The organism is Pseudoalteromonas translucida KMM 520, assembly GCF_001465295.1.
In the GTDB taxonomy this organism is placed as follows: domain Bacteria; phylum Pseudomonadota; class Gammaproteobacteria; order Enterobacterales; family Alteromonadaceae; genus Pseudoalteromonas; species Pseudoalteromonas translucida.
The window spans coordinates 115,344-230,686 of sequence record NZ_CP011035.1 but is presented as its reverse complement, the minus strand read 5'-3'; the positions used below and the strand labels follow the sequence as shown (position 1 = coordinate 230,686).

Below are 115,343 nucleotides of genomic sequence, written 5' to 3'. Positions count from 1 at the left end.
AAGTTAGTGGCTTATTAACTGCTGGATTTATTGATACGCAAGTTAATGGTGGTGGAGGTTGTTTACTTAATCAAAATACTAATTTACAAACCTTAACTGCAATGAGCACAGCGCATGCTAAGTATGGTACTAGCAGCCTGCTGCCTACGCTAATCACCAGCAATTTAAATAAAATAGAACAAACTGCCAACCTAATAAGTACCGCTATAGCGCAGCACACTCCCGGTATTTTAGGGGTACATTTTGAAGGCCCACATATTAGCGAGCCTAAAAAAGGTATTCACAGTAGTCAACAAATTCGCGGTTTAAGCCAGCAAGAATTAGATATTTATTGTCGTGACGATTTAGGCATAAAAATAGTCACATTAGCCCCTGAAAATGTCAGCTGCGAAACAATTAAAATATTAGTAGATCACGGTGTGCATGTTTGTTTAGGTCACTCAAACGCAAGTTTTGAGCAAGCACAAGCCGCACTAGCTGCTGGCGCAACAGGTTTTACCCATTTATTTAATGCTATGTCGGCACTTGAGTCGCGCGCGCCAAATATGGTGGGAGCCGCATTACTTGATGAGCAAAGCTGGTGTGGCATTATTTTAGATGGCCACCATGTACACCCAAGTACAGCCAAACTGGCTTATAGAGCAAAAGCCGCTCGTAAAATGATGCTAGTTACCGACTCAATGTCGACAATAGGCAGCGAGCAAACACAACTGCATTTTGACGGCCATGACATTAACTTAGTTGGCGACAAATTAACTAGTAATAGCGGCCAATTAGCGGGCTCAGCACTAAATATGATCACCGCGGTGAATAACGCAACACACATGTTAGACATTTCCTTAACCGACGCCCTCAATATGGCTAGTTTATACCCAGCTGAGTTTTTAGGAATAGAGGGCTCTCGTGGACAGTTAAGCATTGGCGCCAATGCCGACTTAACTTTACTTTCAACAACAAATTCGTCGCCTCGTGTGTTAAACACATGGATTGGCGGCAAAGCAATATTTTAAAATTACAGAGGCTAAAAAATGAATAAACTTACTGGACTGATCGCAGCCCCTCATACCCCGTTTGACAAAAATGGTGATGTTAACTTACCAGTTATTGACCAACTTGCTGAGCTACTAATTAAGCAAGGCGTTAAAGGCGTTTATATTTGTGGTACTACAGGCGAGGGCCTTAACTGCTCGGTTGCTGAGCGCAAAGCGATTGCTGAACGTTGGGTTACAGCAGCTCAAGGTAAACTAAGTATTACCGTGCATACTGGCGCATTATCAATAGCCGACAGCCTTGAATTAACCAAGCACGCAGAAACGCTTGATATTTTTGCTACCTCTATTATTGCACCGTGTTTCTTTAAGCCTGGCTCAGTTGACGATTTAGTGCATTACTGTGCAACGGTTGCCGCTGCCGCACCATCAAAAGCATTTTACTACTACCACTCAGGTATGTCGGGTGTGATGTTTGATATGGAGCAGTTTTTAATTAAAGCTGACAAGGTTATTCCTAACCTTGCAGGTATTAAGTTTAACCATGGTGATCTTTACGAATTTCAACGCTGTAAGCGTGCTTGTGGTGGTAAATTCGATATTCCTTTTGGTGTTGACGAATTTCTTCCAGGTGGCCTAGCAGTAGGTGCTATTGGCGCAGTAGGTAGTACGTACAACTACGCAGCTCCACTTTATTTAGAAATTATCGAAGCGTTCAACAAAGGTGACCAAGAAACCGTAACTGCGTTAATGGATAAAGTTATCGCATTAATTCGTACTCTGGTTCAATATGGCGGCGTAGCAGCGGGTAAAGCAGCAATGCAACTACATGGTATTGATGTAGGTAACCCACGCTTACCAATTCGTGCGCTTAACGACGATGAGAAAAAAGACGTAGTTGCTAAAATGCAAGCCGCAGGCTTTATGGATCACCAACCAGCGTAGTAAACGCTGCGTTTACCCTGCACACAAGCTAAGCTTAATGCTCGGGGTGATAAGATGAAATCTATAACTCTTATTAGCCGCATTTATGCGGCTTTTTTAAGCTGTGATTTTACGCTCAATTAAGGTGTTTTTAGATTTTGGTTAATAATTTTCTGCACCAACTGCCAACTTTGCAGATCTTTATTAAAGCTGGGGAACATTTGAAAGTGACCAATCCCCTTTAAAACATGTAATAGCACATTGCTCGAGTGACTATTTTCAACAAAACTAAGCGCTTGATTAATACTCACCTCTTCATCGCTATCACCATGAATAATAATATAATTCACTGTATTATCGATTAACTGCGACGGATTAGCGTTTTTTACTCGGCAGTGATCGCGAGTAAATTGACCGCCTAATAATTTTTCAATTTGTAGTGGTTGCCCCAAATCAGCAGGCGTTCTTAGTTCAAGCACCCCAGAGATAGAAATCACCGTATTTATTGCTAGGCTAGCATTGTTATAAAGCTCCGACTGTTTGTCTATCATAGCGCGTGATGCAGCCCAAGTTGCTAGGTGTCCGCCTGCGGAGTGGCCAATGATCATCACCTGCTTTAAATCTATTTTTTCTTGCTCAGCAATAATGGTTAAAAAATCAACGCCTTGTGCTACATCACTTAATATTGTTGGCCATGGCGCGGTAATATTAGGTCCCATGCTATTCATTCTGCGATATTCTATATTCCATACTGCCACATTTAAGCCTAATAAATACTCAACAATATGCTTAGTAGGGTAAGTATCTAAGCTATGGTTATCCTTCCAATAACCGCCATGTATAACAATAACCACAGGGACGCTTGCTTCACTGTTTGGCCTAAAAAGCTGTCCGTATTGTTGGGAGTCACTACCGTATTTATATATTTTCACTTTTGAGCCTAAATAGTTAATTTAAAAAATTCAGAAGTTGTTTTGCAGACACACTACTGGTATAACAGCTACACCAATATACATTAAAACCTTAGTATTTTAATATGGTTATTTAAGCCACTTTAAGACTAAAACGATGATCACTATGCTACTGGCGCTAAATTGCAGCTTAAAAGGATTAATATGAAAATAATTGTAGGGGCTTATGCATCTGTGCCTTCAGATGCGAGCTGGGATAAAGAAACTGAGCATTTATTTTATCAACAACTAAAAAACAATACCTTAATAGATGGTTTAGAAGTGCCCTTTACTGGCAAGCTGCATAAATATGATAATGACTGGTTTTACAATCAACTTGATAAAAACTGGTGCTATGTTATTACCTGCATACCAGGGACTATGGGGGAGTTGGCAAAAGATCCGCACTTTGGTATCGCTTCTGATAACGAGGCTGGTCGACTTAATGCATTAGCTTTTTATCAACAAGCCAATACGGAAATAGCCAAGTTAAATAGCCACTTTAATAAACAAGTGGTAAGTCATATACAAATTCATACTGCCCCTGCAATTACGCCTAATACCTCCTCTTCTGTCAGTGCATTAGTAAAGTCACTTAATGAGCTGCAAAGCTGGGATTGGCATGGCGCTAAATTAATTATTGAACATTGCGATGCATATATGCAAAACCAATCCAGTGAAAAAGGGTTTATGCGCATTGAAGACGAGCTTTTAGCTATAGCGACTGTTAATAAACAGGCAAATAATAAATTAGGCATCACTATTAACTGGGGACGCTCAGCCATTGAGGCTCAAAGCGCAACCGGGCCACTGCATCATATGCAGCTTTGCATAAACGAAAACTTGCTCTCAGGGCTGATATTCTCAGGGGCAAGCAGCACATCGGCTTTATATGGCGCTTGGAAAGATAGCCATATGCCCCCTATTATGAATGATTTTGATCAGCTAAATAATAAAGATTCAGAGTTGAGTGAGCATGAAATTAAAAAATGTATGCAATTACAACAAAGTGCTAAATTAGATTTTGTAGGCTGTAAAATCTCTATTTTGCCACATCAGCAACCGCTAGCGAGTAGAATACAATACATACAAAACACATTGGCTATGATAAAAACTGCCATAGACTAGCCATATCGCTAGTTTTGGAGAATATTAGTCAATTGATTGTTTTATGGTACAATAGGCAAATAGCTAACCATTTAATAGGTTTTAAATGTCATTAAAAATTACGCGCCCTGTCGAACGCAAAAAGTTGTCAGAAACGGTTGAAGAAGAGCTCGAACGCATGATCCGTCAAGGTGAAATTTCAGAAGGTGATGCACTGCCTTCTGAGCGAGATCTTATGGCTGCATTTGGCGTCGGTAGACCTTCGATCAGGGATGCTTTAGCGGCACTAGCACGTAAAGGCTTGGTTAAAATAAGTAGCGGTGAAAGAACTAGGGTAACACGCCCTTCAGCCGACACCATTATTTCTGAGTTGTCGGGTATGTCAAAGGATTTTCTTACCCAGCCTAATGGTTTAAAATATTTTGACCAGTTAAGACGATTTTTTGAATCTAGCTTAGTGCGCTACGCCGCATCATCTGCAACACCTAGCCAAATAAAAGAACTAGGTGAAGCGCTTGAGTTAAATAGCAAATCTATTAATAGCGACACCCAGTTTAGAAAAACAGATATTTACTTCCACCGGGTGATTGCCTCTATTCCAGGTAATCCAATATTTTTAGCTGTACACCAAGCGTTAATGGACTGGTTAATTGATGCTCGCCCCGAGCGCGTTAATACCGTGGAATTAAATAAGCAAAGTTATAACGACCATGTTGCTATTTTTGAGTGTATAAAAAATGGTGATGTAGAGGGAGCTGACGCAAAGCTTTCTGCCCATATAGATTATGTTTTTGATAATTATTACGACTAATACTTTAAGTATAATCAATTAAACGATAGATATTATAAAAAGGCTAAACTTAGCCTTTTTTTGTGTCGCAAATGTTAAATTTATAGATTTCCCACACGCCAAGTGGTATAACAGGTATACACCACAAACAGGTATACAGTTGCACTATGAGAATAATTATAATTTTTTTATTACTTTTAACATCATGCAATACATTTGCTAAAACACAGCTTGATTGGAGCGTTATTAAAAGTAACGCTAACCACCTACCTATAAATAAAGATTCTTTCTATTTTTTAACAAATGACGCTTTGTTTATTTCAAGTACCGACTTTGCCAAATTAAATAAGCTAGACCTAGCAACACATGAAATAAGTACTGTATTAAACTTCAAACCTATTGATGGTAATAGAGCGCAAGCAATTACAGTGCAGCACAATAACAAAACAATTGTGCTAGGCGGCTTAGTTAATGGGGTTAAATCTACACGTGTTAATGTTTTAGAATGGCATGATGAATCTCAAAATATTGTTTCAAAACAGTTAGCTAATTTACCTCGTTCGTTTAGTAAAGTAAGTGCGCAAGTATTTGGGCAAAACGTGTACATTACTGGTTTTGATAAGCAGTGGTACTTTTTTAAAATAGCCCTAAATAATGACCAGCAACAGTGGACACCACTCAATGCAGCATTATTTACAGATCTAAACATTATTAACAGTGAACTTGTGGTGCAAAATGATGGCAACGAAAACCGCATTTACGCTATTTCACAACAAGGCGCAGAGCAAAGCAGCAACTCTAATTCTAAACTTTTATTACACGAGTTTGATGAAGCTACAAATTCATGGTTAACCGTAATAAGTAGTAACCCCACTGAGCTGGTAGATATTGATAAGCTCGTATTTGCCTCTCCTCTGGGTCAATCTCATATTATGGTAGTGACTCAAGGTGGCAAAACCTTGTCATACAATACCATCACTAAAGCGTGGTCTAATTACAATAAGTCAGACTATCGTTTTCATAAAATAACTCAGGCTCAGCAACACTCTTATGCAGTAGTAACAGAGTTAAATACTAACAATACCGTTTTAATTAAAGGTGAAATTAGTAATACAGCCCGCGATTTTGGCTGGCAAAACATGCTGGTTTTAGTGATTTACTTACTCTCTGTGGTCATGGTTGGTTTATATTTTATGTTTAAAAATAAAAACACCAACGATTACTTTAGAGGTGGGCAGTCAATACCTTGGTGGGCTGCAGCCTGCTCTATTTATGCCACTATGTTAAGCTCGTTAACTTACATCGCCCTTCCGGCCATTGTTTATCAAACTAACTGGGTACTGCTTATTGGTATTTGGATGATAATTGCAGTAGCGCCTATTGCTGTATATGTAGCAATTCCCTTTTTTAGACAGCTAGATGCAACCAGTGCATATGAGTTTTTATCAAAAAGATTTAATATGCCGGTACGACTTTTTGCCAGTGGCTTATTCACCTTATTTCATATTGGCCGTATGGGTATTGTTATGGCATTAACCGCGTTGGCTTTGTCGGCGGTAACCCCTCTTAGTGCCTCTGATAGCGTGCTTATTATGGGAATGCTTTGTTTATTATATTGCACACTGGGTGGTGTTGAAGCCGTTATTTGGACTGATACTATTCAAACCGTAGTATTACTTATTGGCGCTGTTGTGTGTTTTGCTGTAATTATTGCTGGCCTCGATGATGGCTTTAATAGCTTTATACAAATTGGTTTTGCTGACGATAAATTTACCATAGTTAATAACGACTTTAGCCTTGAGAGTATTACTAGCTTATCTATTTGGGTTATTGTGCTGGGTGGTATTGGGCAAAATTTATCGAGCTACACTGCAGATCAAGCCGTTGTGCAAAGATACATGGTAACCAAAGATCCTGCCTCAGCGGTTAAATCTATTTGGGCTAATGCCATATTAGCGGCACCGGGCGCGTTATTGTTTTTCTGTATTGGTACAGGCTTATACGCTTTTTACCAACTTAACCCTGAAAAACTCGATCCAACCATTCAAATTGATCAAATTTTCCCTACGTTTATCTCAAATGAACTACCAATGGGTTTAGCCGGACTCATTATTGCAGGTATTTTTGCAGCAGCGCAGTCAACGGTTTCAACCAGCATGAACTCTATTGCCACTACGGTATTAACCGACTTTGTACGACCTTTTAATTTAGCCAAATCTGAGAAGTCTTATATGAGCTTAGCGCGCATCCTTACTTTTATTTCTGGCGTATTAGGCACCTTAGTTGGATTAATATTTATCGACCCTGAAATACGCTCACTAATGGAAGCTTATTTTAAAGTAATTGGTATGTTTATGGGTGCATTAGGTGGCATATTTATACTTGGCGCATTAACCAAACGTGCTAACTCTGTAGGCGCTATAGTAGGTATAATCTCAGGGGTGAGCTTAATGATTTCAGCATGGAAATATGGCTGGGCTAATGGCTACCTTTACGGAACAATAGGTATTTTAACCTGCTTAATTGTTGGCTACTTAGTTAGTTTATTATTCCCTGCACACAATAAAGATCTTTCAAAATTAACCTTATATACAATGAACCAATAACCAAATTTAAGAGCAAAATATGTCAAATAAAAATATAGAGTTAGAGAGTTTTTTAGTAAACCATTTGCAAAGTAGCTTAATTGCATCATGCCAGCCTCTTGACGATGGTCCTATGGATAAAGTTGAGCATATTGTTGCTATGGCATTAGCAACCGTAGCTGGGGGTGCAAAAGCACTAAGAATTGAAGGCATTGAAAATGTACGTGCGGTCGCAAAAGTAAGCAATATTCCTATTGTAGGCATTGTTAAACGCGACCTTACTGATACTGAGGTGCGCATAACCCCTTTTGTTGAAGACGTTATTGGCCTGGCCGAAGCCGGCGCAACTATTATCGCGTTTGATGGCACAGATAGACCTCGCCCAGTAGATAGGCTAACTCTGTTAAACACCATCCACGAACACGGCTGTATTGCTATGGCCGACTGCGCTGACCTTGCTGGCGGCAAGTTTTTACATGACGCGGGCTGTACCTTTATTGGCAGTACGCTATCTGGTTATTTAGATTTAAGTACAACCCCTAACGAACCCGACTATCAATTAGTAAGTGACTTAGTCAGTGCTGGTATAAAAGTAATTGCCGAAGGGCGCTACAACTCGCCTGAGCGCGCTGCAAAAGCAATTGAACTCGGTGCATTGTGCGTTACTGTTGGCTCGGCAATTACCCGCCTTGAGCATATAACTGGGTGGTTTGTGCAAAGTATTAACAATGCAAAGAGTGATATTTAATGATGAATATTGCCATTGATATTGGCGGCACCAAAATAGCCTGCGCACTTATTGATAATGACCAAATCGTTAATTCATTAAAAGTTGACTCTATTATACATACTAATATTGATGACTTAGCGGCATACGTTTATACCGTAATTGAAAAGTGGGTACCTCAAGCCAGCGCAATTAATATTGCTTGCACAGGCCAAGTTAGCGCAGAATTTGTGAATTTTTTATCTGTGCGTCGTAAATTACCATTAAAAGCACAGTTAGAAAGCCTAACTAACCTACCCGTCACTATAATTAACGATGCCTCTGCAGCCGCTTGGGCTGAATACACGGTAAATGAGCAGGTAAAATATAAAAACTTTATTTACATTACCGTATCAACAGGAGTGGGTGCAGGCATTGTATTTAACGACCAAATAATCACCTGCGCCGATGGGTTTTGTGCCCACCTAGGCCACACCACGGTACATATTCAATCAAACCATAACTACAGCTGCCACTGCGGCAGAAAAAACTGTGTTGAGTCAATTGCCTCAGGCACTGCTATTGCTAAACACGCCAGCAAAGCACTGGGTAAAACACTCAATGCAAAAGACGTATTTACAAACTACGCTGAGCATCCTGAAGTAGCCGAAATTATTGATAATGCCGCATCGGCCGTGGCCGAGCTGATATTTAATATGAAAGCCACATTTGGCAATGAAATGGTTGTTATTGGAGGCAGTGTGGGTTTGTCAGCATTGTTTTTTAATAAAGTAGCTGAAAAAATTCAACAAGCACCGGCAATTTATCAAGTAACCTTGTTACAGCCGGTATCGGGTGCAGATGCCGATTTAATCGGTGTGCATCACTACGCTAAAAATCAATTAATAGAGAAGTAAAATGCAAGTACTTATATTTGATGATAAAAAAGCTGTTGCTGAAAATGCAGCAACGTTGCTACAAAAGTTAATTTTAGCAAAAAGCAATGCAAATATAGGCCTAGCTACAGGTAGCACGCCTATTGATTTATATAAGCAGCTAGTATCGATGTATAAAAATAAGCATATTAGTTTTGCTCAGGTAAATACATTTAATTTAGATGAGTATTACGATATCGATGAAAATAATAGTAATAGCTACCGTTACTTTATGAACAGCCAACTGTTCAATCACATAGATATAGATAAAAACAATACCCATTTACCAACTTGTAACGCCAAACAAGATCCTAGAAAACAAGGTGAACATTTTGAGCAGCAAATAGCGGCGCTCGGAGGCTTAGATCTGCAACTTTTAGGCATTGGCGGCAATGGCCATATTGGCTTTAATGAACCCTCATCAAGCTTTGCATCTCGCACCCGGATCAAATCGCTAACTGAGCAAACCGTATCAGACAACAGCAGAATGTTTTCAGACGATGAGCAACAACCAAAAATGGCGATGACCATGGGTATTGCTACCATAATGGACGCTAAGTATGTGTTATTAATCGCCACAGGTAAAAATAAAGCACAAGCGGTAAATGACATGGTAAACGGCCCACTTTCGGCAAGTTGCCCGGCGTCAATTTTACAAATGCATAAAAACGCGATAGTGATGATCGACAACGATGCTGCCAGTTTATTAGCTAATAAAGATTACTTTACCTGGGTCAGTCAGCAAAACTATCAAATAAATGAAGCCTATGGCCATTTCCCTGATTTATGAAATAATTGTAAACTAAGCATCTCAACTTAGTTACTTAATAAAAGGCAGTACCACGCGTTGTTTTTCTTCTAGCTGTACTTAGAACTGTCACGGTTTAATGATGAAGCGTTTGCACCCTCGGTAATTAACAAGCAAGCTTGCCGCTAGCATATGTAATGTTATCAAAAGTATTTGGTAGCAGAGCGGTTAATTACCGCTGCAGCGGCATACAATCAAGAAATAGCTAGACTGCGAAAATAAATTCAATTTCATATTACTCTGCCCGCAGAAAATCTTGCCGGGCGGTTACGCTGAACTGATGCGTAGATAAAAATTAACCTGAACTCTGGTGTAGAGATTTTTAAGGATAACAAGGCTGATTTATCTGTTAATAGCGAAGCTATTGCCAGTTAGTTCAGCACAGTTAACGTTGAAAAAACGGCTGGGATAGATTTATTATCCAGAATTCAAATTAGTTAAATTTATACAACATAAAATGGCGATAGGAGCCTAAATACCCATGTGGAAAAAAAAGCCAATTATACTCTCAATGATGTTATCCCTCACTAGCAATTTAACATTCGCTGCTGAAGCGAATGGTGAAGAAAATGTAGACGAAAACATAAAAACGGCCTCATCGGAACAAAAGTCAACGCGTTCCAACAAAAACAATGCCGCTAATAAAACAGCCGGTATCGAAAAGGTAATTGTTACCGCCCAGCGTCGCTCACAAAACTTACAAGAAGTCCCTATTTCCGTTTCTGTAATGAAAGGTGATTTATTAGATAGCGCAACGGCAAATGGTGCAGATATTCGTTTTATGTCAGCACGTATACCGAGTTTAAAAATTGAATCTTCATTTGGTCGCTCTTTTCCGCGCTTTTATATGCGTGGTTTAGGTAATCAAGATTTTGATTTAAACGCTTCTCAACCCGTTTCTGTTATTTATGATGATATCGTCCAAGAAAATCCTATCTTAAAAGGCTTCCCAGTATTTGATACTGAAAGTGTTGAAGTATTACGTGGTCCTCAAGGCACACTATTTGGTCGTAATACGCCTGCAGGATTAGTTAAATTTACCTCTAAACGCCCAACCCAAGATGTTGAAGGCTATTTTTCTGCCTCTTATGGTTCGTTAAATACCGTATCGACACAAGGCGCATTAAGCGGCGGGTTAACCGACACTGTGTCAGTACGTGTTTCTTTATTAAATCAAACCCGTGATGATTATATCAGCACCGAAGCACCTGGTTTTGAAGAACAAGATATTTTAGGTGGCTATGACGATCAAGCCGCAAGAGTACAGGTGTTATATGAGCCAAATCAGGACTTCTCTGCATTATTTAATTATCACACCCGTGATTTAGACGGTACCCCTACGGTGTTCCGTGCGAGTGCGATTAAACCGGGAACCAATGATTTTCAAGATGGTTTTGACCGAAATGTTGTCTACCATGATGCTGCTCAGCGTTCAACCCAAAATGTTAAAGTTAATGGCGGCAGTATAAAGTTGGAATATGTCGCCAATGATTATAGTTATACCTCAGTCACAGGCTACGAAACGGTAAAAATGTTCTCACATGCTGACGTTGATGGCGGTTACCGAGTCAGTAGTTTTAGCGATCCTTCAGGTTACACCGGCGAATTGGGCACAGTGCCATCTTTTTCAATAGAAAGTGCTGACGGTATTCCAGATCACAGTCAATTTTCGCAAGAATTCCGTATGGCATCGAATGAATTAGGTCGATTTGATTATCAAGTTGGGGCTTTCTTTTTCAGCGAAGATCTTGATATTGATACTCTTCATTATAATGAAGATGGCAGCGTTAAACGCTATTTACAACAGAATCAACAAACCGATGCTTGGGCATTATTTGTCTCTGGTGATTATGATGTTACTGACGCGCTAAACGTGACCGCGGGTCTGCGTTTTTCAAAAGACAAAAAAGAGTATGTTGCTCAACGTATTATTGCAACCGGCAGAGATGGTGATTTTTTTGACCCGTTATACGCCAACACCGAAGACTCAGCCATTAGCTGGGATTTAAGCGCAACCTATAAATACTCAAACGACACTAACTTTTATAGCCGCATTGCTAATGGCTTCAGGGCCCCAAGTATTCAAGGGCGCGTGATCAGTGGTAGCGATCCTAAATTAAGCATTGCTGATTCAGAAACGATTCATTCGATAGAAATTGGTACGAAATCGGATGTACTCGATGGTGCAGCACGCGTTAATCTAGGTATTTTCTATTTTCAAATGGATGACCAGCAAATGACTGCGCAATCTTCTTTTGATGAAGGTGCCGCTAAAGAGTTATTGAATATAGATAAAACCGTGGGTTATGGCTTCGAAGTTGAAGCAGAGTACGCAATAACAGCCAACTTATTAACCACTTTAGGTATTAGTTATAACAATACTGAAATTAAAGATAAAAACGCCGCTATTGCCACTTGTAATTTTTGTACCGTACGTAACCCAGTGGATGCAAATGGGTTAATTGGTGTCGATGGCTTATCTTTGCCACGCGCGCCAGAGTGGATTAGTAACTTTACGTTGCGTTACAGCACAGAATTGGGTGATGGAGAGTTTTATGCCTATACCGATTGGTCTTACGCCAGTGAAGTACAATTTTCGTTAATTAATGCGGTTGAAATGCATCAAGACCCTTATTTAGAAGGTGGCATACGTGTAGGTTATAACTGGTATGTTAATGATTACGATCTTGAAGTGGCGGCTTATGGTCGAAATATCACCGATGAAACATCCTTAGTGGCCGGTTTAACTATCAATAACCTAGGCGGAGTAGTAAACGAAGGACGCTTTTGGGGCGTTGATCTAAAAATTAGTTTCTAAGTAAATTTGTTACCCCCATACATACGGGTGCTAGCTCAATCAAAACATTGACTAGCCTCCGTATTATCCGTTGTTAAATTAGGAGTTGAATAATGAAATTCAATGTCTTGACTAAGTTTATTACCAGCACACTTTTTATGCTTTCGCTTTCGCATCAAGCAAACGCGCAACAAGCCGTCGATATATTGATCACCCATGGCCGTATTTTAACCATGAACGCCGAGCTATCTGAGTACGCTGACGGTTTTGTTGCCATCAAAGATAATAAAATCATCGCCGTGGGTCCACAATCACAAGCCAAGCAGTTTACCGCCGATAAAGTGCTTGATGTTGACGGTGATTTAGTACTGCCTGGCTTTATTAACACCCATACGCATGCCTCAATGACACTGTTTCGCTCTTTAGGTGATGATGTTGATGACCGCCTTCACGGCTATTTATTTCCGCTAGAGAAAGAGTTTGTTTCCCGTGAAATGGTGTATTTAGGCGCTGAATTAGGCAACCTAGAAATGTTAAAAGGTGGCGTAACGACCTACGCCGATATGTATTATTTTGAAGATGAAGTGGCCAAAGCTGTCGATGAAATTGGTATGCGCGCGGTATTAGGGCAAACCGTGATTCAGTACCCGCAAGCTGATGCTAAAACAGCCGAAGACGGTATTGCTTACGCCGAAAAATTCATTCAGCAGTACAAAAATCATCCTCGAATTACACCGGCTTTCGCCCCCCATGCACCTTATACCAACAGCACCGAAACCTTACAAAAAATAGCCAGGTTATCATTAGCCTATAATGTTCCGGTATTGACCCACTTAGCAGAATCACAGCGAGAACTGGAGGTTATTACTAAGCGTACTCAGGGGCTATCACCCATCGCTTATTTAGCTAGCATTGGTGTATTGAATAAAAACTTAGTCGGTGCCCACGTTATTTTAGCGGACTCGCAAGATATTGCGCTATTGAAACAGCATCAAGTCGGTGTCGCCCATAATATCAGCGCTAACATTAAAGCTGCGAAAGGGGTCGCCCCCGTGGTAGAAATGTTAAACCAAGGTGTTAACGTTGGCTTAGGAACCGACGGACCTATGTCTGGCAACACCATTAGTTTACTTGATGAGTTTAGCCAAGTCGCAAAAGTACATAAATTATGGCATCAAGACCGCAGCTTAATGCCTGCAGTTGAAATTATTAAAATGGCAACGATGGGTAGCGCAAAAGTCCTTAATCTTGATCACAAAATAGGTTCATTAACAGTGAATAAGCTAGCTGATATTATTGTTATTGGTACTAAATCACCAAATATGACTCCTATTTATAACCCCTACTCAGCAATCGTTTATTCTGCTTATGCAACCGATATTCGCCACAGTATTATTGATGGCAAATTATTAATGGAAGATCGCAAAGCGTTAACAGTTAATGAAGAAGATATTATTAAGCGCGCCCATGCGTTTAGCGAGCAAATCAAACAGTCGCTAATAAAGCAAGGTAAATCAATATTATAAGGGAAAACCCTGGCTAAGATGTACATTGCTCTAGGACGTGCTTCTTCAGTTAAATGACGGTATTTGTATCAAGACCTACTTATACCGTCATATTCTTGCAGCGGATGTGTTCTGCAGCTTAGCAGTTCTCTCTACTGGTACGCGACTAGTTATAATGGCAGCTGTCTAGCGCAATTAGCACGGCTTCTTTAATTGCGAAACAAATTCATACCGGCTTCTTTACACGCGTACTTATCTGCTGCTGAGGTATTTGCCGTTAAAGCAACGATAAAAGTGCCTGCCATCGAACAAATATTTTCCTTACGCAAAATGTGCGTGGCTTCAAGCCCATTGAGCCGCGGCATAATACAATCCATAAAAATCAGATCATAATGTTGTTGCCTACATTTGCATCTTGGCCATCATAGGCAAAGTCTGCGTTAATATTCAACTTTTCCAATGATGCATTTAACACCAGGCGGTTTATTTTATTGTCATCAACCACTAAAACAGCGAGCTTACTGACGTCAATTTTACAAATGCATAAAAACGCGATAGTGATGATCGACAACGACGCTGCCAGTTTATTAGCTAATAAAGATTACTTTACTTGGGTCAGTCAGCAAAACCATGAAATAAACCAAGCCTTTGGTCACTTCCCTGACTTATAAAAACGATTATTACTAAGCGTACTGTTTATCAGATTTAAAACAGTGCGCTTAGCAGTTAACCACAACTGCTAGTTAATCTTACGTATTTATCGGCAAGCTCATCAATAGTTTCACTATGGGTTGGATCTGGCTTAATACAGTCAATTGGACAGACACTTACGCAAGTAGGTTTATCATAATGACCTACGCATTCAGTGCATTTACTGGGGTCTATTTGATATATTTTAGCCCCCATATAAATAGCCTCATTTGGGCACTCTGGATCGCACATATCGCAGTTAATGCATTTGCTATTTATGAGTAGAGTCATTTTTTAGCCTTTTCAATTAATATCATTATAAAACAAAAAGATAAGTAAAAACAAAGATGTGTAAAGGCTAACTTTTGTGCAGTTCTAGTTTAATAAAAAACCGCTATTTTTCATTAAATCGTAACACAAATTAGTAACACAAATTTTTATTTTTGGGTGTAAATTACAGCCGCGAATTATGCCTATCTTTCTCTGTTGCTTTGTTGATCTTAATCAATAAAAATCGCCGTGAGGCCTTTATTTATATAGGTTTAATCAAAGTGAAAAAATCACTATCAACGCTTACCAAAGCTCAATACACGAAAGCGAAACTAGAATGGAAGCAACTTAAATCGCCATTTTCTATGCAGCACATAAATCGCTGTGTTATTTTGGCCTCTCAAATCATCTTTTTTGAGGAAAAAGAAAAATCAAAACAAGAGGTTAAGAAGCAAGATACGAAGCGATTATCGAAATATGAGGCACAACACAATCTTCGTCTTATATTTACCCTATCTGGAACAGTATCTTTTTACTCAGCTTTCCCTAAATCATCTGGCATAGCTAATACCAAGTTAGGTGAAGCACCTGAATTAACAATAGCAAAAGCGCGTAAGCTCACTGAACAAATGAAATATGGCGTTTTAAATAATCATAATATTAAAACTGTGTTTGATGCTTATGAGCAAAGCTTAATAGAGCGTCATAACACCGCACCCACTAAATTTGCAGCTTCATCGCTAAGAACATATCAATGCAGAATAAAAAAGCTTAGGCATCATTTTCCGCTTAAGAGAGCGTTTCAATCTCTTACAGCTGGGGAGTTAGAAAAAATTATTGATAGCATTATTCAGGCGGAATCCAATAACCAAGCCATCGAACTCTTTGCACAAATTAGAAGAGTATGGCGATTTGCCAAAAACAAATTTAACTCAGGTAATAACCCAGCAGCTGATATAGACGACTTTTACGTATCTGACCGTGTAGAGAGCCCTAGACCTTGCCAAGCGTATACCGATCTAGATTCGATAGTGGAACTATGGATTAACCTAGCATCAGCACCTAATATACATCAAAAGAACGCTGCTCGATTTATGATTTTAACAGGTATACGCCCGATCAACATTCCGCAGATGAAATGGGGGTGGCTCAATAGTATCGATTTCCCTACGTTAATTACTTTTCCAGCATCCGTTGTTGGTGTGCGTGGCGAAATGAAAAACCAAAAAGAATACAAGTTGCCATTAACCAAAGCGATGCGTGCGATTATTTTGGAACAAAGAGCATGGATGGAAAATGCGCTTCCTAACTGTAATCCTACTCATATATTTCTTCAGCCACGGGATCTTAGGAAGCCATTTGCAAAAAGATCGTTAGATAAGGTTATAAAAGATTATTCTCCTGTTGATGCAGTAAAAGGTGATCAAAGAAACATTGTAATGAAAGGATCTGCTGGAGCCTTTTGCACAATGTGTCGAAGCTTTTTTAAATCCAACACAAAAGCGATTATGGTTGATAATGGCTACCATTTTAGGCATGCAGAAGAATTAACCCGACTAGCGCTTCATCACCTAAGAAAAGACGATGATCCGAATGGGCTTAACTATGATAGGTCTGAAGAGTTATTTGGAACCTCTACAAAATTAAAATTTAATGTTTTTAAAATTCATGAAGCCAGTATTTTAAAAAGAGCCAAAGAACTCGAAAGCCAACAACTCAGACTCACAGGTATGCAAAGTAAACAAGCTAAAAACCTAAAAGAAAATAACGAAAAAAAAGCACTGAGAGATAGGATTAAAGCTCATTTGGTTCATAAAGGCAGTTATGTACACTTCATTAACCAGCCATTAGGAGATACAGGTAGAGTAGCAAAAGATTTAATCTTAACCGAAGAAGGAAGAGCTGTCGTTGAGAGGTATTTAAGTGACCAAGAAGCTAAAGCAAAAAATAATTAAAAAAAGTTTAATTTCGACTTACCAAAGTTTTTGTAAAAAAAAATAATTTCATATCATTGCCTTATTAGAGCGATACCTCATCAGTTATTTGATGATTTTAACTTTTTTAAGGCTTATATATTAATGGCAACATCAGTATTAAATTCAATAAAACCATGTGAGGTCACGATTAACAGTCGTGACCTTTGCATGGCTGAATTTAATGCGAATAAGCCTCCATACAATGACGAGTCAATGGAAGAGCTAGCCAGTCTTGCGACTATTATATTATCGCAGGAAAAAGGAAGAAGACTTTCAAAATATCAGCTTAAAGATCAAATAAGAATTGTATTCCAGCATGATGGTATTATTAAATTTTTTACTCATTTTAAAAAAGTACATGGCATAAAAAACACAAAGATTGGTGATTCTAATAATATGAGTTTTTCAGCAGCAAAATTAAAAGCGGCCGAAATATACAAAAAGAACACCTCTAATTACACATTCGAATTTGTAGTGAGTAAACAAATAGAAAACTTACAGGCGATTAATAAATATAGCCCTAGCAAGTTAGCTGAAACCACAGTAACAACATATACCTCTTACCTTAATGCAATTCAAAATGCATTTGGTAAAAATACGTTATTTCAGACTATTACGCCTGAAATAATAGAAGCAACGCTTGATCAATTACTAACAGAGAAAAGTGGCCCGCATGTGGCTAAGCTATGCGAGCAAATGAAAAAGCTGTGGGTGTTCGCAAAAAATAAATATAATAATGGCGATAATCCATTCCTAGAAGTAGATAAAAATTATATATATTCTCGAACGGCGAAGCCTGTTCCATGCAAGGCATATACTGATATATCTCTAATTTCTCAGCTATACATAAACCTAAAAACAGCTAAAAATAATACATTAATAAATGCGGTACTACTGATGATGTTTACTGGGCTAAGACCCATAAATATTTGCAACCTTCGTCTATCGTATATAGATGATTTAACTAATCCTAAATTTTTAACGTTTCCTGAAACAACTCATACCGCTCGCGGAGCAATGAAAAACCAAAAAGAGTTTAGAATACAACTCACACCCGAGATGAAAAAAGCGATACAACAAGAATTAAAATTAAACCCAGACAAAAACCGCACCTACTTATTTTGCAAGGTTAAAGACGATTCAAAGCCCATCAGTAAAGAGAGTTTAAACCGAGCACTTAAGTATCATGCGCCAAAAGACATGGTAGCGGCCCCGCGAGATAACATAAATATAAAAGGCTCAGCCGGAGCATTTCCAACACTACTTCGCAGCTTCTTAAAGTCACATATGAAAGAAGTGCTAACTAAAAAAATTGGGTCATCAACAATTGCTGAAATTGAGTCTAAAAAAATGCTTCATCACTCTGTTTCAAATCACGATCCGATGAGTAAACATTATGACCACTCGAATAAAATATATAACACTGATATTAAGGCACTTTATAAAAACTTTTCCCTATTTGAGAAGGAAGTACTCAAAGAAGTAAAAATACAGGCTAAGTTAAAAAACAAAACGGCTAAAAAATCATTTTTAAAATTAGATTGTTTTAATAAGGTTGCTGCCAAGTTAAAAAGTACAACAAGTGCTTATTCAACTATCTGGAGTAATATAGTTCAGCAAACCCAAAAGCTTAAAAAGAGCCGCCTTTTGCAAATATTAGAGTAGCGCTTACATATTGCAATACAACTTTTTCTTTGCTTACAAAACCTATAAAGAGCTTTTACTAGGTGGTGCAGATTGATTTCTTATAAAAGCAGGAATATCAAAAATATCAGATGCTTTTGGTTTAGTGGCGACTACTTTAGAGCTTGACTCAATTTTAGTGTCATCAAGTATCATTTTTGAACTCGCGCCCGTAGCAATAACCAGTAGCTCATAATTGGTTACTAAGTTTTCAATTTTTGAAACACCACAAATAACTAACGCATTAGGGCTTACCTGCTGGCGCACTGTATCTGTAATAAGGTTATAACTACCTAGTGAAATTTCATCTTTACAGTTCACTTGTATTATCACGCCGGTACTTGATGACATATCAACTTGATTAACCAGCGGATTATTAAGTGCACTATCAAGCGCAGCAGTTAACTCGCTTTCTTCATTACATTTGCCTACCCCAAGTACAGCATCACCTTGGCAGTCCATAATTTTAGCAAAGTCATTTAAATCAACGTTTATTAAGCCTTGATAGCAAAGCATATCGATGAGTGACTTTATCAGTGAATGGAGTATTTGGTTACTATGTTTGAAGGCATCAAATAAGCCGATATCGTTACCAAGGACTTCTATCAGTTGATCATTTGGGAGAGTAATAACAGCATTAGCATGCTCTTTAAGCTCATTTAAACCTGCTTGCGCTATATTGCTTCTAAACTGCCCTTCACTACTAAATGGCAATGTAGCAACAAATATAATGGGTTTGGCTTGCTCAATAGCAAGTTGCGCAATATACGGGCTAGCGCCAGTCCCAGTTCCACCACCCAACCCTGTTGCACACAGTATTATATCGCAGCCATTAATAAGCGTTAAAAGCTGATCTTTACTCTCTTCTGCCGCTTGCAGCCCAACTTTAGGGTCGGCACCCGCACCATATCCATGAGTTAGCTCTGCACCTATAAGTACTGCTTCATCACTTTGCGTATGCTCAAGTACCACTTTGTCGGTATTAACGCTGAACAAGTGCGCCTGCTCAGACTCGCGTTGTTCAAAAATACTGTTAAAAGTATTACAGCCACACCCACCAATACCAAATACACCAATCGATAAACCATCATTTTGCTGAATTAATTGAAACATAACTACTCCTTAACTTTAAAAGGAGCATAGCAAACAGGTGCGTCAATTTTTGACGCACCTAAACTAGTTAAAGTTATTTATAAATGTTAGCGGCCGCTTTAAGCTTTGTAGTGATTCTTTGCCGCAACTTTTCAGGTTTTATAACCTCAAGCCAATGGGCACATTTAAATAGCTCATCGACTAGTTGTTCAGTATCAATAGTTTGATAGGTAAGTAATACGTTTTTATCATCAATCTGTTGTTTATTAATCAGCTCACCAAGTTCAATAAAGCCTTGATTAACCGCCGAATGAATAGGTACTTTTACAACTAACTCGATCGCTTCTTGCGACATGCCTTTGTTAATCGCACTACGTAACGACTTTAATTGCTCAGTGCTTGGCTCTCGTCGTGTTTTTTGCAAAATGTGTACATTGCGAATGCGGTAAACCGGCATTTGATAACACTTGTCATGAAGCTCTCCCACCATAAACTGAGCCATTAACACACCGCCTTGCTCAACTAAGTTGTAAAAACTTAACTCCGCAAATTTTAGCCAATGAGCCTCATCATAAAGTACTCTATAAAGCTCAGCGCTCACTGCACGCTTATGCATAATCGCATGCTCAATTTGCTCAACTAACTGAGTATCAACATTCACTTTTAACGACGGTTTTGGCAGGGTTGAAAGCCACTCAGGCATATGGCCATTATAACGTTTAAGCGCCTGCTCTGCTTTAATATGTACCGACTGTTTAACATCACTGGGTACAGATTGCGGTAGTAATTGCTCCAACAACAAATAATGCTCTGCCACTTCGCTGCTCATTACTTTTGAGTTACCACCTCTCCACTGCGCATTGATAGACCAGCCATAGGGTTTACTGCGCGTGTCTTTTTCAAGACCGAAGCAGCCTTGCTCGTATAGTGATTGAAGATCTCGTTGAAGCATGCGGGTTGATAAAACAATACCGCGATCAACCAGCTTTTGCTGAAGTTGAAGGATCGAGATAGAGCTAGGCGCTATTGGCACAAGCTCTAAAATTGATAAATGGCGGTGTGAGATCATTATATTAAGTGGTGTGGAGTCATTTTTGAATTACTCTAAAGTGCTCTTGGATACTTCGTCCAAATTTTATGTCAGCAGATAAAGCGATGCGGTACCCTCGTAAATAATGTTTATCTAACTTTGATCGATCTTTTAAAGGGACTGTTATGAGCTTTTTTTTCATAACTTCAACCGCATCCCATGCAGAAATATCAACTTCAAGAGAGGCTATTATTACTTGGTTTCCAGGACTCCCCGTAATACCAAGTATTAACGTCGGAGACAGTTTTTTATCTTTAATCCAAGTACCTAGATATTTATCATTTCCTAATTGCCAGTATTTTTCTACTCTTTCAACGATTGCAGCATCACTAGGTGGCTCTACTAAATTATACCCAACTCTATCACCTAACGTTTTATCTGTGACCTTAACTAATATAATTGACTCTGTATTCCCTTTAAACAAATCGCCATATCCTAAAGGTTGTTGCTCAAGCCTAGTAACGTATTTTTCTGGCACACCCAAAGGGCGAAAACTGTACTTAGAAGACTCTTTTCGCATATTAAATTCAGGCTGGTGAGTAGAAATTAATGCTTCTTCAACAGCAATTGCTGTTTGTTCATTTTCATACGGGCCTGCTATTTCGAGCTTATAGCTTGCATCTTTCAGCCAATTCTCAAGTTCACTGTTATGTGTCTTTTTTTGGTGCGATGAGGCTCGTGTAGCAGACTTTCCCCTCCCCGCATATTTAATTTTGGAAGTCTTTGGGTCTCTGTATATATAGACATACTGTTCATTAACTTTCATAGATATCCTTTTAAGAATTAAAGCTTTTAACTGTTTTTAAGTTATAAGCTGTGAGAAGTCCACTATTCTGTATCGAAAATTAGGTGTAACTAATTCTAAAAACTAAATAACAAACCCAATCTTCTGCTTTCCGTCTTCTTTTAGAGCGTTTTGCTCTTGTAAAACCGATAACATTCGCTCTTGAGTCATTCGCTTTTTTGAAAACTTCATTTGCCTTTTTACAATCGCGAAGTCACCAGGTGTGAGCTTTGTAAGCTGGAATAACTCATGCATTAAGTGCTTATTTAACACTCCTGGGCCTAATGTATCTTTAAATAATTGCTTAGCCTGAACCGAGGTTAAATAGGTTAAATTTAAATTAAAATCAAATCGCCTCATTACCGCTTTATCTAAATTTTTAGCAAAGTTAGTTGCTGCAAAAAGTGGGAGTTGAAATTGCTCCATATGGCATAGTAATTCATTAACTGTTTGCACTTCCCAATTAGCCTTCGCTTGTTCACGGCTACATAGCAAGCTATCTGCCTCATCAATAAATATTGCACTTCCTTCTTGTGTAGCTTGCTTAAATAGTTGAGCAATATTTTGCTCACTTTCGCCAACCCACTTGCTTAATAAGTCAGATGCTTTAACAGATATAAGTTTAAAATCAGCTTTTTCGCATAAGTAATTTACAAAAGCTGTTTTACCGGTGCCTGGCGGGCCCGTTAGTAGAGTTCGTGAACTCGAATATTCAATTACAGCCTCTTCAACCTGTTCGAGTGATGCATACTCAGACTCTATATTCACCATTCCAGGATTAAACTTTTGCGCTGCTTGATAAGTTAATTCGTGAGCCGAAAAGCCGCATGCAGTTAAAGTATCTTGAATATTCTCTTCTATGCATTCACGCGCAGTCTGTGCTTTAAATCCACATAACCTTGCTACATGTACCGCTTTAGCGATATGAGCTGGCAGTAAGTTTTGTTGAGTAGCTAATTTACTTATAAAACTGTTACCAACACTCAAACCTTTAACATATTTGCCAATCATTTTTTCTTTAGTTGCTTTGTTTAGCTCAGGAATTTCGTAAACAATATTAAATCGCCTAATAACGCTCTGTGGTAACTCTTCTAGATGATTAGTGATCCAAATACTCACTACAGGATGATTTTCAATATAGGTATGAAGTAACTCTTTTGAAAAGCTTTTTGAAAATAAATCACGCTCAAAAATGTTTTCACATTCATCCAGTAACAGCATAGTTTTTTTACGCTTACCTACCAACTTACTTACCACATTAAAGTGCTCTAAGCGCAGCTCAGAACTTGCGCTTCGGCTATCGAGCTCGTTTGTTGGGTTTATTAAATTACTACCTTTAGCTTGCACCTTAAGCAACTGCGAACCACACGCTTGCGCTATATATTTCGCCAATGAAGTTTTGCCCGAACCTGGCACGCCATAAAATAAAATACTCAATGATTGCCCGCCGCTCTTTGTTGCGTTTTGCGTAGCTTTAAGCAAAGTATTTAAATCTAAGTGAGATAAATCAGCAGCGCTAAGTTCAGAAGCTTCACAAGGGGTAACCAAGTTAGATAAAATATCACTTTCACTATTTAACTTACCCTCGAGCAGGCTTTTAGCAATTGAGTTTGGTAAAATTAAAAACTCATCTTCCCCTGCAAATATCTCCATATCCATTGAATACATACCAGATTCAATAACCAAACTAATTTGCTTATTAAGTAGTGCTTCATCAAAACCAAGAACGTAAGCTATTTTTTCTAAAATAACGCTCGCGTAATCGTCACGTAAGTACTCTACAAGTTCGCGTAATGGTTTACTGAGCGTCATACAACACGAAAAAATAACTAAAGGAGTAAGCGTTTTGGGCAGACCAAACGCTTTACAAAATATATGCACATTTTTTTGCAGCATTTTAGGCATTGTATTTATTGCTAAATGCTCTAATCGGGCTATCAAATCATCAACATCTAAGCCTTGTGAATTAGCATAACTAAAGCCAGAAATGTTACATAAAGCCTTTTTAAATAGCTTATCTTGCGAAAGCCCTTCTATGTTAAACTCTTCTAATAATTCAGTGGAAAAGTGTGCCACAATACGTTTTAATTGAGAGGTTGTGCTCATGCTGTGTACCTAGTTGTTTGTAATCAATAAGTACATAGTAACCGGTATAAAGTAGTATTTTACAACGTAAAAAAAAGCAAATAAAAAAACCACAACACATTGAATTTAAATGATTTAAGTGCTTTTTCTTTCTGGTTTTTTCATTGGGAATTTGCAATATCTTGTAAGGTATTGTTTAAAAAAACAAAAAATTAAATAAATTAGGTAATAACGATAATTTAAACTTTATTAGGATTTATATGGAAATAATAAATAAAAACCCGGGCTCATTCGATAATCCTATTGTTATTAAAAATAAACACCAAAACTCAAAATTATCGAAAGAATATATGGCTCTTGGTGAGACATACATTCATCGCCCACTGTTACAAATATCTACTAAAAATAACAATGGCGATGTATTTGCATTTGATAAAGCACCTGAAGGATATGAGCATTTTGTTTTAAATGTTATCTCCAACCCTAACTTACAACCGCTGGATATTAAAATAGCCTTAGCCTTATTTGAAATACTTGAATGGCGTCACAACGGGGAAGGCATAGTTTACCTATGTACCTCAAAAGAGCTAGACCTCGAAAATTATGGTGAATTTGGGATAGATATTGTTTTTAGCGATGGATTTGAAAGAGAAATAGACCCCACTCCGCTTACAAAGCACCTACATAAGTTATTTAAAACTTCAGTTTCTACCGATATTTTGAATAAAGTTCTTACCCGCTTAGATAGCTTTCACTACATAAACGTAACTCCCGTCACAATGGCAAATTCAAAGCTTGCTAAACCAGAACAAAAGGCTAGTAAGAATAAAGCATATTTAAAGCTAATTGAAATTAACGAAATGATGGATACAAAAAATTTAACTAATATTTGGATTAATAATTAAAGAGGAAACCTTATGGAAACAAGAAAAAAAAGTAAAGACGGTGGTATGTATAATAAAATTGGTCAAAACTACGTAATTAAAAGATTAAGAGAAGCAGGAGTCCTCGATTCTGAATGTAAAGGCGTGGATAACGCCATTGCTGAGTTGAAAGCAAAACTCGGCAAACTTAATGAGGCATCCCCTGAAATCGATAATCTTATTCTTGAAGCATTTAATCTTGGTGTAAGTGCAGGCTTTTCAAAAGCTCTAGATAAATTTCAAGATGGCTCTATTAAAACTCAAAAGGTTTCAAATGAAGATTCATGGAATTTAAACAGCGATTCGAAATTTTTTAAAGCGAAAGAAGTTTTGCCCAGTGTTAATGATAAATTTGAAGCTACAGTAACTATCACTCTATCAACACATGGTTTTGAATAGTTATCGCTTGGCATTATAGACATCGCTCGAAATTATGATTGATTAAGAACCTTGCATTACCGTTTCTCATTAATACTCATAAACCAATCTTTACTTACTTGTTTAGCTAATTTATATAAATTAGCTAAACACTTTTCTCAAATTACAGCCTCATTAGGTGTCTAGTAAACAATGGGAAGTCCATAGCTCCCAAAAAACTAGCCAAGACGAAATCTGGTAACGTAAGCACTTAACAAGTTGCTGCACACGGTAAAATTACTCGAGCAAAGCGTTACCTATGTCTGCTCATGGGACTTTGCCGAAAGCCATCTCTAACTTCTCGTTGCTTGCTTTTTAATAATGAATAATCCATATAAATTCTGTCCCCTAAAAACTGAATGAATACTCTAAAATTCTCTTTTCTAAAGTGTTGATTCGAGTTCTAATCCAGCTTCGATAGTGTTGTTTACTGTAGTGGTACAGTGATTTTGGCCACCCATTAAGAAAGAAATGTTATGCTAATAAGCATACAAATTTGGGTGAAAAAATGAAGAAATTAAAACGTGCAACATATTCTGCGGCAATCAAATTAGAAACAGCTCAGCTTGTAGTCGACCAAGGTTACACGCAAGAAGATGCAGCCAAGGCTATGGGTGTTGGTAAATCAACTGTAAGTAAGTGGGTTACTCAATTAAAGCAAGAACGGAATGGCCAAGCACCATCCGCTTCACCAATGACGCCCGAACAGATTGAAATTCGTGAACTTAAAAAGCAAATCCAACGCATTGAATTAGAAAAGGATATATTAAAAAAGGCTACCGCTCTCTTGATGTCCGACTCCCTGAACAATTCTCGTTAATCGAGAAATTAAATCAACGAGAGCGCTACCCTATTAGCGTGTTATGCAACGTATTCAATGTGCATCGCAGCAGCTATAAATATTGGGCTATACGGGATACAACGCCTACACCTGAGCAAGTAAGGTTAGAAGCAGAGGTTAAAGCCATACATAGAATGAGTGGAGGCTCGGCAGGTGCAAGGACAATCGCTACAATAGCAACGAATAATGACTTTGAATTAAGCCGTTATCGTGCCGCTAAGCTGATGGTTAAACTAAAATTAGAGAGCTGCCAAGTACCACAACATCAATATAAACGTGGTGGTAATGAGCATCTTGAAATCCCAAATTTGCTAGATAGGCAGTTTGATGTTGTTGAACCGAATACTGTGTGGTGTGGTGATGTGACGTATCTTTGGACAGGCAATCGCTGGGCTTATTTAGCGGTCGTTATCGATTTATTTGCGCGTAAAGTCGTTGGTTGGGCAATGTCGTTGTCGCCAGATACTAATTTAACGCTAAAAGCGCTTGAACTCGCGTATGAAAGCAGAGGAAAACCGACAGGACTGATGTTCCATTCAGACCAAGGTAGTCATTATACAAGCTTAAAATTTCGCCAACGTTTATGGCGCTATAAAATTACGCAAAGCATGAGTAGGCGTGGAAACTGTTGGGATAATGCGCCAATGGAGCGATTTTTTAGAAGCTTTAAGACGGAATGGATGCCAAAGGTTGGATATGGAAATTTTATAGATGCTAAATATAGCGTTAGTGATTATATCAACGGATATTACAACAACGTTAGGCCGCATCATTATAATGCAGGTTTAGCACCAAATGAATCTGAGATTAGATACAAAGATTCTAAAACTGTGGCCAAATTTTATTGACCACTACATACATTCGAGTTTATCGTGTTAAGTTTGGTAATAATAATGACTAATTGCTTTCGATTCTCTTCTAAATCATTAGAACCTAACTCCATTTTAGCCAGTATCTTTTCAAACTCTTTGAGCTGAGGTGAAAAGAAATCGAAAGTTTTATCGTCATCACTCATTAATTCATAAAGTTCTTTAAATGTATCTTTTAGCATATCTCCAATATCATTTTTAATTTCTTGAAGTTTCTGCTCTTGTTCACGCTCTTGATAAGCACTCATAAGGTCTGAAATTACACTTATCGTAGCGCCAATAGGACCTGACCATTTGCTTAAATTAGCAGCAAGTTTAGATGCTTCCCAAGGTTTGAATTTAATAACTACACCTAAGTTACCTAAAATATCTCTTGCTGTAAAAATAGCTGTTTTAATCGAGTCTACGGGAATTTTTGATATACTTTTTGCTGCGCCGCTTACTGCATTTAGTGAGCTTTTCGATAGTGAATTAATAAAGGTTTCACTTGTGTCTAAATGCCTTTTTATATCACTACCAATTTGGTTTGTGATTTGGGCGGACTGTTCAAAATAACGATCAATTGTCGTTTTGATTTTCAAGTTCAGCTTGTAGCCAATATCGTCCCCGTTATAGCCAATCTCATCTTCTAAAAACGGCTTGATATCTTCTAATGATAGTGCTCGCAATTTTGAAAGTAGTTTTTTTTCAATAACATTCAGCTCTTCATACAGTTCACTAGATAGGCGTTTTACTTGTTTCTTACCGCTAATAATATCTTGTGCTATTCGCTCTGTTTCTTGTTTGTTCTGCTTAAAGTACACATCAAGAGTATCTAATTCCTGGCTAGCATCTTTTACTTTGTTTGATATAAGGTCACTCACGACATCCATACCGGTCTTAGCAATGAGAGCTTGCGGTAAATTACTGCTGAGGACGTCAGTTGTCATTGATTTAAGGTGATTTATTCTTGAGCGACTTTCATAATGCTCAGGTTTTGAGAACCAAAATTCTAATCCTCTTCCGCCAGGGTTCGAGGCCATACACACCATTCGTGTATTGCTTAATTCATCAGCTGATAAGTTCGCAGCTCGAATAAGTTTTTCACCTAGTGTATTTTTCTTTATCTCTGCTTGTTGATCAAACATAACTTGTTCAGTTAAATCTGTTACTTCATCCATTTTATTAATCACAAATATAGTGGATGAGAGTTTGTTTAGGTCTCGTAAGACCCATTTAACTATACCATTATGGCTTTCTTTTAAGGGATTAGTTGCATCGACCACATACAATACAATGTGAGCTTCAGATATATATTGCTTTGTAAGATCGCTGTACATAACTTGGATGCCATTTACTTCTTTCTCTTTGTCACCAAATAGACCAGGAGTATCAATGATTTCACATTTTTCCGGTAAGCCTTCAGGTTTGTATACCGCTATACGATCTGAAGACTCGTTAATGTCTATATTCATATCATCCATAATGTGACCAAGCCAAGAAGCTATCACACTGGTTTTTCCATCAGAAAAAGCACCTAATAATGCTATTTTCAGCACATCATCATTAATTGAATTTAAAGCTGACTTAATTTTTTCAAACCCATCATCTACATCCATCCCTAAAAATGACAGTTCCTTCAAAATACTTTCTAATTCTCCCAACTTCTCAATAACTGCTTGTTTTTCTATATTAAATTGCTTGAATTGTTCCATAAGGCATTGCTTCCACTTTTTCTGATAAATTAGCCATTATTTTTATTTGTTGATTAATAATTTCAATAGGGTCATTAACACTTTTTTGAAGAAGATCAACCTGTTCTTTAATTGGAGATATTATGTTGTCACTGACATCATTAACAACTTGCTCAAGATCCTCTGTCACCTTATTTAGGGCTGAATCGCGAGCATCGTCAATTCTACTTTGAACCTTAGATTGGGCTTTTCTAATTCTCTTAGCTTTACTTGTGAAAACTGATAACAAACTAGAAAGTATCCCAACAACTGCTCCAGCAATAGCACCCACAATATTTCCAATCCCCGGAAATGCAGTACCAATAGCAAAACCTGATAGAGCATAAGATGCAATATTAAAAGCAAACTTACCAAAGTCTTTTAAATCAAAACCCATTTCTATTTCAGAAGTTTGAAAGTTAACTTTATCTAGAGATTTGATTTTTTCTAAATCAGTTTGAAATTCAACTCTTTGAATATCTTCGATAAGTCGCAACATTGCAGTTTTTAAGTCCTCTAACAAAACATCAACGCATTTTTTAAAGTGCTCGGAGAACTCCTTTACTAAGTTTTCTTGCCCCTCATTGCTCGCTAGCTTTAACTGCCTAGATATTGAGTCTTCATCCCCAAAGTTATCTTCAACAATATCATCAGCCTTGTTTGCAAGATTAGAAAAAAATTGCTCAAGTAAGTTTCGCCGCCCATTGCATAAACTTTGTTTAAACAAGTAGAACTTATCATTGATAGAGGCTTCACAAGCAGAGAATTCGGGTTTAATTTTTTCAAAGAAAGACCGGTAATCAAACAATAAGCTATTCAATATCGATGATTTTTCGTTGAGTAATTCTTTTACTTTCTCTTTATTACTTTCAACGATGTCTTCACGAAAAGTTGCAGCCTTACTCTCTAAAACATTAGCAATATTTTTAATGCCACTAAATTCTTGCATGGCTTCATGTTTATGAAAGTGCTTAAGAAAGTTTCGTTGTTGGATTATAAGGTCATTTTGTCTAGAGGAATGAATTGTTGATATATTTTGCTCTGTTTTAGCCAATGAAGAAAATGCTAATAAACCTTGAACACAATAAGCTGGTAAAAGCCTTTTTTTTCCAATACATTGCTCTAACACCTCGGTGGTTTGCAATAGGCCTGTATTGTTATGCTCATTACTCAGAGATATTCTATCTTCCTCAAATTCATAAGAGTCAGCATTCCCCCTCACGTTTAATAAAGGGCAAACCTGTGTGCCACGGTTTAAGTAGCTTTTAATCTTTTCTGCTGTAACTTTTTCGGGCTTTTTATTAGTTCCGTTGACATAAAAAACCAAATGGGCTTTAGCTACAGCTTGTTTTACCATCGTTTCATATTTTGATTCGTTACCTTCAATTCCTGGAACGTCAATCAAATGAAATTTTTTACCTGAATTACTTAACACATAAGTTGTATTGCCCTGAGTAAAGTCAGCTTTACCTGTGCCAATGATAGTTCCATCTGTGCGAAACATCATGCTATGTGAATCAATAACATCCTTGAAGGAGTCAACAAGCAAATCAATTTTCGTAAAGGTTTCATTTACCAAATCTTTTTTATTTAATTTTTTTGCATCACCACTAATCTTTGGGGTACCAGAAGGCGTGACCATTGAAACATCTGTATCGAAATTCATATTAGCCTCTAAACATAATCCAACACAAACTAGTTAACCCAGTTCCTAAAAAAGCTCCCATAAAAAGGCTAATAATATTTTTTTTCTTAACTCTTTGGGAAGATTCTAGTCGAATGATATCGGTTATTTTAATAACTTCATTTTGCAAAGATTGGTATTGTGTAGCGTGTGTTAGTGCAACCTGTTCAATATAGCTTTTCACAATCCTCACATGTTCTTCTAATGTTTGCTTTGCTTCATTTAAATCATTAATGTTTGAATTAATTAAGTTTTGACGAGATTCTTCATTAAACAGTATGCGAAGAGACTCAATAATTGTACTTTTGCCAGCATTAGTTTCACCAAAAAATGCAATAACAAAGTTTTCCCATTCGGCATTTTCTTGCAATAGCCCTAGCTCACTATCAAAGTGACTTTTGATTGATGCTAGTTGAGCAACAATACCACTGAGTTTTTCTTTACCTTCTTGGTTATCTAACGTTAGAGAGGAAAGATCTCCTTGAGTACTTTTCAGACTTTCTGAAATATCCTTGTATAACCTATTAAACTGTAATGCTTGCTCCATGTTTTTCCCTTATTAATAAATACTTTAACTACTTAAAATTAAGTGTCCAAAGGAATTAAACCAGAACACTCAATTACTTCGCCTCCTTTAACCAACTGAATAGGGCTTGTGAGGCTCCAACTCGAGCTCAAACCCTTCTTGATAATTGTCGAGTGCCTTAACAACACATTGAACTTATCAAAGAGAAACTAAAGACTGCTTTTTAGGAATCGAAAATTAATACTTAAAAAAGTCTAAATTTGAGCTCGATTTAAAAATCGAGCTCTACATCCACTCTGTCTAAAACCATATTCAGACAGCTTAATCTTTACTGTTATAGATTGGCTGCTGTAGTCAGTTTTTGTTTGATACTGACTTGATAAACATTGTAAAACACGTTTAATTTTTTCTATTGAGTGTTTCAGCATCAAAGCTTGCTTTAGAGTGCATATAAATTAATCCTTTAAAATTAAAATTTCTTATCTAATTTGGCGCTGAAAATTCTCAAAGTTATTCAAGGCGTCGAATGCAGTAAATACAGTCCAGCCGTGTTTTCTTAATATATTAGAATTACTCATATTAATAAGCACCGCTACTTTACGCCTTGGCCAGCAAAGATCGATTGAAACAAATGTTTCTTTATCTTGAATAACAATCCCTAGCTCAGCACCTGGTAATCTAGTCGACTCACATTTTTGTAAAAGGCCATCTAATGCTGTATCTGCACACTCTCGCAGATTATCGTAATTAAACACGTCAAACTTATGTTGTTCTCGTCTAAGCTGGTTAATTTTGAGAATATCTGAGTTACTTACATATATATGGTCATGATGTGGTTGCTTTTTATGGCAATCTGCACAAAGTACTCTCAAATTATCTCGTTCATTATCTGCTTTATTCCCATTGATATGATGAGTATGTAAGAGCCTTTTTTCAGATTTAAGATCAATGCCGCATTGCTCACATGAGTAATTTAAATCGCTTCTTAACTTAGCCGAAATTGATGGCCAATCTGACGTATAACCGCTTGTGCTTTTTTTACTGTTAACAGGTAAACTTTTAAAGTAGGAGCTATAAACTTCGAAAAATTGTTCAAATGAAAAACTATTAAATACTTGGTTTTTAACTTGAGAACTTTGAGTAGAATAACCCTTGTAATTAAGAATTTTTAAGCAGTTTTTGCATACACCTAAATCAGCCTCCCCCTCTGTATTAGGCCCTCCTCTGTAGCTAGAGCCAAATACAGGAAAAAAACCATCAACGCGATTAATTACATCATAGCGTTTAAACCGGCCTGTTTCTCGCATCAACTCAAGAGTAGAACACTCTGCCACATGGATACGTCGTCCCAATTTACCATTAGACAACACTGCTTCAATGTCATCTCCTTGATCTGGTATATATAGCATAACCTGATGACCATCATAGTTTAGTACACCGTTTGACCCATCAATTTCATCTAACTGTACATCTTTACCTAAAATCATCCCTTGATTAAGATGACTGCCAATGCTCTCAAGTTCAGAAGCATCACTGGTAATAGAAAAGTCTGTAACAACTTGCCCTAAGGGTGCTACCGCTCTATGTAACGCACTAAAATCAACTGTTAGCTTCATTACTGCGCCTCCAGTATCCGTTTTATTTGAATATCAGCATTAGTAATAGCCCTAAAGGATACACGCCTTGACCTTGCAGCATCTTCCACTCCATTCTCTTTAATCAAGCGTGAAGATGAAAAACCAACTGCAGCAATATTAGCTTTAATCCAATCAGACTCATTAGGCATAAGTGCATAGCCATACTCTAATACAGAACGTGTTCGCCCCTGAGATAATCGCATATTATAAAAGTATGCTTGCGCCTCTGTAGAGCCTCTTAAACCAACACTTGAGGTATGACCCTCAATACGAATTTCATCTAAAGAGTCCCTAAACGGGGCAAGCACGTTGATATAACGGGGGAAAAAGTCGTTTAATATTTCTTTGTATGCGTCGCTTAATCTAGTTTCATTATTAGCAAATAACACATCTGGAGATTGAAAGTTAAACGCTAACGTTTCTTTGTCTATTGTTGCTCCCCACTTATCAAGGTCTTTTTCAAACTCGCTTTCTAGAGCTTCATATATAGCAACTTGGTTTTGTTGGTAAGCAACAGCAACATCTTTAATCTTGTCGTTTTCTTTTTGAGTTATCATCATAAAAACAATAGCTATAAACAAGAATACAACCATTAGACCAGCCATCAAATCTGATACAGTTAACCAATGGTCACCACTATCTTGTGAGGTGTTTTGAGAGCCAAATATCTTTTCCATTACATTACTCGCTGACTTACAACTTCATTCATCGCTTTAGTTAGCTTAATATAATCATCAACAAATTTACCGCTTACCTGTGCAAGTGCCTTACCCATTTCGTTCATTACACGGTTTATTTCTTGCTGCATCGCAGTATCAATAAGTTTTAGTTGCGAGTCTACAGCTTCCCCAGTCATACCAACCTGCTTTTTAACCTCATCTTCCATTGCGTCAAAGGTACGTTTAGCTTGATTAATTTGCTGTGTAGCTGCATCGTCAATAACTTCGTTAAGGCGTTGCTGAAGTTTTTCTGCAGACTTAACCACAGTGTCACGCACCTGCTCTGTATCGGTCACAAGGTTTTGATTAGCTTGCTTCATAGTTGAAGTAATATCTTTAGCGTCATCTACTAGTTTTTCAATCATGTCACGCATATGATTGTTTAGGTCGCTAACGGTACCCTCTAAGTGATACTGTATCTCTTTACTATTTTTTGATAAAGCATCAGAGCTAACTTGTAAACTTTCATTTGTTCTGCTTGTACGATTTATGAAATCAGTGCCAGCATTATCTACTTCTGTAGCAATCTTGTCTGAGCTTTCAATCAAACGCTCACCAACACTATTAATGCCTTTCTCTGTTTCATGAGCAAACTTGTCTAATAAATCATTAGATGTCTGAACGTGAGTTTTTATGTAATCGTCTGATTGTGTAAGAAGGGTTTTATAATGGTCACTCGCTGTTGTTACAGCAGCCGATATATCGTTTACTGTAGCTTCGACTTGCTTTTGAATTTGCGGGACGGCTTCAACAGCTTTGTCGCGCATATCTTTAAAGGCCTCTAGATGGCGTTCAAGCTCAGCTAATTGATGCTGATTAACTTCCATAACACCTTTTAGTTCACCCATTGATTGAGGAATTATTTGGCTTTGCTCACTAATATGAGCAACAGATGATTCAGTAGCAGAAATAGAAGCAACACCATGAGCGTATTGGTCACTCATTTCTTTAAGCTGAATTTTATAGTTTTCTTGCCATTCAACTAATTTAATTACCGCTTCATTTAATTGTTTAAAGTTATCACCAAACTGCTCTGTTAAGTTGTTATTAAAATCACTAATCACCTGCTTTAATGCTTCAATAACTTGCTCTGTAGCTGACTTTGATAAAGTATCTGCAAAGTCTTGTAGTTTAAGCCATAGCTTTTCACTAAACGCCTCAAAGCTCTCTTGTTGTTTTACAGCTTGTTCTTGGGCAATATTTATCGATGTTTTTGCATTGTCATTTATATCACCACGTAATATTTTTAATTGACCAAACAGTGTTGACTCTTCATTACCAACAATCGCTTCTTTTAAAACTTTTGTTTCTGCAACCTGCGCTTGCATAGCACCTAATATCGCCTCAGGTGTTGCATGAGAAATGCTATCTTCTGGTTGCTTAGGTTTTAAAAATGAGAACGTAGACAGTGTTTTAAACACTAAAGATAAAAATATACCCGCTAAACTTGTAATAAATGCAGTTTTTAAGCCCGCTAGCAACAACGGAATACTGGCTTCTATATCATTTTGGTTAAATTCTAATAAACCAAGAACTATACCTAAAAAAGTACCAAATATACCCATAGTAGTTAATAGTGTTGGAACAAACTGAACAAACTCAACTTGCCTAGCCTTTTTGGTGTAAAACAAACCTGAACCAAAAACAAAAAACATTAAAATTAATACAGCACCGCTAACAACATTTGTATCAAAACTGCGTAGTAAACTTTCTAGTATATCCATATGATTTATCTTTTGTACTCTCGTAATTAAATAGACAACTACTTTGAAACCTCAAAGCAGAAAACACGCATTAATAGCGAGGAAAAAAATTATAAAGAGGTATAAAATTAACAGTGGGGATCTGGTAGTACTGCTCGGCTTTTATCCATAAAATCTTTACGTTCCCTTTCGCCATCCACAACTAAAATAAAGCAATACTTTAGTCGTGGCGAGATAGTATATAAATCAACTGTGATAAGCAAAAAAATAATGATAAACAACTAAAAAAGCAGGTTATACAACCAAGCTTTAAGCTTAAATTCAGTAACCTTTACTGTTAAGCCAATATTGGCCATTAATTATCAGCCGTGTTATTAAGTAACTCGACTTATCGCTGCAGCTCATATTTTTATTGCGGATAAAACCTTTAACATGGCCGATTCATGGTTTTTTAAATTTGTTCGACCTAGTCCCACGGGGCCCCAGTCATCGTAACTCATCATAATCGCTTGCTTTAAACTCTCGGCACGATTGTTCTCACGATAGAAGGACTTTTTATCCTGCGGGGAGTAATTGCTGAGCCTCGAGTTACTACTTGGCGAAATTAAACATAAATTTCCAAAGCGATCGACATCCTCCATTTTGCTTGCACCTGATGGATCAGTTTGCGGGAAGTAATGCTCAACAGAAGTTCTAAAATTAAACTGAAAATCATCAAAGTGCTTTCCAAGCTCTTTTTTACCTTTACCATCAAATGTTTCACCATCTGATAAACGCTTCCACAAAAGGTAATCCAACCGATTAAACACGAAGTTTTGAACTCCCGTTCCTTGGTGTAATACGCCTTGATTCTCATCACTAAATGTTAAACATTGGCCGACAGTGATTTCTTCAAAATAGCGATCGCTTAAGCGTTCAAGCTCAGTTAAGTACACCTCTCCATCAATGCTTAAATCCGCATCCTGTGTAACATTCCTATTCAAAATACTTAGCGCATCATTTAACCAGCGCTTATAAACTAAGGCTGGGTTTGATACATGGAACATTGCTAATATCATGCGCAATTTTTCATTTAATGTGTCTTGGTCTTTACCAAAAGAGTTATTATAGCTAGAACTTGTGCTAGTACCGCTCGTATTAGCTATGAGTGTTTGTAGGCTCCACTTACGCTTTTCATTGTGTTGGTCAGGCTTGATGATGTAGCTATCAAATAGAATTCGGTACTTAAGCAACTCATATACAAAGGTTTTGGCTTCTACCTTCAAGCCATTATCTTTACTGATAAACGCATTAAGTAATTTTTTATCATCAAGCGATACACCCTTAATCTCAGGCATCAACTTTAGTACATGGAGTAAGAAGTTTGAAAAGTCGATAACCGTACCAAAGCGCTCTTCTTTCTCGCGCTCTTCATCATCGGTATTTTCACTGGGTGTTTTGTTGTCGATAATTTCGCGTAGTGTCATTGCATCTTGTTTTTGCTGTTTACTCGTATGCTTTGCTTGAATTACATCAAAGCTTTTTGGCATTGTTTGCCAATTGTCACCAAATACTTCTTTACGCAAATCAGATTGAAAACCCATCTGTGTGTAACGCGTCATATTTGAGCAAGCATCCCAAATGGTCGAAAAACAGTTTCTTCCCTCATCATTGCTCAGTGTAGCCATGAATTTCGCTTTCAATACTTCGTGTTTTTCTAGCTGCTCACCACGATTATTCATGATCTCAAAGTAGTGATTAAGATCGGTTTGCGGTGGCACAACGACTTTCAATATAGTGACGTTATCTAACAGGTATTCGCAAAACTGCTTAATTTTAGCCTCTGTATCTAGCCCTTTGGTTTTGAAGTAACGCTGAATAATGTTCAACGCAGCATGAATGTTAGGCTCTTCAGCCTCGCCACTTGACTTACCTTTATAAATATCATCTAACGCTCTGGAAGATTTTGGGCGACTATCAAAAGTTAGGTTAATGTCTAACCCTGCTAGGTCACTCTCATCCAATACTTTTCGATGTTTTAGATACGCCAATAAAATAGAGAGCGTGGTATGCCTTTGCTGCCCATCAATAGTCTCGTACACCACATTTGATTGCTGTGAATGAGTTGTGCGCTGATACACAACAAGACTACCCAGGTAATATTTTACTTGTTTTACGCTAACAGTTTCACCTGGCTGAGTAATAAGCCCTGCGGCATCACTAATATCTTGAATAAGCTGCTCAATCTCAGGTGCACCCCAAGCGTAATTCCGCTGATAAATAGGGATAATATATTCAGTTTTCTTATTAAAAAGCGCTCTAACGGATAACTGTTCTACTTGGTTCACATCACTCATTGATACTTCCCGATTTCATTGCTTCAATAAACCCTTGTACTTCCTCAGCATTATTAAACTTAGGCACTTTTATGTAAAGCGGCTGAAAGTTCAACACCTGTTGAGGGTGAACAGCTTTGCGAATTGCTCTAAATAACCCACTACGGCTTTTAGCGTGGTTATCAACTGATTCCATGCCAATACGTTGCAATTCAAGGCGTAAATAATATGCCCAGCGATAACAAATCTGCGCCGCTTTTTCTAACTCCACATCACCAAATTTGTCGTAGTAATACATCACGGTACACAAAAATAAATTACGCACATAGCTATCCCCTTTACGGTGACTGCCACTGTACCTAGCGTATTTATCAACAAATAAAGAGAGCTTTGCCTCGTTGCCAACAAACAAGCTTGTGTGAATGGTCATATAATGCTGAATGTACTCAAAAAAGCGCTTACCGTTGATCATCACCTGTTCTACTTGGAAAGGGTAACTCTTAGTTTGCTTGTCCCATTTTCGCATAGGATCGCCATTAAAGGTTTCAATCGCGTAATCGAGCGCCAGCATTGCATCCACATAAGCATATTGTGCGTTATCCAAGTTAATACCCTTGAATACATCAATGTTATGACGACTAAACGCAATGCCGTAATCACCGTCAATCCATCGGCGCATACGAAACAAAAACTCCCCCATGATGGTGTGCAAATTGGCTGAATCATCATCAGGGTTAACGCCTTGCTCCCACAGGCTTACATGGTGCAAGCGTTCTGTTTGTGTCGTGGCGTCCATCATTTCACGCAGGTGATATGCTTTGAGCAAATCGTGCGGCGCAAGGGCTTTACCACGGGCATTCTGAGAATCAAAAAACTGAAACGCTTCACTCAAGTCATCTAACGTAACTTGAATAAGCTCGCACTTGTTAAGCACAAAATTAAGCAATTCCTGCTTTTCGGGGGCAGTCAAACTTGCTGCTCGTTCAGAAATGATCTGAGCATTATTTTTGAGGTTGTCGATACTGACTGATGATTCAAACTTATGTTCAAGCAAAGAGGATGAAATAGCTTTCTCAGCCCCATCAAGAATGGTGCAAAGCAGCGTTAAAGTGAGCAGCCGCTGCTGGCCATCAACGATGTTCAGTGTCTGTTTTTTATTCTCATTCACTGATTCTTTATCTTGATGCAATACAACAGTACCGAGCCGATAACACGGCTTAGTGCGGTGATTAAAAATATCATCAATTAACTGATTAACGTGCTTGGCCTGCCATTTGTAGGGCCTTTGGTACTCAGGAATCGTGAGTTGTTGCGCTAACAACTGCGCAATAGTTTGTGGCTGTTCGAAAATAATTGCCATAGTTACAACGCCTGTTCGACTATGGCGTCGGTTAAGTGAAGCTTAGTGGTTTGTGCGTCAGTCAAACGAGCTTTGAGTTGGTCGCATAGTGAGATTAGCTCATCGACTTTAGTCACGATGCGTTGCTGCTCTTCTAAAGGAGGAACTGTAACTATTAATGAACCTATATGAGTTTGATTAACCGTTTTTTGACCAGCGGTGCTAACAAATAACTCAGCTATTCTTTTACGAATTAGATCTGTGGACCCAAGTAGTGAAATAAATTCCGTAGTGAAAATTTTGAATGGAAAGCGCATTCTAATAAAGTGATCACAATAAATTGCATCAAAATCATCCCTACAAGCGATCAAACGTCCCACTATATCAGCACTACCATTTACTCGAATGATCAAAATATCATCTTTATTAAGCTGGTATCTATTGATTGAGTTTTCTTCTATTTGAATCAAACGAGTTTCTTTTAGACAAACTTCCCAATTTTTAATATCTGCCAATCTTAATACAATAATTTCACGACCACTTTTGTCACCTCTACTTGAAGCACCATTTTGAAACTGAGGTAATAGTTCTGCCAATCGACATATCGACCAACTCTGTGGTAACACTAACGGTTTTTCTTCGTCGGTGATTTCTGGCAGTGGTTTTTGCTTTTTGATTTTTTTGTCTTCAATCAGTTGAGCTTTTTCTGCTGCTATGCGCTCTAGGAGTTTGGCTGCGGGTTCGTCGTTTGGGTTTTGTGGGACGAGTTTGCCCATTACAGCTAGTTGTAAAATGGTTTGCTTTAACGTGTCGATGCTGGCTGTGGTGGTGAATAGCGTGTCGAAGTGCTCGCTTAAGCGTTGCCAGTTTTGTTGAAACTGCGCAGTGGTTTGTTCGGGTGTTGCGGTTTGCTCTGGTGCTTTTAGCAAGGCCTCTAACAGTACTTCAACTAATGTTTGATGTGCCGAAATACTATTTTCAGTTTGTGCCTCAAGCGCATCACACAAGCTCATTAACTCATCGACTTTAGCAACGATACGGTGTTGCTCTTCGAGTGCCGGAATTGGGATAAATGCATTATCCAATTTTTTCAGTGTCACCCTTGTGATCGCAACACCTGTCATACCAGCTCTCATTTCTTGATAGAAAAATGGAGAGCGAAGTGCAATTAATAAATACTTATTCAAGATATAATTTGAACATTTTAAAAGTGCAACACTTGAAAGCATTGAAAATGGTTTTTCAAGCTGGTTAATTGTTACTATTCCAGTAGTTGCACCATCCTTGATATATAAAAGGTCACCAAATTCCGGATCACAGCGTGCATATATCTCATCATGATGCTCCTTAGTAATATAAGACGCATTACTAAGTTGAACACCATTATTCTTAATATTTTTAGCAGAAATATAGAGGTAATCACCTGTATCACTATTAGGTGGTGAATGATGAGTACCATCAGTAATTTTGGTAAGAGTGACTCCTAATCTAGAAAACTCCCACCCTTGTGGCAATTCAAACGGCTTTTCTTCCTCACTGATTTCCGGTAGTGCTTTTGGCTTTTTAATTTTTTTATCTTTTACCAATTGCGCTTTTTCAGCTGCTATACGCTCTAAAAGTTTGGCGGCGGGTTCGTCGTTTGGGTCTTGTGGCACTAATTTGCCACGCACTGCGAGCTCTAAAATAAGTTCGCGGAGTTTTTTAATGCCATGAAGTGAAAACTTTTTAGATGAGCCGCGCCCTGATGACGACTTTTGCTCTATGGCAGTGGTCCAAATATCAAGATGCTCGGTGATTAGCTGCTCTGCGTTTTGGTTTGGTATTTTTGACTCAGCCATTACTTGCCCTCAGTATCTTTTGAAAGGGCTGCTGACAATATGCCTTTAAGCTGATCGCGTAATGCTTGTATGTCTGCTTGCTGCTTTGAGTAATCGGCTAATAGCTCTTGCGGATCGTGGCTGATTACCTCACCTACATGCGGGTTTTTAATGTCGAGGTTGTAGTTACGGGCAATGATATCGTCGATTGATACTTTCCACGCTTGCTCTGTCTCAGTACGGCTGGCAAAACCGTCTGCCTCGCTGCCCCACCATTCAAGTTCGGTTTTAAACTCTTCAAACTTCATAGGTTTGGTTTTGTTGTAATTTTTAACCCCAGCTGGGTATGGGTGCTCGTAAAACCACACGTCTTTGGTTGGCGTGCCTTTAGTAAAAAACAATATGTTAGTTTTAATACTTGTGTACGGGGCAAATACGCCATTAGGTAAGCGTACTATGGTGTGTAAGTTACATTCCTCAACTAACAGCTTTTTAATTTTGGTTTTAACGCCTTCACCAAATAGGGTGCCATCTGGCAATACAACCGCCGCGCGACCACCTTCTTTACCGGCTGAAGGCTCATTAAGCACTTCAATAATGAGCTGTAAGAACAAGTCGGCTGTTTCGCGGGTTTGCATGTCGCTTGGAAAGTTTTTTTCTATGCCGTCTTCTTCGGTGCCGCCAAACGGAGGGTTGGTGATGATTACATCTACTTGGTCGTCCCAGCTTGAAAGCGGTTTATTTAATGTATTGCCGTGTTTAACTTGTACCGGTACCTCAATGCCGTGAAGCATCATGTTGGTAGTACACAGTAAGTGCGGAAGTTGTTTTTTTTCTACGCCGTGTATTTGCTTTTGCAATATTTGGTGGTCGTCGCCCGATTTAACATAGTTTGCTTTTACATGGTCGAATGCACACGCTAAAAAGCCACCGGTACCACACGCAGGGTCCATGATTGACTCGCCTAGTTTTGGGTCGGTTACTGCCACTATAAATTTAGTGATTGCGCGCGGGGTATAAAATTCGCCCGCGTTACCTGCGCTTTGTAAGTCTTTTAGTATTTGCTCGTACAGGTCGCCAAATAAGTGGCGCTCTTTTGAGTCGGTAAAGTCTATTTCGTTTAGCTTATTAATAACCTGGCGCAGTAGCGTGCCGTTTTTCATGTAATTAAAGGCATCAGAGAATGCCTCTTTTACTACATAGCCGCGTGGATTTTTATCTATAGGTGCGGTTAGGTTTTTAAGTTCAATAAACAGCTTATCGTTTACAAACTCTAAAAGCTCATCGCCCGTTATGCCTTCGTTATCGGCCGCCCAATTGCGCCATAAAAATTGCTCTGGAATTGGCTCGCGGTAGTCGTCTAATTCTAGTTCTAGCTCTTCTTCTTGTGCGTCAAATACTTTTAAAAATAGTAACCACGACATTTGACCAAGGCGTTGTGCGTCGCCATCGACACCGGCGTCTTTACGCATAATATCTTGAATAGATTTAATAGCTGAACTGATAGACATAGTATTCTCTTGTTTGATTATTTTTATAAACAGCGACTAAAGGCAAATATGAAAGCTGTTTATTCTGATTGGTTTAATGCTTTGCTGTCGCTAATACATAGCGACAGCAAGCATATAATTAAGCTGTTTTAGGCGTTGGCATTTGGTAAATTTCGGCTTCGAGCTCTTTAAGCGCTTGCTCGTATTGTGGTTTGCCACCAAAGCCTTTTTTTACTATTTCACTTAGGCTGCCAATTTGGTTAAATGGCGCCACTTTAAGTGCTTGCATAGATTCTATTTCTTGTACGCCTACATCTGCGTATTTTAACAGAAGGTTCTCTAGTACGGTGTGTGCGGTACCCGAATATTTAGTGAAATAGTTACGCTTTTGTACGTTATCTGCGCGCTCTTTACGAGTAAGAGGTGGTTGGTCGTAAACTACATGGCAGATCATATCGAATGGGTCCATATCTTTGCCTACTTCTTCCTCAAGTGCTGACCAAATAATACCTTCTTCGGAAAGTTCGTCTATTACGGCTTGTTTGCGATCTGACTCGTTCCAACGCTTTACAAAGTCGTCGAGTGAGCTGAACTGTTTGCTCATGGTTTTACGGGTGTAATCTATAAATGATTCGGTAACGAGTTTACCGTCGGTATCGTAATACTGTACTCGCTCTGCGACTTTATTAACGGTAACACCTGATACGCGGTACTTAACCATTTTATTGGTTTCATCGTCCCATTCGCCATACTCTCCATCAGAAAAGGTCCCATCGCCTTTAGGGTTATTTATGGTATCTGTTGTATCGTCAGCGGTTGATTGATCATCGAATACACTATCAGGCTGCTCTTCGGCAGTTGTATCGTCTTGTGATTCAATATCAACGTCTTCGTCTTCAATGTCGGTGGGCGTTACTTTTATTATTTTTTCTGGTGTGCCATCAAAGCGTTCATCGGCAAACAACTCGGTGGCTTTTTTAAAGTCGAGGATAGTAAACCACAGCTTACCGTAACGGTCGTCAATACGGGTACCACGACCAATAATTTGTTTAAACTTGGTCATTGATTGAATGTTCTGATCGAGCACCACTAGCTTACAGGTTTTAGCGTCTACCCCTGTGGTCATAAGCTCAGAGGTGGTAGCAATAACTGGGTATGGGCGTTTAGGGTTTATAAAGTTATCTAGCTGACCTTTGCCTAGTTCGTCATCGCCGGTGATCTTCATCACGTATTTATCGTTTTTAGCCATTTGCTCTGGGTTTAAGTTGGCAATGGCTCGGCGCATACGCTCGGCGTGATCTATATCGTTACAAAACACGATGGTTTTAGCCATAGGGTCTGTACGTTTTAAATAGTTGGTAATGGTTTCTGCCACCAGCTGTGTTCGCTCGTCAATTACCATTGTGCGGTCAAAGTCTTTTTGGTTGTATATCCGGTCTTGTATTACTTCACCGTTGTTATCAACCTGTCCTTTTGTTGGTCGCCAGCCTTGTAGGTCCACATCAAGATCGACTCGTACTACTTTGTATGGTGCTAAAAAACCATCTTCTATGCCTTCTTTAAGGGAATAGGTATAAGCGGGGTCGCCAAAGTAGTCAGAGTTTGATACTTCCTCTGTTTCTTTTGGTGTTGCGGTTAAACCTACTTGAGCAGCCCCTTTGAAGTAGGTGAGTATTTCGCGCCATGCGCTATCTTCACTTGCGCTACCACGGTGGCATTCGTCAATAATAATGAGGTCGAAAAAGTCTGGGTCTACTTGCTTGAACGCTTTTTGAGATTCTTCTGGCCCTGTTAGTGCTTGGTATAGTGCTAGGTGTATTTCGTAAGCGGGGTCGATTGTTCTACCGGTAATTTTGGTCATTGAAGTACCAAACGGCTGAAAATCATTAATGCGGGTTTGATCGACCAATATGTTGCGGTCGGCTAAAAACAATATGCGTTTTTTAGCGCGTGATTTCCATAAGCGCCAAATGATCTGAAACGCGGTATAAGTTTTACCGGTTCCTGTTGCCATAACGAGGAGTACGCGGTCTTTACCAGACGATATAGCCTCTACTGTTTTATTAATCGCTTGGAGCTGATAGTAACGGGGATGCTTGCCACTGCCATCATCGTAATAGGCTTGGTTGATTATAGGTAATTGAGATTCGGTATAGCCCTTGTAAGCGCAATACTTAGCCCAAAGCTCTTGAGGTGATGGGAAGTCTTCTAAGCGTATTTCTGATTCAAGGTTGTGCGCATCAGGCGTGCCTAGCTTGGTTTTATCGTGAAATATAAAGCCATCGCCATTAGAGGCGAATATAAACGGCACATCGAGCAGCCTAGCGTAATCTAAGCCTTGTTGAAGGCCTTTGCCTACTTCGTGCTTATTGGCTTTAGCCTCGATTACAGCAAGCGGCATACTAGGTTTATGGTAAAGCACTATGTCAGCCGACTTAACCGTTTTACGTACACCAAGTTGCCCACGGACGATTACTTTACCGGCACGTAATTTAACCTCTTGGCGTATTTGGGTTATATCGTCCCAGCCTGCGGTTTTAACTGCGGGTAGGATAAACTTGCTGATTATATCGGTTTCGCTGAGCTTTCTTTTATCCATAACTTAAACCATCCCTAAATACTGCGCTATGAGTGCGCACAACTCGTTGATTCAACGTGTTTCATGCTATTTAGTGATGCTATATAAAATAAGGTTAATAAGCAAAAATAAAAGATAGTAAAAGTTAACTAGTAGAGTTAGTAAAAGTATTAAGCTAATTATTGCTATAACCTAGCTGAAATAATAACTCATTACTATATTGACTTAGATTATGAAAAACTTCTTCCTGTTTAATGTTCATCTTCCCACCAAAAATTTTATACTTAAGCGAGCTATGTTTTTTAAACACTCTCAAGTTATCTTCAAGCAACTTACCAAAGTGATTGGCATACTCGGTAATGTGGTAATGATGCTGCTGGACGGTTTTAAGGTGAGCCTTTGCTTCAGATTCAAGGGATGTTAACTTTTCTATCTCTGCCAACAATTCAACTTTTTTCATCTTTATTTTTTCGACTTTTTTATATGAACCTGTTACTGCAAAGTACATTGCGGGAGCTGCTATTATGCCACCTAAAACCATAAACCCTCCAGCCATACCAGCCCCTCCTGCAGCGATAGAACCACCACCAAACCAAGCTAGTGTTGCGTTTGTTGCAGCTATACCAGAGAGTGAGGTAATAGCAGTACCTGTAGATGCACTACCTATAATGGTAACGACGCCCCAGGCACCAACAGCTGAAGTACCACCCACCAAACCGCCAAACCCTGCTTTAAGTGAAGTTTTGAAACCATCGGAGAACTGCTTTAACTGAATTAAAGTTACTTTTTGATCAACTGCCTTTCTGTCGCTTGTAACATTAGATTTAGTTTGTAAAACCTTTCCAACTTTTTTTAAAAGCTTATTTGTTTTCTCTAATGTAAAACCGATAGAATTTAAGGCTTTATTAGTCTCACCATTAATCAGTTTTAAGCTTTCAAATACTGCCTTATACAAGCTGTTGTGTAAGTCTTCGTAATGTTTATTTTGAAGTGCTAGGTGATAAGTACCACCTAATGATAAAAAACCAATTAAATATTTACCTGCAGATTTTAATATTTGCCTCTTATTGTTTCCCTGAGCAAAAAACACTCCCTCAAACTCATGTTCTAAATACTCAAAAGACTCATCAGAGATCTCAGTAGGTGTTTTATTACTATAATTTACTATGGCTTTATAAGCGGTAATGCTATTTTTTGATTGCTTTAAATGAGCAAGGTACTGTTCTTTGACTTCGCTGTAATACATTAATTTACTTCCTTGTTAACCAATACCCAACTTTTGAAAATATAAATAAGAGAGATCGGACAATTATTTTTTAAGTGTCGAGTTTACAATATTTTTTATTAATATTACCAAGTATTAGCATAGAAATAGACTTGAGTATTAGAGTCACACTTTTTCTGAACCATAAAACTAAAAAAGCGCCTTGATAAAACTAGGGCGCTTTGCATTTAGGACAAATAAACAAGGCTATATAAATTTAATAAGGAGATGCTTAAGCATGACCTTCATGCTTGGGGTGTTACTTTTTCGATAATATTCGTAGTTATAGATACCTGTTATCATTTTAGTGCAAAAAAGACTTAGAGCGATAAACCAGGCAAAATTTTGAGTTGATTGGTACAGGAAAGAAAGTACCGCTGAGCCACCAAATACAATGGTCGAATAGATGATTTCTATTCGATATCGACTAATAGCTTTCAAAATTTTGGGCATTAAAAACCATCATCGAACGGTTCAAATGCATCAAAACAATCATCTCCTATAGAGTCCGCTATCGATTCTTCAATCTCATAAACAGTCATGACCCTATCAGATTGGCCCACCACATTGCCGCCAACATCTACGATATTAGCGCTCGCATTTGTGATAGGTAATCCTGTAGAAGGATTAATAGTAATATCATTAGCGTCGTTTTTCATTTTTTAAACCTTATTAATCATTAATTACAACTTCACAATTTAATGATTTCGTGATAAAAACCAAACTTGTTTGACTGCGCAGCTCAGCAACAAAAAGTTTGAATAAGGCATTAACTTTTCTTCTATTTTCACTTAATCTTTTAAGCAAAAATCCTTTCCTCTTTATCTAAAAAATCTATTAGTAAGTTTAATTTGAAGGCGGTTTTTGTCTGCAAGACAGGTTTTAAGCTCGCATTTTTCGGCACGAAAACTGAAAAAAAGCGCCTCAGAATGAGGCCAACAAGCGCGTAATGTGTTGTAGGCGAAGCCGCAGACACATGGAGACAGCGCGAATGTACAGCTGGTCTGTACTACCCGCGATAGTGTTTCGCATCAGCGAAATTCGATTAAAATTTGGCACAAATTGATATCGAACCATCTATTTTCGTAGAAAATAACAGCAGATGAAAAATGCAAATTATGGGGCACCCATTGCATTGTCAGGCGCGGCGGTATGGCGGGTAGTACAGAGCGTAGCGAGGTGCATTCGCGCTGGGCCTACAACGCTAGCGCGATAGCGCGTCGAGTCAGCTCGTTGCGGAGCAACACCAGAGCTGACGGGCGTTTTAGACCCTATGGTTGAGTAGCGCAGCGACGAAGCCATCCGCTGAAAGCGGCTTCTCTAAATGGTTTCATCCCTCGTTTCATTAAAAGAGCAAATACACAACGTCTTGCAATGAATACCGTAATATTTTTGCCTAATTGAAATAAAGAATAACTTATAAAGTAAGGCCTCCTCTTTAAGAGGAGGCCTTACTTTATAAGTTTAATTCATACAAATTTTCTACGTTTAAAAACAAGCTTAATAAAAATAAAAAAATAAATTGGATAATTTTACATAAAACGCAATTAGTTCGTTTTTCGACATCCTATTTAGAAATTCCGAAATATTACAATCCGATAGGAGTTTATAAATATGAATGACCAAGAACATACCCAACAATTTTCACCAAACAGTGAATCAACAAACACACCTAATCCATTACACCAATTAAGAAAAGCCGATAGCGTACTTAGTATTGTTCAAGCTGACATTCCTCAACCATGCATCATTGTACCCGCGATATTAACCGCCGGAGAAGCTACCCTACTTGCTGCCGGAGCTGGCTCAGGAAAAACATTCATATCTCAACACGTTGCTGCTAGCGTGGCCGCAGGGATTCCTTGTTTTGATAGCGCACCCTGTGAAGCTAAAAAAGTATTGTATATCGATGCTGAACTAGGTTTGCATCAGATAAAACAACGTTTTGCTAATATCTTTAACGCAATAGGCGCTGGACCCGATGGTAATTATTTAAAAATCATTCATAAAAAAAGCTTTCAAGGAGGTATTCCGGACCTTGCAACATCTGACGGTTTTGATGCACTCGCCAGTGATATTGAATGGGCCGATGTAGTGATTTTCGATAACCTATCCGCACTGTATACATCCGCAGAGGAGCTCAATCAAAACGACTGGAACTACTACAACAAATGCATTGACGCATTGCGAAACGAAGGAAAAGCGATTTTGATACTGCACCATACAGATAAAACAGGCAAAAACTATCGCGGCCATACTGAAATTGCGCGTGCTGTTGATAACGTGCTCATCGCAGCAAAAGATTTGAAAGCCAGCACCAATGCAGTGACCGTGGTTGATATAGCACAGTCTAAATCACGTAACGGCGCCAGTAGTGAAAAGCTCATGAGCGTTTCCTTCGGTGATATAAACAAAGACGGGCGATTTTTAATGTTCCGCTCTAAATAACCAGTTAATTTGTCTATGTGGGAGGTAGTTAAAGCATGCCTTACTTAAACATGCGAATGATAAATGGAAAACGATAACACCTACACACATCAATATCAGCGATACTTCAACATCAACATGCGTTACCAAAAAGGCGCAAACAACTACTTAACTGGCATTAACCGTGCAGCATTGACAGTCATTATTGCAGTACGGTTTTCAGTTACTGCGCCCGTGATTATTCGCTGGCTCTACAATATTAGTCAACCTCAAGCGCTGAACCACTTAAATAAGTTGGTTGATGATAAATTATTAACGATGGTCCACACCCATCGCAGTCCAGATGGACGCGTCTATATTCCAACTTACACAGGAGCTAAATATGCACAGGAGCAAACCAGTATTGATACTTACTTTCGCTCAAAATCAAACCCCGCACTGCAGGTTAACCACAACCACATAATGCACGATTTAATGAATACATTTATTGCTCTGCGCGGATTACATAACCATACCTCAGATGGCGTTTACAGGCCGCTATGGACAGGATTTTTATCTGAGCCAGAGTTTAAGCGTTTATATAATCAAAGTAATGCGCGAATTGTAGACGGTATCGCCGTATTACCAGATAGGACCGTCGTTGCTATCGAAATTGAAAACTCATTTAAAAATAAATCGACGCGTCAGACTATCCTGCTCAAATACCTCGCCTCACTTAAAGCGGGCCATTACCAACAGGTATTTATATTTTCACAATCTACGCAAATATTTGATGATATAAAAAGATTACACACCCAGTTACTGACAGAGCTCCCAGAGCGCATAAATAAGAGAACCCAACAACCATTCATGACTCACAAAGATGCTGCGTTATTACAATCTGCGATTGTGTATCGCACAAAATTTTGCGATGAAATTACCGCCCTATTCTATTCATAAAAAAGAGCATCAAAATGATGCTCTAGAAGTTAATGGCGATTAGACCACTACGCAATAATATCCAGTGTCAAATGGCTTGCGTAACACGCTAAAATCAATAGCACATACGAGTTAGCTGCCATATCTGTAATTAATGGTATATCACAGACCTTTTTGTAATGAAGCCAACCCGATAACGCAAATGTGTAGCCGCTTATGGAGCACGCATCTGAGAGTGTTCGAACTATCACCCCGAACTGCCATTTTACTCGTTTATTTTCATAATATCTCTTATGTATGTGACCTATTTTAATTAGGTATGCACAACTAAGAGGCATTGTTGATATTTCGCATAGAATATCAAAACGATAAAATTTGAATGTAAAAAAGGAGTGAATATTATTCACTCCTTTTTATTTTTAACCTGTCTACATTAGGTAACTAAGACCGCGCATTCGGGCCCTGCCGCCAAAACAATCGCTATATTGTTTTCTCCCTACATAACCCTGTACGTCATACAGAGTATGAATATTCATTTAAATGCAGTGAATCACCACAAAGGCTCTTCAGGTAGGTAAGCCTGTTTAGCGCCAGGCTCGGTGCAATTTTTTGGAGTAATGAACATGCAGTGTGTAACTTATTTTTGGCTCTATACATATAACTAGTAGCGTCGCAGGGAAATAAAAAAGCGAACCACGTGGTTCGCTAAAGGTTTTTAGGTATTCTCTAGTATATCTAACCAATGGCGTTCTGCAGCTGCAAAATACTCATTTGGTTTTAGCATAAATAGTTGCTCAAATTCTGCAGTAAATAAACTGCAGAAGTTTGTTATGCCTTCAATGTGTATGAGTAAAAAGGCATACATCTCAATACCCTCCAAATACCGCTCTGAGAACTCAGGATTAGCAGCTAGTAACTGTTGAGAAATACTAATACCCAGCACACACCCCACGCTATCTCGGTGTAAATAAATGTAATTGGTGAAGCCCAGTTCAAGTTCTTGCTTATCAACAACATCAGCTAATAGCAAAATGGTGGAAGCATCCTCCCAGGGGGATTTACTAGCGCGTACATATTGGCGTATAAACGGTGATTTTTGATCTTTCATGATTTTTCCTAGTTAATTTGTCCTAAAGCTAACTAGGCATAAGTCAGGAGAAAAATTGAAAGGTAATAGATAAACGACTTAAATTTGCAAAACACACCAAAAACATTAAGGTTGGAGTATTATTCCAAATATTGAGGGTTAGAAATGAGTGATTTTATATGGCTATTACCAGCTGCTGTGTTGACGATAATTCTAATTAAACTTATTAAACAAGCTAAGAAAGTAGATTAAGTAAAAAAACACTTAACTTTTTTGATATAACCGACGGTAGTTAAAGTGACCAATAAGTCACTTTAAGGCCTAGAATGCAGCTTAATGATCCCTAAAAGGCATTTATTCTGAGGAACGAAATACTAACAAGCTAGCTCAGTACTTTCATCAGACTTTAAATAGTTAATTCTATTATAAATAAATGTGTTGAAAGACTGATTAACAACTCCTAAGTCAATGGATGTAAGCGCTAAGTAAGTTTTCTCATTTTCTGCAATCATGGATTTAACCAAGCTACTTACATCCAATTCAATATAATTGTTATTTTTTAACCATACATCTAGTAACTCCATCATTTTTGATGATTCCATAAGTAAAAATTTTGTATGTTCAATTCGTTGAGATACGTTTTTCGCAAATTTTTTCGCGCAAAAATTAGCTCCTTCTTTAGATTCAACAAGTGCATACCCAAGGATATCGCCTATTAACTTTTTACTGTCATGGGTATCAAATGCTTCATCTCTAAGGTGTTTTAACATAGGCGGGGTATTAAATAGTTTAAAGTTATAATTCGCAGCATCCGTTGCCATAATCATATCACTGCGGCGACTATATAAATTCAAATAGCGCATTGAATCATTTTTACAAAGTAATACATCAACATTTAGTATAAGTGTTGCACCACCCCGCTCTCTTCCTTTTGCTGGCATTATTGTAATTGGTGTTGGTGTAGTTCGGGTTGTAGATTTACCCTTTACTAATCGATCGATGAAATCATGCCAATTGATAGTTGCTATATCCACATCATATTTATGAAATTCTTTATGGGTAAAAGTATAAAAGTCATGATGAGTATTAATATTACTTTCGCTTTTTTTCGATATATCTACCTTTGTAACATACTCTTTTATTTTCATAGCCTTAGAGTCATTACATTGGACTGCAATGGCTATCAAAACATCGAGTAAGGGGCTTGTTCGAGTATATTCCTTTGGGATAGGTGAATCACCTGATAGCGCACTAAAAGCCATATCACAGCCCGCTTTTTTCAATTTTTCAAGCACAGTAATAAATTCATTTTCAGGTAGTGTCCAAGATAAATCATCATCAAGTATAAATCCTATTCCCCCAAATTCGTTCATTTTACGACGAAGGTGTGCTTGGCAGATATTTCGACTATCCACAATAGGTGGGTAGTACGTAACTATATCTATTATTTCAACTGGACGACAAAACTGATAAATTTTTCTTGGTTCTGTTATACCAAATAATAAGATGGACGCTTTAATCTCAAAACTAGGTAACGCTTGATGCATGCTTTTCAACAGACTGTTTGCCACATCTATATCAGCACTGGCCAATACCACGTTAATGATGTTGTTAGACTGCATGGCTATACGACGCATAATTTGCTAAAAAATTTTCAAATTGTTTTTGGTGCTTTAAAAGATTACTCTCATCTAATGATTCATTGTCTTGATGGATATTATGCAAGCGATCATTAGGACCAAAACCGATATAAACAGAGTCTTTGGGCAAATTGGCTAGAAGAGGACAAGCTTTGATTCCATTTAGCTTATTTAGATGACGATATTCGATATTCGGATTATCCAAGCTGTGATTTAGTAAATCATGCCACGAAGATAACTGTAAATCAGTCAGAGAAGGCGACCATAGAAATGCAATTTGAGATCCTGTATCTAAATTATTAAATCCTGTTTCCTCAATGTAAGTATTTGCACCAAATGAACTTATCTCATGCTTAAAAATATCATAGGCAACTCTATTCCCATGCATAATTTCTTCCTCACCTTGAATTAACCACATAATTTCAGGGATTGCTTTTTTCGATGATATTAATGATTTCATAGCGAGCATCCGGGATAACAGAGGCCCCTTGTTATCGGCTATTCCTCGTCCATAAATACGACCGTTGATACGTTTTAATAAGAATGGGTTTTCACTGAGCCAATTATTCTCACTTTTCACTAGTGCAACATCATAATGACCATAAATGACTATTTTTTTATCACATAATCGTCCTGAATAGTGCGCTATTATTGTTGGCTGAGCTGTATGTTTAGTATTTGAAATCCGAATATCGAAGCCTAAACCTTCAAGGAAGCTAGTGACAAAATCAATAGCATTTTTATTACCTAGGGAATCCCCAACAATTGAGGCCATAGAGATGAATTTATTATATTCTGTTAATTCTATAGTCATTTTAGTAAATCTGTATATTGTGAGTCTAAAGAGAAGAAGATGGTGTTTTCATGTATCAGAGAGGCCCCCTTGAGTAGTAAATCGCGAACAATTTCATCATGAGGTACAAGCAACAATATCGCATCAAAAGGGCCTGTAGGCATTTGTTCTTCAACAATGCAGTTTTGGGTATCTTCCCACTTAACAACTGGGTCGTAAATAAGTGGCTTTGCTCCAAAATCTATCAATTCTCTTATAACTTCAAAATGTTTAGAGTTTCTAACGTCAGGGCAGTTGGGTTTAAAACTCACACCCAAGATTAATATTCTTGTGGAAGGTAGTGAAAGGCCAGCCCTAATTAACTTTTTCAAAAATGTATTTGCAACGTAAGTAACCATATCCCCGTTAACTTGCCGTGCTGTATTTGTTATACGAGGTGCAACTCCATTCATAACCTGAGAATGAATTAAGTAATACGGATCAACAGCAACGCAGTGTCCACCAACTAACCCAGGTTTAAAGTCTAGAAAATTCCACTTACTACTGGCGCATTCTAATACCTTGTTAAAATCTAATTTCAGCTTGTCCGATAGCTGATACATTTCGTTTATAAATGCAATATTAACATCACGCTGGGTGTTTTCTATTAACTTAGATAACTCAGCTGTTCTTATTGACTCAGCTTTCAACACTCCAGCAGGAACTATAAGTTCATATAATTGAGATAATATTTCTAAAGTAGATGTATTTGTGGCAGAAACAACCTTTACTATATGTTGTAAGCAATGAAGCTCATCTCCTGGATTAATCCGCTCAGGACTGTACCCTAGCTGAAAGTCAATATTTGCAAGCAATCCACTTGTTTTTTCAATTTCAGAAGCAAACACTCCCTCTGTAACACCAGGATATACTGTAGATTCTAGGACAACAATATCGTTAGTTGAAATCACAGAGCCAACCATCTTTGCAGCATTCAATACCGCACTTAACTCTGGTTGGTATGCCTTATCAACTGGAGTAGGTGTAGTGACAATATATATATTCGCTCTTCGAATACACTCTAGATCATTAGACAAAGTTAAATGCTCAGCACTTTCAACTAACTTAATATCGCTTTCATTGGTGCGATCATTACTTTCATGTAATTCAGAGATTCTAGTTTCGTTTATGTCAAAACCTACTGTTTGGATATGCTGACCAAATGCTATTGCAAGCGGATACCCGACATACCCTAGCCCAACGACTGCAACCACTTGATTATCGTTCAGTGAGCGTCCGGCAAATTGCGTCTGACAAATTAATCTCAACTTAAGTAAGTTACAACCAAACAATTATTTGGAGTAACTTATGAGAATTATGCGCAGCCCAGAGCAATGGCAAACCATCATCCATGAACAACAATCAAGTGGTTTAACCATCATTGATTATTGCCGGCAACATCAATTATCAATGACTAGCTTTTATGCGGTAAGAAAGAAACTCGGCCTATCATCGAATAATTTCGTTCGCGCCAAAATTACACAGCAAGTCGAAATAGTTGATGAACAACCATCCATCACGTTAACTGTTGGCAAGGCAAACGTTAGTTTGCCAGCCACAACCTCTGCAACGTATTTAAGCCAGTTACTACGCGAGTTTGTTCAATGAAAATGTTTGTTGAGCCGTCAGAGGTTTTTCTGCATCGGGATTTTGTCGACTTTCGAAAAAGTATTAATGGCTTAGTGAGTATTGTTGAAGATGAGCTTGTTCGCGATGCCTATACCGGTACGTTGTTTGTATTTTGTAACAAGGCCAAAGATAAGCTGAAAATTCTATACTGGGATAAAACAGGGTTCGCGCTTTGGTATAAACGACTTGAAAAGCAAAAATTCAAATGGCCAAGTAAACTATCGAGCCAGGAATTTGAATTAACCTATCAACAACTGGATTGGTTGTTATCTGGATATGACGTGCTTGGCCATGAACCGCTGCACTATCAGTCACCGATCTAACTAGATCTTTTATCAGTCAACGATCGTGTACGCAAGTCCTTATTCTATTTGCGTTACAAAGCAGAATCATCTGTCTGTTCTTGCTAAACTCGATGGATGAAAATTGATACTAACTCACTCCCTGACGACCCAGAACAACTCAAGCAAATGTTGCTTGAGTTGCAGGCTGAAACTACCCAAGAGTTAGCGAAAAAAGATAAAATCATCAGTGAACAAGCCATTCAAATTAATCAGTTTATTGAACGCTATGAAATTGCCAAGCGTAAACAGTTTGGTAAAAGCTCCGAGCAACTCCCGGGGGCGGGGGAAACCTTCAATGAAGCGGAAGAAATCATTGATGAGGCCGATAAAACGTTATTAGCTGCGGCTGATAGTCACAGTAAGGTCACAATTAAAAACAAACCGACGCGCAAGCCACTGCCAAAAGAATTACCTCGAAAAGTGGTGACAATTGATTTGTCCATTGATGAAAAAGTGTGTGATTGTTGCCAAGGTAAGCTGCATAAAATTGGTGAAGCTCGTAGTGAAAAACTTGAGTTTGTTCCTGCGTACATCAAAGTGATAGAGACAGTTCGACCGAAATATGCCTGTAAAAGGTGTGAGCAAACTGGCACAGAAAATTCTATAAAAGTTGCACCTGTTCCAGCAACCCCCATTCCTAAAGGCATTGCCACCAGTAGTTTGCTGAGTCAAATCATCAGCGCCAAATATCAATATGGGTTGCCGCTATATAGGCAAGAAAAAATGTTCAATGAGTATGGTATTGAGCTGAGTCGTAAAACCATGTCAGATTGGATAATACGGTGTAGTGAATTACTGATGCCATTAGTTAACGAGCTAAAAGCAGCATTGCTTAGTCAAGCGGTGCTCCATGCCGACGAAACGCCCTTAAAGGTGATTAAGGCCGATAATAGCAGCAGTTACATGTGGGTGTATTGTTGTGGTAGCGATTCGGTGGCCGCCAATAGTTTGCCAAATATTATCCTCTATGATTATCACAACTCTCGTGCCGCAGCTTGTGTAGTTGATTACCTTGGTGACTATGACGGTTACCTGCAAGTCGATGGTTATGCAGCGTACGGAAAAACAGATGCAATATTGGCAGGTTGTATGGCGCATGCACGTCGAAAATTCATTGATGCGAAAACGGTGCAAACGAAAAACAAAACCGGCAAAGCCGATGTTGCCTTAAGTCTTATTAGAAAACTCTACGGCATTGAGGCAAGCTTAAAAGACAAAACGGCCGCAGAAACGTATCAAGCACGGCAGGAAAGTTCAAAACCCATCATCGATAAACTTCACCATTGGATTATCGAAAATAAAGATAAAGTGCCACCGAAAAGTAAACTTGGTGAAGCGATTACGTATTGGTGTAACCAAGAACATAAGCTCATCACCTATTTAAAAGATGGTCGCATAAATATAGATAACAATCGCGCTGAGCGGGCTGTGAAACCGTTTGTGATTGGCAGAAAAAACTGGTTATTCTCCAATACCGCGCGGGGTGCAACGGCTAGCGCCGTGCTCTATAGTATTATTGAAACCGCGAAAGCGAACGGACTGTTGGTCGACAACTATTTGCAAACCTGCCTAGATGAGCTTGCTAAAAAGCCTGAAAGTGTAGAGCACTTGCTACCTTGGAATGTTAATCAAGGCTAGACGCATTTGCTCAGACGCTTACATCGTTCATATATCCCTCTGCTTGTATTTAAGCTCACGTCGTTCAATCATCGTGTCAAAAGTTGGGTAATGGGAGAAGTAATGATGATTAGCTATAGAAGTGTTATCCATAATTTGTTCAAAAATGGATCTTAATGCTGTTCTTTCTGTCGTAGATATTTTCTTTAATTCATCTATAACCATTTTTTGCAAACCTGAGGTAATATCGAAAGGCTCTTTAGGAGCATGAATTATTGAGTTGGGTAATACATGTTTAAATGTATCTCTTAGTATTGTTTTTCCCACGTTCAAAGAAATGTCGCAAAGATCTTGAACGTCATGTGCTAATGCAAACTGAGTGACGCGATTATCTAAAAATGGGCAACGAGCCTCTATACTATGGCTGGCAGTAATAAGATCTAAGCGTCTCAATTCCGTGTAATGGAGGTTTTCAATCAAACAAGCTCTCATTTTCTCAGGGTCATTACGACCATTATACATTCCTTGATAACCACAGAAATACTCATCTGCACCTTCACCTGATAACAAAACGCGGATACCGTCTTCTTGTACAGCCCTACTTAATAATAATGTTGCTAGTCCATTTGATATAATTGAAGGGTTGTAGCTTTTTGTAATTTTACATGTTTTTTTAATTAATCCTAAGAGCTCACTTTGTGTCGGTGGCTTAATTAAAACGACACGACTAGGACAAACCTTTAGATGTTCTAATAACGTCAAAACTGAATCGGGATAACTGTCAGCCACGACGTAATATCTTGCACTTTTGCTTAATCTTGTCTCTAAAATATAAGCAATAATCGAACTATCTAGCCCACCACTTAAAGCTACAGCGAATGGGATATCCTTAGGAATTCGAAGTGCTATAGCACTTTCTATAATATCAACAAATCTTCGTTTATTGGTCACAGTGTATTGATGGAGGTATTCTTTGCATACTACCCCAGTTTTTATATCAAACTTTGATACTCCAGGGGAGATTACATCTAACGTATTAGTGTATGCATCTATATAATTAGTATCAACGCCAGTTCCTATATGCCATCCGATACTACTATTCCAAACGAGCAAAGGCTTTTTACCAACATGATCTGTAAAAACTCTAAAATCTCCCGTTGATTTATCGAAAAGAACACCAGAGTACATTCCATTTGCCATCGTCATGGCCTGAGTCAAACCGTAACGCTCTATATACTCAAAAAAAATACCTACATCATTAAACTTATTTGATTCGAGACCAAGTATCTCAGCCAATTCTTGATAATTATATATCTCACCATTCAGTACTAAAATTTTCGACATACTTTGTAGTGGTTGAACAACTTGGGGAGAAGTTATAAATAAATGCGAAAATTCAAAATGTATAGGTATTCCATTAAAATGAATAGTTTCTAAGCTAGAATGGTCTTCGCCCCGAGATAGAGTATCCTTTCCTACTTTCTTATTTAAATTAGATTGTCCTTCAGTGACACTTACAACAAACCCGCACATCAACTAATACTCTCTAGATATATTTTTAAGTCCGAAATCAATTCGGGAAAGCTGCTCTGGACAAAACTCAAAAGCTCTATCGGTGTTAGACTGAATTTTTGAGTATTTTTTCCTGCTTCATATACTGCTAAACAGAAACCTGTAATTCGATAAAACTTTTCATTCATTAGCCAGCAAAACCGAAGTTCTTGGCTGTAAGGCAGTTGTTGGAGATACCTGTTAGGGTATTTGGATAATATAATCTCTTCATTTTGAGCGACTAATGCAATACGGTTCATATCACGCCATTGTCGACCATCGTGTCGTTTGACAAGAAGCTTGTTTGACTCTTTAACAATTCGAAAGCGTATTCCTGCTGATGTATACTCTCGATAGATATCGCAAGTATGAGCCTGATATATAGTTGGCCAGCCCGTGCCAGAATCTAAAAAGCTAACCTTGTCTGAAGATTCAACTCGGATCAAACGATGTGAGTTTAAACCTGTCATGCAAACCTCAGCCTCATGTAATGTAGCGCTAAGCCCCATTTTAGTTATATGAGCGCGCAAGCTTAGTGCGTGATCAAAACAAGTCCCCCCATTAATAACCTTCTTCCCCAATAACTGCCCTAAATTGTGAAATGGAAAAGTCTCTAATTGATTCTTGAGCAATGCGCAAAGCTTAGCATTAAGTTCACCCACAATAATCTTCCGTAATATGTATTCTCCTTAAAACTGATGGGTAAAATGTCTCACAGTCGACACCTAAATGAATTAAGCCAAATAGCTGGCTTTGCTCAATTACTTTCTTATTATTTTTACCATGAGGGAAGCAAATAGACATCGATTCTCTACATCCCAATCCTCTGATCCAATTATAATTTTCAGTTAACTCTTTATTTAGCTCACTTGGAGAAAGTTGGGTAAATGCTCTGTGGCTACACCCGTGAATACCCAGTTCAATTCCTTGGCTATTGTACAGTTTTAGATGATGCTCCTGCATAAATAAATGGGTAGAATCCGCATCCACATCTATGCCAAACAAACGTTGTCGGAGATACCTATATCTCGAGGCTGTTATGCCTCGTAATATTCTTTTTAATCGCCCACCGAGCAATGATAGACTAAGGTCTTTAGGTACATTCGGTGTCGACATCAAGTGAAGAGCCATATCATCAATCGGAGAAAAACCATCTAAAACAAAATCTTTAACAGGGTAAACTGTAGCAATCATTCCACGATTAATTAATTCATCAAATGCACAAATATTATCCCTATATCCGTCATCGAAAGTAATAAATACATCGTTATGTGTATATCCTTTCGCCAAAGCAGAAATTGGCTTAGTTTTCCAGCCTTTTTTCTCTATAGTATCAAGCAGTTCGATGAACTTCTTCCAGCTAATGCCTGTTTGTCGCTGATAGTAATAGTTCTTTTCATCGTAATTTTTAAGAACACGATGAAACATGTAAATCCTTGGTTTCTTATCCATCAAAATTATCACTGACTAATGAAAATATACGGGAACCGTTTGTGTGGCTAAAATCATAGAAGTGTTCAATATCCAATGAAGCTAAATTGATCTGATAAACTCCCGTGCGAGTATTCTTTACTGGACTATTAAGCCAGTTTGTCCGATTAGTTTCCTTATGAATAGCAGTGACCGCTATAAATAAAGCATCATTAGCAACTAATAAACCTCGACACCACCCTTTGAACTTTGCTACCCGAAATAGATCAAAAAACAATTCAAAATTAAAAGGTAGCGATAGCTTAGAACGAAACACTTTCCCTGAAACAGTGGTTATCCAAATATACTTCTTGTCGATAAAGCCATCATGGGGTTGTTCAGGTAATTTATTACTGAGTGGCTCTAGAGTTTTAGCGTCAATTAAGCATTTTTTTTTAAAACTTGTTACGATAACTTTGTTATCAAGTTCTTTACCCACTGTGATCACATGATTGACATGCAGAGCATCAGGCACCTTACGTAGGTGAAAATCAACTTTTATCGCTTCATTATCGTAATAATCACCTTGAGGTTTATATTCCCCTTTAATCCTTGATGATATTTCTTCTGTTGGAAGAAACTCTAATCGGCTAACAGGCTGTAATTGATTGTCTAAAACATCGATACAATCACGCCCTGTATTAGCTATATGAATGAAGTGACCATCAAAGCTAACATGATGTAAATCATTGTATTGTTCGTCTGTATTTATTTTTTTTAACTCGCATAATTTACGGTCAATAATAAATACACGATTAAAATCACAACCCACAAGCAAGTCATTGCTAATCCATGTAACACTGGTAAAACCTTTGCCAGCAACATCTCTCTCAGAGGAAGGTAGGGTGGCTAATAAACTCTTTTTCTTTGTCTCTGTATCTAATTGCCACAACTCACTTTTTGGACTTCCGAAAAAGTAACTTATTGGGATGAGTAATTTCATCGATTATGGCCACTGTCTATGGAACCACTTTTTGACTCAAGCAAAGACAATTTTTGAAGCGTTATTCTTAACTCATCTAAACTACTAATATGATAAAGCTTTGAATTACAACGTTGGTCCAAATACTCATCGGTCAATTTATCAGCCCAGCCTCCAGAACCTTTAATCAAGAGTATTGGCTTGTTTATTTGGGATGCTAGAGCTATCTCACTTAAAGTCCCCGCACCACCACCCAAAACGACAACAGCAAAACCGCTAGAGACAACTAGCTGATTACGACCAATATCTAACCCAGATGGTATAATAATATCTGTGTACTTATTTGCTGTACTCTCTTTAAAGGATGGAAGTATACCGATTGTTTGACTTGGTTCAGTCCCTGATTTATGCCCTTTACAGCTGGCTTCCATTACGCCACCCAAACCACCACAAACCAGATGAAAGCAAAGATCATTAATAATTAAGCCTACGGCCTCAGCCATATTCTGTAATTGAGACGATTTTATCTTAGCATTACCGATGACAGATACTTGAGGAAATGACAACTTACTACTCCCTGTAAAAGGAGAATTATACCTAATTCACTCTTAATCAATCAATATTCTTAATAGATAAACTCAATCCTGTATAACGAATACTGAATTAAAATACCTTTTAGAGTCCTAAAATTGAATCGCTATTCCAAAGAGAACGTTAAACTCTTAAAATTTAAACTAGGTAGTACTAGGCAGCTTGACTTAAATAAATTTAAATAACTGAAGTGGTAAAAAACTAATTAATCTCCACCGTAAATTGTTTAGTAAGTTTGTGCTTTTAATTTTTTAGTTAATACAATTTGCCTTTTTAAGTTACTTTTAAGATACTAACCAAGTGCTAACGAGTTACGTAAAATCGTAGCACAAGCCATAGCACGACAAAGTAACAACCTGTTTTTAAAGACTTTAATTGAAAACCTTATAACTATCGCAGTTAATGCATTTACTATTTATAAGTAAAGCCACTCATAAGCCCCTTCAATTAAAATCATTATTAAACATAGAGATAGAGTTAAACAAAATGTTTTCTGACTGTTTTTAATACAAGCCCAGTTCAATACAAAACCTTTGTTTTTCATTAAATCGTAGCACACATTCGTAACACACCGTTTTACTTTTGGGTGTAAATTACAGCCGCGAATTATGCCTATTTTTCTCTGTTGCTTTGTTGATCTTAATCAATATAAATCGCCGCAAGGCCTTTATTTGTATAGGTTAAACTAATGGGCTAAAAAACTACTCAAGCTTCTGGGCAGAAACCGAAAGGCAATCCGTGTTTGGTATTTATGCGTCGCTATAGGCTATTTATGGCAATAACATATACTCGGCACGGCTTTATTTAAAAGCTCAAGCCACTGCTGCAAATTAAACCTTAAAAAATAAACTCGCCGCAACGTATTTATAAAAGTTAAAAACGCTTTTATAAATCACTACTTTTAACATCTAATGATATTTAACAACACCGCTGTTATGATTAAACCTAACTTCAACAATATTAAGTTTTGATATGATAGGCGGTTTTAATAATGCCTAATTACTCTCTTGATGATTTACGTCATTTTTGCACTATAGTGAAATTAGGTAGCTTTAAAAAAGCATCCGAAAGCCTAAATGTATCATTATCAACCTTAAGCCGCAGAATACGTTTATTGGAGCAAACTCTACAGTTAACCTTACTTAATCGAGACGCTCATCGCGTTACATTAACCCATACAGGGGAGCTATATTACGCTCGTTACTGCAAACTGTTTGAGGAAGTAGACGCCATAGAGCAAGCATTATCTGATGAGAAGCAGCAACCAAAAGGTAAAATTAGAATTTCTGCGCCAATTTACATGGGCAAGCATTTTTTAAGCGCTATTTTTTGTGATTTTTTACTGCAATATCCAGAAATACAGTTAGATTTACGTTTTTCAAATGACTTAATTGATATCGAAAATAAAGGCATTGATATTGCCTTTAGAGTACGAAACCCAGCTATTGATAATTGGGTTATTAGGGAGTTGAAGCTCACTCATAATATAATATGTGGCCGCCCTAACCAAACCACTCATTTAATTACCCACCCTGAGCAATTAGAAGAACAACCTAAAGTTATTTGCTTAGGATTAGCCCCGTGGCAATTAAAAAACAAGCTGACTAATAAAGAGTATAACGTTGAGCCAAACAAACACATTAGGCTTGAAGTTGATGAAATTCAAATAATGAAACATGCCGTAGAATCGGGTGTTGGCATTAGTTATATACCTGATTATATTGCATTGCCATTAATAGAGTCTGGAACGCTTGAGCGTATTCTTCCAGACTGGCAAAGTGAAGGGCAGCCTTTTTCTATGGTTTATCGCGACAGAAAACAAATCCCTCATCGTGTGAGGTTACTAATAGACTATACTTTGCAGCACTTTAGCTAAAGCGCTGCAAAGTATGTTTTTTAATAACTGAGCCTTAGTACCATAGCGCTAATAAAGCCGCTTTTATCAATTATTATAGGCACTAATTTTGTGTTGTTTATTCAAACTGTAATTTCTAAACGGCTTGCTTAAACGGATTACGAGTATCTTGATGCTCATCAAGATTACGCATTAAAATAGCGTATGCTAAATCAAGCGTTTGAGGCAGCGCTATTTTAACAATATGGCCTGAACCTTTAGCATCGCTAATACTTTCACCTTTTTTATTTTCCATCTGCTCAAGTACAAAACTAATATTATCTTGTGGGGTCATTAACTCTAATGAATGGCCAACACAAAACTTATTTTTTACATCAATATCAACTAAGCCGTTAGCATCTCTACCCAGCACTTCGCCAACAAACTGTTGTTTAGTTGATACCGAATGGCCGTATTCATAATTTTGATAGTCTTGGTGCGCATGGCGCTTTAAAAAGCCTTCGGTGTAGCCTCTGTGGGCTAAGTTTTCTAAGGTTTTAAATAAGTTGGTATCAAACGGGCGACCCGCTACTGCGTCATCAATTGCTTTGCGATAAACCTGCGCGGTGCGTGCTACATAATAAAAAGACTTAGTGCGCCCTTCTATTTTTAAGCTATGTATGCCCATTTGGGTAAGCTGCTCTACATATTGTACTGCTCGTAAATCTTTTGAGTTCATAATATAAGTACCATGCTCATCTTCATAAGCTGGCATATATTCACCGGGTCGACCTTGCTCCTCTAACATGACTATTTCGCTGCTAGGTGCGCCTTCACCAAGCGTAGGTATGATACTTTTAGGATCGAACTTATGTACCATTTCGCCCGTTTCGTTTTCAACGCCCGGTTTTACATCGTAATCCCAACGACAAGCATTAGTGCATGTACCTTGATTTGGATCGCGTTTGTTTATGTAACCCGACAATAAACAGCGTCCAGAATACGCCATACACAAGGCACCATGGACAAATATTTCCAGCTCGGTATTTGGGCAAAGCCTGCGTATTTCGGCAATCTCTTCTAGCGACAGTTCGCGCGATAAAATAACTCGCTCAATCCCCTGTTTTGCCCAAAATTGTACACTCGCGTAATTTACCGCATTCGCTTGTACCGATAGATGAATAGGCATAGTCGGCCATTTTTCACGCACTAACATAATTAAACCCGGATCAGACATGATCAGCGCATCGGGCTGCATAGCAATAACCGGCTCAATGTCGCGTAAATACGAGTTAACTTTAGCGTTATGCGGCGCAATATTAGATACCACATAAAACTTTTTATTCAGTGCATGCGCTTCATCTATGCCTACTTTTAATGTTTCAAGATCAAACTCATTATTACGCACTCTTAAGCTATAGCGTGGCTGCCCTGCATATACTGCATCGGCGCCATAGGCAAAGGCATAGCGCATGTTTTTTAAGCTGCCCGCGGGCGATAATAGTTCAGGGGTAAACGCAAACGGCGGCGTGTTTTTTGAAGAGTTAGCAGTAGTTGATAGCATGAGCGCTCCATACATAAAACTGGTTACAAGCCAGTTGCATGAATAATTAAATAGCAAAGCGCGGCAGTATATAGAGTATTAATTTAAGGATAATTGATCAGCATCATGTACTAAGCATTTAGCGTTAAAAGCAGTAACTAGCCATGAAGAAATCATGTTTATTATAAATGCTAACAGGCAAGTTAATGTGTTAATAGACGTTTAACACTTGAGAAAATAACGACTAAGGTGTAGATTTTAATATTGTTTTTATAATTTTTTAGCACTGTGATTATGGTTCGACTATTCTTTATTACTGCAATTTTTATTATGCTCAATGGCTGTTCATCTGGGCGTTTTTTGCAATTTAAAGAACAACAGCCACAAATTAGCAACGCGTTAGGCTATGCTGTTTTACCTAATTTAGCGCCCTTATCGCTAGGCGCGTTACACAGCCATTGTCTGAGCGTGAGTGATGATACTGATATTGGCCTAGTATTGAGCCTACAATGCGCGCAAACTCTGTTGGCTAGGCCGCAATTACCCCCTCATTTAAAAACGTATGCACTGAGCCTCTACAACAGCTCTATTTATAAACTACTAAAAAGCGATCCCGCACAGTCAAATCTTGTTTCAATTGCAATAAACGGTGAAAAACAGTTTACCTTTGTAAGTAACCTATTACCTTTAGAGCCACGCCTTGCGGCTAAAACACTGGGTGAGTTGGGTGTTGCTTTAGTAGTAAAAAAGCAGCAGCCCGACAACCAAAAAGCCAAGTTTTATCCTGAAGAAGGTATTTACCGCGCCTATAATGCCAAGTTAAAAACAATTGAAACACAGGGTTTAACCTACCTAGTTACCATAGATATTGAACAACAAAACAACACCAAAGAAATTAGCTTAGGAAATAATCGCTACGCATTAAGTTTTTCACCCGCAGCAAGTTTTTTAATGCTGCTAGAAAATGCCACCATAGACCAATTTAGTTGGCTAGGTTTTGTCTCTGCCAGCGAAGCCGAAAAGCGTCGTGGTATATTTTCACTTGCCCAATTAACTGCTGACAAAGAACCATTAGTAATGATCCACGGTTTAAATTCTGATCCACTGATTTGGCGTTACTTAACCATGGCCATATTAAATGATGCAGTATTAAGCCAACGTTATCAAATTTGGCATGTGTATTATCCCTCTGGCCCACCACCGTTTTATAATGCCATGAGAGTGCGCCATTTACTTAGTGAGCTGAGCCAAGTTGCTAGCGGGAAACAAGGCTTTGAGCGCGCAACAATAATTGGCCACAGTATGGGCGGAGTGATCAGTAAAACATTAACAACAAATAGCAACTACGCATTGTGGGACGCCACTTTTACTGACAGACCCGAACTGCTACTCAATGAAAAACAACGCGATATTAAAGATATTTTTGTGTTTGAGCCGGTGTTTAACTACAACCGTGTATTCTTTTTAGATACTCCACATCGCGGCTCCAGTATTGCCAGCTCAGCATTAGGCTACATAGGGGCATCCTTGGTTACTTTGCCACTGGAATTTACTGGCCTTTTTAAAGCACTTATCGACAAGGTTGGCATAGCTAAACTAACTAAAGGTATGCTGCCTTTTTTAAAAGATTATGGTCCAAATAGCGTACAAGTACTCAGACCAGGGCACCCTTTAATGGATGCGTTGGGCACATTACCCGTGCAAGGAGAAGCGTATAATATTATTGGCTCTACTAATCGTCTAATCTGCGATTCAAGCGATGATTGCAGTAATATCAGCGACAGTGTGGTCGACTACCCTAGCGCTTATTACGACAAAGCTAAAGAGACTATTATAGTTAAATCGAGCCATAACTCCTTTCAAAACCCTAGTGCAATTGAGTATATTTTAACAAAATTAAAATCGCAGTAAGCGCACAAAACAAAATATAAATAAAGCCTGCTAAATATATTCAAAGATGGTTATTAATAATAATTAGTATTTTTACGTTAAAACGCGTATAATTCGCGCCCGTTAATATTCACACTTTCACTTAAAATTATTGGAGCATTAAGATGGCTTTAGAACGTACTTTCTCAATCGTAAAACCTGATGCAGTTGCTAAAAACCACATCGGCGCTATCTACAACCGTTTCGAAACTGCTGGCCTTAAAATCGTTGCAGCTAAAATGGTTCACCTTTCACAAGAGAAAGCTGAAGGCTTCTACGCTGAACACAGCGAACGTCCTTTCTTCGGTGCTTTAGTATCTTTCATGACATCTGGCCCAGTAATGGTTACCGTTCTTGAAGGCGAAAACGCTGTTCTTAAAAATCGTGAAATCATGGGTGCTACTAACCCTGCAGACGCGCTAGCAGGCACTTTACGTGCAGACTACGCTGACAGCATCGACGAAAACGCTGTTCACGGCTCTGACGCTGTTGAATCTGCTGCTCGCGAAATCGCGTATTTCTTCGCTGACGAAGAGCTTTGTTCACGTACTCGTTAATTCGAACTCGTTAACATATTGAAAAGGGCTTTCGGGCCCTTTTTTAGTCATTATGTAAGGTATTAATCAGTAAACTTATAATGTTTTACTTAATGATTAAGCTGAGTGAATTGTGTACAATTCGTCCTCGTAAATTTTTATCTCCACCGTCACCGATTGAGGTTGTTTCATGACCGAACAAAAAAAGATTAACTTATTAGATTTAAACCGAGAAGGGATGCGCGAGCTATTTGCATCGTTCGGTGAAAAGCCGTTTCGTAGTGACCAGGTGATGAAATGGATTTATCATTTTGGCGTAGACAACTTCGACGATATGAGCAACGTAAACAAAAAGCTTAAAGAAAAACTTAAAGCTGAATGCGAAATTGTTGCCCCAGAAATATCAGTGCGTCAACAAGCTAAAGATGGCACTATCAAATACGCATTAGTGCTTGAAGGCGGCCAAGAAGTAGAAGCTGTTTGGATCCCTGAAAAAGAACGCGCTACGTTATGTGTATCATCGCAAGTTGGTTGTGCGCTTGAATGTACTTTTTGCTCTACAGCGCAACAAGGCTTTAACCGTAACTTAAAAGTATCTGAAATTATTGGCCAGGTTTGGCGTGTAGCTAAAGATATTGGCCTTGATGGGCATAGCGGAAAACGCCCGGTAACGAACGTAGTTATGATGGGCATGGGTGAGCCGCTTCTTAACGTTAAAAACGTGGTCCCAGCAATGGAACTAATGTTGGACGATTGGGGCTTTGGTTTATCTAAGCGCCGCGTTACATTAAGTACTTCTGGCGTGGTACCGGCTCTGGATTTACTAAAAGAAAAAATTGACGTAGCACTGGCTATTTCATTGCATGCTCCCGATAACGCACTGCGCGATATTTTAGTGCCCGTTAATAAAAAATACCCTATTGAAGAGTTTTTAGCGGCGTGTCGTCGTTATATCGATGGTTCGAAAGCCAATAAAGACGTAACCGTTGAATACGTTATGCTCAATGGTATTAACGACAGCACCGACCAAGCGCACGCATTGGTACAAACGCTTAAAGGTACTCCTTGTAAGGTAAATCTTATTCCGTTTAACCCATTTCCGGGTAACGAATACACGCGTTCGAGTAATAGTCGTATTGACCGTTTTTCTAAGGTTTTACAAGCAGCCGGCATTACTTGTATTGTACGTCGCCCTCGCGGTGATGATATTGATGCAGCCTGTGGTCAATTAGCTGGCGATGTCGTTGATAGAACAAAACGCATGGCTAAAAAGAAAATGCGTGACGATAACGCGATTGCCGTTAATATTCACCAAGCATAACCTCATCTCTAAATAGCAATCAGTCTTAATTAATACTCCACATCAAGACTGATTGCTTTTAAGTCGTTTATTTTTAAATAATTGATGCAACATAGATGCTTTTAGGTAAGATAGGCGCTATGGACAAAAAATAAAGAGACAAGGTAATGCGACCTTTACTAGTTTTAACTATATCTACGCTCGCCTTAGGCGGTTGCGTTACAGAAAATAGTTATAACGGCAGTGATAAACCCGTTGTCGAAAATAAAATTAATAGCGCAGGCGCAGCTCGAACTCGCATTGCCCTTGCTTTACAATATTTAAATACGGGTAATAACTCTCAAGCAAAATATAACCTTGAACGTGCCAGCGAATATGCGCCAAACCTACCCGAAGTCCACTACTCTTTGGCTTATTACTATCAACAAGTTGGTGAAAAAAAACTTGCCGATTTAGCCTATCAAAAAGCACTTGCTATTAAACCTAACGATCCTAATACCTTAAATAACTATGGGGTATTTTTATGTGGCATAAATGAATACGACCGTGCTACTGATCAGTTTTTAAAAGCAATCGCAATACCTAGCTATATTCGTGTTGCCCAAAGCTACGAAAACCTAGCTTTGTGCGCCATAGAATTTGACGATTTTGAAAACGCCGAAACTTATTTTCAGCAAGCAATAAATCACAGTTCTCAGCGCGCTTCAACGCTGATTAGCTTAGCGGCTTTATATTACGCTAAAAGCGATTTATACAAAGCAAGTGCATTGTTAAAGCGTTACGACGATACCGCGCAAATATCAGCGCGTGCTTTATTACTTAATTATTTAATTAAACAGCGCATGGGTAAAATTGAAGAGGCAGAGAAAATTGCCGCAACTATCCTACAAACTTACCCAAGTAGTGATCAGGCTTTTGCGATTAGAGATAGCCAGATAAAACAAACCGAATTTGAAGTATTGCGCGAAAAATACCGTCAAGCGCAGCTTAATGAATTAAAGCAAGATGGTAGCGAAGCGCAATTAAGCTCACAGCCTAAAATAAAAATAATTCGTAAAAAGCGTCCATCACAAAATGACTCAACAAGCTTAATTAGTGCTAATAAAACGCCCGTTGCCACAGTAACAGACCCAGCGGCAGTAATAGCCGAAGTTAAACTAGCTCAGCCGTCGAGCAAAACTGTCGCATCGACAAGCCAGGCGAACGCTGCGCTTAACGCAAAACCAATAACAAACTCAACAAAACAAGCTATTGTTAGCCCTTTAAGCGCGCAGCCTGAGACACCTCCAAGCAACTTGCCTGCAGCACAGGTTGCAGCTAATAATAACGTTAAAATAATTTCTTTTGGCGCTCCTCAACCTGCTGATAACAGCGCTAATAAAGCAAATACAACAAACACTACTTCCAGCCAAACGAGTGCTCAACCTAGTAGTAATGGTCAGGTGGTTTTTTATAAGCCCACTAAAAACGCAGATGTATTTGCTAGCAATAACAGCAACGAACTTGACACCATAGAGCTGAGAAATGCGCCAACAAGTAACGACAATAAGCTACCTATGCTCAATCCTAAGGTTGCGCCGCTTACAGTACCGTTTCATATTATAGAGTTTGGTGAAAACCTATTTAGCATTTCGGTACGATACAATGTTAAACTACAAAAGCTCCTACTATGGAATGGATTAAAAGAGTCAGATCGGGTAATGAATGGCAGTAAAATTTACCTTAACGATCCTAATATTTATTATGAAATTAAAGCTGGTGATACCCTTTTTGAAATAGCTACCCAGCGGCAGGTATTAATTGATGAATTAATGCGATGGAATAAATTAAGTCCTGATATAGCACTAACACCAGGGCACAATCTTTTACTAGTGGATCCAGACTCATACCTATTATGAATGAAGAAATTACTCAGCCCCAAAGCGAACAACCTTCTCTTGGGCAAATATTAAAAACACACAGAGAAAACGCTGACATTAGCCTTGCTACTATGGCAACACATTTAAAACTGACTGTGTTACAAATACAGCGCATGGAAAATGATGAATATCAACTACTTGGCCCTACAACCTTTGTAAAAGGGTATATAAAAAATTATTGCCGAGAGCTAAAAATTGATCATACACCTATTTTGGCTATGTTGCCTGCACCTACAACGCCTGAAAAACCCGTTGATATGCAGAGTTTTTCGCGTCGTACCGAAAAAGAAGCTAACGACAGCCGTTTAATGATTGCCAGCTATATTATTTTAGCCATTGTAATTGGCTCCTCTGCCTTGTGGTGGTGGCAAACTGCTATGCCTATTGAAGAGCAAACGAGTAATATTAATGTTGAAAACTCGATAATGAGTGAACAACAAGAGCAGGCTGCGCAAAGTAATATTGACGCATCACAGCAGCAAGTTCTGGAAAAAAATAATGTAGCATTACCGCAAAGTGAGCAATTAAGCGCGCTACCTAGCACTAATAGTACAAATAACACCGCCGCCCCAGCCCCAAATGAAGCAAACAATAGCAGTACTATCGTTATGCTTTTTAATGATGAGAGCTGGGTAGAAATTTATGATGCCGAAGGTGAAAAAATTGCGTTTGGAGTAAAAAAAGCGGGCTATGAAATGACCTTAACAGGCATAGCTCCTTTTTCAGTTGTGCTGGGTAAGCATGATGCAGTTAATATTACTCTAAACGGTGAAGCTGTTGATCTATCAGCTTTTCCAAAAAATCGTTTAGCTAAATTTAAATTACCACTAGCAGAGTAGCCGCTATGTTTTCAGAATCCCCAATAAAACGCAGAAAATCAACCCGTATTAATGTTGGTAATGTACCTATAGGTGATGGCGCTCCCATTGCCGTGCAGTCAATGACTAACACCGACACTATGGATGTAGATGCAACCGTAGCGCAGATTCAGGCAATACAAGATGCCGGCGCCGATATAGTGCGCGTATCTGTGCCCACTATGGACGCCGCCGAAGCGTTTAAAAGCATTAAAGAGCAAGTATCTATACCGTTAGTAGCCGATATTCACTTTGATTACCGTATTGCCTTAAAAGTGGCAAAATATGGCGTAGATTGTCTGCGTATTAACCCTGGTAATATTGGCAGCGAAGAGCGAATTAGAGCTGTGGTTGACGCGGCTCGCGAGCACAATATTCCTATTCGTATTGGTGTCAATGGCGGCTCATTAGAGCGTGATTTACAAGAAAAATACGGCGAGCCATCGCCCGAGGCATTATTAGAGTCGGCAATGCGCCATGTAAATATATTGCGCCGTTTAGACTTTGATCAATTTAAAATATCGGTAAAAGCGTCTGACGTGTTTTTAGCTGTCGGTGCTTATCGCTTGCTTGCAAAAGAAATAGATCAACCTCTGCATTTAGGTATCACCGAAGCCGGTGGCATGCGCTCAGGTTCGGTTAAATCGGCAGTCGGTTTAGGCATGTTGCTTGCCGAAGGGATTGGCGATACGCTACGTGTTTCGTTGGCAGCCGATCCGGTGCAAGAAATTAAAGTTGGTTTTGATATTTTAAAATCACTGCGTATTCGCTCTCGCGGTATTAACTTTATTGCGTGCCCTAGTTGCTCTCGCCAAGAGTTTGATGTAGTTAGCACCATGAACCAATTAGAAGAGCGCTTAGAGGATATTATTGAACCGGTTTCGGTCTCAGTGATTGGCTGTGTAGTAAACGGCCCTGGCGAAGCATTGGTAAGTGATATTGGTTTAGCCGGCGCGAGTCGTCGCTCAGGATTATATATAAATGGCGAACGCCAAAAAGCCCGTATTGATAACAATAATATTGTTGAACAACTTGAAGGCTACGTGCGCGATTTTATTGCAAAAAAACAAAACCAAACACCTATCGATATTAAAATCGTTGAGTAACACCTTTAATTAGTTAGTTTGGCCTTTATTTAAATTATGCTATCGCTGGGTAACTTAGCGATAGCGCGCCTCTAAGCTCGCATTTACGTGTAAATTAGGGTTATAATATCGGGTCAATTTTTTTAGTTTTATGTTGTCGCAGTCAAGCATTGTACAACAACAGTTTTTAGGATTTAGCAGTGGCAAAACAAATTCAAGCAGTTCGCGGTATGAACGATTGCCTACCGGGCGATACTCAAGTTTGGCAAAAAGTAGAAAATATTTTACGCGAAACCGTTGCGTCGTTCGGTTATCAAGAAATTCGTTTTCCAATTGTAGAATCAACCGACCTATTTAAACGCTCTATTGGTGAAGTAACCGATATAGTAGAAAAAGAAATGTACACCTTTGCCGATCGTAATGGCGACTTACTTACGCTTCGCCCTGAAGGCACCGCCGTGTGTGTACGCGCAGGAAACGAAAATGGCTTACTGTATAACCAAGAACAACGCCTTTGGTATATGGGCCCAATGTTTCGCCATGAACGTCCGCAAAAAGGCCGCTATCGCCAGTTTCACCAATTTGGTTTAGAAACCTTTGGTATTGCGAGTGCCGACATTGATGCAGAAGTTATTTTACTTACAGCGCAATTATGGGAATCGTTTGGGATTAGCGAACATGTACGTTTAGAACTTAATTCGTTAGGTTCAAACGAAGCACGTGCCAATTACCGTGATGCACTGGTTGTCTATCTTGAGCAACACCTTGATGTACTTGACGAAGATTCAAAGCGTCGTATGTATTCAAACCCACTACGTGTACTTGATAGTAAAAACCCTGACGTGCAAGCTATTTTAACTAATGCACCTAAGCTATCTGAGCATTTAGACACTGAATCAAAAGAACATTTTGCAAATTTATGTGAACGTTTAGACGCAGCTGGCGTCAAATACACGATTAACGAAAAACTGGTACGTGGTTTAGATTATTACAACCGCACTGTGTTTGAATGGATCACCGACAGCTTAGGCGCGCAAGGTACTGTGTGTGCCGGTGGGCGTTACGATGGCTTAGTTGAGCAACTAGGCGGAAAAGCGACCCCTGCAGTAGGTTTTGCAATGGGCCTTGAGCGCTTAGTACTACTACTACAAGCACTTGAGTGTGTAGGTGACATTCGTCGCAGTGCTGATGTATATTTAGCATCAATGGGCGACAAAGCCAGTATTCAAGCACCTATTATTGCGGCTCAGCTTCGACGCGATGTGCCAAATTTGCGCGTTATGGTGCACGCTGGCGGCGGTAACTTTAAAAAACAATTAAAACGTGCTGATAAAAGCGATGCTCTCGTTGCTGTTATTATCGGTGAAGATGAATTAGAACAAGGCGTTGTGACCATTAAGTATTTACGCGAACGTAAAGAACAAGTCACATTAGAATTAGAACAAGCTAAAGCGCTATTAGCAGAGCTTATTAATAGCTAATATTTAATAAAAGCATATTAATGCCAACGCTATCACAGAGGTAAAAATGGATATTTATTCAACAGAAGAACAACAAGCAGAAGCCATTAAGCGCTTTTTCCGTGAGAACGGCCTTTCTCTTGCGCTAGGTGTAATTGTAGGTTTAGGTGGTTTATATGGCTGGAAAGCGTATAACCAAAACCAAATAACCACAGCTGAGCAAGCATCAGACGCTTACACAGCATTGGTTTCAAGCGACAGTGTATTATCGTCAGCTGATACTTTTATTAGCGAAAATGAAAATACCAACTACGCAACCTTAGCTGCATTTGTAGCGGCTAAAGATGCTGTAGAAGCAAATAAGCTAGACGTCGCAAGCGAAAAGCTAAGCTGGATAGTGTCTAACGTAAAAAACGATGAGTTAAAAGCCATTGCTATTACACGCCTAGCTCGTATTCAAATTGCCCAGCAGCAGTATGATGAAGCACTAACGTCGTTAAATGCATCATTACCTGACGCATTTTCTGCTAATGTTGCAGAGCTTAAAGGTGATATTTACACTAAGCAAGGCGACAAAAAGCAAGCTCGCGTAGCATATCAAGCTGCGGTTGATGCCGGTGGACTAACCAGTAATCCGCTACTACAAATTAAGTTAGATGACCTAGCAGTAACAAGCCCAGCGGCATAAGGTTTTAGCTATGAAAAAAATAACAATCGCAACGCTTGCACTTTGCATGGCAACTTTAATGGGTTGCTCGTCAAGTGATGACGAAGAAGAACTGGTTTTGCCTGAAATAGCCAACCAGTTTGAAACTAATATTGTATGGCAAGAATCAATTGGTAATGGTGTAGAGCATTATTTTTCACGCTTATCACCTGCTGTATATAAAGATACTGTATACGTTGCTAACCGCGAAGGCCAAGTAAAAGCGCTTAAGCTAGAAAATGGCGATACACTGTGGAAAAGCGATGTGCGCCAAGATGTGTCGTTTTGGCCATGGGCCGATAACGATAGTGCAAAATTATCGGGCGGAATATTACAAGCTTATGGTAAAATATATTTAGGTTCAGAGCATGGCTATGTTATTGCCCTAGATCGTGAAACTGGTGAAGAAGTTTGGCGTAAAAACGTACCCGGTGAAGCACTTTCAAAACCAGCTGCCGGTGACGGTTTGGTATTTGTAAATTTAGCTTCGGGTAAGTTATTAGCCCTTCACCCTGATACGGGTGAAGAACGCTGGCGCTTTGAGCAAGAAGTACCCGCGCTAACCTTACGTGGACAAAGCGCGCCTACTGTTGCAAATGGCGGTGTATTAGTTGGTCTAGAAACCGGCAAATTAAGCGTATTAATTTCAGACAGTGGTTACTCTGCATGGAGTGCCGAAATTGCAGTTGCTAAAGGTGCTTCAGAGTTTGAGCGTCTAGTTGATGTAGACACGCAACCACTTATTAGCGGCCCATACGCTTATGCTATTGCCTATAACGGCAACCTAGCAGCAGTTGATATTCGTTCTGGTAATATTGTATGGAAACGTGAGTACAGCAGTTATCGCGATATTGCCATGGATGCACAAAGTATTTATGTAGTAGATAGCAACGGTGTTATTTACGCATTGGATAAAGATTCAGGTATTGAACGTTGGAGCCAACCCGCTCTACGTGGTTGGTATTTAACAGGCCCTGCAGTTGCAGGTGAATATTTAGCGTTAGGGGATCAAGAAGGTAACCTACATTGGCTAAATAAAGTCACTGGCGAGCTAGTATCTCGTGAAGACTTTGACAGTTCAGGCTTTTTTGTTGAGCCTGTTGTTGCCAACGATAAACTGATTTTATATACCCGAGATGGGGAAGTTAGTGCGGTACAAATACCAAACTAACTTATGATTATTAGTATAACCCACTAATAGTTAATTATTTTTTGTAAGGCTTCGCAACGCGAAGCCTTTTGTTGTTTTTTAAAGAGGTAGTTTATGCTTCCCGTGATCGCTCTAGTGGGGCGACCCAATGTGGGCAAATCCACATTATTTAACCGTTTAACACGTACTCGTGACGCGCTTGTAGCCGATTTTCCAGGTTTAACTCGTGATAGAAAATATGGCCAAGCAAATTACGATGGCTATGAATTTATCGTGGTAGACACGGGCGGTATTGATGGTTCTGAAGAAGGCATTGAAATCGAAATGGCTGATCAGTCTCTGCTCGCCATTGAAGAAGCCGATATAGTACTGTTTTTAGTTGATGCCCGTGTTGGTATGACAGTAGCTGACCAAGCCATTGCTAATCACTTGCGCAAGCAAGAGAAAAAATGCTTTGTGGTTGCTAACAAAACCGACGGTATTGACGCCGATTCAAACTGCGCTGAGTTCTATCAATTATCGCTGGGCGAAATTCATCATATTGCTGCATCACATGGCCGCGGTATTACGTTATTACTTGAGCAAACGCTACAGCCTTTAATTGCTGAATTAGCGGCGCTTGATGAAGATGTAAGTAACGATGATGAAGAGCTTATCGATTTATACCAAGAAGACAGTGAAGATGACTCTCATCAAGCATTTGCAGATAAACCGGTAAAGCTAGCCATTATTGGTCGCCCTAACGTAGGCAAGTCAACACTTACCAACCGTATACTCGGTGAAGAACGTGTAATTGTTTACGATATGCCAGGTACAACCCGCGATTCTATTTATATTCCGATGACCCGTAACGACAAAGAATATATTTTAATCGACACAGCGGGTGTGCGTAAGCGTAAAAAAGTAAGCGACGTGGTTGAAAAGTTCTCAGTGATTAAAACCCTACAAGCAATTGAGGATTGTAACGTAGTGTTATTAGTAGTTGATGCTCGTGCGGGTATTTCTGATCAAGATTTAAGCTTATTAGGTTTTGCACTTAACTCTGGCCGTTCACTGGTTATTGCGGTGAACAAATGGGATGGCTTAGACGATTATGTTAAAGATCGTATTAAATCAGAACTAGACCGTCGCTTAGGCTTTATCGACTTTGCCCGCCTACACTTTATATCGGCATTACACGGTACTGGCGTAGGTCATTTATTTGAGTCGGTAGATGAAGCTTACGAGTCAGCTACTAAGCGTATAAGCACCGCAATGTTACGTCGTATTATGGACATGGCACAAGCGGATCATCAGCCACCACTTGTTCGTGGTCGCCGTGTTAAGCTTAAATATGCGCATGCCGGTGGTTATAACCCACCACGTATCGTTATTCATGGTAACCAAGTTCATGATTTACCTGATAGCTATAAACGCTACCTAATGAACTACTACCGTAAAGCACTGAAAATTATGGGCACACCTATCAAAATCGAATTTAGAGAAGGTGATAACCCATTTGCCGGACGTGTTAATAAAATAACACTATCGCAAAAACGTAAAATTCGTGCGTTTAGTAAAGAAAACCGTAACAAATAGGTACTAGGTACTAGGTACTAGGTACTAGGTACTAAAATATTAAATGGCGTATATTAAATGTACGCCATTTTTTTGTTTAAAATAAAGTATTACGCAACCGCTTTATGAATAAGCCCAACTAACGGTTCGGGTAATATAATATTACCAGCAAGCACAAAATCACGCGCCTCTACTGACATTTTTTGCCACGTACGACGAATAATGCCTAGCCATTTTTGTTCATCATAATCTGGTTTGGTACTGGTAAATGCCAGCATGTAATGTTCAATAAACACCAAACTTGCTACATCTTCAACGAGTTGGCTATCTGGGTTGCGTTTAATATCTTGCTTAGCAACCGCGGCATAAACCCGCTGTTGCTGCGCTTCATTAAAGCCAACTTGTTGCATCAACTCAATTACCCTTGAGGCATGAAATATATAAAGTGCACTACGCCACTGATGATACCCCTGCTTATTCATAGCAAAGTTACTGCGCGGCGACTGCCAGCGTTCAATATGCTGGCCGCGTACTGCTATTTGCATAAGCTCATCAGCATTAGGGTTAAAACGCGCTAACATTTCGCTCATACGAGTTGCGTATAAACTTTCTTTTGGCAGGCTCTGAGCATTGTATATTTCAGTATTAGGGTCTTGCCTATTTGCTTGATCAATTAAAGTTATTACTTGGTTAAGCATTGTTTTATCAGGTGCGCTATTTAACATGGTACTTATATTTAAATTGGGTTTACTTTACACCATTCTAAGCCGCTAAAAACGAATAAGCGAGTACTGAAAGTTAACCGCACTAACAAAGTGTTATCTATAAACAGCACGTGTTAATCTTGAACGATAAAAATTAACTCGCTAAAACGAGATAAACATGTTCAAAAAAAGTATTTTAGCTATTTGCTTAACCCTAGTTTCGCTGCCAAGTATGGCTGATAACAATACCGATTTAAAAAATATAATTGATAAACATTGGCAACACGCCCAAGCCGAAAAAATATTTTTTCGTACCGATCCCGACGGCTGGAAACCCAATGGCAAGTTAGCTAATTGGACCGAGCACGCTATTGCTCAGCGTCAACAGTACAATGATGCCGTGCTCGACAATTTAAAAAACATTGATCCTAGCAAGCTCAGCGACGCGCAATTAATGAATTACCGATTATTTAAATATGAACGAGAAACCGAGCAACAAAGCTATCTATTTCAGGATAAGTATTTTCCAGTAAACTTTTTAAGCGGCTGGCATACCTACTTTGCTGAAGCACCGGCCAATATGGCATTTTTAACTGCTAATGATTATGATAACTTTTTAGTCAGCCTTGCCGACTACCCTCGTTTTAATAAAGAAAACATTAACTTGATGAAAGCAGGGATTAAAAATGGTTATACGCACTACTGTAAAACCTTTGAAAATTACAGCAGTAGCATTAGCGCTCATATCGTTAAAAAACCTGAAAACAGCGCCTTATACGAGCCCTTTACCCGGATTCCGAGTACGTTTAGTGCAGAGCAAAAAGCCACATATCAAAACAAAGCAAAAGCTTTAATTAGCTCAAAAGTAGTACCTGCTTATCAGTACTTTTACGACTTTTTTGAAAACGATTACATGCCTAATTGCAGAGCCGAGCCTGGTATTTCAAGTGTTAAAGATGGCCTTGATTATTATAAATATACGGTAAATCATTACACCACCACCAATGCCACGCCAAAACAAATACACGAACTTGGCTTAAAGGAAGTCGCACGTATAAAAACGCAAATGCAAAACATCATTGATAAAGTGGGCTTTGCTGGCACTTACGCTGAGTTTTTAGAATTTTTAGCGAACGATGAGCAATTTTACGCAACAGACGCGCAAGACTTGCTCGAAAAAACCGCTTTCATTACCCAAAAAATGTATGGCAAGTTACCCACCTATTTTGGTCATTTACCGCGCAATACCTTTACCATTAAAGGCTCAGCGAGTCGCGGCGCGTTTTATATGCCACCGCCTGATAACCGCTCACCAGGTACTTATTTTTTAGCTTCAACACCGTCCCTACAACCTTTATATAACCTAGAGGCACTGAGTTTACACGAAGCGATTCCTGGGCATCATTTACAAAATGCCGTTGCCATGGAGTTAAATGTTCCTGAGTTTAGACGCACCTTAAGCCACTCTGCATTTGGCGAAGGCTGGGGCTTGTATAGCGAACGTTTAGGCAAAGAAGCTGGATTTTATCAAGACCCTTACAGCGACTTTGGCCGTTTGGGCTACGAAATGTGGCGCGCAGTGCGTTTAGTGGTTGATACCGGTATTCATGCCTTTGGCTGGAGCCGCCAACACGCTATTGATTATTTAGCCAAGCACACAGCCTTACCGCAAAGTGCGGTTGAGGATCAAATAGATCGTTATATTTCTTGGCCAGGCCAAGCACTGTCTTACAAAATGGGCGAGCTAAAAATACGTGAACTGCGCGCAAAAGCCGAAAAAGAACTGGGCGCTAAGTTTGATATACGCCATTTTCACGACACTGTTATCGGTCAAGGTTCACTGCCAATGGCGGTATTAGAAGCGGTAATAAATGAATGGATTACACAGCAAAAATCCGTTATTTGATGTCGGTGGCGCTGATCATTACTCAGCGCCTTTTACCTGCAAGCTCAGTCATTATTAAGGTAGGTTTTTTGTAAGATCTTGTGCAAGTGTGCCCGCTGGTTTTTCAACCATACGTGTTAGTTCTTTGCCATTTTGGCTAACTATAATAGTAGGGGTATATTGTAAATTGTGAGCTTGTGCTACGCCGCTAGCATCTTGCTTGTTGTACCCTACGGCTACAAATTTAATACTCTCTAATTGCACTTTTGACTGATCAAGCAGTTTAATTAAACGCGGAACTTCGCGCGCGCTATCATGGCACCAAGTACCAAACAATACGGTTAACTCCTTCCCCTTTAATTTTTGTATTAGCGTAATATCTTGTTTGGTAGGGGTAAATTTTTTATATTGCTGAGCAAAGTTATCATATTCTGCAAGTAAATCTGCCGCGCTAATTCCCCCAGTATAAGGCGCTGTAGCCCCAAAAGTGGACAGTGGCAAACACAGAAAAAAGAATAAAACTAATTTTTTAAACATTAAGGCGCCTTTTTGTATTAATACTGTGAGTGTTTTATTTACTCTATTTAAGAGTATAAGTTAAGTTGATATACGGCTATTTTACAACCAAAAAAAGTCAATAGCATTACTATAATTAAGCTATTGTTTATTGTTATTCATAAAAAAGTTTACTTGTGATAACTGCGTTAAATACTCGCGTCTTACGTCTTTATTTTCAGCCAGCTTATCTAAATCACCAATTAAGGTAACTAACTTATTATGAGAATGACTGCTGCTTGTTTTAAAGTCGTCTTGCTTTTCGTCACTCTCAACACGCTCTTTTTTATTCATGTTGTAGCTGTTTTCGTTGCTTTCAAGCCAAATATCGTTAATAAGGCGAATGTTACTTTCGTTAGTGGTTTTTTCAGTAAGTGCCATTTTTAGCTCATACTGTGATTTATCTTGGTTGTATTGATAGGTTTTTTTATCAATATCTATTTGCTGGTATTGATCAAGTCCAACTAACTCGTTATTTTTAACGGCGGTATTAATATTGTAACCTTCTTCGCTGTCGTAATAATCGGGCCGGGTATTCTGGTAATCAAAATGACTACTTACGTTTTTACTTTGCGTAACCCCTTTTAGCTCACCTGACTTTTGTTGCTCGGTGGTTTGGTTTAGCGCAACATTACTTTTTGGCTGATAGTCGCCTCTGTCCATAGCAAACTCAAATTTTGCATCAAAGTCAGCTAACTTAGAAATGCCCGCCCCTAAAGAATTTTGCGTACTGTTGCCAAGCCCTTGATAGCGAGGATCGTTCGTGATCATGTTATCGACTAAATCGGCAACCATAGCGCGCCCGTCATTAAATTGCTTATCTGCAAGTGACTCTATACTGCTATAACGTTCAGCCGCCGACGACATACTTGCAAAAGCCCCTTTAAACAATTCAAAGCCTTGTTGCATTGTCTCGTCGCCCTTACGACCAAATGCCGAGTCTTTACTATCTTCGGTACTGTTTACTCGGCTATCTTCTAAGCTTTGATCGAGCGACGCTAAATACTGCTGCATTTGCTGTGTGTCTTTAGCACCAATGGTCGACATATCGAGTGCAAAGTCGATTTCGTTTTGCCCACTTTCTGATTTAAACACAAGTGCTTGCTGGTTCGATGCTTCATCAATTGAGTAACTTAAATCAAGCGTGTTTTCGCCTGTATCAAGCGCATCATTTTGCGTTGTTGAAAACGACACATTAAAACCCGCTAGCTGCTTACTATTAAAGCCTGCTAAAAAGTCTAAACTCATGTCTGTTTGGTTTGGCACTATAATAGGATTAAATGAGTTTTCACTCACTTTAAAAAACTCATCGGCCATTTCGCCAACACCCGCCATAACCTGCGTTAAAGCCGCATGTTCAGCCTCAGATAAATCGCCATTTACTTCGTAACTTATGCCAAAGCTATCAACGGCTTCACCCGTTTTTTCATCGTAACCTTGCGATGAATTAAAAGTGATATTTATTACATCACCCTCTTTGGTTTTTACCGAAAGTTCAAATAAATAGCTATCGTCATCTTCATACTTAGTGCGGTTAAGGCTTTCCATATAAGGATTAAGTGAGCGCTCAACACGCTGCTGACTAGAGGCTAAAAATGATGCTTGTTGATGCCCTAATTGCCCCAGATTAAATAAAATATCACTGGTGTTGCCGTAAGCACCCTGAATATCTGTTACCGATTTATTTAAGCGTTGTATGAGCTTATCGCTATGTTCATTTTTAAGTAGCCCTTCTTGCTGACTCGTTATTACAGTGCGTATAGCTAACTCTTCAGCACTGTAGTGGTAGCTCGATATATTTGCTTTTTTTGCAGGAGTGATCAGCACCGAAAGTTGTTGCTGCAGTAATTGAGCAACTTTTTCGTCGCTAAACTGACTAAGAAAATCGGACGTTATTTTGGGTGAGAGATCGGGTGTTAACTCTGGTATTAATTTTGGCGCTATTTCGAGTGAGCTATGTTGCAGTTTGCTGCTAAGGGTGTGGCTTGCATTATTAACTGGCAGTACTTGCTTTGTTACCAAACTAGAGTGGTTATTTAACCCATTGTTAATCATGATCATCCTTAATCGCAAACTGCTATTAAGTATATATCGGTCGGCCAACTAAAAACTTGAGCGATTTATAACCTTGTTACTTAAATTACAAATAAAGTAACAAGGTTACCTAGGGCGTGTTGATCTTTGCGGATTAAAACTCGCTCTATTTAAGGGAGTTTAATCGCTAATTTTAGCGATTAATTTTGCCTTAATTTGGCTTGTCGGTCACGGCTCCGGTAGAGGCTGAGCTTACTGTTCTGGCATATTTTGCTAGTAATCCGCGGGTGTATTTTGGCGCAGGTTGTTGCCAACGTTGTTTCCTGCTGGCCATTTCTTCATCAGTAATATTAAGAGTCATTTCACGACTTTGCGCGTCAATAGTAATGCTGTCACCATTTTCTACTAGTGCAATAGCGCCGCCTTCGTAAGCTTCTGGTGTAACGTGCCCTACAACAAAACCCCTACTACCACCTGAAAAACGACCATCGGTAATAAGTGCCACATCGTTACCTAAACCTTTACCCATAATAGCTGAAGTGGGGCTTAGCATTTCGCGCATACCTGGGCCACCTTTAGGGCCTTCGTAGCGAATTACTACAACGTCTCCGGCCACTACTTGCCCATCTATAATAGCGGCAAAACCTTGCTCTTCTGAATCATATACTTTTGCGTTGCCGGTAAAGCGTAAACCCTCTTTACCCGTAATTTTTGACACTGCCCCTTCTGGCGCTAAGTTGCCAGCTAATATAACTAAATGGCTGTCTTTTTTAATCGGCTTATCAAAAGGTAAAATAATATTTTGCCCTGCTGGGTAATCTGCTACATCGGCTAAATTTTCGGCCATGGTTTTGCCTGTCACTGTCATACAGTCACCGTGCAGCATACCGGCATCTAATAAACGCTTCATCAGTGGCTGAATGCCACCAATTTCAATCAACTCCGACATTAAATATTGACCGCTTGGGCGCAAGTCGGCAATTACTGGTGTTTTATCGCCAATACGCACAAAGTCATCCAATGTTACTTCAACGCCTACCGCATCAGCCATAGCAATTAAATGCAGCACCGCATTGGTTGAGCCGCCTAAGGTAATGATCAGCGTAATTGCATTTTCAAACGCTTTTTTGGTCATAATATCGGAAGGTTTAATGTCATGCTCTAGCAAATAAACAATCGCTTTACCCGCATCAATACAATCTTGTTTTTTGTTTTGTGAAATAGCATTTTGCGCAGAACTATTTGGCATGCTCATGCCTAAAGCTTCAATTGCTGAGGCTAACGTATTTGCCGTGTACATACCACCACACGAACCGGCCCCTGGTATGGCTGTTTTTTCAATATGTTCTAATTGCGTAATTGGAATATCGCCTGCCGCGTAGCTGCCCACAGCTTCAAATACCGAGACTATATCGGTATGATTTTCACCGGGTAAAATTGTACCGCCGTACACAAATATAGAGGGGCGGTTTAAACGTGCTAAACCCATTAAACAACCCGGCATATTTTTATCACAACCGCCAATAGCAATAATACCGTCGTGGCCCATACCCGCCGATACCGCTTCTATAGAGTCGCAAATTACTTCGCGTGATACTAAAGAATATTTCATCCCTTCGGTGCCCATAGAAATACCATCGGATACGGTAATGGTATTATAAATAACGCTTTTCGCACCGGCGCTATCTACGCCTTTACCCACTTCTTCGGCAAGTGTATTAATGTGCATATTGCACGGCGTTACCATAGACCATGTAGAGGCAATACCAACTTGAGACTTTTTAAAATCGTCATCATTAAAACCTACCGCTCGTAACATAGAACGACTAGGAGCCTGAGCGCTACCATCTACAATTTTTTGTGAATATTTACGTGGTTTTTCAGAAGTCATTTCTTACCTTACCTACTTTTTACAAGGTTTATTAATAGAATAAATTATAAAAACAAGCCCCACCTTGCATAATTAATGCGGTAGGGCTTGCTATAATAGATGATTTTAACTTTTAAAGCAGTTAAAGTTTACAGACTTGTAATCGCTTTAAGGCAAATAGCTTTTACCCATTAAATAGCTATCAACCTCACGCGCACAGCGTCGACCTTCATCTATTGCCCACACAATTAAGCTTTGCCCGCGACGACCATCGCCTGCGGCAAATACGCCAGGCTTACTTGTAGCAAACTTATCGTACTGTGCTGCAATATTAGAGCGAGCATCTTGCTCTAAACCAAATTGTGCAACAAGGCCACCTTCTGGTCCCATAAAGCCCATAGCAATCAGTACGATATCAGCAGGAATTATTTTTTCACTGCCCGCTACTTCTTGTGGCACCATTTGCCCTTTATCGTTAAGTTGCCAAGTAATATCTACAGTATGCACAGCTTTAACATTACCTTGCCCGTCACTTTCAATTTTTTTAGTCATTACTAAATATTGACGTGGATCTTGGCCTTGCACTGCAATAGCTTCTTTTTGGCCGTAATCAACCAACAAACGTTTTGGCCATTGTGGCCAAGGATTGCTGCTCTCGTCGCGTTGCTCGGGTGGACGAGGCATAATTTCTAGCTGAATAGCACTTTTACACTGATGGCGAAGCGCAGTACCAATACAGTCGGTGCCGGTATCACCGCCACCTATAACCACTACATTTTTGCCTTTCGCATTAATGAACGCTCCGTCTTGATGTTCGCTATCGAGCAAGCTTTTGGTATTGGCCGTTAAAAAGTCCATAGCAAAATGCACACCGTTAAGTTCGCGCCCTACAACGGGTAAGTCGCGCGGTACCGTGGCACCAATACATAACACGACTGAATCAAAGTCAGTTTCTAACTGCGCCACACTAATGTCTTTGCCTACTTCAGTATTAGTAACAAAAACAATGCCTTCTTGGGCTAAAATATCAACCCGACGTTGCACTAATTCTTTTTGTAGCTTCATGTTTGGAATACCGTACATTAGCAAACCACCAATGCGGTCGGCGCGCTCATATACAGTAACCATATGGCCAGCTTTATTTAGCTGCGCTGCAGCGGCAAGGCCCGCTGGGCCCGAACCAATTACGGCTACATTTTTACCAGTGCGAGCCGCAGGTGGCTCAGCAACCACCCAACCTTGCTTAAAAGCATGATCAATAATTTCTTTTTCATGTAGCTTAATAGCCACCGGATCGGCGTTAATACCCAGTACACACGCGCCTTCACAAGGGGCTGGGCATACACGCCCAGTAAACTCAGGAAAGTTATTGGTTTTATGCAATAGCTCTACTGCATCTTGCCAGCGGCCGCGATAAATTAAGTCATTCCACTCGGGTATTACATTATTTACCGGGCATCCTGCTACTGCCGGTGCAAATTCTGATTTTGCCGACTGACAAAACGGCACGCCACAATCCATACAACGCGAAGCTTGCTGCTCTACATCTGCTTGTGGTATTTCTTCATATACTTCCAGCCAGTCAATTAAACGTTCACCTGCGTTACGCTCAGTTGGCAAGGCACGACCTACGTTGATAAACCCTGTTGGATTTCCCATAATATATTCTCCTTGGCAGCTTAAGCTTTAGCGCTAGCTATGTTGTTTAAATGAATGTCGAATGCTTCAACGGCAATATCATATTCCGAGGTGAACTTTCCGCTACTGCGTACATCATTCATATAACCTTGCATGCGTTTGTAATCAATCGGCATTACTTTAACAAAGCGCTTAACATTGCTGTCCCAATCTTTTAATAAATCACTGGCAACATCTGAACCTGTAGCATCAAGATGTTGGCTAATTAAGGCTTTTAATTCGTGGCTTTCAGCGTCGGTATCTACACTTTCAAGTGCAACCATTTCCATATTGCATTTAGCCGCAAAGTCATTATTTACATCAAGTACGTAAGCAACACCGCCCGACATACCTGCAGCAAAGTTTCGACCAGTTGCGCCCAAAATAACAACTTTACCGCCGGTCATGTATTCACAACCGTGATCCCCCACACCTTCAACAACGGCTGTTGCGCCCGAGTTACGTACGCAAAAACGCTCCCCCGCTATACCGCGTATAAAGGCGCTACCCGAAGTTGCTCCAAAAAAGGCCACGTTACCAATAAGAATATTTTCACTTGCAGCAAACTTAGCTTGTTTACTAGGGTACACCACTAAATTTGCGCCAGAGAGTCCTTTACCAAAGTAGTCGTTAGCATCGCCTTCAAGTTCAAAACGCAAACCCTTGGTTGAAAAACAACCAAAGCTTTGCCCCGCCGAGCCGTTAAACTTAACCTTAATAGTATCTTGCGGTAAGCCATCTGCATGGTACTTTTTAGAGATTTCGTTAGAGATCATCGCCCCTATGGTTCTGTCGGTGTTAATCACATCGTATTCAAGCGCCACACTTTGCCCAGACTCTAGTGCCACATGAGCATCTTTGATCATTTTGCGATCGATAATATCGTCGATTAAATGTTTTTGATTAATTGATTGATACAGAGTTTCGTTTTCAGCGCACTCTGCTTTGTGCAATAGTGGAGTTAAGTCAACGCCTTGATACTTCCAATGGTCAACATCTTTGCGCTGTGTAAGGCACTGAGTTTGGCCTACCATTTCTTCAATACGTCTAAAACCAAGCTCAGCCATAATTTCGCGTAAGCCTTCTGCCATCATGGTAAAAAAGTTAACTAAAATATCGGCACGACCAGTAAACTTGTCGCGCAGGCCTTTATCTTGTGTGGCAATACCAACTGGGCAGGTATTTAAATGACACTTACGCATCATAATACATCCCTCAACCACCAATGCTGTGGTAGCCATGCCGTACTCTTCTGCACCAAGCAGCGTTGCAATGGCTAAGTCGCGTGGCGTTTTAAGTTGCCCATCGGTTTGTACCGTAATACGGCTACGCAGTTTATTACGCACCAAAGTTTGATGCGTTTCAGCCAAACCCAGTTCCCACGGTAAGCCCGTATGTTTAATTGAGCTCAGTGGTGAAGCACCGGTGCCGCCATCGTGGCCTGCAATCAATACTACATCGGCATAGGCTTTTGCCACACCCGATGCAACCGTACCTACACCCGCTTCTGATACTAATTTAACGTTAATGCGCGCGTCGCGATTGGCGTTTTTAAGATCGAAAATAAGTTGCGATAAATCTTCAATAGAATAAATATCATGGTGTGGCGGCGGCGAAATCAAGCCCACCCCTGGCGTAGAGCCACGCGTTTTACCAATCCATGCATCTACTTTATCGCCGGGTAATTGCCCACCTTCGCCCGGTTTAGCACCCTGCGCCATTTTTATTTGTAGCTCATCGGCATTCGCTAAATAATGGCTAGTAACACCAAAACGACCCGAAGCCACTTGTTTAATTCGCGAATTCATCGAATCGCCATTTTCAAGCGGAGTATAACGAATTGGGTCTTCGCCCCCTTCACCGCTGTTACTTTTACCGCCAATGCGGTTCATAGCTATAGCTAAAGTAGTGTGTGCTTCCCACGAAATTGAGCCAAACGACATAGCACCCGAGGCAAAGCGTTTAAAAATATTGGCAACCGGTTCCACTTCGCTCAAGGCAATAGCAGGACGATCGCTATTCAATTGTAATAAACCCCTTAAGGTAAAGGCTTCTTTACTTTGATCGTCCACCGTTTTTGCATACTGTTTAAATTGCTCAACATTATTACTGGCTGTTGAATGCTGCAGCAAACGAATTACCGTGGGGTTAAATAAGTGCCGTTCACCATCATGACGCCACGAGTATTCTCCGCCTGTAGGCAGTAGTTTATCTATAGCAATGCGGTTGGCCTCAGGGAAACCCTCACGGTGGCGTAATAGCGCCTCTTGGGCAATTTGATCTAGGCTTAAACCTTCAATGCGGCTAACCGTACCGGTAAAGTACTGATCAATAACCTCAGAATTAATGCCTAAGGCTTCAAAAACTTGCGCACCTAAATACGACTGTAGCGTTGAAATACCCATTTTAGAGAAGGTTTTTAACAGGCCGCTGCCTACCGCTTTGGTGTATTTTTGGGTAATTTGTTCATTTGTTAAGTTAGTATCAAGTACGCCTTCATCACGTAAACCATACATGCTCTCTAGGGCTAAATACGGGTTAACTGCCGCAGCGCCATAACCAATAACAGTAGCAAAATGATGCGTTTCGCGTATATCACCCGACTCCAAAATTATATCGGCAGATGAGCGTAGTTTTTCACGAATTAAATAGTGATGCACCGCTGCTGTTGCCAATACAGAAGGTATAGCAACATGGTCGCTGTCTACGCCTCGGTCACTTAAAATAAGTATTTCATAATCATCTTCAACGGCATTTTTGGCATATAAACAAATACGATCCAGTGCTCTTTTTAGTGCGCCTGGCCCACCGCTGGCTTTAAAAGTAATGTCGATCGTTTTAGCTTGAAGATGGTTATTATCTATATACTGTAGTTTGCGTAATTGCTCATTAGTTAATACAGGCTGTTCAATTTCAACCTTATGGCAATGCCCAGGTGTTTCATCGAGCAAGTTAAGTGAGCGGCCAATATAACCACGCAACGACATAACCAATTCTTCACGAATAGGGTCAATGGGTGGGTTGGTTACTTGCGCAAATAACTGCTTAAAATAATGTGATAATTGTTGCGGGCGATGCGACAGCACTGCAAGCGGCGTGTCGGTACCCATAGCGCCTAGTGGCTCTTTAGCCGTACCAACCATACCCGCTAGTACTAGGTTAAGATCTTCGCTGGTGTAACCAAATGCTTTTTGTATTTTTCGCAGCTCTGCCAATGGCGGCTGGGCAAAAGACGCGCTAGGAACGGGTAAATTGTCTAATTCAATTTTGTTTTCAGCTAACCAACGAGCATACGGCTGAGCCGAGCTAACGTATTGTTTTACTTCGTCATCACTAATAATGCGACCTTGCTCTAAGTCAGCAATAAATATTTTACCCGGTTGCAAACGCCCCTTTTCAACCACAGTAGATTGATCAACGCACAATGCACCGGTTTCAGAGCCCATCACTAGCGTGCCATCTTCGGTTAACAAGTAACGCGAAGGGCGCAAACCATTACGATCAAGGGTTGCACCAATAACATTGCCATCGGTAAACGATAAAGATGCTGGGCCATCCCACGGCTCCATAATACAGGCATAATACTCGTAAAATGCACGTTTAGTGGCATCCATATCGGTTTGGGTTTGCCATGCTTCTGGCACCATCATCATCATTACTTGTGCCAATGAGCGTCCGCTGAGCACTAATAGCTCAATAGCCATATCAAGGTTAGCCGAATCTGAGTTATCGTTATTACACACTGGGTTTAACATGTTCAATTCTGCATCGCTAAAATTAACCGAGCTAAACAATGCCTCGCGAGCATTCATCCAGTTAATATTACCGCGTACCGTATTAATTTCACCATTGTGGGCTATATAACGAAACGGCTGCGCACGACGCCAAGCAGGAAATGTATTGGTTGAAAAGCGAGAATGAAACATCGCCATTCCCGAAATAGTACGCTCGTCTTGCAGATCAAGGTAATATTGGCGCACTTGCTCGGTAGTAAACTGGCCTTTATAAACAATTTTGGTAGATGACATTGAGGTTACATAAAATTCATCACGCTCGGTGAAATCCAAACCATTAATTTTATGCGAGGTGTATTTACGCAGTACAAACAACTTACGTTCAAACTCTTGCGCGCTTAGCGCTTGCGGCTTAGCAATAAACACTTGCTCAATGTTCGGCTCGCTTTCAAATGAAGCCGCGCCTAACATAGAGTTATCGCCCGGAACATCCCGATACCCTATTAAGGTTAAGCCCAGTTCGGTAATATTTTGATTTAGTATTTTTTTACACGCGTCGCTAAGTGCTTTATCGCGTGGGAAAAAAATCATCCCCACACCATAGTTTAAGGCGCTTGGCAGCGTCCACCCTAGCTTTGCGGTTTCTTGACGGAAAAACTCATGAGGAATTTGAATAAGAATACCAGCACCATCACCACTTTTAACGTCAAACCCTGTTCCACCACGATGCTCCATGCAGCTGAGCATGGTGAGTGCATTTTCGATAATATCGTGTGACTTTTTACCCTTAAGGTTAGCGACAAAGCCAATGCCGCAACTGTCATGTTCAAATTCAGCGCGATAAAGACCTTGGGATTTTTTGCTCATATCATTCATTACTTATTCCTATTTCATCAGCCTATTGCTATCAGCTAAATTGTGCTTACTAATTAAGTCATATATTTTTATATACTCGAGGTATGCGCTCATCTCATTCAAAAAATTCGTTAAAATGCCTAAAACAGCCACTGTAAAATCTTTTTGAATTTGTATAATGCAGTATTTATTAGTGAAAACTTTAATCAAAGGGGGATAAAAACTAGCCGTAAAATAACGCTGAGTCAACTAAGAAATGAATATGCATTCAGATTATATGAATATATATAGTCAAAAATAGTTATTAACAGCCCATTTACACTGCATTTAATAACTATGCCTTATGTTTTAAAAAAGCGCATAGTTGATTTGGATGGGTTGGGTCTTTTTAATTATAAAAGTGCACCACTAAGGCCTGAGGGGCGAAATTAAGGGAGGATTGGTGCATCTTTAAAAAGTAAATAAGCAATAACATTTTTATAATAATTAAAGCGCAGCTGCAATTAATTACTACAAAACAATATTCATGCTAAGGGCCGCGCAAAAAAATAAGCTTACCCAATAACAGTAAGTCGCAGTTATGCAAAAGCCGAACAGTGAGTTTGGCTAGCTCTCACCTAAAAACTTAAACCTAAAAACTTAAACCTAAAAATTAAGCCTAAAGCTTAAGCTTAAAATATGTGGTTTCAATCTGCAAAACTCACTTTTCCCATAGTAACGCCGGCAATTCCTTGGGCTTTATTATTAAGGTGTAACTGCTCACCGGCTAGGCATTCGTTAGCTAAAATAGCAAAAAGCACCGCTTCTTTCGCGTCGGGATCAACCCCTAATGCGTGAGTGTTTTTAAAACCTTTAATAGCCGGACAAAGCGTTACTAAATGTTGCATTAAGAGTAAGTTGTGAATGCCGCCGCCACTGGCATACACCACACTATTGGGCGCCATTTTTACGCACGTATTTAACGCATTAGCAATAACCTCTGCGGTAAAGCGGTTTAAGGTGGCCATTACGTCTTGATGGCTTAATTTTTGGGTATTTGAAGCCTGCTGCGCAGCTTCTAAATAAGCTAAATTAAACACTTCAGGGCCAGTGGTTTTTGGCATTTTTAGGGTTAAAAAATGATTGTCGCAAAGCGCTGTTAGTAACGCTGTATTAATAATGCCCGCTTTCGCTATCGCAGCGTTTTCATCGTAATGCATGTTATTAAAATAACGCTGTACATAGGCGTCCATAATGGTATTGCATGGGCCAATGTCAGAGCTAAATACTGCACTGCTATCGCCATTTTGGGGTAAAAAAGTGAGGTTAGCTATACCGCCCATATTAAGTAAAATACGGTTTTCGTCAGAGCTTGAAAAAAACAAATAATCACCATACACGGCAAGTGGTGCGCCCTCGCCGCCTGCTGCTATATGTTTTTGCCGAAAATCGCCAATGGTAGTAATACCTGTAGTAACGGCTATTTGGTCGCTATCACCAATTTGTAAAGTGCCATTGTTAAAGTCGTTATACTGATGCTGGCTTTTAGGACAATGGTAAATAGTTTGTCCGTGGCTGGCTATTACGTCTATGTTGGTTGGGTTTATTTGCCAGCTTTTTAAACACTGATTAACCATGTCACCATGTAATTTACCAACCCAAGGGTGCAGTAACGTAAGGTATTCTAAGTTGCATTCACGCTTGGCAAATACCTGCTTTATTTTTGTTTTATAATCATCGCTATAATCAACCGTAGTAAACTTTAAAACCTCAATTTGGGTATGCACACCCGCGGCAGTTATTTTACATAAGGCAACATCAAGTCCATCTAACGAGGTACCACTCATTAGGCCTATAATTAATCGGCTTGGCTTTAACGCACTGTTATAAAGCTTACTAATGTGTGGGTGCATAATAATTTCGCATCTATTGTTGTTAAGTTTATAGCATTCATTTTAGAGTAGTTTAAATAAAAGTTATAGCGCTATAAAAATCAGTTAATCCACTTATAAACTCACCTTAGAGTAAATACTCACACCTTGGGGTTGATTTTTTAACCGAGTGCCCAAAACTCCTGTATTAAGATATACATACTTAACCTGAGCTCTGGTTAAGAGATTTACTAACGTATTGAATCATCGTTATATTTAATTTTATTTTCTCTAGCCAGAGGTTTTCAGTGAAAACAAGGCGAATTTACGCGTCAATAGCTGGCCTATTGCAAGTAAATTCAACGCAGTTAGCGCTGAAAATAGCTGCTTGAGATAAGTTTATTATCCGGAGCTCAGGTTACTTACTACTTATCTGCGCATTATTGTTTAGTTTTAATTTTGCTTTAAACACAAACTAAAACATTCAGAACAAAGTAGTTTACTCATCTATTGGAGATTTTATATGTCAGCAACCAGTCGACAACTCACGTTAGCATCACGCCCACACGGTGCTCCTACCGATGAAAACTTTGCATTAAAAACCCTAGAGCTGCCGCCATTAAAAAATGGTGAAGTATTACTGCGCACCATTTACTTATCGCTTGACCCTTACATGCGTGGCCGCATGAGCGACGCTAAATCGTATGCCGACCCAGTAAATGTTGGCGACGTGATGGTTGGGGCAACTGTATGCCAAGTTCAAGAGTCTAAAAACGACTCTTTTAGCGAAGGCGAATGGGTATTGGCTTACACGGGTTGGCAAGACTACGCTATTAGCAACGGCGAAGGGTTAATGCAATTAGGCAAAGAGCCAACTAACCCGTCATACGCGTTAGGTATTATGGGAATGCCGGGCTTTACCGCTTATATGGGATTACTTGATATTGGCGCACCTAAAGCAGGTGAAACCGTGGTCGTTGCTGCAGCAACAGGCCCTGTGGGCGCTACCGTTGGCCAAATTGCAAAAATTAAAGGTTGTAGAGTCGTCGGCGTTGCCGGTGGCAGTGAAAAATGTAAACACGCAGTAGAAGTATTAGGTTTTGATGCCTGTATTGATCACAAAGCAGATAATTTTGCGCAGCAACTTGAACAAGCCTGCGATAACGGTATTGATGTTTATTATGAAAATGTGGGCGGCAAGGTATTCGACGCCGTATTACCCCTTCTCAATACATCAGCACGCGTACCTGTGTGTGGTTTAGTGTCGCAGTATAATGCAACCAGCTTACCAGAAGGCCCTGATCGTTTGGGTATGCTAATGGGGCAAATACTCTCTAAGCGTATTAAGATGCAAGGCTTTATTATTTTTGACGATTACGGCCATCGTTATGATGAGTTTGCAACCGCTATGCAGCAATGGCTACAAGATGGAAAAATTCAATACCGCGAACATATGGTAGAAGGCATCGAAAATACCATTACTGCCTTTAACGATATGATCAGCGGAAAAAACTTCGGTAAAACCGTAGTTAAAATTAATAGCCCACTTTAAATTTAATGCGTTGCTATCTGTACAAAATGGCAACGCAACAAGGATTACTATGATCAAGCTACATCATTTAAATAAATCACGCTCAAAACGTATCATCTGGTTACTAGAAGAATTAGCAGTAGATTATGAAATTGTTGCTTACCAGCGTAATAAAGACACTTTTTTAGCCCCAGATGAACTTAAACATATTCATCAGCTTGGTAAGTCGCCAGTGATAGAAGATAATGGGATTATTGTTGCCGAATCGGGCGCAATTACCGACTACCTCATTACTAAATACGGTAACGGAAAATTTGCTCCTAAGGCAGGCACTCGCGATTATGTTGATTATCAGCAATGGCTACACTTTGCCGAAAGCTCAGCTATTTTACCGCTGCTGCTTAAAATGTTTGTATTAAAAGATGGCGCTAAAACCCAGTTTTTAGAAGGTTACGCCGACGCCGAAACAGCTAAAGTAATAAGCTACTTTAACGATCGCCTAGAAGGCAAACGTTACTTAGTAGGCGACACCCTAACCGGCGCCGATTTTATGATGTCGTTTATTGTCGAAATCGTTAAAAACTCAGGTCAACTAGCACACTTTAAAAACCTAGTTAAGTACGATGAGCAATTACAAAGCCATGAGAAGTTTCATACCGCACAAGAGCTTGAAGCTAAATACGATTAATAATCGGCTGGTATTAGCTTTACAGTTATACCAATTACATTAAGTTAGTACACATTTAAAAAGGGCCTTGGGCCCTTTTTTACGTTTACTGTAATAGTTTAAATTCCGCCTAGTTCGCGCTCGGTAATACACTCATCCGACGCCATTTCAAATTCGCGACACACTAATGGGCGGTTTTCGTAAATAGAACACATGAGAGTGTTGCGATCGAGCGCTTGGCACCAGCCATCATCGGCACGTTTCATTACTTCGCTGCCCCATTTATCGTATTCAATATAATGAAATGGCACGCCTGTATCTGTCACTATGCGTACTTCTAATTGGCAGCAACAGGCTTGGCAATTAGCACACGTAACAAGCTCTGGGGTGGTGGTGATGTTTTTAACCGGAATAACAATTTGAGGCATAGTGGCTTACTTTTTGGAATAAGCCACTAGGATACCTTATTGAGCTTATCGTGCTAGTAATTTCGCTTTAATATCACTGTAGCGCATCGCTTCGCACAGCGCAAAACCACTCAATTTGCGCACTTTATTGCGTGCAAATAAAGGCACGCTCATGCCCGCTAAAAAGCGACATTGGGTTTCTATACCTACGTTATTAATGCCTTTACTGGCTAGGTGCTGTACAAACTCATCTACTTTTTGATAAATTACACTCTCATCAACAACGCCTGCTTGCACTGAATATTCAAGCTTTACACTGTGGCCTCTGCATACTGAGCAATGGCCGCATTGCTGAGGCGCATTTTGATCGTCAAAATAACGGGCAAGGTTGTAGCTTAAACAGCTTTGCAATTCAAAAAAGCGTACTAATGCAGCTATACGTTTTATTTCGGCTTGTTCTTTATCGGTAAAGTAATCATGCAGTTGCTGCGCAAGTTTAGGGTTATTTATTACCTCGCTATGCACTTTATACACTTGAGTAATACGTTTGGTTTCTAGGGTAATAAGCTGTTTTTCGGCTAAGTAGTCAAGCGCCGCAACCACTCGTTTACGATCGACTTGCGCGGCTTGTGTCAGGCTATCAAAATTAAGCGTACCCCATACTTTTTTAAAATCGGTGTGGCTAAATATTTGCGTTAAAAATGCTTGGCGCTGCTCATCAAATTGGCCTAGCAACTCGTTTTTATCAACCAAAAACTTATATTTAAAATCGGCGTAGTAAGCGTATTGCGGCGTTATTGCACCTTGCATTTCTAGCTGTACTAACAAAGTTTTAAGCGCAAGTTGCCTAATATTACTGTCGCTTGAAAGGCTATATTCTTGCATTTCCCATTGCTGCTGCGAGCTGTGGTTTTGACGAATATCGTTAATTACATGCTCAATACCACTCAGCTCTGGTGTGTCGCCATAAACAAAGTTCTCTACTGTATTTAATCCATCAAGGTTGGCTAAGGTAAAACACTGTGAAGGATTGCCGTCGCGCCCTGCTCGGCCTATTTCTTGGCTGTAGTTTTCAATCGATTTAGGTAAGTCGTAATGAATAACAAAGCGAATATCGGCTTTATCTACGCCCATTCCAAAAGCAATCGTAGCTACTACTACATTTATTTTACCGCCCATAAAGTCATCTTGAATTTGCCATCTAAGTGTATCTTCAAGCCCTGCATGATACGCCACAGCTTGCAGCCCTTGATTGCTTAGCATATTAGCCACTTGCTCGGCACTTTGCTGCAAGGTAACATACACAATACCTGGGCCATTTTGTGCGCTAATAATGTTAGCAAGCTCGTTATTTTTATCCGCGGTTTTTACACTCAGTACACTTAAGTCTAAATTAGCGCGGTAAAAACCGGTTTGTACAATGCATTCTGGGGCAATGGCAAAGCGCTCGGCCATATCGCGCTTTACTTTTTTAGTCGCGGTGGCAGTTAATAATAATACTAGCGGAATATTAAGCTCTTCGCGGTAGCGCGGTAGTTTTAAGTAGTCGGGTCTAAAGTTGTGTCCCCACTCAGAAATACAATGCGCTTCGTCAACAACCAGCATAGATACTGCTATTTGGTTAATAAACTCTCTAAAACGCTCGTTCTTAAAGCGCTCAACCGACACCATTAATACTTTAATTTTACCGCTGCGAACATCGTTCATTACGGTACTGCTTTGCATTTGATCTTGGCTCGAATCAAGGCTGGCAGCATAAATACCTTTGCTGTTTAAAAAGCTAATTTGATCTTTCATCAATGCCAATAATGGCGACACCACTAAGGTTAAATGCGGTAAATGCAACGCGGTTAATTGATAACACAAAGACTTACCCGAGCCGGTTGGGAATATTGCCAACGACGACTGCCCATTTAACAACTGCTCTATGGTTTGCTGCTGCCCGCCTCTAAACTGATTAAAGCCAAAGTGTTGCTCAAGTGATTGAATTAATGAAGGGGTCATAAAATATCCTGTTTAAATATTTCCCTCAAAAGGAAAAACATTCCTACACGGTAAAACCTAAGTAAGTATAAAAATACACACTATTTAGCTTTAAAAGTGTGAGTATAACTTATTCATTATTTTTTGCTGACACATCCTTTATTTAGGCGCAGAATATAGCCATATAAATAACGAGTTTAGTCTTTGCCAAAATAACTTGAGTCATACCCAAGTAACCTCAAAAAAATAATTCTACATAGATTATTTGGGTATATTATTTTTAAAGGCAGCGTTATGAATATTACCACACCTAAAATCGTCGTTATTGGTGGTGGGGCTGGCGGATTAGAGCTTGCAACCCAACTAGGACATAAACTAGGAAAGAAAAAACACGCAGACATACTACTCATAGATAAAAACCGCACCCACATATGGAAGCCGTTACTGCACGAAGTAGCGACCGGCTCTATTGACCCAGATTTAGACGGCGTAGTGTACAGCGCTCATGCCGCTAAACATCATTATCGCTTTCAGCTTGGTACATTTTGTAATATTGACCAAAGCAATAAAACCATTACCCTCGCACCACTTTATGACGAATTAGGCCACACTATTTTACCCGAGCGCAACGTGCGCTACGACCACCTTGTTATTGCCATAGGCAGCGTAAGTAACGACTTTAATACTCCTGGTATAAAAGAGCATTGCTACTTTTTAGATTCGAATCAGCAAGCAGAGCGCTTTCAGCATTCGTTACTCGACAGCTTTACCCGCCTGCACCAAGACGACAATCAACAACAATCTTTAAACATTGCCATTGTGGGCGGCGGCGCAACCGGTGTAGAACTCTCGGCTGAGCTGTATCATGTTTCTGAGTTATTAAAGCTCTACGGCTTAACTAATATGTCGTCTAAACGTTTACATATTCATTTAATTGAAGCCGGGCCACGTATTTTACCCGCGCTGCCCGAGCGCATTGCCGTTAGTGCCAAGCGCGAGCTGCTAAAGTTAGGGGTTAATGTACGCGAACAAACACAAGTAAAAGAGGCCACCGAGCACGGCTTCATTACCAAAGACGATGAGCACATTAATGCCGATATTATGCTCTGGGCTGCAGGAGTAAAAGCCCCTGACTTTATTAAAGACCTAGGTATTTTTGAGCTCACTCGCAGTAATCAAATTCAAGTAAACCAATTTTTACAAAGCACGGTAGATGACAGCATTTTTGTATTAGGCGATTGCTGCGCCTTTACCCAAGCCGATGGCAAACAAGTGCCACCGCGGGCACAATCGGCGCATCAAATGGCGCAATGTGTTGAAAAAAATCTTATAGCCACATTAAAACAGCAACCACTGAGTGGCTTTAAGTACAGCGATCACGGCTCTTTAGTTAATCTGTCTCGCTACAGTACAGTTGGTAATTTAATGGGTAATCTCACCAGTAATAGCTTTTTTATTGAAGGTAAAATTGCCCGCTTTATGTATATTTCGCTCTATCGCATGCACCAACGCGCCATTCACGGCAGTGCAAAAACCTTTGCCTTGTGGATCAGCGAAAAAATACTGCGCGTGGTACGCCCTAAAATGAAGTTACATTAAAATTTTGCAGAGTTTAAACACCACAGCGGTAAATTTATTACCGCTGTCATTAATATTTAACACCTTTACGTTATATATCCAAACCATCTCAAAATGCAAAAATCAGCATTTCAAAGGCTTGCTTTAGGTATAAAGTAAAATACTTAGGAGGTAATATGCAATGACGGCTAAAACACTCATTTTTAACTTTGATGGCACCGGCGCAGAGCCTAGAGACGCCGAGCAGTTTAGTGCTGATCATTTTAAAGAAGACAGCAGCATTTCTAATATTCTTAAACTGCACTTACTCGTTGGCGGACAACTTAACAACTCTCCTAATACTAACTTAACCAATCAACTTAGTTTTTATTATCAAGGTATTGGTACTAAAGGCAGCCGCTTAAAACGTTTTTTAAATCAAACACTCGCACCACGTAACGACGATGTAGCTAGCATCTTAAAACACGCCCTAAGTGATTTTAAAAACCATTATAAGCTAGGTGACACTGTACTATTAACCGGTTTTAGCCGAGGCGCTGCACTCGCTAGACGCTTAGCAAAGTTATTAGAACCATTAATAAGTGAGCAAGTATACCTGTGTGTATTTGACACTATTGCCTCTATTGGTTTATCAAAAATAACCAAAGCGACCCGTGGCGCAGAGCATGTAATTTTTGAAAACCACACCATAGCAAGTAATGTTACTCAAGCCTTACATTTTGTAGCCCTGGATGAAAAGCGCCGCGCGTTTGAACCCACACTTATGAACCAACAAAGCAGCATTACCGAATTGTGGTTTGCCGGTGCGCATTCTGATATTGGTGGCGGTTACTACCGCGATGGTCTAGCCGATATTTGCTTGCGTTATGCACTAGAGTGGTTAATCTCGCAGCCGTTAAATATCACCTTTTTAACCAGTCACGATATTGACTATGCAGCCTTACTACCCAACAATAAATTAATCGCGCAAGACGATATAACAATTACACCTGACCCGTTGGCATTAAGCCATCAGCAAAATTATTTTTGGTTTAACCCATTTTTTAAATTAGTAGATAGAGAGTGCTATGTACTGATAGATAACGAACCAAGTCCTCTTGAGCCATTAGTGCACCACAGCGTGGCCGAACGTATTAACAAACTCACCAGTTACCGCCCAGAGTCGCTTAAAAACCTGCCTTATAAAATAACCTATAACGATAATACCCAACTTAGTTTTACCGGGTTAAGTGCACACATCATGCTGGCTAACCAAAATATGAGCGTACTGGCTGTAAAGCAAAGCCAAGATGTGGTGGTATTTGCCAGCGAAGCCTACAACGCCACTGGTTTAATGCTAGAGCAAGGCGCAACGTATCGCTTTACCCCTTATCCTGATCAGTATTGGTTTGACGATGGTATAAAATGTACTGCGCTTGGCTGGCACCGCGATGACGTGCGACTTGGCGTAAAAGAAATCTCTATGGCATTGCTCGAACCATTTAGACGACTGCCAAATGCACAGTGGTTTTCGTTAATTGGCGCTATTAATAAAAGTGACAAGAACTTATTTGCAATAGCCGACGGCGCAGATGTTAAAATGGTGCAATCAGGTGAATTTACTCCATTCGCCAACGACTTAAGCCGATTTTATGGCGCTAACGCCGGTAAAATTAAAGTCAAAGTAACGAGGTTAAAATAAAACAGCGCTCAGGTAGAAATTAAGCAAACCTTGTATTTAGGTTTGCTTTGTTGCAATTTTATATCGCGCTATTTAAGTTAGATATACTAAAAATTGTAGCACCTGTTTAAGGCGCTACAATTTATAAATTGGTAGTTTATAGCGTTAAGCGGGCACTACTTTCTTTTTCATTTTATGGCCTTTAACGGCATAAAATAAAATAAATAAATAGCACGGTAGCATTACCGAGTAGCCTGTTTGTAATGAGCTAATACCACTGAGTAAACCCCACAGTAACGGGCCAAACGCGCCGCCGGCGATACCCATAATTAACAGTGCAGATCCGGTGCTGGTTAACTTCCCCATACCTGATAGAGCAAGCGGAAAAACAGCCGGCCATACAATCGCATTAGCTAATCCTAAAAATGCAATAAGTAATAAAATATCTGGCAGTTGTGCACCGCCTAATGGCACTAACAGCGCATTAGCCACTACAAACGATTGCGTATCAATAAATAAAATACTAAATGTTATTACCAAGCCTAGCAGTGCCGAGACGGTTAAAGCTGCTTGCTGAGAAATAAACCTCGGAATAAGCATTATTCCTAAAATATAGCCTAATACCATGCACATCATGGTGTAGGAGGTCATTACACTATAGTTTTCAACTCCTAACGATAACGCAAAAGTACCTATGGTATCGCCTGCAATAACTTCAACGGCCACATACAAAAATATAGCAATAACACCAAATACTAAATTTGGATGAGATAAGGTTTCGCGTATTTCACCTTGGCAACTGTCCGAGTTGTTATCTTCATTGATAAGCTCTGGCAAAGGTGATTTTTTTACTGCAAAAGCCAGTATACCAATAAAAACGGCCATGCCTAGGTAAGGTAAAATTAAGCCATTAGCCATATTATCTACTTGCTGCTGAGTTAATACCGTGCCGACAGTTCCTTTAAAGTTACTCAATATAAGTGCAGTAAATACCATGGGCGCTATAACGCCGGCACCTTTGTTTAATATTCCCATAATGCTAATACGTACAGCGGCCGACTCTTCAGCACCAAGGCGAACAACATATGGATTTACTGCTGTTTGTAACAAAGTTTGCCCTGCGCCCATTACTAGCTGCGCTAATAAAAACAAAGGAAAAAACTGTGACATAGCCGCAGGAATAAACAACAATCCAGCAACCATCATTAGCCCCATTCCTAATGCCATACCATTTTTATAACCCACTTTTTTAATCAGCATAGCTGAAGGTATTGCTGTAAAAGTAACTGCAATGTAGAACGAAAATAAAATTAACGCTCCTTGAAACGGAGTTAGCTGCAATATTTGGCTCAAATAAGGCATTAAAGAGCCATTTAACCAAGTTGCAAAGCCCAGTATAAAAAATAATACCGCAACAATAGCCATTGGGATCACGCTACTTTTTTTCGATGTATCCATAACATTTGTTGTCATGTTATTTTCCTTTATATTTATTATATTTTTTAAAAAAGCTGAGCACCGCCAATCCAGGTGCTAGTTACTTGTTGTTGATCATTTAACTCCACAAAATCGGCTCGACTCCCTACTACTAATCGTCCGTATTGAGCTGGCAAACCTATATACTTAGCCGGATATACACTGGCCATTTTTAGCGCTTCTGAGAACGGTACATGTAAATAATTAACGCAATTTCTTACCGCGGTTGCCATATCTAAAACAGATCCAGCAAGCTCACCTGTGGTTGACGTTAATTTACCGTCATGCAAATAAACAGTGCGGTCAAAAAATGCAAATTCAGTGTCTTTGGTTCCCACTGGAGGCATAGCATCGGTTACTAAAAACACCTTGCCTTTTGGCTTAGCTTTTAATGCCAAACGGCACGATGCAAAATCAACATGATAACCATCAACAATCAATCCGCAACTGGTATTATCATTAAGTAATGCACAACCTACTACACCGGGCTCGCGCCCTTGCAGTGCAGACATTGCATTATACAAATGAGTAAACCCCGTTGCGCCAGCATCTACTGCCTGTTGAGCAACTGCATAACTTGCATTAGTGTGGCCTAAGCAAACATGAATACCGAGTTCGCGCATTTTAACTATATCGCTAGTTAAAACATTTTCAGGCGCTAAAGTAACAATTACTTTACCTAAGTCTTGGCGCGATAATATTTGCCATTCTTGGGCCGAAATAGGACGAATAAATGCTTCGCTATGCGCCCCTTTTTTTGCTACCGATAAATGCGGCCCTTCAAAATGAATACCTATAATGCCCGGTACTTTTTGTGCGATAGCCGCTGCAATCGCATCTGCAGCCTGTTGCATTACCTCAACAGTATCGGTGATCAAGGTAGGCAACATAGCGGTTGTGCCATATTTTGCATGAGCTAACAACATGGCGTTAACTCCCTCTACCGAAAGCGTGTTGTTAAATAACACACCGCCACCACCATTTACTTGTAAATCAATAAAACCCGGTGCCACTAAGCCAGCTAACTTTTCATCATATTGTTGTAAATCGTCATCAATACTAATAATGATGCTATTTTCAATAGACAATACTTTGTTTTTAATAAAGCTTTCTCCATCAAAAAATTGTTTTACATAAATACGTTGTAGTGACATTTATAAGGTCCTTGTTACTTTTTTAAGCCCTTTGGGCTCATCTGGATTAAAACCTCTGCTAAGTGCAACCTTTGCTACATCTAAGTAAAAGCGTTGTAATACCAAAAATGGTGCTAAGCGCGGGTGAATCGTAATATTATTTTGATTTAATTGCACTAATTGAGCACCACGTTGACCCACTTCATTTATTTGCAACTGGTGCGAGGAGGCTGTTTCATCAGCCACAGCACAATTTAAAATAACGAGACCTTGTTCAACTAGCGTCACTGGCCCATGTAAAAACTCTGCACTACTGAATGACTCAGCATGAATAGCGCACACTTCTTTAAGTTTTAAGGCCATTTCTTTGGCTATAGAAAACCCTAAGCCGCGCGCCAACACCACCATATTTTTAACCCCTTCAAGGGCAGATGGGGTAAGTTGCACTGGTGATTCAACCATGGTTTTCATTGCTGTAGGCAGTTCATTTAACGCCGCAATTAATGGCTGGTTTTGCGTCCAATTTGCCACTATATGTACTAAAGCAGACAGCGTTGCTAAATAACTTTTAGTTGCGGCTACCGACATTTCATTTCCTGCTTTTAGCGGTATAATTTCATCCACTATGTCTCGCAGTGGTGAGCTTTCATCGTTTACTAAAGCAATACAGTAAGCGCCTGATTTTTTAGCCATTTCGGCCTGCGCAATAATATCTGGACTGCGTCCTGACTGAGAAATTACAATAACTAATGCATCTTTTAAGTTTAACGACTTACCATACACACTCGCTATTGAAGGTGCTGCTGAACTAACCGGAATACCCGCTTCAATTTCAATTAAATACTTCCCAAATACACCAGCATGATCCGACGATCCACGGCCAATCATCATAACCATTTTAGGTGCAAATTCACGTAGCTTTTGACCTACTTTTTCAACTAATAATTGATTAGCAATAAGCTGTTGCTGAATAATATCTGGCGCTTGCGCAGCTTCTTTTTCCATTAATGTTTGAAACATAATTAATCCTATATTAAGTATTTAACCTAAGCGTAAATTATTTAACTTGTTGCTGTTTGGCATACAGTACCGAACCAATTTCTGGCGGCGATAAAGGGGCTGATAATTTATTTTGTATATCGGCGTCTAGCCAAGGCGTCATGACCTCTGATAAGCCGCCAATTAATGCAAGTCTTGGCGGGGTTTGTGCTAATAATTTACGGGCAATATCGCTAATGTAACTTGCACCATCTTTTATAATCGCTATTGCAATAGCATCATTTTTTGCTGCAGCGCTAAAAACACACCCTGCTATTTGCGCATAAAAAGTGGCTGGCTTATTAGCAATCACTTCAACCATTTGCATCGTATTATTAACCTTTAAATGAGACTGCACTAAATTCGTTAAAGTGGTTTGTGGTGTTAACGTATCAAGCGCCATTAATACCTGCTGGCAGGCAACAAAACCAATCCAGGCACCGCTGCCTTTATCGCCATGAGGAAACCCATGTCCTCCCAACATAAATGATTTATTTTTCACAAATGAAAAGCCACATGAACCTGTACCGGTAATTATTACAGCGCCTTCCTCGCTATGGTGAGCGCCTAAACAGGCAATCACTAAATCAGTGGTTAAATGCATGTTTTTAAAGGGATGCTGCCATTGCTGCATTTGTACAAATAAGCTAGGTAAATTAACACCTGCTAAACCTACACCTGCGATTAACTCTGATAGCGCAACATCTGTTAAGCCCGCATCTTGTAACGCTAAACGTGCCGACTGCTCTATAGAGGTAGTCGCCTGCTCAAACCCATGTAAAGGATTACCTGGGCCTGCAATACCACTGCCTAACACTTCATTTTTAGCGTTAACAATAACAGCTTTACATTTAGTTCCGCCGCCATCTATCCCTATAAAAAGTTCATTTTTATTAATACCACTTGTGAACATTTTCACCTCTAATTGTGTTCAATCCCGCTGCAATCAACCTTAATAAAACAACGACTCTTAGATTGTAATAAATATAATACTAACACAAATGACAGCGTTGTCATTTGCTTTATTTACATATTCATTACTTTTTTGTAATCTTTTTAATCAAAAGGTCAGTGGATCAATTAAATGTTACTTTTAACATGCGCCCATAGCGAATACCCGAGGCAACTTTAGCTCTAACAAATACATCATTATTCACAGCAACGGGGTGCTTATAATCATGCCATTGACCGTCTAATGTTTGGTATTCAAGTAATAAACCTGGAAAGGCAATATTGGCATAAAGCACGCCGCTCTCAATTTTGGCGCCAACACTTGGAATTCGATAATGTACTTTTGCAGCTTCTAATTTAGCAAACTCTTTTAAGCCCATGGTGGCTGCAAAAGTAAGCCATTGTTGATCTCGTTGTTGCTTTAATTGCTTAGTAAAGTGATGGCTATTTTGGCTATAAACACCGCCATTATGGTTGTATGGTACAGCCCAATTCGCGTTATGCCATGCCCGCTCAGCTAAGGATAATAACCGCGGAAAAAGCTTATATTCAGCCATATTATTACTGCGAATATTTTCGCTCCATAATTGTCCCTGTATACCTAAAAATGCTTTATTTTTAGCCAGCGGAGCTGAAATGACGCCTCCTTGCTCATTTACTTTTAACGTATCGTCGGCAACATAAGGGTTATCTTCCCTGTCTAACCAAAACTCAGCATGCACAGGCAGGTTGTCGGGCATAAATTGAAATACTTTTTCACTATTAATTTGGCGCGATCCCCAATAATAACCATGCTCTTTAGGATCTGCTTCATAAGGAAAATCAAAATATAAAACGTCAGGAGTTGAAAGCACTACTTGCCACTTTTGATTTACAAAATTGTGAGCCTGCTGATGTCCATTCCACATTAATAATCCCCAACTATTGGCTTGCACTACTGGGGGCATTTTTTGCGGTTCTGTATGCGATAAGCCGTCGCTCCAAGCAGCGGTTTCAATTTCCATACTCGCTAACATACCCGCTATGCGTTCTATAAAATGACTGCCTAACTGAGATACTTTGGTAATACCTAAGGTATTTTCTTTAATAAAAGTATTACAAGCCACAGATGATACCCAAGCACCTGCGGTTTCATCGGCACCAATATGGTAGCGAGTTAATGGATGCTGCGCTTCATGGTGAATATTTTTTACTTGTTGCATTACCTCAGCTATAAACGCATAAGACGACTCTAAACACACATTAATAGTGTTATCGTTATAATGTTGAACCGACGAATATACTGTTGTATCAAGGGGATCGTGTAACAAAAATTGCTCAGCTTTTAACTTATCACCTTTTTGCATGTAATAATTATAACGCGCTGTCATCGCTTTAATGGCCGCACGCGAATGCCCAGGCATATCTAGCGAAGGGATCACTTGAATGTGCCGCGCACTCGCTGCTTTAAGTATTTGTTGATAGTCAGCAACAGAGTAATAACCATTTACGCTACTTGAGGGATCAACACCTGCACCTAATTGTGGCATTAAACAGTGCTGCTCTGTAGTATCAAAACAACGTTTTGCACCTATTTCAGTAAGCTCTGGCAACGATGGAATTTCTAGGCGCCACGCTTCATCATCACCTAAGTGTAAATGCAATTTATTAAGCTTATAAGCCGCCATTTGATCAAGTAGCTTTAAAATAAATTCTTTATCACGAAAATTACGCGCCACATCAACTAAAACACCTCTAAACTGGTAATGCGGCTGATCGGTAACTGTACCTACCGGCAGTGTGCTCTGGCCCATTTTATATAAACTCGCCAAGCTTTGAATGGCGTAAAATACGCCCGATTCATCACCCGCTTCTATATAAATTGCATCTGGCTTAATTGCTAAAGTATAACGGCCGTTTGGCTGAGTGCTATCGGCTACTAAGGCTAAATTAACACTAACAGCCGCTGTGCTTTTAACTTGCTGTATTCCTAACTGCTCAAAACGTGATATTGCCGCAGCTACCGATTTTGTATTTATATTATTAAAATGAAAATTTAAGCCCGAGCTAACGTCAAGTGTTGCTGTGTTACTAAAGGTTGCTTTGGTGGGAGTAGGAATAATTTGCTGGGCAATGGTCTTACTTAAGCTGTTTTTGTTGTTTATAAACGCCGTAAAGTCATAGTTTTTATTACGTTCGTATAAACTCTCAGCGGTTAACCATTGTGTTTTATCATTTTTGGTGCGCTTAAATTGACGCTCTAAATCTGTATACGGCACAACATAAGGTCGGTTTTCTAACCCTGTATCAGCATCCTGCGTTACTTTGGTACTATTAATAACTTGCGCATAGTCATTATTATTAACCGCAATATAATTTGGCATTGCATCAGATTCTGATAATGACCAAAAGTCAGCATAAAAGGTAATTGTTTTAGTTTCGCCGGCTTTAAAACCCTTAAATTGCTCGCTAAGCTCTATAACATGTAAATCACCATTAACGTGTTTAATAGTGAACTCATCACTTATCGCGGTTTGAATTGGTGTTATTTGGCTAAAATAAACCCTCCACTGCGTATAGTTAATACTATTATTTGCTGTTAACTGTAAATTCACTTTATAACAATTGCCATTGGCAATTTGCTGATCACACTTTGCAGACGGGCGGTTATCGCTTTGCTGATATTTAACTTGTAACGTTTGTGCAATTATGTCAATTGCAGTATTTGTGGCAGGTTCAAGTGTCTGTTTTTTAATTTTTGCAGTATCTTCAGTGTTGCTTTGACAGGCTGTTATGCCAAACGCTATACAGCAGTAAATGAGTAATAATTTTATCGGCATACTTTTCTCTCACTTTATGTAACTAACTAGGCTGCTTAATAAACATACCCTATTACTTATCGATTAAGGTGATTAAAACACCTTAAATTGATAAGTTTATGTTGATTTTTATGCATTAAATTTTAAGGAGAGGTTAGTAAATAAACTAAAAGTTGGCAGTAACTTAACTTTGTTACTTTTTAAAAAAGTAATAAAGAGCTAAAAACAGTAATATTAACTAAAACCTCATGACAACGCTGTCATTTGTGAGTGACTTTACCGTGTTTTTATTTTTATAGCTACATACAAACACATAATATACACAATAAATTCACATCGAAGCTTTAAAAAAACATTATCATCTTGTATTAAAAGGTATTTAAACTATCAAGTAGCATAATTAATAATCAGTGCCGTATGCAAATTAGCTGTCAATTTCAGCGTATTTCTTTATAATTTAACCGTCTATAAAAATAATCGTAGTACTGTTAATAGCCTAATAACTATTAGGGGCTGTTTATCTTTCAAGGTTGAATTTACAGCAGTCTGCTTGGTATTTAAGCAAGGCAGAGTCTATGTGGTGTGGTTATTCCCCATAAATAGGCGATAACGCAGCATCAATGCCAAACATGCGCTGCCCGAAGAGCTCTGCCTAAAGGAAATTGACTCTTTTTTACTTACATGGATGTAAGCCAGTAGAATAACGCAGGAGCAGTTATCGAGCCCACTAGGTTACAAATCTCGCGTCGCGATTAAATCGCCACTAGTTTGAACAAATTTGAATCCGCAAAGGTCAACAGGTCCTAGTACAAGCAAATAAACTCAATACCAAAAATAGCATTTAAAGGTATATTAACTATATGAAAACGACTATAAACGACGTAGCTAAACATGCGGGTGTATCAATAAAAACCGTATCGCGAGTTATGAATAACGAAGCCTCCGTACGTCAGAACACGCGTGAAAAAGTAATGCAATCGGTCAGTGAGCTAAACTATCACCCAAATTTAGCAGCGCGTAGCTTAGCGGGCACAAAGTCTTATAGTATCGCCTACATATACGATAATCCTAATGCTTACTATATTATTGACATGCAAAGAGGGATATTAAATGCATGTAAAAAACAAGGCTTTGAACTACTTATACATCCATGCGATGCAAAAGAAGTCGATATAATTAACGAAGTTACCAGCATGGTAAAACGTACGCGTATTGCCGGCATTATTCTCACCCCCCCCTTTTCAGAAATGCCTAACTTTGTTGAGCAACTAACTCAACTTGATATTAAAATTGTGCGTATTCTTTCAGGGCACAGCGCCCCAGATACATTAACTCCCTGCATTATGATTGACGATAATCTTGCCTCAAAAGCAATTACCGAACACTTAATCAATAATGGTCATAATAAAATCGGCTTTTTAGCTGGGGGAGCTGAGCATAACTCAACAACTGAGCGGTTAGAGGGATACAAAGCAGCTCTCAAGCAATACAATATTGCCCTAGATCCACACCTTATTATTGCCGGTGAGTATTCGTTCGACTCAGGTGTTGCTGGGGCTACTACATTAATAAATCAAACAAACAAACCCACTGCCATAGTCTCTTGTAATGATGAAATAGCCGCTGGTGCATTATTTGCTGCGCGATTAATGGATATTGACGTACCTAAGCAGCTCTCTATTACCGGGTTTGAAAACAGCCCGTTTTCGCGTCAAACTTGGCCAAAGCTCACTACAGCAGATCAACCTAATAATAAAATAGCCGAAGATGCCGCTAACTTACTCATTGCACAAATTCGCAATGGCGACACCCGCGATATTATAAAGCACTACACTCCCGAACTTTTAGTGCGAGATTCAACAACAAAAATTTAAGGGAAAGTACTGGCTTTAGGTCTCAAGTTTTAGGTAGAGATTAGCCAAGCTCGGTGTTTGGGTTTACTTGTAAGTGCGATTTTTACATCGTGCTTTTTTATTAAGCTTTAATTTCATGCCAGCTCTACCGCGCACCGCCTGCCCGCACCGCAGTTTGGTGTGCTGGTAACCGCAAACACACACCAATAAATTTCTACCTACCACTATCAATATCTTACTTGGCGAGCCTTTGCTGATATTTAATTTATTACCGTTAACCTATTTATTCCCCCACCTTTAATTTTTCTACATTGTTACCACTAGGTAAAAGTTATTTGATTTTTATGCCGGTTATCATTTGTGATAAACAATGTAAAGTACGGCTCATGGGTCAAACAGCAGCAATGCACTGACGCTAAGCATTAAAACAAAACACATAATTTATAGATACTGATGTTTCAGTACAGCATATTAGGATCACAATAATGACTCAATCTGTTACCACTAAACTTGCTCAAGAGCCAAGCATTCAATTATTTAAAGCGGGCACTTATAAACTTAACGATCTTGCGGGCTTGCTTGAAGTTAAAGATTTAAAAAGTCAGATGGCAGAGCTGACAGTCACCGATAACTCAAACGGCTTAACGGTTGGTTTTTTTGCTATGCAGCCTGGCGTTGAATTCGAATTTGTTTATGAATTTGTAGAATACAAAGTAATCACTAAAGGCAAAATTGTGATGCGCGATTTACAAGGCAATAAATATGTAGCAGAAGTAGGCGACGTTGTACTTTTCACGCCTAATGTTACCGTTATATTTGATGCTCAAAGTGATGGTGAAGCCGTTTATACCGCACACCGCACTGCAGATAGCATGTTTACACCTAAATAAATTTTATTAAATTTTCGGAGAATACACTATGAGTATATACACACATACAACAGTAGGCACAAACGATTTAAACAAGGCTCGCGCCTTTTACGACAACGTATTAAGTATTATTGGTCTTAAGCGCATTGCAGATTTAGATGACAATGGTTCAATTTGGGGCGTAGACGCACCGTCTTTCTTTGTACTAAAACCTGCCAACGGCCAGCCTGCAACTATGGGTAACGGCACTATGCTTAGCTTTGAAGCACCTGATCGTGCATCAATAGATGCTTTCCATGCTGCGGCTTTAGCTGCAGGTTGCCCTGATGAAGGCGCACCGGGTACTCGCGGTTGGGCTCCAAATGCCTACGCTGCTTATACTCGTGATTTAGACGGTAACAAACTTGCAGTATACTGTTTTAAAGCAGCATAACGTCTAGTATTTGAGCATCAAGCTCCTATGTTATGATAACAGCGGACTGTCGGCCATTTGGGCTGTCAGTCCGCTTTTTCATTTTGCGGGGTAGAGCAAGCTTAGGTAGTGATTAGCTTTGAAAGCCAAAGTATTTGTTTAACCTATCTAGCACCTAATTTTTAACTAAAAGCCCTATTTGATCACAGCTATTTAAGCGGCGATTAAATAGGACTCTTGTCCTGAATGCTTGTTGCTGCGCTTAAAAGAGCCTTTACCTTTTTTAGCTTTAACCACTTGTGGTTTAAACACTTTAGAGGTAACCAGTGCAGCCAACGCATTGTGCCTTATAACACCGCGGCCAGTATCTACGGCGCTGTTAGTGGCCGTTTTTGTTTTCGATTTTTTAGTCATCATTTTTCCTATAAACCAACTAATTATAAAATAGATTGTATGTTACTTATAAGTGGCGATTGTATGCTTAATTTACAAGCTTGCAAGTGATTTAAAGCGCTATTTAAAAAATATGTCACCCCCCCTTTCCCCCTATTTCACTGCCCTTATTAGTATAAAATTAAGGCAAAAAAAAGCGCAGTAAATAACTGCGCTTGTTACTGTTTAGCTAAATATTAAAAGCTAAAGCTTAATTTTGCATAGTAGGTACGGCCATCAAAACCATAAGGTACGGCACGTAATGGGTATTTAAATCCGCCATTAGAGATAAAGTTAAGTACTTCATCATCACCTAATTCATCTGGCGTTTCGTCAAATACGTTATCAGCACCAACCGATACTGCAAACGTATCGTTAATTTGGTAAGTCACGTTTAAATCAACCAATACTGCTGATTCAACCGTACTGGTAGGCTTAAATGAACCCGTAGGTGATAAAAACCCAGGTAACGAAATATGGTCGTTAGCAAAATATTTAACATCGGTTTCGCCAAAGTAGTTAAAGCGTATCATTGAACTATAAGCATCGCGCTCATAATCAAAGGTTAACGTACCACGCTCACCTGGTTGGCCGTCCGTTAAAAAGCTGCTTTGTATGTCATCAAGCGCAACATTTTTTGGAATACCGGGTGCTGCATTTACATTATCAATTTTAGTTTCGTTTAGATTACCCGCAAAAGTAATACCTAAGTTACCACCGTCCAGTTCAGTACGGTAAGATGCAATAATATCAACACCTTGCGTAGTTGAATCTAAAGAGTTTGAGAAGTAGTTTGCTTGCACTGCACCGGTTGCTTGTAATGCAGCAACTGCCTCTGCACTAAATGCCACATCGTCTGCTGACAATAAACTACCTAGCGTTATACGGTCTTTAATTTCTACACGGTAAAAATCAACCGTTAACGAAAGCTCGCTGGTTACATCATAAACAAAGCCTGCGCTTAAGTTTTTAGATGTTTCTAGCTCTAAACTATTAACCCCTAAAGCAGAAGGAAATGCCGAACCTGTGGTTGCTGTAAACGATTGGCTTAACGTACCGTCTGAGCCTAAGTTAGTGGTAAACGCTGTATAGCCACTTTGTTGTAACGACGGTGCTCTAAAGCCTGTTGATGCAGCAGCGCGCACAGCAAAGTCATCATTAAATTCATAACGCGTTGCTAATTTACCAATTAAATCATCGCCTGCATCCGAGAAATCTTCGTAGCGCAGTGCACCACTTACGTTCCATGCATCGGTGATCATGGTTTCAGCATCTACATAAAATGCATAGCTGTCGCGGCTTTGTGAATTTGACGCTTCAGGGCGCAAACCGTTATATGCTTGAAAACCACACTCAGCAAATTGATTAGGATCGTTAACTGACGGATACGAGGTATCCATGTTAGCTAGGCCACACGCATAAGAAGCTTCTTCCCCTGGGACTATTTCGTAATTTTCTTTACGATATTCTGCACCAAACGACAAATAAAGAGGCTCACTACGACCAATATCTATGATGCCATTAATATCGGCATTCACTGTAGTTTGATCAAAGCGAAAGCCACCTGAATACCCACCACTTGGGCCCGCATTAGCCGCTATATCAGCGTCACTCGCATTTGGGTTATTAGCAACATACTCTGCCGCATACGAGGCATTAATGCTGTTACGCGACGTAAAATCGTATTGGTTTTCACCATACACTGCCGATACATCGTATCCCCAGTCGGTATTTATTTCGCCTTTAAGTCCAAGCGCAATTGAAATATCTTGTGCTTCGTTAAAAATCTGCGGTAAAAAACCATCTGCGTATACTTGAGTTACGTTTTTACCAGCTTCATCAAAGTTTCGGTAAAAACCATTACCTAAAGCGGTACGTTCAGAATAGCCACCAAATGAGTAAAGCTCATTATCGCCACCAACTGGCAGTGCCATATTATAAAACAGTGAGGTAAATTCGCTCTCTGCATTACCTTGGCTCCAGCGTACATCTTTAGAAAGCGTACCAGGTGCTACATCGAGTGAACCGCCAATATCGCGCTCTGCACGGTTAGTGCCCTCGGCATCACGGTGCTCAAGTGATAGATTAATAAATCCACCTTCGCTGCCTAAATCAAAACCGCGGTTTAAACCAACCGATACTGTTTCGCCATCGCCTTCGCCTGTTTCGCTATATTGTACATAACCTGTAGTAACGCCGGTTGAGTTATTAAGCGATAAGTTAATAACCCCTGCAATAGCATCAGAGCCATACTGTGCTGCAGCACCATCGCGCAGTACTTCAACACCTTTTAAAGCAACTAGCGGAATAGCATTCATATCGGTACCCGCCGAACCACCGCCAACCGTACTTGTTAAACCAAAAATGGCTTGGTTATGACGACGCTTACCATTTATTAATACTAATGTTTGATCTGGCTGTAAACCACGTAAAGTAGCAGGTCTAAATAAATCAGAGCCGTCTGAAACTTGCGTACGCGAAAAGTTAAATGAAGGTGCGGTTGCTTGCAAGCTTTGCCCAAGCTCGGTAAAGCCACCTTTATTTAGATCGTCCGCGTCAATTAAATCAATAGGAGATGAAGATTCAGTAGAAGTACGATTAGATACGCGTGACCCCAATACTGATATTTGCTCAATGTTTTTTACAGCTTTAACCGGTGCTTCTTGTGCGTTAACAATGCTTGGTGCACTAAAAGCAAAAGCAACGGCAACAGCGAGTGTATTTAAACGATATGTTGACATAGTGACGACCCTGTTTTGTGTGTTCTTATAATTTATGAAAGGTTGTTACATACAAACCTTGCTGACAACATCCTAGCAACATATATAAATAAAAAGATACTAAAACACATAAATAATTAGTCTATGTATGCAAATAACTTCCAAAATAGAAAATTAACACCTTAAAGCGATTAAAATACCAACAATTCAGCATTTTATTTTAAATATTAAAAAGTTAACGTATTATTCACACTGGTCTTCAACTCGCAAACTGCTCGTTTTACAGCCAAACTGCGGTTACTTAGCTTTACAGCCTGTAACCTGGTGTTTACAGTGCACTAAAATGGAACATTTTTTAGTTTCTACATAAAAAGTAACAACCTCAAAGTATCTAATCGTGCTGATTTTTTTAAATTATAATTAAAACAACTAAATGATTGATCTAAACAGTGCTTTTTTTCGTTACACTATGCCTTAATAGTTATTTCTGAATACTTTGCTTGAAGGAGCATAACGTGTCGCGATTCTCTGCCGTTACCGATAATCCCCATGATGGGCGTTTCAATCAAAAAACAGGCATATTACTTACCAACTTAGGCAGCCCTGATGCGCCAACAGCAAGCGCTTTGCGTACTTATTTACGTGAGTTTTTATCAGATCCACGTATTGTAGAAATACCACGTTTTGTATGGATGATTATTCTCCATGGTATTATTTTACGTATTCGCCCAAAACGCTCTGCCAAGCTTTATGAAAGTATATGGACCGAAAACGGCTCACCACTTACCCACATTACTCGCCAGCAAAGCCTAAAATTAAATGCGCTATTAAAAGAGCATGGCTATACCAATACCGAAGTGGTTATGGCTATGCGTTACGGCAATCCTTCAATTGAAGCTGGGCTGGAACAACTTCGTGATAAAGGCCTTACGCGCATAATTGTATTACCGTTATACCCACAATACTCAAGCCCAACTACGGGCTCAACCTTTGACGCGGTATCAAACGTGCTGCGTAAATGGCGTTGGGTTCCTGAGCTACATTTTATAAACGGCTATCACAAAAACACCCGTTACATAGAATCGTTAGCCAACAGTATTAGCGAAGATTTAGCAGCCAATGGCATGCCACAAAAACTCGTTTTTTCGTACCATGGTATGCCTAAACTGTTTTTAGAACGAGGCGATCCGTATCACTGTTTATGCCTACAAACCACGCGCTTAGTCGTGGAAAAGCTTGGCCTTGATAAAGACCAAGTAATAAGCACCTTTCAAAGCCGCTTTGGTAAAGCAGAATGGTTAAAGCCTTATACCGACGCTACGCTTGAAAGCTTTCCTGCACAAGGCATAAAAGATATTGCCATAATTAGCCCTGCGTTTAGTGCTGACTGCTTAGAAACCCTCGAGGAATTAGAGGGCGAAAACCGTGAAATATTTGAACATGCTGGCGGTGAAAAATACCGTTACATTGCAGCACTAAACGAGCGAGACGATCACATAGACGCCATGTTTGATATATTAAAACCAATGTTGTAAAGGCAGCAAAAGAGTAGGTTTTAGATATCAGGCTTTAGGTATTAACTGACTAAGATAGGTTTGCTGTAGCTGTAGTTTAATCGCACTTTTAGTAAAACCTTTTGTCTGCTTAGTGCCTTGCGCACGGAGCAAAGTGAAAGTTCACCACAAAGGAGTAGTACCCAGTGGTGAATTTTTTAATTTTTATACGCCTAAAACCTAGCGCCTAATCGCTTCCCTACAACCTACTTTTAACCCTTACGGATAATAAATAGCGTTAATACGCCGGCTATAATTCCCCAGCAGGCTGAACCTACCGACCACAGAGTTAAATCTGACGCGGTGACTAAAAATGTAATTATGGCGGCTTCGCTATATTGTGAGCTGTGCAGCGCTTGCTGTAGGCTTGACGCAATGGTGCCAAATAATGCAATACCTGCTAAGGCTAAAATTAATGCTTGCGGTAAGCTGGCCACTACGGCCACTAATGTTGCTGCGCACAGCGCCATAATAATATAAAAAACACCACCGGCTATGCTCGCCCAATAACGTTTATCGGGGTTTTTATCTGCATCTTCACTCATACAAATGGCAGCCGTTATGGCGGCTAAATTAATTGAATAGGTGCCAAATGGCGCTGTTACTAAATTAAT

The 115,343-nt window shown here is 39.4% G+C and carries 86 protein-coding genes and 2 pseudogenes (2 of these 88 cut by a window edge); 41 read left to right on the top strand and 47 right to left on the bottom strand.

The window, feature by feature from the left end; translation table 11 throughout:
• Together nagA (PTRA_RS16550) and PTRA_RS16545 are read left to right on the top strand one after the other, a co-directional pair.
• On the top strand, positions 1–1,010 hold the 3' portion of the coding sequence (gene nagA, locus PTRA_RS16550) for an N-acetylglucosamine-6-phosphate deacetylase (protein WP_058374773.1). Its footprint begins 124 nt before the window's first position; only the last 1,010 of its 1,134 coding nucleotides appear in the window; its start codon lies beyond the left edge, outside the window; the stop codon is at positions 1,008–1,010.
• A gap of 18 nt (positions 1,011–1,028) precedes the next feature.
• Positions 1,029–1,934, top strand: a complete 906-nt coding sequence (locus PTRA_RS16545) for a dihydrodipicolinate synthase family protein (protein WP_011329793.1) — start codon at positions 1,029–1,031, stop codon at positions 1,932–1,934.
• A 119-nt stretch (positions 1,935–2,053) separates the two neighbouring features.
• On the opposite strand, the gene PTRA_RS16540 is transcribed toward PTRA_RS16545, so the two are convergent.
• Positions 2,054–2,845: an alpha/beta hydrolase gene (locus PTRA_RS16540; protein ID WP_058374772.1), complete on the bottom strand. Its 792-nt coding sequence runs from the start codon at positions 2,843–2,845 to the stop codon at positions 2,054–2,056.
• A 183-nt stretch (positions 2,846–3,028) separates the two neighbouring features.
• On the opposite strand from PTRA_RS16540, the gene PTRA_RS16535 reads away from it, so the two are divergent.
• The 8 genes from PTRA_RS16535 (at position 3,029) to PTRA_RS16500 (ending at position 14,117) form a co-directional block, all read left to right on the top strand.
• Positions 3,029–3,991, top strand: a complete 963-nt coding sequence (locus tag PTRA_RS16535) for a DUF4862 family protein (RefSeq protein WP_058374771.1) — start codon at positions 3,029–3,031, stop codon at positions 3,989–3,991.
• 85 nt (positions 3,992–4,076) lie between these two features.
• The gene (locus PTRA_RS16530) at positions 4,077–4,781 is read left to right on the top strand and encodes a transcriptional regulator NanR (RefSeq protein WP_058374770.1); all 705 of its coding nucleotides are present in this window, start codon (positions 4,077–4,079) and stop codon (positions 4,779–4,781) included.
• Between the two features lie 146 nt (positions 4,782–4,927).
• Entirely contained in the window at positions 4,928–7,366 is a 2,439-nt protein-coding gene (locus PTRA_RS16525) for a sodium:solute symporter family protein (protein WP_058374769.1), read from the top strand.
• Between the two features lie 19 nt (positions 7,367–7,385).
• Entirely contained in the window at positions 7,386–8,093 is a 708-nt protein-coding gene (locus PTRA_RS16520) for an N-acetylmannosamine-6-phosphate 2-epimerase (protein WP_058374768.1), read from the top strand.
• Positions 8,093–8,968, top strand: coding sequence for an ROK family protein (locus PTRA_RS16515; protein WP_058374767.1), 876 nt, complete (start codon positions 8,093–8,095; stop codon positions 8,966–8,968). The genes PTRA_RS16520 and PTRA_RS16515 overlap by 1 nt, the downstream gene beginning before the upstream one ends.
• A 1-nt stretch (position 8,969) precedes the next feature.
• A complete protein-coding gene (gene nagB, locus PTRA_RS16510; protein WP_058374766.1) occupies positions 8,970–9,776 on the top strand; it encodes a glucosamine-6-phosphate deaminase in 807 nt (268 codons plus the stop codon).
• A gap of 499 nt (positions 9,777–10,275) precedes the next feature.
• Complete coding sequence (locus PTRA_RS16505; protein WP_058374765.1) at positions 10,276–12,612, top strand: TonB-dependent receptor; 2,337 nt, start codon at positions 10,276–10,278, stop codon at positions 12,610–12,612.
• Between the two features lie 92 nt (positions 12,613–12,704).
• Positions 12,705–14,117: an amidohydrolase gene (locus PTRA_RS16500; protein ID WP_083497551.1), complete on the top strand. Its 1,413-nt coding sequence runs from the start codon at positions 12,705–12,707 to the stop codon at positions 14,115–14,117.
• 197 nt (positions 14,118–14,314) lie between these two features.
• Here the strand turns inward: PTRA_RS16500 and PTRA_RS18965 are convergent.
• Positions 14,315–14,628: pseudogene (locus PTRA_RS18965) on the bottom strand (response regulator); the annotation flags it as partial.
• Between PTRA_RS18965 and PTRA_RS19095 the strand changes: the two are divergent.
• Positions 14,606–14,767: pseudogene (locus PTRA_RS19095) on the top strand (glucosamine-6-phosphate deaminase); the annotation flags it as partial. The pseudogenes PTRA_RS18965 and PTRA_RS19095 sit on opposite strands and share 23 nt — an antisense overlap.
• A 55-nt stretch (positions 14,768–14,822) precedes the next feature.
• On the opposite strand, the gene PTRA_RS16490 reads toward PTRA_RS19095, so the two are convergent.
• On the bottom strand, positions 14,823–15,077 hold the full coding sequence (locus PTRA_RS16490) for a YfhL family 4Fe-4S dicluster ferredoxin (protein ID WP_058374763.1): 255 nt from the start codon (positions 15,075–15,077) through the stop codon (positions 14,823–14,825).
• A 260-nt stretch (positions 15,078–15,337) separates the two neighbouring features.
• On the opposite strand from PTRA_RS16490, the gene PTRA_RS16485 reads away from it, so the two are divergent.
• On the top strand, positions 15,338–17,011 hold the full coding sequence (locus PTRA_RS16485; protein WP_058374762.1) for a tyrosine-type recombinase/integrase: 1,674 nt from the start codon (positions 15,338–15,340) through the stop codon (positions 17,009–17,011).
• A gap of 123 nt (positions 17,012–17,134) precedes the next feature.
• A complete protein-coding gene (locus PTRA_RS16480) occupies positions 17,135–18,697 on the top strand; it encodes a tyrosine-type recombinase/integrase (RefSeq protein WP_058374761.1) in 1,563 nt (520 codons plus the stop codon).
• Between the two features lie 42 nt (positions 18,698–18,739).
• Here PTRA_RS16480 and PTRA_RS16475 read toward each other — a convergent pair whose 3' ends face one another.
• The 4 genes from PTRA_RS16475 to PTRA_RS16460 all read right to left on the bottom strand — a co-directional run bounded on the left by PTRA_RS16475 (position 18,740) and on the right by PTRA_RS16460 (position 23,787).
• The gene (locus tag PTRA_RS16475; protein ID WP_058374760.1) at positions 18,740–19,828 is read right to left on the bottom strand and encodes a cell division protein FtsZ; all 1,089 of its coding nucleotides are present in this window, start codon (positions 19,826–19,828) and stop codon (positions 18,740–18,742) included.
• Positions 19,829–19,901: 73 nt separating this feature from the next.
• Positions 19,902–20,876: a helix-turn-helix transcriptional regulator gene (locus PTRA_RS16470; RefSeq protein WP_237113508.1), complete on the bottom strand. Its 975-nt coding sequence runs from the start codon at positions 20,874–20,876 to the stop codon at positions 19,902–19,904.
• Between the two features lie 19 nt (positions 20,877–20,895).
• Positions 20,896–21,663, bottom strand: a complete 768-nt coding sequence (locus tag PTRA_RS16465; RefSeq protein ID WP_058374759.1) for a GIY-YIG nuclease family protein — start codon at positions 21,661–21,663, stop codon at positions 20,896–20,898.
• 102 nt (positions 21,664–21,765) lie between these two features.
• Positions 21,766–23,787: an AAA family ATPase gene (locus PTRA_RS16460; RefSeq protein ID WP_058374758.1), complete on the bottom strand. Its 2,022-nt coding sequence runs from the start codon at positions 23,785–23,787 to the stop codon at positions 21,766–21,768.
• A 239-nt stretch (positions 23,788–24,026) separates the two neighbouring features.
• Between PTRA_RS16460 and PTRA_RS16455 the strand changes: the two genes are divergently transcribed.
• The 3 genes from PTRA_RS16455 to PTRA_RS16440 all read left to right on the top strand — a co-directional run bounded on the left by PTRA_RS16455 (position 24,027) and on the right by PTRA_RS16440 (position 26,795).
• The gene (locus tag PTRA_RS16455) at positions 24,027–24,671 is read left to right on the top strand and encodes a hypothetical protein (protein WP_058374757.1); all 645 of its coding nucleotides are present in this window, start codon (positions 24,027–24,029) and stop codon (positions 24,669–24,671) included.
• Positions 24,672–24,683: 12 nt separating this feature from the next.
• Positions 24,684–25,088 carry a hypothetical protein gene (locus PTRA_RS16450; protein WP_058374756.1) on the top strand — a complete coding sequence of 135 codons (405 nt, stop codon included), beginning with the start codon at positions 24,684–24,686 and terminating at the stop codon, positions 25,086–25,088.
• Between the two features lie 526 nt (positions 25,089–25,614).
• Positions 25,615–26,795 (top strand): IS3 family transposase gene (locus PTRA_RS16440; RefSeq protein WP_099046601.1). Its coding sequence is split into 2 segments (ribosomal slippage): positions 25,615–25,873 and positions 25,873–26,795, totalling 1,182 coding nucleotides; the frame shifts between segments, so codons are not numbered across the junction.
• On the opposite strand, the gene PTRA_RS16435 is transcribed toward PTRA_RS16440, so the two are convergent.
• The 13 genes from PTRA_RS16435 to PTRA_RS16370 all read right to left on the bottom strand — a co-directional run bounded on the left by PTRA_RS16435 (position 26,789) and on the right by PTRA_RS16370 (position 46,259).
• Positions 26,789–28,510, bottom strand: coding sequence for a LeoA/HP0731 family dynamin-like GTPase (locus PTRA_RS16435; RefSeq protein ID WP_058374755.1), 1,722 nt, complete (start codon positions 28,508–28,510; stop codon positions 26,789–26,791). The two genes, PTRA_RS16440 and PTRA_RS16435, sit on opposite strands and share 7 nt — an antisense overlap.
• Positions 28,488–30,194 carry a YtxH domain-containing protein gene (locus PTRA_RS16430; RefSeq protein ID WP_083497550.1) on the bottom strand — a complete coding sequence of 569 codons (1,707 nt, stop codon included), beginning with the start codon at positions 30,192–30,194 and terminating at the stop codon, positions 28,488–28,490. The genes PTRA_RS16435 and PTRA_RS16430 overlap by 23 nt, the downstream gene beginning before the upstream one ends.
• Position 30,195: 1 nt before the next feature.
• Positions 30,196–30,759, bottom strand: coding sequence for an OLD family protein (locus PTRA_RS16425; protein ID WP_058374754.1), 564 nt, complete (start codon positions 30,757–30,759; stop codon positions 30,196–30,198).
• Between the two features lie 458 nt (positions 30,760–31,217).
• Positions 31,218–32,354: an HNH endonuclease gene (locus tag PTRA_RS16420; protein WP_058374753.1), complete on the bottom strand. Its 1,137-nt coding sequence runs from the start codon at positions 32,352–32,354 to the stop codon at positions 31,218–31,220.
• Entirely contained in the window at positions 32,354–33,052 is a 699-nt protein-coding gene (locus tag PTRA_RS16415) for an OmpA family protein (RefSeq protein ID WP_058374752.1), read from the bottom strand. Before PTRA_RS16415 ends, PTRA_RS16420 begins: the two co-directional genes overlap by 1 nt.
• Positions 33,052–34,818, bottom strand: coding sequence for a MotA/TolQ/ExbB proton channel family protein (locus PTRA_RS16410; protein ID WP_058374751.1), 1,767 nt, complete (start codon positions 34,816–34,818; stop codon positions 33,052–33,054). Before PTRA_RS16410 ends, PTRA_RS16415 begins: the two co-directional genes overlap by 1 nt.
• A 380-nt stretch (positions 34,819–35,198) precedes the next feature.
• Positions 35,199–37,133: a GmrSD restriction endonuclease domain-containing protein gene (locus PTRA_RS16405; protein ID WP_058374750.1), complete on the bottom strand. Its 1,935-nt coding sequence runs from the start codon at positions 37,131–37,133 to the stop codon at positions 35,199–35,201.
• Positions 37,126–38,472 carry a DUF262 domain-containing protein gene (locus tag PTRA_RS16400; protein WP_058374749.1) on the bottom strand — a complete coding sequence of 449 codons (1,347 nt, stop codon included), beginning with the start codon at positions 38,470–38,472 and terminating at the stop codon, positions 37,126–37,128. The genes PTRA_RS16405 and PTRA_RS16400 overlap by 8 nt, the downstream gene beginning before the upstream one ends.
• A 2-nt stretch (positions 38,473–38,474) precedes the next feature.
• Positions 38,475–40,289, bottom strand: coding sequence for a restriction endonuclease subunit S (locus tag PTRA_RS16395; protein WP_058374748.1), 1,815 nt, complete (start codon positions 40,287–40,289; stop codon positions 38,475–38,477).
• Positions 40,289–41,779 (bottom strand): N-6 DNA methylase, encoded by a 1,491-nt coding sequence (locus PTRA_RS16390; RefSeq protein ID WP_058374747.1) that lies wholly within the window; start codon positions 41,777–41,779, stop codon positions 40,289–40,291. Before PTRA_RS16390 ends, PTRA_RS16395 begins: the two co-directional genes overlap by 1 nt.
• Positions 41,780–41,897: 118 nt before the next feature.
• Complete coding sequence (gene hsdR, locus PTRA_RS16385; RefSeq protein ID WP_058374746.1) at positions 41,898–44,357, bottom strand: EcoAI/FtnUII family type I restriction enzme subunit R; 2,460 nt, start codon at positions 44,355–44,357, stop codon at positions 41,898–41,900.
• A gap of 154 nt (positions 44,358–44,511) precedes the next feature.
• Complete coding sequence (locus PTRA_RS19170; protein ID WP_058374745.1) at positions 44,512–45,582, bottom strand: hypothetical protein; 1,071 nt, start codon at positions 45,580–45,582, stop codon at positions 44,512–44,514.
• Positions 45,583–46,052: 470 nt separating this feature from the next.
• On the bottom strand, positions 46,053–46,259 hold the full coding sequence (locus PTRA_RS16370; protein ID WP_058374743.1) for a hypothetical protein: 207 nt from the start codon (positions 46,257–46,259) through the stop codon (positions 46,053–46,055).
• 955 nt (positions 46,260–47,214) lie between these two features.
• Between PTRA_RS16370 and PTRA_RS16360 the strand changes: the two genes are divergently transcribed.
• Both PTRA_RS16360 and PTRA_RS16355 read left to right on the top strand, forming a co-directional pair.
• Positions 47,215–48,048, top strand: a complete 834-nt coding sequence (locus tag PTRA_RS16360) for an AAA family ATPase (RefSeq protein ID WP_058374741.1) — start codon at positions 47,215–47,217, stop codon at positions 48,046–48,048.
• A gap of 63 nt (positions 48,049–48,111) precedes the next feature.
• A complete protein-coding gene (locus tag PTRA_RS16355) occupies positions 48,112–48,966 on the top strand; it encodes a hypothetical protein (RefSeq protein ID WP_058374740.1) in 855 nt (284 codons plus the stop codon).
• Between the two features lie 694 nt (positions 48,967–49,660).
• Here the strand turns inward: PTRA_RS16355 and PTRA_RS16350 are convergent.
• From PTRA_RS16350 to PTRA_RS16335, 4 genes are all read right to left on the bottom strand, one after another.
• Positions 49,661–50,053 (bottom strand): hypothetical protein, encoded by a 393-nt coding sequence (locus PTRA_RS16350; protein ID WP_058374739.1) that lies wholly within the window; start codon positions 50,051–50,053, stop codon positions 49,661–49,663.
• Positions 50,054–50,406: 353 nt separating this feature from the next.
• The gene (locus tag PTRA_RS16345) at positions 50,407–51,669 is read right to left on the bottom strand and encodes a hypothetical protein (protein WP_058374738.1); all 1,263 of its coding nucleotides are present in this window, start codon (positions 51,667–51,669) and stop codon (positions 50,407–50,409) included.
• On the bottom strand, positions 51,644–52,486 hold the full coding sequence (locus PTRA_RS16340) for a M20/M25/M40 family metallo-hydrolase (protein ID WP_058374737.1): 843 nt from the start codon (positions 52,484–52,486) through the stop codon (positions 51,644–51,646). Before PTRA_RS16340 ends, PTRA_RS16345 begins: the two co-directional genes overlap by 26 nt.
• The gene (locus tag PTRA_RS16335; RefSeq protein ID WP_157756056.1) at positions 52,483–53,718 is read right to left on the bottom strand and encodes a nucleotide sugar dehydrogenase; all 1,236 of its coding nucleotides are present in this window, start codon (positions 53,716–53,718) and stop codon (positions 52,483–52,485) included. The genes PTRA_RS16340 and PTRA_RS16335 overlap by 4 nt, the downstream gene beginning before the upstream one ends.
• A gap of 94 nt (positions 53,719–53,812) precedes the next feature.
• On the opposite strand from PTRA_RS16335, the gene tnpA reads away from it, so the two are divergent.
• From tnpA to tnpC, 3 genes are all read left to right on the top strand, one after another.
• Positions 53,813–54,112, top strand: a complete 300-nt coding sequence (tnpA, locus tag PTRA_RS16330; protein WP_058372494.1) for an IS66 family insertion sequence element accessory protein TnpA — start codon at positions 53,813–53,815, stop codon at positions 54,110–54,112.
• Positions 54,109–54,456 carry an IS66 family insertion sequence element accessory protein TnpB gene (gene tnpB / locus PTRA_RS16325; RefSeq protein WP_058372495.1) on the top strand — a complete coding sequence of 116 codons (348 nt, stop codon included), beginning with the start codon at positions 54,109–54,111 and terminating at the stop codon, positions 54,454–54,456. Before tnpA ends, tnpB begins: the two co-directional genes overlap by 4 nt.
• Positions 54,457–54,552: 96 nt before the next feature.
• Positions 54,553–56,115 carry an IS66 family transposase gene (gene tnpC / locus PTRA_RS16320; protein WP_083497488.1) on the top strand — a complete coding sequence of 521 codons (1,563 nt, stop codon included), beginning with the start codon at positions 54,553–54,555 and terminating at the stop codon, positions 56,113–56,115.
• A 27-nt stretch (positions 56,116–56,142) separates the two neighbouring features.
• On the opposite strand, the gene PTRA_RS16315 is transcribed toward tnpC, so the two are convergent.
• Genes PTRA_RS16315 through PTRA_RS16295 form a run of 5 tightly spaced genes read right to left on the bottom strand, consistent with a single transcriptional unit; the run spans position 56,143 to position 60,603 of the window.
• The gene (locus tag PTRA_RS16315; protein ID WP_058374735.1) at positions 56,143–57,627 is read right to left on the bottom strand and encodes an asparagine synthase-related protein; all 1,485 of its coding nucleotides are present in this window, start codon (positions 57,625–57,627) and stop codon (positions 56,143–56,145) included.
• Entirely contained in the window at positions 57,627–58,307 is a 681-nt protein-coding gene (locus PTRA_RS16310) for an arylamine N-acetyltransferase (protein ID WP_058374734.1), read from the bottom strand. Before PTRA_RS16310 ends, PTRA_RS16315 begins: the two co-directional genes overlap by 1 nt.
• On the bottom strand, positions 58,300–59,073 hold the full coding sequence (locus PTRA_RS16305) for a polysaccharide deacetylase family protein (protein ID WP_237113507.1): 774 nt from the start codon (positions 59,071–59,073) through the stop codon (positions 58,300–58,302). The genes PTRA_RS16310 and PTRA_RS16305 overlap by 8 nt, the downstream gene beginning before the upstream one ends.
• 16 nt (positions 59,074–59,089) lie before the next feature.
• Positions 59,090–60,058, bottom strand: coding sequence for a hypothetical protein (locus PTRA_RS16300; protein ID WP_058374732.1), 969 nt, complete (start codon positions 60,056–60,058; stop codon positions 59,090–59,092).
• Positions 60,055–60,603 (bottom strand): SLOG cluster 4 domain-containing protein, encoded by a 549-nt coding sequence (locus PTRA_RS16295; protein ID WP_058374731.1) that lies wholly within the window; start codon positions 60,601–60,603, stop codon positions 60,055–60,057. The genes PTRA_RS16300 and PTRA_RS16295 overlap by 4 nt, the downstream gene beginning before the upstream one ends.
• Positions 60,604–61,619: 1,016 nt before the next feature.
• Between PTRA_RS16295 and PTRA_RS16290 the strand changes: the two genes are divergently transcribed.
• A complete protein-coding gene (locus PTRA_RS16290) occupies positions 61,620–62,504 on the top strand; it encodes a LysR family transcriptional regulator (RefSeq protein WP_083497548.1) in 885 nt (294 codons plus the stop codon).
• Between the two features lie 115 nt (positions 62,505–62,619).
• On the opposite strand, the gene trhP is transcribed toward PTRA_RS16290, so the two are convergent.
• Positions 62,620–64,026: a prephenate-dependent tRNA uridine(34) hydroxylase TrhP gene (trhP, locus tag PTRA_RS16285; RefSeq protein ID WP_058374729.1), complete on the bottom strand. Its 1,407-nt coding sequence runs from the start codon at positions 64,024–64,026 to the stop codon at positions 62,620–62,622.
• Positions 64,027–64,299: 273 nt separating this feature from the next.
• Here trhP and PTRA_RS16280 point away from each other — a divergent pair, with 273 nt between their 5' ends.
• From PTRA_RS16280 to der, 10 genes are all read left to right on the top strand, one after another.
• Positions 64,300–65,916 carry an esterase/lipase family protein gene (locus PTRA_RS16280; RefSeq protein WP_237113506.1) on the top strand — a complete coding sequence of 539 codons (1,617 nt, stop codon included), beginning with the start codon at positions 64,300–64,302 and terminating at the stop codon, positions 65,914–65,916.
• A gap of 143 nt (positions 65,917–66,059) precedes the next feature.
• On the top strand, positions 66,060–66,491 hold the full coding sequence (ndk, locus tag PTRA_RS16275; RefSeq protein ID WP_011329780.1) for a nucleoside-diphosphate kinase: 432 nt from the start codon (positions 66,060–66,062) through the stop codon (positions 66,489–66,491).
• Between the two features lie 169 nt (positions 66,492–66,660).
• Positions 66,661–67,791 (top strand): dual-specificity RNA methyltransferase RlmN, encoded by a 1,131-nt coding sequence (gene rlmN, locus PTRA_RS16270; protein ID WP_058374728.1) that lies wholly within the window; start codon positions 66,661–66,663, stop codon positions 67,789–67,791.
• 146 nt (positions 67,792–67,937) lie between these two features.
• Positions 67,938–69,668, top strand: a complete 1,731-nt coding sequence (gene pilW / locus PTRA_RS16265; RefSeq protein ID WP_058374727.1) for a type IV pilus biogenesis/stability protein PilW — start codon at positions 67,938–67,940, stop codon at positions 69,666–69,668.
• Positions 69,665–70,528, top strand: coding sequence for a RodZ domain-containing protein (locus PTRA_RS16260; protein ID WP_058374726.1), 864 nt, complete (start codon positions 69,665–69,667; stop codon positions 70,526–70,528). Before pilW ends, PTRA_RS16260 begins: the two co-directional genes overlap by 4 nt.
• A 5-nt stretch (positions 70,529–70,533) precedes the next feature.
• Entirely contained in the window at positions 70,534–71,652 is a 1,119-nt protein-coding gene (ispG, locus tag PTRA_RS16255; protein ID WP_058374725.1) for a flavodoxin-dependent (E)-4-hydroxy-3-methylbut-2-enyl-diphosphate synthase, read from the top strand.
• Positions 71,653–71,831: 179 nt separating this feature from the next.
• Complete coding sequence (gene hisS / locus PTRA_RS16250; RefSeq protein ID WP_058374724.1) at positions 71,832–73,112, top strand: histidine--tRNA ligase; 1,281 nt, start codon at positions 71,832–71,834, stop codon at positions 73,110–73,112.
• Between the two features lie 46 nt (positions 73,113–73,158).
• The gene (locus PTRA_RS16245; protein WP_058374723.1) at positions 73,159–73,779 is read left to right on the top strand and encodes a YfgM family protein; all 621 of its coding nucleotides are present in this window, start codon (positions 73,159–73,161) and stop codon (positions 73,777–73,779) included.
• A 10-nt stretch (positions 73,780–73,789) separates the two neighbouring features.
• Positions 73,790–74,968 (top strand): outer membrane protein assembly factor BamB, encoded by a 1,179-nt coding sequence (gene bamB / locus PTRA_RS16240; RefSeq protein ID WP_011329773.1) that lies wholly within the window; start codon positions 73,790–73,792, stop codon positions 74,966–74,968.
• 93 nt (positions 74,969–75,061) lie between these two features.
• Positions 75,062–76,525, top strand: a complete 1,464-nt coding sequence (gene der / locus PTRA_RS16235) for a ribosome biogenesis GTPase Der (RefSeq protein ID WP_011329772.1) — start codon at positions 75,062–75,064, stop codon at positions 76,523–76,525.
• Between the two features lie 89 nt (positions 76,526–76,614).
• On the opposite strand, the gene PTRA_RS16230 is transcribed toward der, so the two are convergent.
• Positions 76,615–77,202 carry a DUF4202 domain-containing protein gene (locus PTRA_RS16230; protein ID WP_058375146.1) on the bottom strand — a complete coding sequence of 196 codons (588 nt, stop codon included), beginning with the start codon at positions 77,200–77,202 and terminating at the stop codon, positions 76,615–76,617.
• Between the two features lie 184 nt (positions 77,203–77,386).
• Here PTRA_RS16230 and PTRA_RS16225 point away from each other — a divergent pair, with 184 nt between their 5' ends.
• Entirely contained in the window at positions 77,387–79,114 is a 1,728-nt protein-coding gene (locus PTRA_RS16225) for a DUF885 domain-containing protein (RefSeq protein ID WP_058374722.1), read from the top strand.
• A 54-nt stretch (positions 79,115–79,168) separates the two neighbouring features.
• Here the strand turns inward: PTRA_RS16225 and PTRA_RS16220 are convergent, their stop codons facing one another.
• The 6 genes from PTRA_RS16220 to PTRA_RS16195 all read right to left on the bottom strand — a co-directional run bounded on the left by PTRA_RS16220 (position 79,169) and on the right by PTRA_RS16195 (position 91,710).
• Positions 79,169–79,630 carry a TlpA family protein disulfide reductase gene (locus PTRA_RS16220; protein WP_058374721.1) on the bottom strand — a complete coding sequence of 154 codons (462 nt, stop codon included), beginning with the start codon at positions 79,628–79,630 and terminating at the stop codon, positions 79,169–79,171.
• 120 nt (positions 79,631–79,750) lie between these two features.
• The gene (locus PTRA_RS16215; protein ID WP_058374720.1) at positions 79,751–81,703 is read right to left on the bottom strand and encodes a hypothetical protein; all 1,953 of its coding nucleotides are present in this window, start codon (positions 81,701–81,703) and stop codon (positions 79,751–79,753) included.
• A gap of 190 nt (positions 81,704–81,893) precedes the next feature.
• Positions 81,894–83,573: a dihydroxy-acid dehydratase gene (gene ilvD / locus PTRA_RS16210; RefSeq protein ID WP_058374719.1), complete on the bottom strand. Its 1,680-nt coding sequence runs from the start codon at positions 83,571–83,573 to the stop codon at positions 81,894–81,896.
• A gap of 147 nt (positions 83,574–83,720) precedes the next feature.
• A complete protein-coding gene (locus tag PTRA_RS16205; protein WP_058374718.1) occupies positions 83,721–85,211 on the bottom strand; it encodes a glutamate synthase subunit beta in 1,491 nt (496 codons plus the stop codon).
• Positions 85,212–85,231: 20 nt separating this feature from the next.
• Complete coding sequence (gene gltB / locus PTRA_RS16200; RefSeq protein ID WP_058374717.1) at positions 85,232–89,839, bottom strand: glutamate synthase large subunit; 4,608 nt, start codon at positions 89,837–89,839, stop codon at positions 85,232–85,234.
• A 665-nt stretch (positions 89,840–90,504) separates the two neighbouring features.
• Positions 90,505–91,710 carry an anhydro-N-acetylmuramic acid kinase gene (locus tag PTRA_RS16195; protein ID WP_058374716.1) on the bottom strand — a complete coding sequence of 402 codons (1,206 nt, stop codon included), beginning with the start codon at positions 91,708–91,710 and terminating at the stop codon, positions 90,505–90,507.
• Positions 91,711–92,191: 481 nt separating this feature from the next.
• Here PTRA_RS16195 and PTRA_RS16190 point away from each other — a divergent pair, with 481 nt between their 5' ends.
• Together PTRA_RS16190 and PTRA_RS16185 are read left to right on the top strand one after the other, a co-directional pair.
• Positions 92,192–93,220: an NADP-dependent oxidoreductase gene (locus PTRA_RS16190; protein WP_058374715.1), complete on the top strand. Its 1,029-nt coding sequence runs from the start codon at positions 92,192–92,194 to the stop codon at positions 93,218–93,220.
• A 49-nt stretch (positions 93,221–93,269) separates the two neighbouring features.
• Entirely contained in the window at positions 93,270–93,887 is a 618-nt protein-coding gene (locus PTRA_RS16185) for a glutathione S-transferase family protein (protein ID WP_058374714.1), read from the top strand.
• A gap of 98 nt (positions 93,888–93,985) precedes the next feature.
• Here the strand turns inward: PTRA_RS16185 and PTRA_RS16180 are convergent, their stop codons facing one another.
• Both PTRA_RS16180 and PTRA_RS16175 read right to left on the bottom strand, forming a co-directional pair.
• On the bottom strand, positions 93,986–94,294 hold the full coding sequence (locus tag PTRA_RS16180; protein ID WP_208855541.1) for a YkgJ family cysteine cluster protein: 309 nt from the start codon (positions 94,292–94,294) through the stop codon (positions 93,986–93,988).
• Between the two features lie 45 nt (positions 94,295–94,339).
• Positions 94,340–96,277: a RecQ family ATP-dependent DNA helicase gene (locus tag PTRA_RS16175; RefSeq protein ID WP_058374713.1), complete on the bottom strand. Its 1,938-nt coding sequence runs from the start codon at positions 96,275–96,277 to the stop codon at positions 94,340–94,342.
• Positions 96,278–96,550: 273 nt separating this feature from the next.
• Between PTRA_RS16175 and PTRA_RS16170 the strand changes: the two genes are divergently transcribed.
• A complete protein-coding gene (locus PTRA_RS16170) occupies positions 96,551–97,855 on the top strand; it encodes an NAD(P)/FAD-dependent oxidoreductase (RefSeq protein WP_058374712.1) in 1,305 nt (434 codons plus the stop codon).
• A gap of 160 nt (positions 97,856–98,015) precedes the next feature.
• Positions 98,016–99,515, top strand: coding sequence for a phospholipase effector Tle1 domain-containing protein (locus tag PTRA_RS16165; RefSeq protein WP_058374711.1), 1,500 nt, complete (start codon positions 98,016–98,018; stop codon positions 99,513–99,515).
• Between the two features lie 144 nt (positions 99,516–99,659).
• Here PTRA_RS16165 and nagP read toward each other — a convergent pair whose 3' ends face one another.
• From nagP to PTRA_RS16140, 5 genes are all read right to left on the bottom strand, one after another.
• On the bottom strand, positions 99,660–100,967 hold the full coding sequence (nagP, locus tag PTRA_RS16160) for an N-acetylglucosamine MFS transporter NagP (protein WP_058374710.1): 1,308 nt from the start codon (positions 100,965–100,967) through the stop codon (positions 99,660–99,662).
• Between the two features lie 29 nt (positions 100,968–100,996).
• Positions 100,997–102,124 (bottom strand): N-acetylglucosamine-6-phosphate deacetylase, encoded by a 1,128-nt coding sequence (gene nagA / locus PTRA_RS16155; protein WP_058374709.1) that lies wholly within the window; start codon positions 102,122–102,124, stop codon positions 100,997–100,999.
• Entirely contained in the window at positions 102,125–103,123 is a 999-nt protein-coding gene (gene nagB-II, locus PTRA_RS16150) for a glucosamine-6-phosphate deaminase NagB-II (RefSeq protein ID WP_058374708.1), read from the bottom strand.
• 37 nt (positions 103,124–103,160) lie between these two features.
• On the bottom strand, positions 103,161–104,054 hold the full coding sequence (nagK, locus tag PTRA_RS16145) for an N-acetylglucosamine kinase (RefSeq protein ID WP_058374707.1): 894 nt from the start codon (positions 104,052–104,054) through the stop codon (positions 103,161–103,163).
• Between the two features lie 163 nt (positions 104,055–104,217).
• Positions 104,218–106,911: a family 20 glycosylhydrolase gene (locus PTRA_RS16140; RefSeq protein ID WP_058374706.1), complete on the bottom strand. Its 2,694-nt coding sequence runs from the start codon at positions 106,909–106,911 to the stop codon at positions 104,218–104,220.
• Positions 106,912–107,750: 839 nt separating this feature from the next.
• Between PTRA_RS16140 and PTRA_RS16135 the strand changes: the two genes are divergently transcribed.
• The 3 genes from PTRA_RS16135 (at position 107,751) to PTRA_RS16125 (ending at position 110,045) form a co-directional block, all read left to right on the top strand.
• Positions 107,751–108,764: a LacI family DNA-binding transcriptional regulator gene (locus tag PTRA_RS16135; RefSeq protein ID WP_058374705.1), complete on the top strand. Its 1,014-nt coding sequence runs from the start codon at positions 107,751–107,753 to the stop codon at positions 108,762–108,764.
• A 464-nt stretch (positions 108,765–109,228) separates the two neighbouring features.
• Positions 109,229–109,633, top strand: coding sequence for a cupin domain-containing protein (locus PTRA_RS16130; protein ID WP_011329756.1), 405 nt, complete (start codon positions 109,229–109,231; stop codon positions 109,631–109,633).
• A gap of 28 nt (positions 109,634–109,661) precedes the next feature.
• Entirely contained in the window at positions 109,662–110,045 is a 384-nt protein-coding gene (locus tag PTRA_RS16125) for a VOC family protein (RefSeq protein ID WP_058374704.1), read from the top strand.
• A 192-nt stretch (positions 110,046–110,237) separates the two neighbouring features.
• Here the strand turns inward: PTRA_RS16125 and arfA are convergent, their stop codons facing one another.
• Positions 110,238–110,438, bottom strand: coding sequence for a ribosome alternative rescue factor ArfA (arfA, locus tag PTRA_RS16120; protein WP_058374703.1), 201 nt, complete (start codon positions 110,436–110,438; stop codon positions 110,238–110,240).
• A 215-nt stretch (positions 110,439–110,653) separates the two neighbouring features.
• Positions 110,654–113,197 carry a TonB-dependent receptor plug domain-containing protein gene (locus PTRA_RS16115; protein WP_058374702.1) on the bottom strand — a complete coding sequence of 848 codons (2,544 nt, stop codon included), beginning with the start codon at positions 113,195–113,197 and terminating at the stop codon, positions 110,654–110,656.
• 494 nt (positions 113,198–113,691) lie between these two features.
• On the opposite strand from PTRA_RS16115, the gene hemH reads away from it, so the two are divergent.
• Entirely contained in the window at positions 113,692–114,711 is a 1,020-nt protein-coding gene (gene hemH, locus PTRA_RS16110) for a ferrochelatase (protein WP_058374701.1), read from the top strand.
• A gap of 230 nt (positions 114,712–114,941) precedes the next feature.
• On the opposite strand, the gene PTRA_RS16105 is transcribed toward hemH, so the two are convergent.
• Positions 114,942–115,343, bottom strand: the 3' end of a protein-coding gene (locus tag PTRA_RS16105) for a benzoate/H(+) symporter BenE family transporter (RefSeq protein ID WP_058374700.1). Its footprint extends 756 nt past the window's final position; only the last 402 of its 1,158 coding nucleotides appear in the window; its start codon lies beyond the right edge, outside the window; its stop codon occupies positions 114,942–114,944.

What these genes read in the sequence shown, in the direction of transcription:
- PTRA_RS16545 (WP_011329793.1), top strand. Translation starts at nt 1,029, where the DNA reads ATGAATAAACTTACTGGACTGATCGCAGCCCCTCATACCCCGTTTGAC.
- PTRA_RS16535 (WP_058374771.1), top strand. Translation starts at nt 3,029, where the DNA reads ATGAAAATAATTGTAGGGGCTTATGCATCTGTGCCTTCAGATGCGAGC.
- PTRA_RS16530 (WP_058374770.1), top strand. Translation starts at nt 4,077, where the DNA reads ATGTCATTAAAAATTACGCGCCCTGTCGAACGCAAAAAGTTGTCAGAA.
- PTRA_RS16525 (WP_058374769.1), top strand. Translation starts at nt 4,928, where the DNA reads ATGAGAATAATTATAATTTTTTTATTACTTTTAACATCATGCAATACA.
- PTRA_RS16520 (WP_058374768.1), top strand. Translation starts at nt 7,386, where the DNA reads ATGTCAAATAAAAATATAGAGTTAGAGAGTTTTTTAGTAAACCATTTG.
- PTRA_RS16515 (WP_058374767.1), top strand. Translation starts at nt 8,093, where the DNA reads ATGATGAATATTGCCATTGATATTGGCGGCACCAAAATAGCCTGCGCA.
- nagB (WP_058374766.1), top strand. Translation starts at nt 8,970, where the DNA reads ATGCAAGTACTTATATTTGATGATAAAAAAGCTGTTGCTGAAAATGCA.
- PTRA_RS16505 (WP_058374765.1), top strand. Translation starts at nt 10,276, where the DNA reads ATGTGGAAAAAAAAGCCAATTATACTCTCAATGATGTTATCCCTCACT.
- PTRA_RS16500 (WP_083497551.1), top strand. Translation starts at nt 12,705, where the DNA reads ATGAAATTCAATGTCTTGACTAAGTTTATTACCAGCACACTTTTTATG.
- PTRA_RS16490 (WP_058374763.1), bottom strand. Translation starts at nt 15,077, where the DNA reads ATGACTCTACTCATAAATAGCAAATGCATTAACTGCGATATGTGCGAT.
- PTRA_RS16480 (WP_058374761.1), top strand. Translation starts at nt 17,135, where the DNA reads ATGGCAACATCAGTATTAAATTCAATAAAACCATGTGAGGTCACGATT.
- PTRA_RS16475 (WP_058374760.1), bottom strand. Translation starts at nt 19,828, where the DNA reads ATGTTTCAATTAATTCAGCAAAATGATGGTTTATCGATTGGTGTATTT.
- PTRA_RS16470 (WP_237113508.1), bottom strand. Translation starts at nt 20,876, where the DNA reads ATGATCTCACACCGCCATTTATCAATTTTAGAGCTTGTGCCAATAGCG.
- PTRA_RS16465 (WP_058374759.1), bottom strand. Translation starts at nt 21,663, where the DNA reads ATGAAAGTTAATGAACAGTATGTCTATATATACAGAGACCCAAAGACT.
- PTRA_RS16460 (WP_058374758.1), bottom strand. Translation starts at nt 23,787, where the DNA reads ATGAGCACAACCTCTCAATTAAAACGTATTGTGGCACACTTTTCCACT.
- PTRA_RS16455 (WP_058374757.1), top strand. Translation starts at nt 24,027, where the DNA reads ATGGAAATAATAAATAAAAACCCGGGCTCATTCGATAATCCTATTGTT.
- PTRA_RS16450 (WP_058374756.1), top strand. Translation starts at nt 24,684, where the DNA reads ATGGAAACAAGAAAAAAAAGTAAAGACGGTGGTATGTATAATAAAATT.
- PTRA_RS16435 (WP_058374755.1), bottom strand. Translation starts at nt 28,510, where the DNA reads ATGGAACAATTCAAGCAATTTAATATAGAAAAACAAGCAGTTATTGAG.
- PTRA_RS16430 (WP_083497550.1), bottom strand. Translation starts at nt 30,194, where the DNA reads ATGAATTTCGATACAGATGTTTCAATGGTCACGCCTTCTGGTACCCCA.
- PTRA_RS16425 (WP_058374754.1), bottom strand. Translation starts at nt 30,759, where the DNA reads ATGGAGCAAGCATTACAGTTTAATAGGTTATACAAGGATATTTCAGAA.
- PTRA_RS16420 (WP_058374753.1), bottom strand. Translation starts at nt 32,354, where the DNA reads ATGAAGCTAACAGTTGATTTTAGTGCGTTACATAGAGCGGTAGCACCC.
- PTRA_RS16415 (WP_058374752.1), bottom strand. Translation starts at nt 33,052, where the DNA reads ATGGAAAAGATATTTGGCTCTCAAAACACCTCACAAGATAGTGGTGAC.
- PTRA_RS16410 (WP_058374751.1), bottom strand. Translation starts at nt 34,818, where the DNA reads ATGGATATACTAGAAAGTTTACTACGCAGTTTTGATACAAATGTTGTT.
- PTRA_RS16405 (WP_058374750.1), bottom strand. Translation starts at nt 37,133, where the DNA reads ATGAGTGATGTGAACCAAGTAGAACAGTTATCCGTTAGAGCGCTTTTT.
- PTRA_RS16400 (WP_058374749.1), bottom strand. Translation starts at nt 38,472, where the DNA reads ATGGCAATTATTTTCGAACAGCCACAAACTATTGCGCAGTTGTTAGCG.
- PTRA_RS16395 (WP_058374748.1), bottom strand. Translation starts at nt 40,289, where the DNA reads ATGGCTGAGTCAAAAATACCAAACCAAAACGCAGAGCAGCTAATCACC.
- PTRA_RS16390 (WP_058374747.1), bottom strand. Translation starts at nt 41,779, where the DNA reads ATGTCTATCAGTTCAGCTATTAAATCTATTCAAGATATTATGCGTAAA.
- hsdR (WP_058374746.1), bottom strand. Translation starts at nt 44,357, where the DNA reads ATGGATAAAAGAAAGCTCAGCGAAACCGATATAATCAGCAAGTTTATC.
- PTRA_RS19170 (WP_058374745.1), bottom strand. Translation starts at nt 45,582, where the DNA reads ATGTATTACAGCGAAGTCAAAGAACAGTACCTTGCTCATTTAAAGCAA.
- PTRA_RS16370 (WP_058374743.1), bottom strand. Translation starts at nt 46,259, where the DNA reads ATGAAAAACGACGCTAATGATATTACTATTAATCCTTCTACAGGATTA.
- PTRA_RS16360 (WP_058374741.1), top strand. Translation starts at nt 47,215, where the DNA reads ATGAATGACCAAGAACATACCCAACAATTTTCACCAAACAGTGAATCA.
- PTRA_RS16355 (WP_058374740.1), top strand. Translation starts at nt 48,112, where the DNA reads ATGGAAAACGATAACACCTACACACATCAATATCAGCGATACTTCAAC.
- PTRA_RS16350 (WP_058374739.1), bottom strand. Translation starts at nt 50,053, where the DNA reads ATGAAAGATCAAAAATCACCGTTTATACGCCAATATGTACGCGCTAGT.
- PTRA_RS16345 (WP_058374738.1), bottom strand. Translation starts at nt 51,669, where the DNA reads ATGCGTCGTATAGCCATGCAGTCTAACAACATCATTAACGTGGTATTG.
- PTRA_RS16340 (WP_058374737.1), bottom strand. Translation starts at nt 52,486, where the DNA reads ATGACTATAGAATTAACAGAATATAATAAATTCATCTCTATGGCCTCA.
- tnpA (WP_058372494.1), top strand. Translation starts at nt 53,813, where the DNA reads ATGAGAATTATGCGCAGCCCAGAGCAATGGCAAACCATCATCCATGAA.
- tnpB (WP_058372495.1), top strand. Translation starts at nt 54,109, where the DNA reads ATGAAAATGTTTGTTGAGCCGTCAGAGGTTTTTCTGCATCGGGATTTT.
- tnpC (WP_083497488.1), top strand. Translation starts at nt 54,553, where the DNA reads ATGAAAATTGATACTAACTCACTCCCTGACGACCCAGAACAACTCAAG.
- PTRA_RS16315 (WP_058374735.1), bottom strand. Translation starts at nt 57,627, where the DNA reads ATGTGCGGGTTTGTTGTAAGTGTCACTGAAGGACAATCTAATTTAAAT.
- PTRA_RS16305 (WP_237113507.1), bottom strand. Translation starts at nt 59,073, where the DNA reads ATGTTTCATCGTGTTCTTAAAAATTACGATGAAAAGAACTATTACTAT.
- PTRA_RS16300 (WP_058374732.1), bottom strand. Translation starts at nt 60,058, where the DNA reads ATGAAATTACTCATCCCAATAAGTTACTTTTTCGGAAGTCCAAAAAGT.
- PTRA_RS16290 (WP_083497548.1), top strand. Translation starts at nt 61,620, where the DNA reads ATGCCTAATTACTCTCTTGATGATTTACGTCATTTTTGCACTATAGTG.
- trhP (WP_058374729.1), bottom strand. Translation starts at nt 64,026, where the DNA reads ATGCTATCAACTACTGCTAACTCTTCAAAAAACACGCCGCCGTTTGCG.
- PTRA_RS16280 (WP_237113506.1), top strand. Translation starts at nt 64,300, where the DNA reads ATGGTTCGACTATTCTTTATTACTGCAATTTTTATTATGCTCAATGGC.
- ndk (WP_011329780.1), top strand. Translation starts at nt 66,060, where the DNA reads ATGGCTTTAGAACGTACTTTCTCAATCGTAAAACCTGATGCAGTTGCT.
- rlmN (WP_058374728.1), top strand. Translation starts at nt 66,661, where the DNA reads ATGACCGAACAAAAAAAGATTAACTTATTAGATTTAAACCGAGAAGGG.
- pilW (WP_058374727.1), top strand. Translation starts at nt 67,938, where the DNA reads ATGCGACCTTTACTAGTTTTAACTATATCTACGCTCGCCTTAGGCGGT.
- PTRA_RS16260 (WP_058374726.1), top strand. Translation starts at nt 69,665, where the DNA reads ATGAATGAAGAAATTACTCAGCCCCAAAGCGAACAACCTTCTCTTGGG.
- ispG (WP_058374725.1), top strand. Translation starts at nt 70,534, where the DNA reads ATGTTTTCAGAATCCCCAATAAAACGCAGAAAATCAACCCGTATTAAT.
- PTRA_RS16245 (WP_058374723.1), top strand. Translation starts at nt 73,159, where the DNA reads ATGGATATTTATTCAACAGAAGAACAACAAGCAGAAGCCATTAAGCGC.
- bamB (WP_011329773.1), top strand. Translation starts at nt 73,790, where the DNA reads ATGAAAAAAATAACAATCGCAACGCTTGCACTTTGCATGGCAACTTTA.
- der (WP_011329772.1), top strand. Translation starts at nt 75,062, where the DNA reads ATGCTTCCCGTGATCGCTCTAGTGGGGCGACCCAATGTGGGCAAATCC.
- PTRA_RS16230 (WP_058375146.1), bottom strand. Translation starts at nt 77,202, where the DNA reads ATGCTTAACCAAGTAATAACTTTAATTGATCAAGCAAATAGGCAAGAC.
- PTRA_RS16225 (WP_058374722.1), top strand. Translation starts at nt 77,387, where the DNA reads ATGTTCAAAAAAAGTATTTTAGCTATTTGCTTAACCCTAGTTTCGCTG.
- PTRA_RS16220 (WP_058374721.1), bottom strand. Translation starts at nt 79,630, where the DNA reads ATGTTTAAAAAATTAGTTTTATTCTTTTTTCTGTGTTTGCCACTGTCC.
- PTRA_RS16215 (WP_058374720.1), bottom strand. Translation starts at nt 81,703, where the DNA reads ATGATTAACAATGGGTTAAATAACCACTCTAGTTTGGTAACAAAGCAA.
- ilvD (WP_058374719.1), bottom strand. Translation starts at nt 83,573, where the DNA reads ATGACTTCTGAAAAACCACGTAAATATTCACAAAAAATTGTAGATGGT.
- PTRA_RS16205 (WP_058374718.1), bottom strand. Translation starts at nt 85,211, where the DNA reads ATGGGAAATCCAACAGGGTTTATCAACGTAGGTCGTGCCTTGCCAACT.
- gltB (WP_058374717.1), bottom strand. Translation starts at nt 89,839, where the DNA reads ATGAATGATATGAGCAAAAAATCCCAAGGTCTTTATCGCGCTGAATTT.
- PTRA_RS16195 (WP_058374716.1), bottom strand. Translation starts at nt 91,710, where the DNA reads ATGCACCCACACATTAGTAAGCTTTATAACAGTGCGTTAAAGCCAAGC.
- PTRA_RS16190 (WP_058374715.1), top strand. Translation starts at nt 92,192, where the DNA reads ATGTCAGCAACCAGTCGACAACTCACGTTAGCATCACGCCCACACGGT.
- PTRA_RS16185 (WP_058374714.1), top strand. Translation starts at nt 93,270, where the DNA reads ATGATCAAGCTACATCATTTAAATAAATCACGCTCAAAACGTATCATC.
- PTRA_RS16180 (WP_208855541.1), bottom strand. Translation starts at nt 94,294, where the DNA reads ATGCCTCAAATTGTTATTCCGGTTAAAAACATCACCACCACCCCAGAG.
- PTRA_RS16175 (WP_058374713.1), bottom strand. Translation starts at nt 96,277, where the DNA reads ATGACCCCTTCATTAATTCAATCACTTGAGCAACACTTTGGCTTTAAT.
- PTRA_RS16170 (WP_058374712.1), top strand. Translation starts at nt 96,551, where the DNA reads ATGAATATTACCACACCTAAAATCGTCGTTATTGGTGGTGGGGCTGGC.
- PTRA_RS16165 (WP_058374711.1), top strand. Translation starts at nt 98,016, where the DNA reads ATGACGGCTAAAACACTCATTTTTAACTTTGATGGCACCGGCGCAGAG.
- nagP (WP_058374710.1), bottom strand. Translation starts at nt 100,967, where the DNA reads ATGACAACAAATGTTATGGATACATCGAAAAAAAGTAGCGTGATCCCA.
- nagA (WP_058374709.1), bottom strand. Translation starts at nt 102,124, where the DNA reads ATGTCACTACAACGTATTTATGTAAAACAATTTTTTGATGGAGAAAGC.
- nagB-II (WP_058374708.1), bottom strand. Translation starts at nt 103,123, where the DNA reads ATGTTTCAAACATTAATGGAAAAAGAAGCTGCGCAAGCGCCAGATATT.
- nagK (WP_058374707.1), bottom strand. Translation starts at nt 104,054, where the DNA reads ATGTTCACAAGTGGTATTAATAAAAATGAACTTTTTATAGGGATAGAT.
- PTRA_RS16140 (WP_058374706.1), bottom strand. Translation starts at nt 106,911, where the DNA reads ATGCCGATAAAATTATTACTCATTTACTGCTGTATAGCGTTTGGCATA.
- PTRA_RS16135 (WP_058374705.1), top strand. Translation starts at nt 107,751, where the DNA reads ATGAAAACGACTATAAACGACGTAGCTAAACATGCGGGTGTATCAATA.
- PTRA_RS16130 (WP_011329756.1), top strand. Translation starts at nt 109,229, where the DNA reads ATGACTCAATCTGTTACCACTAAACTTGCTCAAGAGCCAAGCATTCAA.
- PTRA_RS16125 (WP_058374704.1), top strand. Translation starts at nt 109,662, where the DNA reads ATGAGTATATACACACATACAACAGTAGGCACAAACGATTTAAACAAG.
- arfA (WP_058374703.1), bottom strand. Translation starts at nt 110,438, where the DNA reads ATGACTAAAAAATCGAAAACAAAAACGGCCACTAACAGCGCCGTAGAT.
- PTRA_RS16115 (WP_058374702.1), bottom strand. Translation starts at nt 113,197, where the DNA reads ATGTCAACATATCGTTTAAATACACTCGCTGTTGCCGTTGCTTTTGCT.